Origin of the sequence: Catenulispora sp. MAP12-49 (genome assembly GCF_041262705.1) — a bacterium.
Classification (GTDB): Bacteria; Actinomycetota; Actinomycetes; order Streptomycetales; family Catenulisporaceae; genus Catenulispora.
In genome coordinates, this window is sequence record NZ_JBGCCP010000010.1 from 57,672 (window position 1) to 170,582 (window position 112,911).

At 71.3% G+C, this 112,911-nt stretch carries 105 protein-coding genes, 1 tRNA gene and 1 pseudogene (1 of these 107 cut by a window edge); 36 read left to right on the forward strand and 71 right to left on the reverse strand.

From position 1 onward, the window contains the following. The 5 genes from ABIA35_RS19875 to ABIA35_RS19895 all read right to left on the reverse strand — a co-directional run. Positions 1-582, reverse strand: the 5' portion of a protein-coding gene (locus tag ABIA35_RS19875; protein WP_370358851.1) for a phosphatase. Its footprint begins 216 nt before the window's first position; 582 of the gene's 798 nt are visible here — the first part of the coding sequence; the start codon lies at positions 580-582; the stop codon falls past the left edge of the window. Positions 583-648: 66 nt separating this feature from the next. Continuing rightward, positions 649-1,833 carry an ABC transporter permease gene (locus ABIA35_RS19880; RefSeq protein WP_370335747.1) on the reverse strand — a complete coding sequence of 395 codons (1,185 nt, stop codon included), beginning with the start codon at positions 1,831-1,833 and terminating at the stop codon, positions 649-651. After that, positions 1,830-2,606 carry an ABC transporter ATP-binding protein gene (locus tag ABIA35_RS19885; RefSeq protein WP_370358852.1) on the reverse strand — a complete coding sequence of 259 codons (777 nt, stop codon included), beginning with the start codon at positions 2,604-2,606 and terminating at the stop codon, positions 1,830-1,832. The genes ABIA35_RS19880 and ABIA35_RS19885 overlap by 4 nt, the downstream gene beginning before the upstream one ends. A gap of 3 nt (positions 2,607-2,609) precedes the next feature. Next, positions 2,610-3,890, reverse strand: a complete 1,281-nt coding sequence (locus ABIA35_RS19890) for an efflux RND transporter periplasmic adaptor subunit (RefSeq protein WP_370358853.1) — start codon at positions 3,888-3,890, stop codon at positions 2,610-2,612. A 104-nt stretch (positions 3,891-3,994) separates the two neighbouring features. Beyond that, positions 3,995-5,242 (reverse strand): MFS transporter, encoded by a 1,248-nt coding sequence (locus ABIA35_RS19895; RefSeq protein ID WP_370358854.1) that lies wholly within the window; start codon positions 5,240-5,242, stop codon positions 3,995-3,997. 71 nt (positions 5,243-5,313) lie between these two features. Between ABIA35_RS19895 and ABIA35_RS19900 the strand changes: the two genes are divergently transcribed. Together ABIA35_RS19900 and ABIA35_RS19905 are read left to right on the forward strand one after the other, a co-directional pair. After that, positions 5,314-5,565 (forward strand): hypothetical protein, encoded by a 252-nt coding sequence (locus tag ABIA35_RS19900; RefSeq protein ID WP_370335754.1) that lies wholly within the window; start codon positions 5,314-5,316, stop codon positions 5,563-5,565. A 37-nt stretch (positions 5,566-5,602) separates the two neighbouring features. After that, positions 5,603-6,754: an SPFH domain-containing protein gene (locus ABIA35_RS19905; RefSeq protein WP_370335756.1), complete on the forward strand. Its 1,152-nt coding sequence runs from the start codon at positions 5,603-5,605 to the stop codon at positions 6,752-6,754. Positions 6,755-6,864: 110 nt separating this feature from the next. Here the strand turns inward: ABIA35_RS19905 and ABIA35_RS19910 are convergent, their stop codons facing one another. From ABIA35_RS19910 to ABIA35_RS19960, 11 genes are all read right to left on the reverse strand, one after another. After that, on the reverse strand, positions 6,865-7,782 hold the full coding sequence (locus ABIA35_RS19910; RefSeq protein ID WP_370358855.1) for a S1C family serine protease: 918 nt from the start codon (positions 7,780-7,782) through the stop codon (positions 6,865-6,867). A 4-nt stretch (positions 7,783-7,786) separates the two neighbouring features. Continuing rightward, positions 7,787-8,245 (reverse strand): YbjN domain-containing protein, encoded by a 459-nt coding sequence (locus ABIA35_RS19915; RefSeq protein ID WP_370358856.1) that lies wholly within the window; start codon positions 8,243-8,245, stop codon positions 7,787-7,789. 54 nt (positions 8,246-8,299) lie between these two features. Further along, positions 8,300-9,931, reverse strand: coding sequence for a purple acid phosphatase family protein (locus ABIA35_RS19920; protein ID WP_370358857.1), 1,632 nt, complete (start codon positions 9,929-9,931; stop codon positions 8,300-8,302). 126 nt (positions 9,932-10,057) lie between these two features. Then, the gene (locus tag ABIA35_RS19925) at positions 10,058-11,515 is read right to left on the reverse strand and encodes a CoA transferase (RefSeq protein WP_370358858.1); all 1,458 of its coding nucleotides are present in this window, start codon (positions 11,513-11,515) and stop codon (positions 10,058-10,060) included. A 67-nt stretch (positions 11,516-11,582) separates the two neighbouring features. Next, positions 11,583-12,509 (reverse strand): hypothetical protein, encoded by a 927-nt coding sequence (locus ABIA35_RS19930; protein WP_370358859.1) that lies wholly within the window; start codon positions 12,507-12,509, stop codon positions 11,583-11,585. Beyond that, positions 12,509-13,030 (reverse strand): SigE family RNA polymerase sigma factor, encoded by a 522-nt coding sequence (locus tag ABIA35_RS19935; protein ID WP_370335767.1) that lies wholly within the window; start codon positions 13,028-13,030, stop codon positions 12,509-12,511. The genes ABIA35_RS19930 and ABIA35_RS19935 overlap by 1 nt, the downstream gene beginning before the upstream one ends. Positions 13,031-13,129: 99 nt before the next feature. Next, positions 13,130-13,936 (reverse strand): pyrroline-5-carboxylate reductase, encoded by an 807-nt coding sequence (proC, locus tag ABIA35_RS19940; protein ID WP_370335769.1) that lies wholly within the window; start codon positions 13,934-13,936, stop codon positions 13,130-13,132. 73 nt (positions 13,937-14,009) lie between these two features. After that, positions 14,010-14,939: a proline dehydrogenase family protein gene (locus ABIA35_RS19945; protein WP_370335771.1), complete on the reverse strand. Its 930-nt coding sequence runs from the start codon at positions 14,937-14,939 to the stop codon at positions 14,010-14,012. Between the two features lie 120 nt (positions 14,940-15,059). Then, a complete protein-coding gene (locus tag ABIA35_RS19950; RefSeq protein WP_370358860.1) occupies positions 15,060-15,824 on the reverse strand; it encodes a class I SAM-dependent methyltransferase in 765 nt (254 codons plus the stop codon). Positions 15,825-15,841: 17 nt separating this feature from the next. After that, positions 15,842-16,759: a sugar phosphate isomerase/epimerase family protein gene (locus ABIA35_RS19955; RefSeq protein ID WP_370335774.1), complete on the reverse strand. Its 918-nt coding sequence runs from the start codon at positions 16,757-16,759 to the stop codon at positions 15,842-15,844. A 5-nt stretch (positions 16,760-16,764) separates the two neighbouring features. Next, positions 16,765-17,694 carry a Ppx/GppA family phosphatase gene (locus tag ABIA35_RS19960; RefSeq protein WP_370335776.1) on the reverse strand — a complete coding sequence of 310 codons (930 nt, stop codon included), beginning with the start codon at positions 17,692-17,694 and terminating at the stop codon, positions 16,765-16,767. Between the two features lie 59 nt (positions 17,695-17,753). On the opposite strand from ABIA35_RS19960, the gene ABIA35_RS19965 reads away from it, so the two are divergent. Both ABIA35_RS19965 and ABIA35_RS19970 read left to right on the forward strand, forming a co-directional pair. After that, positions 17,754-18,497, forward strand: a complete 744-nt coding sequence (locus tag ABIA35_RS19965) for a hypothetical protein (RefSeq protein WP_370358861.1) — start codon at positions 17,754-17,756, stop codon at positions 18,495-18,497. A 109-nt stretch (positions 18,498-18,606) separates the two neighbouring features. Next, complete coding sequence (locus ABIA35_RS19970) at positions 18,607-20,127, forward strand: sialidase family protein (protein ID WP_370358862.1); 1,521 nt, start codon at positions 18,607-18,609, stop codon at positions 20,125-20,127. 196 nt (positions 20,128-20,323) lie between these two features. Here the strand turns inward: ABIA35_RS19970 and ABIA35_RS19975 are convergent, their stop codons facing one another. Further along, the gene (locus tag ABIA35_RS19975) at positions 20,324-23,515 is read right to left on the reverse strand and encodes a hypothetical protein (protein ID WP_370358863.1); all 3,192 of its coding nucleotides are present in this window, start codon (positions 23,513-23,515) and stop codon (positions 20,324-20,326) included. Between the two features lie 171 nt (positions 23,516-23,686). Further along, a complete protein-coding gene (locus ABIA35_RS19980) occupies positions 23,687-24,988 on the reverse strand; it encodes a sigma factor (protein ID WP_370358864.1) in 1,302 nt (433 codons plus the stop codon). 193 nt (positions 24,989-25,181) lie between these two features. Here ABIA35_RS19980 and radA point away from each other — a divergent pair, with 193 nt between their 5' ends. Then, entirely contained in the window at positions 25,182-26,588 is a 1,407-nt protein-coding gene (radA, locus tag ABIA35_RS19985; protein ID WP_370335785.1) for a DNA repair protein RadA, read from the forward strand. A 105-nt stretch (positions 26,589-26,693) separates the two neighbouring features. Further along, the gene (disA, locus tag ABIA35_RS19990) at positions 26,694-27,791 is read left to right on the forward strand and encodes a DNA integrity scanning diadenylate cyclase DisA (RefSeq protein ID WP_370336476.1); all 1,098 of its coding nucleotides are present in this window, start codon (positions 26,694-26,696) and stop codon (positions 27,789-27,791) included. A gap of 68 nt (positions 27,792-27,859) precedes the next feature. Here the strand turns inward: disA and ABIA35_RS19995 are convergent, their stop codons facing one another. Both ABIA35_RS19995 and ABIA35_RS20000 read right to left on the reverse strand, forming a co-directional pair. Then, the gene (locus ABIA35_RS19995) at positions 27,860-28,663 is read right to left on the reverse strand and encodes an alpha/beta fold hydrolase (protein WP_370358865.1); all 804 of its coding nucleotides are present in this window, start codon (positions 28,661-28,663) and stop codon (positions 27,860-27,862) included. Between the two features lie 120 nt (positions 28,664-28,783). Beyond that, complete coding sequence (locus tag ABIA35_RS20000) at positions 28,784-29,497, reverse strand: hypothetical protein (protein ID WP_370358866.1); 714 nt, start codon at positions 29,495-29,497, stop codon at positions 28,784-28,786. Positions 29,498-29,640: 143 nt separating this feature from the next. Here ABIA35_RS20000 and ABIA35_RS20005 point away from each other — a divergent pair, with 143 nt between their 5' ends. Both ABIA35_RS20005 and ABIA35_RS20010 read left to right on the forward strand, forming a co-directional pair. Then, positions 29,641-30,573: an A/G-specific adenine glycosylase gene (locus ABIA35_RS20005; RefSeq protein ID WP_370335792.1), complete on the forward strand. Its 933-nt coding sequence runs from the start codon at positions 29,641-29,643 to the stop codon at positions 30,571-30,573. Positions 30,574-30,677: 104 nt separating this feature from the next. Next, positions 30,678-31,250, forward strand: a complete 573-nt coding sequence (locus ABIA35_RS20010) for a DinB family protein (RefSeq protein WP_370358867.1) — start codon at positions 30,678-30,680, stop codon at positions 31,248-31,250. 24 nt (positions 31,251-31,274) lie between these two features. On the opposite strand, the gene ABIA35_RS20015 is transcribed toward ABIA35_RS20010, so the two are convergent. Next, positions 31,275-32,219, reverse strand: coding sequence for a helix-turn-helix transcriptional regulator (locus ABIA35_RS20015; RefSeq protein WP_370335797.1), 945 nt, complete (start codon positions 32,217-32,219; stop codon positions 31,275-31,277). Here ABIA35_RS20015 and ABIA35_RS20020 point away from each other — a divergent pair. Both ABIA35_RS20020 and ABIA35_RS20025 read left to right on the forward strand, forming a co-directional pair. Next, complete coding sequence (locus ABIA35_RS20020) at positions 32,218-32,817, forward strand: YbhB/YbcL family Raf kinase inhibitor-like protein (RefSeq protein WP_370335799.1); 600 nt, start codon at positions 32,218-32,220, stop codon at positions 32,815-32,817. The genes ABIA35_RS20015 and ABIA35_RS20020 overlap by 2 nt on opposite strands. 163 nt (positions 32,818-32,980) lie before the next feature. Beyond that, a complete protein-coding gene (locus ABIA35_RS20025) occupies positions 32,981-33,874 on the forward strand; it encodes a chaplin (RefSeq protein ID WP_370358868.1) in 894 nt (297 codons plus the stop codon). A 254-nt stretch (positions 33,875-34,128) separates the two neighbouring features. Here ABIA35_RS20025 and ABIA35_RS20030 read toward each other — a convergent pair whose 3' ends face one another. Beyond that, positions 34,129-36,684, reverse strand: a complete 2,556-nt coding sequence (locus ABIA35_RS20030; protein ID WP_370335803.1) for an ATP-dependent Clp protease ATP-binding subunit — start codon at positions 36,682-36,684, stop codon at positions 34,129-34,131. A 361-nt stretch (positions 36,685-37,045) separates the two neighbouring features. Here ABIA35_RS20030 and ABIA35_RS20035 point away from each other — a divergent pair, with 361 nt between their 5' ends. Then, entirely contained in the window at positions 37,046-37,627 is a 582-nt protein-coding gene (locus ABIA35_RS20035; RefSeq protein WP_370358869.1) for a hypothetical protein, read from the forward strand. 90 nt (positions 37,628-37,717) lie between these two features. On the opposite strand, the gene ABIA35_RS20040 is transcribed toward ABIA35_RS20035, so the two are convergent. The 11 genes from ABIA35_RS20040 to ABIA35_RS20090 form a co-directional block, all read right to left on the reverse strand. After that, on the reverse strand, positions 37,718-38,056 hold the full coding sequence (locus tag ABIA35_RS20040; protein WP_370335807.1) for an Lsr2 family protein: 339 nt from the start codon (positions 38,054-38,056) through the stop codon (positions 37,718-37,720). 99 nt (positions 38,057-38,155) lie between these two features. After that, on the reverse strand, positions 38,156-38,674 hold the full coding sequence (locus ABIA35_RS20045; RefSeq protein WP_370335809.1) for an amino-acid N-acetyltransferase: 519 nt from the start codon (positions 38,672-38,674) through the stop codon (positions 38,156-38,158). Further along, the gene (locus tag ABIA35_RS20050) at positions 38,671-40,023 is read right to left on the reverse strand and encodes a globin domain-containing protein (RefSeq protein WP_370335811.1); all 1,353 of its coding nucleotides are present in this window, start codon (positions 40,021-40,023) and stop codon (positions 38,671-38,673) included. The genes ABIA35_RS20045 and ABIA35_RS20050 overlap by 4 nt, the downstream gene beginning before the upstream one ends. Positions 40,024-40,349: 326 nt before the next feature. Continuing rightward, a complete protein-coding gene (lysX, locus tag ABIA35_RS20055) occupies positions 40,350-41,870 on the reverse strand; it encodes a bifunctional lysylphosphatidylglycerol synthetase/lysine--tRNA ligase LysX (RefSeq protein WP_370335813.1) in 1,521 nt (506 codons plus the stop codon). 92 nt (positions 41,871-41,962) lie between these two features. After that, a complete protein-coding gene (locus tag ABIA35_RS20060) occupies positions 41,963-43,003 on the reverse strand; it encodes a hypothetical protein (RefSeq protein WP_370358870.1) in 1,041 nt (346 codons plus the stop codon). A gap of 99 nt (positions 43,004-43,102) precedes the next feature. Continuing rightward, positions 43,103-43,891: a type III pantothenate kinase gene (locus tag ABIA35_RS20065; RefSeq protein WP_370335817.1), complete on the reverse strand. Its 789-nt coding sequence runs from the start codon at positions 43,889-43,891 to the stop codon at positions 43,103-43,105. A 4-nt stretch (positions 43,892-43,895) separates the two neighbouring features. Further along, a complete protein-coding gene (gene nadC / locus ABIA35_RS20070; RefSeq protein WP_370335819.1) occupies positions 43,896-44,804 on the reverse strand; it encodes a carboxylating nicotinate-nucleotide diphosphorylase in 909 nt (302 codons plus the stop codon). Further along, positions 44,804-46,477: an L-aspartate oxidase gene (locus ABIA35_RS20075; RefSeq protein ID WP_370335821.1), complete on the reverse strand. Its 1,674-nt coding sequence runs from the start codon at positions 46,475-46,477 to the stop codon at positions 44,804-44,806. The genes nadC and ABIA35_RS20075 overlap by 1 nt, the downstream gene beginning before the upstream one ends. A gap of 38 nt (positions 46,478-46,515) precedes the next feature. Further along, on the reverse strand, positions 46,516-46,935 hold the full coding sequence (gene panD / locus ABIA35_RS20080; RefSeq protein WP_015796930.1) for an aspartate 1-decarboxylase: 420 nt from the start codon (positions 46,933-46,935) through the stop codon (positions 46,516-46,518). Then, positions 46,935-47,801 (reverse strand): pantoate--beta-alanine ligase, encoded by an 867-nt coding sequence (gene panC, locus ABIA35_RS20085; protein WP_370358871.1) that lies wholly within the window; start codon positions 47,799-47,801, stop codon positions 46,935-46,937. The genes panD and panC overlap by 1 nt, the downstream gene beginning before the upstream one ends. Beyond that, on the reverse strand, positions 47,798-48,685 hold the full coding sequence (locus ABIA35_RS20090) for a Rossmann-like and DUF2520 domain-containing protein (protein WP_370335825.1): 888 nt from the start codon (positions 48,683-48,685) through the stop codon (positions 47,798-47,800). The genes panC and ABIA35_RS20090 overlap by 4 nt, the downstream gene beginning before the upstream one ends. A 164-nt stretch (positions 48,686-48,849) precedes the next feature. On the opposite strand from ABIA35_RS20090, the gene ABIA35_RS20095 reads away from it, so the two are divergent. Then, positions 48,850-50,097 (forward strand): aromatic acid exporter family protein, encoded by a 1,248-nt coding sequence (locus tag ABIA35_RS20095; protein WP_370335827.1) that lies wholly within the window; start codon positions 48,850-48,852, stop codon positions 50,095-50,097. Between the two features lie 67 nt (positions 50,098-50,164). After that, a complete protein-coding gene (locus ABIA35_RS20100) occupies positions 50,165-50,938 on the forward strand; it encodes a GNAT family N-acetyltransferase (RefSeq protein ID WP_370335829.1) in 774 nt (257 codons plus the stop codon). A gap of 95 nt (positions 50,939-51,033) precedes the next feature. On the opposite strand, the gene fbaA is transcribed toward ABIA35_RS20100, so the two are convergent. The 4 genes from fbaA to pyrE form a co-directional block, all read right to left on the reverse strand. After that, positions 51,034-52,059, reverse strand: coding sequence for a class II fructose-bisphosphate aldolase (gene fbaA, locus ABIA35_RS20105; protein WP_370335831.1), 1,026 nt, complete (start codon positions 52,057-52,059; stop codon positions 51,034-51,036). A 58-nt stretch (positions 52,060-52,117) separates the two neighbouring features. Continuing rightward, complete coding sequence (locus tag ABIA35_RS20110) at positions 52,118-52,882, reverse strand: DedA family protein (protein ID WP_370335832.1); 765 nt, start codon at positions 52,880-52,882, stop codon at positions 52,118-52,120. A gap of 193 nt (positions 52,883-53,075) precedes the next feature. Then, entirely contained in the window at positions 53,076-53,969 is an 894-nt protein-coding gene (locus ABIA35_RS20115; protein WP_370358872.1) for a hypothetical protein, read from the reverse strand. 146 nt (positions 53,970-54,115) lie between these two features. Next, entirely contained in the window at positions 54,116-54,685 is a 570-nt protein-coding gene (gene pyrE, locus ABIA35_RS20120; RefSeq protein ID WP_370335836.1) for an orotate phosphoribosyltransferase, read from the reverse strand. Between the two features lie 145 nt (positions 54,686-54,830). Here pyrE and ABIA35_RS20125 point away from each other — a divergent pair, with 145 nt between their 5' ends. Beyond that, on the forward strand, positions 54,831-55,703 hold the full coding sequence (locus ABIA35_RS20125; RefSeq protein ID WP_370336477.1) for a stage 0 sporulation family protein: 873 nt from the start codon (positions 54,831-54,833) through the stop codon (positions 55,701-55,703). Here ABIA35_RS20125 and ABIA35_RS20130 read toward each other — a convergent pair. Beyond that, complete coding sequence (locus tag ABIA35_RS20130) at positions 55,663-56,643, reverse strand: hypothetical protein (RefSeq protein ID WP_370358873.1); 981 nt, start codon at positions 56,641-56,643, stop codon at positions 55,663-55,665. The genes ABIA35_RS20125 and ABIA35_RS20130 overlap by 41 nt on opposite strands. A gap of 161 nt (positions 56,644-56,804) precedes the next feature. On the opposite strand from ABIA35_RS20130, the gene ABIA35_RS20135 reads away from it, so the two are divergent. The 4 genes from ABIA35_RS20135 to ABIA35_RS20150 all read left to right on the forward strand — a co-directional run bounded on the left by ABIA35_RS20135 (position 56,805) and on the right by ABIA35_RS20150 (position 60,122). Then, positions 56,805-58,427 carry an alpha/beta hydrolase gene (locus tag ABIA35_RS20135; RefSeq protein ID WP_370358874.1) on the forward strand — a complete coding sequence of 541 codons (1,623 nt, stop codon included), beginning with the start codon at positions 56,805-56,807 and terminating at the stop codon, positions 58,425-58,427. 48 nt (positions 58,428-58,475) lie between these two features. Next, a tRNA-Thr gene (locus tag ABIA35_RS20140) sits at positions 58,476-58,549 on the forward strand. Between the two features lie 105 nt (positions 58,550-58,654). Further along, positions 58,655-59,296, forward strand: a complete 642-nt coding sequence (locus tag ABIA35_RS20145) for a hypothetical protein (protein ID WP_370358875.1) — start codon at positions 58,655-58,657, stop codon at positions 59,294-59,296. Then, positions 59,271-60,122, forward strand: coding sequence for an alpha/beta fold hydrolase (locus ABIA35_RS20150; protein ID WP_370358876.1), 852 nt, complete (start codon positions 59,271-59,273; stop codon positions 60,120-60,122). The genes ABIA35_RS20145 and ABIA35_RS20150 overlap by 26 nt, the downstream gene beginning before the upstream one ends. Before the next feature lie 56 nt (positions 60,123-60,178). Here ABIA35_RS20150 and ABIA35_RS20155 read toward each other — a convergent pair whose 3' ends face one another. After that, complete coding sequence (locus ABIA35_RS20155) at positions 60,179-60,646, reverse strand: hypothetical protein (RefSeq protein ID WP_370335870.1); 468 nt, start codon at positions 60,644-60,646, stop codon at positions 60,179-60,181. Between the two features lie 53 nt (positions 60,647-60,699). Here ABIA35_RS20155 and ABIA35_RS20160 point away from each other — a divergent pair, with 53 nt between their 5' ends. Both ABIA35_RS20160 and ABIA35_RS20165 read left to right on the forward strand, forming a co-directional pair. Next, complete coding sequence (locus ABIA35_RS20160) at positions 60,700-61,062, forward strand: DUF488 domain-containing protein (RefSeq protein WP_370358877.1); 363 nt, start codon at positions 60,700-60,702, stop codon at positions 61,060-61,062. A 78-nt stretch (positions 61,063-61,140) separates the two neighbouring features. Then, positions 61,141-61,590 (forward strand): SRPBCC family protein, encoded by a 450-nt coding sequence (locus ABIA35_RS20165; RefSeq protein WP_370358878.1) that lies wholly within the window; start codon positions 61,141-61,143, stop codon positions 61,588-61,590. A 16-nt stretch (positions 61,591-61,606) separates the two neighbouring features. Here ABIA35_RS20165 and ABIA35_RS20170 read toward each other — a convergent pair whose 3' ends face one another. Continuing rightward, on the reverse strand, positions 61,607-62,224 hold the full coding sequence (locus ABIA35_RS20170; protein ID WP_370358964.1) for a hypothetical protein: 618 nt from the start codon (positions 62,222-62,224) through the stop codon (positions 61,607-61,609). 498 nt (positions 62,225-62,722) lie between these two features. Further along, positions 62,723-63,073 (reverse strand): annotated as a pseudogene (locus ABIA35_RS20175) (helix-turn-helix domain-containing protein); the annotation flags it as partial. On the opposite strand from ABIA35_RS20175, the gene ABIA35_RS20180 reads away from it, so the two are divergent. From ABIA35_RS20180 to ABIA35_RS20190, 3 genes are all read left to right on the forward strand, one after another. After that, on the forward strand, positions 63,060-63,845 hold the full coding sequence (locus ABIA35_RS20180) for a DUF4232 domain-containing protein (RefSeq protein ID WP_370358879.1): 786 nt from the start codon (positions 63,060-63,062) through the stop codon (positions 63,843-63,845). The pseudogene ABIA35_RS20175 and the gene ABIA35_RS20180 overlap by 14 nt on opposite strands. A gap of 135 nt (positions 63,846-63,980) precedes the next feature. After that, on the forward strand, positions 63,981-66,707 hold the full coding sequence (gene tmk, locus ABIA35_RS20185) for a dTMP kinase (RefSeq protein WP_370358880.1): 2,727 nt from the start codon (positions 63,981-63,983) through the stop codon (positions 66,705-66,707). Next, on the forward strand, positions 66,704-67,891 hold the full coding sequence (locus tag ABIA35_RS20190) for a DNA polymerase III subunit delta' (RefSeq protein WP_370335880.1): 1,188 nt from the start codon (positions 66,704-66,706) through the stop codon (positions 67,889-67,891). The genes tmk and ABIA35_RS20190 overlap by 4 nt, the downstream gene beginning before the upstream one ends. 45 nt (positions 67,892-67,936) lie before the next feature. On the opposite strand, the gene ABIA35_RS20195 is transcribed toward ABIA35_RS20190, so the two are convergent. Continuing rightward, positions 67,937-68,953: an AraC family transcriptional regulator gene (locus tag ABIA35_RS20195; protein WP_370358881.1), complete on the reverse strand. Its 1,017-nt coding sequence runs from the start codon at positions 68,951-68,953 to the stop codon at positions 67,937-67,939. Between the two features lie 81 nt (positions 68,954-69,034). Between ABIA35_RS20195 and ABIA35_RS20200 the strand changes: the two genes are divergently transcribed. Together ABIA35_RS20200 and ABIA35_RS20205 are read left to right on the forward strand one after the other, a co-directional pair. Then, positions 69,035-69,889: an SDR family oxidoreductase gene (locus tag ABIA35_RS20200; protein WP_370335884.1), complete on the forward strand. Its 855-nt coding sequence runs from the start codon at positions 69,035-69,037 to the stop codon at positions 69,887-69,889. Then, entirely contained in the window at positions 69,886-70,440 is a 555-nt protein-coding gene (locus ABIA35_RS20205) for a DUF1772 domain-containing protein (protein WP_370358882.1), read from the forward strand. Before ABIA35_RS20200 ends, ABIA35_RS20205 begins: the two co-directional genes overlap by 4 nt. Positions 70,441-70,518: 78 nt before the next feature. Here ABIA35_RS20205 and ABIA35_RS20210 read toward each other — a convergent pair whose 3' ends face one another. Both ABIA35_RS20210 and ABIA35_RS20215 read right to left on the reverse strand, forming a co-directional pair. Beyond that, a complete protein-coding gene (locus ABIA35_RS20210) occupies positions 70,519-71,079 on the reverse strand; it encodes a hypothetical protein (RefSeq protein WP_370335888.1) in 561 nt (186 codons plus the stop codon). A gap of 56 nt (positions 71,080-71,135) precedes the next feature. Next, positions 71,136-71,492, reverse strand: coding sequence for a VOC family protein (locus tag ABIA35_RS20215; protein WP_370358883.1), 357 nt, complete (start codon positions 71,490-71,492; stop codon positions 71,136-71,138). 89 nt (positions 71,493-71,581) lie between these two features. Between ABIA35_RS20215 and ABIA35_RS20220 the strand changes: the two genes are divergently transcribed. Further along, on the forward strand, positions 71,582-72,358 hold the full coding sequence (locus ABIA35_RS20220) for a helix-turn-helix domain-containing protein (RefSeq protein WP_370358961.1): 777 nt from the start codon (positions 71,582-71,584) through the stop codon (positions 72,356-72,358). Between the two features lie 173 nt (positions 72,359-72,531). Here ABIA35_RS20220 and ABIA35_RS20225 read toward each other — a convergent pair whose 3' ends face one another. The 5 genes from ABIA35_RS20225 to ABIA35_RS20245 form a co-directional block, all read right to left on the reverse strand. Further along, positions 72,532-73,377, reverse strand: coding sequence for a FadR/GntR family transcriptional regulator (locus tag ABIA35_RS20225; protein ID WP_370335892.1), 846 nt, complete (start codon positions 73,375-73,377; stop codon positions 72,532-72,534). A 137-nt stretch (positions 73,378-73,514) separates the two neighbouring features. After that, positions 73,515-74,420: a hypothetical protein gene (locus ABIA35_RS20230; protein ID WP_370358884.1), complete on the reverse strand. Its 906-nt coding sequence runs from the start codon at positions 74,418-74,420 to the stop codon at positions 73,515-73,517. A gap of 72 nt (positions 74,421-74,492) precedes the next feature. Continuing rightward, positions 74,493-75,257 (reverse strand): SDR family NAD(P)-dependent oxidoreductase, encoded by a 765-nt coding sequence (locus tag ABIA35_RS20235; RefSeq protein WP_370335895.1) that lies wholly within the window; start codon positions 75,255-75,257, stop codon positions 74,493-74,495. Further along, positions 75,254-75,838: a DUF2617 family protein gene (locus ABIA35_RS20240; protein WP_370335896.1), complete on the reverse strand. Its 585-nt coding sequence runs from the start codon at positions 75,836-75,838 to the stop codon at positions 75,254-75,256. Before ABIA35_RS20240 ends, ABIA35_RS20235 begins: the two co-directional genes overlap by 4 nt. Before the next feature lie 101 nt (positions 75,839-75,939). Next, a complete protein-coding gene (locus tag ABIA35_RS20245) occupies positions 75,940-76,452 on the reverse strand; it encodes a hypothetical protein (protein WP_370358885.1) in 513 nt (170 codons plus the stop codon). A gap of 65 nt (positions 76,453-76,517) precedes the next feature. On the opposite strand from ABIA35_RS20245, the gene ABIA35_RS20250 reads away from it, so the two are divergent. Next, entirely contained in the window at positions 76,518-77,948 is a 1,431-nt protein-coding gene (locus ABIA35_RS20250) for an NCS2 family permease (protein WP_370358886.1), read from the forward strand. A 35-nt stretch (positions 77,949-77,983) separates the two neighbouring features. Here the strand turns inward: ABIA35_RS20250 and ABIA35_RS20255 are convergent, their stop codons facing one another. Both ABIA35_RS20255 and ABIA35_RS20260 read right to left on the reverse strand, forming a co-directional pair. Next, positions 77,984-78,643 carry a response regulator gene (locus tag ABIA35_RS20255; protein ID WP_370336483.1) on the reverse strand — a complete coding sequence of 220 codons (660 nt, stop codon included), beginning with the start codon at positions 78,641-78,643 and terminating at the stop codon, positions 77,984-77,986. 77 nt (positions 78,644-78,720) lie between these two features. Further along, on the reverse strand, positions 78,721-80,028 hold the full coding sequence (locus ABIA35_RS20260) for a sensor histidine kinase (RefSeq protein ID WP_370335902.1): 1,308 nt from the start codon (positions 80,026-80,028) through the stop codon (positions 78,721-78,723). Between the two features lie 130 nt (positions 80,029-80,158). Here ABIA35_RS20260 and ABIA35_RS20265 point away from each other — a divergent pair, with 130 nt between their 5' ends. The 3 genes from ABIA35_RS20265 (at position 80,159) to ABIA35_RS20275 (ending at position 83,969) form a co-directional block, all read left to right on the forward strand. Further along, a complete protein-coding gene (locus tag ABIA35_RS20265) occupies positions 80,159-81,115 on the forward strand; it encodes an SAM-dependent methyltransferase (RefSeq protein WP_370358962.1) in 957 nt (318 codons plus the stop codon). Positions 81,116-81,151: 36 nt separating this feature from the next. After that, the gene (locus tag ABIA35_RS20270) at positions 81,152-83,089 is read left to right on the forward strand and encodes a serine/threonine-protein kinase (protein WP_370358887.1); all 1,938 of its coding nucleotides are present in this window, start codon (positions 81,152-81,154) and stop codon (positions 83,087-83,089) included. 157 nt (positions 83,090-83,246) lie between these two features. Beyond that, complete coding sequence (locus tag ABIA35_RS20275) at positions 83,247-83,969, forward strand: SWIM zinc finger domain-containing protein (protein WP_370358888.1); 723 nt, start codon at positions 83,247-83,249, stop codon at positions 83,967-83,969. Between the two features lie 174 nt (positions 83,970-84,143). Here the strand turns inward: ABIA35_RS20275 and ABIA35_RS20280 are convergent, their stop codons facing one another. Further along, entirely contained in the window at positions 84,144-85,553 is a 1,410-nt protein-coding gene (locus tag ABIA35_RS20280) for a hypothetical protein (protein WP_370358889.1), read from the reverse strand. A gap of 162 nt (positions 85,554-85,715) precedes the next feature. Between ABIA35_RS20280 and ABIA35_RS20285 the strand changes: the two genes are divergently transcribed. Beyond that, positions 85,716-86,888, forward strand: a complete 1,173-nt coding sequence (locus ABIA35_RS20285; RefSeq protein WP_370358890.1) for an NADH-quinone oxidoreductase subunit D — start codon at positions 85,716-85,718, stop codon at positions 86,886-86,888. A gap of 100 nt (positions 86,889-86,988) precedes the next feature. Here ABIA35_RS20285 and ABIA35_RS20290 read toward each other — a convergent pair whose 3' ends face one another. The 12 genes from ABIA35_RS20290 to ABIA35_RS20345 all read right to left on the reverse strand — a co-directional run bounded on the left by ABIA35_RS20290 (position 86,989) and on the right by ABIA35_RS20345 (position 100,000). Then, positions 86,989-88,137, reverse strand: coding sequence for a hypothetical protein (locus ABIA35_RS20290; protein ID WP_370358891.1), 1,149 nt, complete (start codon positions 88,135-88,137; stop codon positions 86,989-86,991). Between the two features lie 114 nt (positions 88,138-88,251). Then, entirely contained in the window at positions 88,252-88,875 is a 624-nt protein-coding gene (locus tag ABIA35_RS20295) for a DUF3180 domain-containing protein (RefSeq protein WP_370358892.1), read from the reverse strand. 296 nt (positions 88,876-89,171) lie between these two features. Next, complete coding sequence (folK, locus tag ABIA35_RS20300) at positions 89,172-89,726, reverse strand: 2-amino-4-hydroxy-6-hydroxymethyldihydropteridine diphosphokinase (protein WP_370358893.1); 555 nt, start codon at positions 89,724-89,726, stop codon at positions 89,172-89,174. Next, positions 89,723-90,154: a dihydroneopterin aldolase gene (folB, locus tag ABIA35_RS20305; RefSeq protein WP_370335918.1), complete on the reverse strand. Its 432-nt coding sequence runs from the start codon at positions 90,152-90,154 to the stop codon at positions 89,723-89,725. The genes folK and folB overlap by 4 nt, the downstream gene beginning before the upstream one ends. 109 nt (positions 90,155-90,263) lie before the next feature. Continuing rightward, on the reverse strand, positions 90,264-90,926 hold the full coding sequence (locus ABIA35_RS20310; RefSeq protein ID WP_370335920.1) for a nuclear transport factor 2 family protein: 663 nt from the start codon (positions 90,924-90,926) through the stop codon (positions 90,264-90,266). Continuing rightward, positions 90,923-91,804 (reverse strand): dihydropteroate synthase, encoded by an 882-nt coding sequence (folP, locus tag ABIA35_RS20315; RefSeq protein WP_370358894.1) that lies wholly within the window; start codon positions 91,802-91,804, stop codon positions 90,923-90,925. Before folP ends, ABIA35_RS20310 begins: the two co-directional genes overlap by 4 nt. 9 nt (positions 91,805-91,813) lie before the next feature. Then, positions 91,814-93,838, reverse strand: coding sequence for a phosphatidylglycerol lysyltransferase domain-containing protein (locus ABIA35_RS20320; RefSeq protein ID WP_370358895.1), 2,025 nt, complete (start codon positions 93,836-93,838; stop codon positions 91,814-91,816). 359 nt (positions 93,839-94,197) lie between these two features. Further along, positions 94,198-94,812 carry a GTP cyclohydrolase I FolE gene (gene folE, locus ABIA35_RS20325; protein ID WP_370336487.1) on the reverse strand — a complete coding sequence of 205 codons (615 nt, stop codon included), beginning with the start codon at positions 94,810-94,812 and terminating at the stop codon, positions 94,198-94,200. Positions 94,813-94,895: 83 nt separating this feature from the next. After that, on the reverse strand, positions 94,896-96,911 hold the full coding sequence (gene ftsH, locus ABIA35_RS20330) for an ATP-dependent zinc metalloprotease FtsH (RefSeq protein WP_370358896.1): 2,016 nt from the start codon (positions 96,909-96,911) through the stop codon (positions 94,896-94,898). Positions 96,912-97,059: 148 nt separating this feature from the next. Further along, a complete protein-coding gene (hpt, locus tag ABIA35_RS20335) occupies positions 97,060-97,614 on the reverse strand; it encodes a hypoxanthine phosphoribosyltransferase (RefSeq protein ID WP_317623736.1) in 555 nt (184 codons plus the stop codon). 22 nt (positions 97,615-97,636) lie between these two features. Beyond that, positions 97,637-98,713 (reverse strand): tRNA lysidine(34) synthetase TilS, encoded by a 1,077-nt coding sequence (tilS, locus tag ABIA35_RS20340; protein WP_370335928.1) that lies wholly within the window; start codon positions 98,711-98,713, stop codon positions 97,637-97,639. A 231-nt stretch (positions 98,714-98,944) separates the two neighbouring features. Then, positions 98,945-100,000, reverse strand: a complete 1,056-nt coding sequence (locus ABIA35_RS20345; protein WP_370335930.1) for a zinc-dependent metalloprotease — start codon at positions 99,998-100,000, stop codon at positions 98,945-98,947. A 340-nt stretch (positions 100,001-100,340) separates the two neighbouring features. Between ABIA35_RS20345 and ABIA35_RS20350 the strand changes: the two genes are divergently transcribed. Next, a complete protein-coding gene (locus ABIA35_RS20350; protein WP_370335932.1) occupies positions 100,341-100,751 on the forward strand; it encodes a MerR family transcriptional regulator in 411 nt (136 codons plus the stop codon). 20 nt (positions 100,752-100,771) lie between these two features. Here the strand turns inward: ABIA35_RS20350 and def are convergent, their stop codons facing one another. After that, positions 100,772-101,419 (reverse strand): peptide deformylase, encoded by a 648-nt coding sequence (gene def / locus ABIA35_RS20355; protein ID WP_370358897.1) that lies wholly within the window; start codon positions 101,417-101,419, stop codon positions 100,772-100,774. A 57-nt stretch (positions 101,420-101,476) separates the two neighbouring features. Here def and ABIA35_RS20360 point away from each other — a divergent pair, with 57 nt between their 5' ends. Then, positions 101,477-101,998 (forward strand): winged helix-turn-helix domain-containing protein, encoded by a 522-nt coding sequence (locus ABIA35_RS20360; RefSeq protein ID WP_370335936.1) that lies wholly within the window; start codon positions 101,477-101,479, stop codon positions 101,996-101,998. Positions 101,999-102,128: 130 nt separating this feature from the next. Here the strand turns inward: ABIA35_RS20360 and dacB are convergent, their stop codons facing one another. Continuing rightward, on the reverse strand, positions 102,129-103,523 hold the full coding sequence (dacB, locus tag ABIA35_RS20365) for a D-alanyl-D-alanine carboxypeptidase/D-alanyl-D-alanine-endopeptidase (protein WP_370358898.1): 1,395 nt from the start codon (positions 103,521-103,523) through the stop codon (positions 102,129-102,131). A 209-nt stretch (positions 103,524-103,732) separates the two neighbouring features. Here dacB and ABIA35_RS20370 point away from each other — a divergent pair, with 209 nt between their 5' ends. Both ABIA35_RS20370 and ABIA35_RS20375 read left to right on the forward strand, forming a co-directional pair. Further along, positions 103,733-104,242 (forward strand): inorganic diphosphatase, encoded by a 510-nt coding sequence (locus ABIA35_RS20370; protein WP_370335940.1) that lies wholly within the window; start codon positions 103,733-103,735, stop codon positions 104,240-104,242. Between the two features lie 865 nt (positions 104,243-105,107). Next, the gene (locus ABIA35_RS20375; RefSeq protein ID WP_370358899.1) at positions 105,108-105,881 is read left to right on the forward strand and encodes a hypothetical protein; all 774 of its coding nucleotides are present in this window, start codon (positions 105,108-105,110) and stop codon (positions 105,879-105,881) included. A gap of 60 nt (positions 105,882-105,941) precedes the next feature. Here the strand turns inward: ABIA35_RS20375 and ABIA35_RS20380 are convergent, their stop codons facing one another. Beyond that, entirely contained in the window at positions 105,942-106,415 is a 474-nt protein-coding gene (locus ABIA35_RS20380) for an NUDIX domain-containing protein (protein ID WP_370358900.1), read from the reverse strand. Between the two features lie 58 nt (positions 106,416-106,473). Here ABIA35_RS20380 and ABIA35_RS20385 point away from each other — a divergent pair, with 58 nt between their 5' ends. After that, positions 106,474-106,992, forward strand: a complete 519-nt coding sequence (locus tag ABIA35_RS20385) for a DUF2199 domain-containing protein (protein WP_370335946.1) — start codon at positions 106,474-106,476, stop codon at positions 106,990-106,992. Between the two features lie 7 nt (positions 106,993-106,999). Here the strand turns inward: ABIA35_RS20385 and ABIA35_RS20390 are convergent, their stop codons facing one another. From ABIA35_RS20390 to topA, 4 genes are all read right to left on the reverse strand, one after another. After that, positions 107,000-108,310, reverse strand: coding sequence for an NlpC/P60 family protein (locus ABIA35_RS20390; protein WP_370358901.1), 1,311 nt, complete (start codon positions 108,308-108,310; stop codon positions 107,000-107,002). A gap of 231 nt (positions 108,311-108,541) precedes the next feature. Next, positions 108,542-109,087, reverse strand: coding sequence for an N-acetyltransferase family protein (locus tag ABIA35_RS20395; RefSeq protein ID WP_370335950.1), 546 nt, complete (start codon positions 109,085-109,087; stop codon positions 108,542-108,544). Between the two features lie 60 nt (positions 109,088-109,147). After that, entirely contained in the window at positions 109,148-109,693 is a 546-nt protein-coding gene (locus ABIA35_RS20400; RefSeq protein WP_370358902.1) for a Uma2 family endonuclease, read from the reverse strand. 123 nt (positions 109,694-109,816) lie between these two features. Continuing rightward, complete coding sequence (topA, locus tag ABIA35_RS20405) at positions 109,817-112,642, reverse strand: type I DNA topoisomerase (RefSeq protein WP_370358903.1); 2,826 nt, start codon at positions 112,640-112,642, stop codon at positions 109,817-109,819. Positions 112,643-112,911 lie beyond the last annotated feature (269 nt).

Here is a 112,911-nt window from a genome sequence, read left to right on the forward strand (position 1 = left end):
CTCGCCGTCCCCGGCCAGCGAGGCCAGCGCGGCCCGGATGGGACGCGCGGAGTGCGTGTGCACCAGCGATCCGCCCTCGGCCGTCACCCCGACCCCGCCGAAGTAGGCGATCGACCGGCGCTTGCGCCCGACCTGCGCCGAGGCCTGATACGACCAGCCGGCGCCGGCCTCTATCACCTCGCACCCGGCCTCGCGCAGCCCGGCGGCGAAGGCCAGGTGCACGGCCAGCAGGGTGCTGGGATGCCCGGTGGCAAGCAGGACCCGCTGGCGCCGCCGGCCCGCCAGACCCAGCCGGTCGGCGAACCGGTCCAGGCCGTCCAGCGTGAGGTCGACGTCGATGTGGTCCTGGCCCGAGCGGTACTTCGGGTCCGCCGACACCCCGGCGCGGTCGGCCATCAGCTTGACGACGTCGCCCTGCGTCCACACCCGCTCCGGCTCCAGTCCGAACAGGTGATACGGGTCCCTCTCGGCGAACATCGCGTACTTACGGAGGTTGTCCTCCCGCGGAGTCGCCACAGCGCCGGCGATGCGGTGCGTCAGCAGGTGGTCCCGGAGTTCGTCGCGAGTGGGAGCGGCGGTCATAGGGAGAAAATAACCCGGGGACGCATACCGCCGCCGCTCGTTGTGCCTACATCACATGTACAGCGTCTACTCGGTCCGCAACGCCACAACCGGATCGAGCCTCCCGGCCCGCCGCGCGGGCATCACCCCGAAGAACACCCCCACCGCGGCGGACACCCCGAACGCCAGCACGATCGACCACCACGCCAGCACCGCGGGCAGCGGCGTGAAGGCGGACAATATGTAGGACGCGCCTATACCGAGCCCGATCCCGATGACGCCGCCGATGCTCGTCAGCATCACGGCCTCCAAGAGGAACTGCGAGAGGATGTCGCGCTGCCGCGCGCCGAGCGCCTTGCGCAGCCCGATCTCCTTGGTCCGCTCCCGGACCGAGACCAGCATGATGTTGGACACCCCGACCCCGCCGACCAGCAGCGAGATGCCGGCGATCGCGGCGAGCACCAGGGTGAGCAGCGACAGGATCTTGCCGATGGTGCCCAGGATCTCGGTCTGGGACACCGCGGTGAACTCGTCGCCCCGGTACTTCTGTTTCAGGGCGTCGACCATTTTGGCGCCGGTGGCGTCGACGTCGCCGGGGCTGTCGGCCTTGGTGGCGAAGCCGGAGATGGTCTGCATGCCGAACAGCCGCTGCGCGGCGGTGACCGGGATGTGCACCTCGCTGTCCGGGCTCAGGCCGAAGGCACCGCCCTTGGGCTGGAAGAGCCCGATCACCCGGAACTCGACGCCGCCCATGTCCACCTGGCGGCCGATGGGATCGGCGTTCGGGAACAGCGCCGCGGCGGCGTCGGGGCCCAGGACGATCACCCGGCGCGCTGTGGCGATGTCCGCCTTGGAGACGTACCGGCCCTCGGCGACCGGCCGGTCGAAGACATCGACGACGTTCGCCGTGGTCCCCTGCACCGTCGCGTAGAACGTGTTGGTCCCGGCACGCAGGTTCTCGGCCGAGGCCAGGGAGACGGCGACGGCGTCGGGCCGGCCGAGCACCCGGTCCAGGTAGTCGGCGTCGGAGAGCTGGAGCCGGGAGATGGCCGGGGAGGTGCCTAGCTGGAACTTGCCGGGCGCGACGAACACGATGTTCGAGCCCAGGCCCTCCACCTCGGAGGTGACCAGCTGCTTCGCGCCGCCGCCGATCGCGACCAGGACCACCACCGCGGCGACCCCGATCACCACGCCGAGCATGGTCAGCAGGGAGCGCAGGCGGTTGGCGCGCAGGGCGTCGAAGGCGACGCGGAAGGATTCTGTGACTCTCATGAGGACTCCGGTGCTTCCGCTGTGCCCTCTGTGCCCTCTGTGCCCGCTGTGCCCGCTGTGCCCTCTGTGCCCTCTGTGCCCGCTGTGCCCGCTGTGCCCGCTGTGCCTTCTATAAGGCCATCCCTCACTCGGACGATCCTCCGGGCGCGCGCCGCGATGTCAGCCTCGTGGGTCACCAGGACGACCGCGACTCCGCGTTCCTTGTTGAGCCGTTCCAGGATCCCCATCACCTCATCGCCGTTGACGGTGTCGAGGTTCCCTGTGGGTTCGTCCGCTAGAAGTAGTGCGGGTTCCCCTACTAGCGCTCGCGCTATAGCGACGCGCTGCTGTTCTCCGCCGGACATCTGCGTGGGCCGGTGCCCTGTGCGGTGCCCCAGGTTCACAGCCTCCAGTGCCTCGGCTGCGCGCCTTCTGCGCTCCGCCCTGCGTACTCCTCTATAGACGAGCGGTAGAGCGACGTTGTCCAGAGCGGTAGTGCGTGCCAGAAGCTGGAACGACTGGAAGACGAACCCGATCGTCTGGTTCCTGAGTTCGGCCAGTTCGCTGTCGTCCAGCGTGCCGACATCGCGCCCCCGGACCAGCAGCGTGCCGGAGGTCGGCCGGTCCAGGCAGCCGAGCAGGTGCATCAGCGTGGACTTCCCGGAGCCCGACGGTCCGATGATCGCTGCGTAGTCGCCCTCTTCGATGGTCAGGGAGACGCCGCGCAGAGCGTCCACGGAGACGCCGTCCATGTTGTACGACCGAGTGACGTCGACCGCCTCGATTTCGGCCATGCCCTAGAGCTTCTGCCCGTCGTGGACCTTGTCGGCCCCCGAAGTGACGATCACGTCCCCCGCGCTCAGCCCGGAGGAGACCTCCACCGTGGTGTCGCCCTGCGCGCCGAGCCGGACCACGTGCTTGTGCGCCTTGCCCGAGGTCACCAGCCACACGGTGTCCTGGTTGCCGTCGTGCACGATGGCCGCCGCCGGCACCGCGAGCACGTGTGGCTTGTTCGCGACCTGGAGGTCGGCCACGGCGCTCATCCCGGGGCGCGGGACCGGGGCCGCAGAGCCGTCGCCGAGCGTTCCAGCCCCCAGCGAGAGCCGCACCCGGTATGTCACGCCGCCCCGGCTGGAGGACTGGCCCTGGCTGTCGATGGAGATGACGGTCCCCGGGTAGTCGCCGTCGGGGACGGCGTCCAGCTGCACGTCGGCGGTGACGCCCGGGGTGACCTGGAGGATGGAGGTCTCGTCGACCTGCGCGGTCACGGTCAGGGTCGAGGAGTCGGTGATGACCAGCAGCGGGGCCCCGGAGTCCACGGGGGACCCCTGGGAGATCACGGTGTCGTCCCCCGGGTCGGAGCTCCCGCCGCCGGACGCGGCGGATCCGAGGGATCCCCCGGCGGCGCCGGCCAGCGAGCCGAGGTTCCCGCCGAGCTGGGACAGCAGGGAGGAGACGTCCACTCCGGAGGCACTGGCCCCGCCGACCCCGCTGCGCAGGGATATGTCCCCGGATATGGAGGCCTTGATAGTGAGGGAGTCCACTGTCTTCTGCGCTATAGCGACCGCGGCCTGTGTCTGAGTCCGTTGTGCATCGCTAAGGGAACCCACTACGTCGGACGCGGAGGCGATCCCGTTATTGAAGTTCGCGATAGTGGTCCGGACATCGGAGGACGCTGTGGCGTACTGATTCCGCGCGCTGGTGATCTGGCTCAGGATCGAGGCCTTGATCGCCGGATCCGCGATCTGGTTGGCGGTGGCCTGCGCGGCGTCGAAGGCCTTCTCGGCGTTCGCGTCGGCGTCCGCCTCCGACTGGGAGAAGTCCAGGACGCTGCCGCCGCCGGAGGACTTCTTGCCCTGCGCCGCGGCCTGGGCGTCCGCCGCCTTCGCCGCGTTCAGCTGGGCCTGCGCGTCCGGCGAGTCGATCTTCAGCAGGGTCTGGCCGGCGGTGACGTGCTGGCCGTCGGCGACCATCAGCTGCGCGATGGAGCCGCCGGCTGTCGCGTCCACCGTGATCTGCGCTTTCGGCGTGACGCTTGCGGGAGCCTCCACTACCTGGGTGACCGGACCGTACGCCACCGGCGCTTTGGTGATCCCGGAAGGAGCGCCGCTCCCGCAGGCGCTCAATCCGGCGACGAGTAAAGAACTGAGAACCGACCCCGCTATTGCCGTGCCACGTTTGGTCACGTCCCCAATGTAGGTACCGTTTCCACGCCGCCCACGGCCGGGGTCGGCTGCCCGCCGGCGGCGGCGGGGTGGACCGGCGCGCGCCGCGGATCGAAGGCGTAGGCCAGCAGGACGATCACAGCGATCATCACCATCGGGACGGCCATGCCCTCGCGGTGGCTGACGCCCGCGCCCCACAGGCCGGTCACCAGCGGGGCGCCGAGCAGGAAGCCCAGGTAGTTGAAGACGTTGATCCGCGCGACCGCCACCCCGGAGCCGGTCGGGTCGTTGGCGTAGGCCGCCGTGAAGGCCACCGGCACCAGCGGGGACAGGCCGAAGCCGGCGATCAGGAACCCGGCGAGCGCCATGTACGGGCCCGTCGCGCCGACCACGATCGCGAACCCGGCGACGCAGATGACGGCGCCGGCCCGCACCACCTTGACGCTGCCGCCCCGCTGCACCGCCAGGTCGCCGCGGAACCGGCCGAGCACCTGGCCCAGGGTGTAGGCGCCGACCACCAGGCCGCCGAAGGTGTCGGAGGACTTCAGGCCCTTGGTGAGGTAATCGCTGCCGGCTGCGGTGACACTGGACTCGCCGATGTAGGCCAGGGTCATGACGACGCAGAGCAGGAGCATCGGGCGCCAGGGGACGTGGGGCAGCCTGCCGTCGGCGTCCTTGACGATCGTCTCGTCGCGCAGGTTCTTCAGCAGCATCGGGCCGGCGTAGAGGGTCGCCGCGACGCCGACCACCGCGGCCACCAGGTAGGTCAGGCTCAGGTGCCAGCCGGCCGCCGAGCCCAGGGCGCCCCAGCCCGAGCCGACGATGGCGCCGGCCGCCCACAGCGCGAAGAAGGCCAGGATGATCGACCGGCCGTAGCGCCGCTCCAGCCCGCAGGCCTGCATGTTCATGGTGGCGTCGGCCGCGCCCACCGCCAGCCCGAAGATCATCAGGACCGGGATCGCCTGGTAGAGGTTCCTCGTATGCGGGACGACCACCAGGATGCCGACCACCGTCGGCTCGGCGATCCGCAGGACCGCGGCCGAGGTCGTCCAGCGCATGGCCAGGCCCGCCAGGACCGAGCCGACGCCGGCCAGGATCGGGACCAGCGCGAGCATGATGGACAGCGTGCCGTCGTCGACGTGCAGCTGTTTCTGGATGACCGACACCTTCGAGGTCAGCAGGGAGAAGGCGAAGCCCTGCACGCCGAAGAAGACGAAGGTGGCTATCCGGTTCCGGGTCAGCCCGCCCGGCTCTACCTGCGGCATGCCCGCAGCGTAGGCGACGTGATCTTCGATGGGAAGGGGTTGCGTGCCCTGGGCGCGGGCACGGGTGTAACGTGCGGAAAGTGCCAGACGAAGCGGTCATCGGATGCGTGGGGGTCCTGCACGTCGGTACACGCGGCCAAGGGGGGCCCGGCGAGGCGGTAGTGCGGGTTCGGGGCGGTACCGAGGCCTTTCTGGCCTGGTCGGAGCAGCCGCTGCCGAAGGGCACCCGGGTACTGGTCGTGGAATCCCGCGGAGAGCGTGCGGTCGACGTCATCGAGTTCCCCGAAGCCACCGACCCGTTGGACGAACTGGACAGGCTGTGAACATCCATCTCAGCTCACGGGAAGAAGGCTGACCACCATGTTCGGCTACAGAGTGCCCGCCCCTGACCAGGCGATGCTCATCTCCGGCGGCCGCCGGGGGCAGGGCGGGGCGCCGTTCCGAGTCGTCACCGGCCACGGCAAGTTCATCCTGCCGGTGTTCCGCAAGACCCGGTTCCTGACGCTGTCCATGCAGGAGGCCGAGGTCTCCGAGACCTGCGTGACCAAGCAGGGCATCGCCCTGACCGTGACAGCGGTCATCGCCTTCAAGGTCGGCAACGACAACGAGAGCATCGTCAACGCCGGCCAGCGGTTCCTGTCCGACCAGAACCAGATGTCGACACTGACCGCCCGCATCTTCGCCGGCCACCTGCGCTCGATCATCGGCTCGATGACGGTGGAGGAGATCGTCACCGAGCGCCAGAAGCTGGCCGAGGAGGTCCTGGACACCTCCAAGTCGGAGATGGGCAAGATCGGCCTGACCGTGGACTCGCTGCAGATCATGTCGATCGACGACATGAAGACCGGCTACATCGACGCCATGGCCGCTCCGCACAAGGCCGCCATCCAGCGCCAGGCCCAGATCGCCCAGGCCCAGGCCACCCAGGCCTCGGTCGAGGCGCAGCAGGAGGCCGAGCGCAACAAGGCCGAGTACGCCCGCCAGACCGCGATCGTGCAGGCCAAGTACAAGGCCGAAGTCGACCAGGCGCAGGCCATAGCGGCCCAGGCCGGCCCGCTGTCCGCGGCCAGGGCCCAGCAGGAGGTGCTGATGGCCCAGACCGAGCTGGCCCAGCGCAACGCCGAGCTCCGCCAGCAGCAGCTGGTCGCCGAAGTGGTCAAGCCCGCCGAGGCCGAGGCCGAGCGCGTCCGCATCACCGCCGCCGCCGACGCCGAGCGCATGCGCGTCCAGGCCGAGGCCGCCGCCAGCTACGACCGCGTGGCCCTGGACCGCATGATCATCGACCAGCTCCCGCTGATCGTCGAGAAGGCCGCCGCCGGCCTGAACGGCGCGAACATCAACGTCCTGAACGGCGCCGACGGCCTGTCCGAGATCGCCGCCGGCCTGGTCGGCCAGGGCCTGGCCATCCTGGACTCGGTGAAGAAGGGCATCGGCGACGAGGACGGCGCCATGAAGGACAGGGGTGCGAAGCCGCAGGTGGTCGAGCGGGTGCAGATCGAGAACGGGAAGTAACCGCCGGGAGCTCGCGCAAGCCCCCCGAGTCGACAGCCCGAGATGTTCGGGCCGACGGGTCAGGGGGCTTTGTCGCGCCGCCGGCTACGGCTGTGTGGCCCCGCGCTTGGCTACTTCCGCTCCTCCAACCGCCCCGGCACCACATCGAAAGCCACCCGCTTGCCGTCCCGCACCACCTCGACCGGCGTCTGCTTGCCGATCAGCGCGGCGTCGAGCAGGTCGAACAGCGCGGCGTGGCCGTCGATCCCCTGCCCGGCCAGGCTGATCACCACGTCGCCGGGTTGGAAGGGGCTGTCGGCGTCGCGCACCCGGGTCACGATCTCGCGCTTGGCGGTGCGGCCGTCCACCTCGGCGTCGCGGGTGTGCACCGCGATGCCGAGTGCGGAGCGGACGACGCGGCCCTCGGCGATCAGCTGCGGGACGACGCGGGCCACGGTCGCGGCCGGGACCGCGAAGGCCATGCCCTGGGCGTCGTCGCGGATCATGGTGTTGACGCCGACCACCGTGCCGTCCAGGTCGACCAGCGGGCCGCCGGAGTTGCCGGGGTTCACCGCGGCGTCGGTCTGGATCAGGCGTTGCAGCGGGCGTTCGTGCTGGGCCGCCTGGAGCTGGCGGGACAGGCCGCTGACGATGCCCACCGAGACCGACTCCGGGTAGTCGCCGAGCGGGTTGCCCAGCGCCAGGACGAACTCGCCGAGGCGGACCGGGCGGTCGCGCAGGACCAGCGCCGACTCGTGCGGCTCGGAGAGCTCGACCACGGCCAGATCGGTCAGCGGGTCGCGGCCCAGGATCCGGATCGGCTGGGTGGGATAGCCGTGGATGGCCGCGGTCCAGGTGAACCCGTCGGGCTGGTCCACGACGTGGTTGTTGGTGACGACGTGGCAGGCGTCGTCCAGGACGAATCCGGAGCCCGCGGTCCAGGAGTCCGCGCCCTGGTCGCCCCGGATCGCCACGGCGTTCGGCATCACCTGCTCGATCAGGTCCGCCAGCCCGCCGCTGAACGCGGCCATCGCCGAGATCGCGCTCACCGCCTCAGACCTCCACCGAGTCGTCGTCGCCGAGATCGTCCTCGAAGAAGGTGTGGCCGGCGCCGACCAGTTCCTTGAGCCGGCCGTCGTACTCGTCGGCGATGCGGCCGATCTGCGCGCAGGCCGAGGTCAGCAACTCGGGGGTGAGCATGTCGGCGGCCAGGTCGCGGGCCACGGCCAGCCGGCCCTGCTGCCAGTAGCAGCGGACCCACAGGTAGTCGTGGTTGATCTCGTTGACCGCCATCAGCAGTTTCTTGGACAGCGGCACGTCCTCCAGCACGATGCCGAAGACCTGCACCAGGCCGAAGCCGTCGTCGGCCTGGCCCGCGGACACCCAGTACAGGGCACTGCCGTGCCGGAGCTGGTAGTCGCCGTCCGAGTCGGGCTCGGCGCGGCCGTCGACCAGACCGCCGTCCTCCAGGACCCGCGCTATGAAAGCGCGGATCATCTCTACGTTCGCCATGCGCAGACTGTAGGGAAAACAGCGATCCGGCCCGGCCGCAGCCTCAACGAACGTTCAGCAGTCGCTCCGCTTGCGGCTCAGCGTGAACGTCTCCAGCGGCGCGATCTTCCCGTCCGGCTGCCCGACCGTGTAGTACGTGACGTGGATCCGCGTCAGCCCGCCCGCGTGCGTCCCCGGGTCCACGTCGAACGCGGCGAAGCCGTACGGGTGCTCCTCGTCCCGGACGCCGATCCAAGGGGCGTCCTCGAAGACGTACGTCGGCGTCTTCTTGCCGTTCGACCCGACCGCGCCGACCCCCATCAGGACCTTCGCCTTGCTGCCGGCGAAGAACTTCTGGTTGGTGGGGCTGGAGGTGCCGCCGCCGCCGAGCACCATGTGGACGGTGCCCTTCGAGGTGTCGATCTGGCTGGTGTCGGTGGCCACCGGGTTGGGGGTGAGGGTCTGGCTGCCGGAGACCACGCCGCGGATCGGGTGGGAGCGCTCGTAGTCGTGCTCGTGGCCGCAGACGACCAGGTCCACCTCGTACTTGTCGAACAGCGGGCCCCACTGCTCGCGGATGCCGATGTCGGCCCCGTTGGCGTCGGAGCTGGAGATCATCACCTGGTGCATGCAGACGACGATCCAGTCGATCCCCTTGTTGGCGCGCGCCGCCTTCAGGGTGCGCTCCAGCCAGGCACACTGGCGGCCGGCGCTGTAGCCGCTGACGTAGGTGTCGCCGCCGTCCTGCAGGGCCACGTCGTCGTTCTGCAGGACGACGAAGCGGACCGAGCCGACGGTGAAGGCGTACCAGAGGCCTGCGAACTCCGGGTCCTCGCCGTTGGACGGGAGGGCGAAGCGGGTCTGGAAGGAGGAGAAGCCCAGCGGGCCGTTGCCCTTCTCGTTCTCGTGGTTGCCGGCGGCCGGCATCCAGGGGCGGAAGCGGGCCGAGCGGGTGTTGTTCTGGAAGAACGAGTCCCAGGTGCGCAGGCGGTCCGGGTTGATGTTGGCGTAGCACAGGTCGCCGTTGAGCAGGTGGAACAGCGGCGCGACCTGCTCGATGCCGCCGACCACGTCGGCGGCCGCGGGGCTGGCGATGGTCGCCGCGACCGAGCTGAAGCCCCCGCCGGTGGCCGGCGACCACGTGGTGCCGGGGGTGGCCTGGTCGCCGAAGCTGGTGAAGGTGAACGGCCGGCGGCCCGACGGCGCGGTGCGGAACGCCGCCGAGTCCGGCAGGACGCCGTCGTGCAGGGCGCTGTAGATGTACGTCGAGTCCGGGCGCAGGTCGCCGATGTGCGCGTGGTGGACGTAGACCTCGCGGCCCGAGGCGCCGTCGGTGTACGTGCGGGTCTCGGCCTGGACGGTGTCGCCGTGGCCGCCCTCGACGGTGCCGAAGCGGACCCGCGGACGCTGCACCGGCGCCGTGGTGGTCCACGACGCGTACATCTCGCGCGACGGATCCGCGCCGAACGTCAGGTGCAGGCCGTCGACCGGCGGGGCGCCGAGCGCGCCGGGCGTGGTGAGCAGGAGCGGGGAGCCGGTGGCGGCGGGGGCCTGGGCGGCCGGAGCGGCGAGCGCCTGGCCCGCGGCGGCCGGGGCCTCGGCGGCGGCGGCCGGCGAGGCGAGCACCGGGGCGGCGACGACGGCGGCGCCGGCGGTCCCGGCGGCGATCAGGGCGGTACGACGGTCGACGGGCATCCGATCAGTCATGCCGGGGACGCTAGCCAGGAGGCTGACTCCGCCGGGTGAACGCGCGGTGAGCGCCGGACGAAGATTCGCCCGTCCGGCCCACGGTCAACGGTCAACGGTCAACGGCCCACGGTCAGCGGCCGGCGATCACCCGTGCGGAGGCGGCCCCGACCAGCCGAGTTCGGCCCCTGCCACACTCCCGGGAAAACGCACATGGGCCAGCGTTCCAGCACCGCTCTGGCTGCGCAGCAACAAGTCGTCGACATCTGACAGCGCCGGATCGGGCACCGCCAAGCCGACAGCCGGATCGAGACGGCCAAGAGCGTCCAGCGCGTGCCCGACCCCGGCCAGACTCACATCGACCGCCAGTCCCCCACCCCGCCGCAACGCCTCGACGGCCCCGGCCGCCGCGAGCCACCCGGCCCCGTGGTCCAACACCTGCGCGGGCAACGGCACCGGACGCTCGGCACCCCCGGCGCGCATCCCCTCCTCCGCGATCCCGACAGCCATCTGCACCAGCGAGTCGAAACCCCGGCGCCCACCCCACGGACCGCCGGAGCCGTAAGCGGAGATGGAGACATGGACGAGACCCGGATTGACCGCCGCCAACTCGGCGGGCCCCAGCCCGAGCCCGGCCAGCGCACCGGGCCGGTAGGACTGGAGCACGACATCGGCGCCCCGGACCAGGTCGAGGAAGGCAGAGCGGCCCGCGCCGGAACGCAGGTCGAGGAAACGCAGGGCCTTGCCGAAGTTCAGGTCCAGATCCAGACCGCGAATGGTCGGCAGCACCGGCGAGCGGACCATGGTGACGTCGGCGCCATAGCCGGCCAGCACACGGCCAGCGTTGGGACCGGCGATGATGCGGGTCAGGTCGAGCACGCGGATGCCGGACAGCGGGCGGGGACTGGCGGCGGCTGCGGGAGTTCCGGGCTCGGTGGCGAACACCCGGCCAGCAGCAGCACCAGCAGCGCCAGAGCCGTAGCCAGCACCACCAGCAGCACCAACTCCAGCGGCACCAACGCCATCAGCTACACCAGCGCCGGAGCGAGCGCCAGTAGCGTCGGCGCCAGAGCGAGCACCCACAATCCCGCACTCCGCCGCGAACACCCCGTCGCCGGCCAGCGGCGTCATCGCCACCACCGGCCGCGCCGCGACCGCCGCGCTGTGCGGATGCGCCAGCCACTCCTGCCGGGTCCGCATCGCCGCCGCGACGCCGCCGGCCTCGGCGATCGCGTCCTCCAGCTCGAACCGGCCGCGGCGGCGGACCGCGGCCTCGACCGCTGCCCGGTCCTGGGGCGCTCCGAGGACCCGGCACGCGATCTCCGCGTGGTGGTCGAAGTTGCAGTGCAGCCGCAGCCAGCCGTCGGCCGTCTCGTAGTCGCCGGACAGGGGGGCCCACTCGAACGCGGCCTCGCCGTCCATCCGCAGGTAGCGCTCGCTGCGGAAGGCGATCGCCGCTTCGCGCGTGCCGACCGTCACCCGCGGCATGGTCTGTAGGCCGTTGCGGGTCGCGAAGTACGCGGCCGCCTGCGTGTGCGCGGCGGTCACCGCCCACGCCGCGAACTCCCCCACCCGGAACACCGACGGCAGACCGAGATCATCCATGCTCTCCACCGTAAAGCGGCGGCCCGCGCGAAGGACACGCGAGCCGCCGCCGGAAAGGGCGAATGTGTCAGGGACCACACGAGGTGTGGGGCTGGAAGCCGTCCGCGAAGGGCAGCGGCAGTGACACGCCGCCCACGATCCCGCCCAGCTGCGCGGCGGTGAACGGGAACGGGTTCGTCGGCAGGGTCTTGTCGTCCGGAGTGGTAGAGCCGTCCAAGGCGAAGACGAGGATCTGCTGGCCGTTGCTCATGATCCGGACCGCCTGCACCCCGTGCCCTCCGGCCTTCGTACCGGTCTCGACCACGGAGCCGTCCGCCAGGGAGGTCCTCGTGAGCGGGCCCCAGCCTTCGGAGGCGCCGAACTGGTCCACGTTCTTCCCGGGGGCGAACACCTCGACCGTCACCTGCACGTACGGCGAGGTGGCGTCCGCGGGGCGGGGAAAGGGATTCTGGCCGGTGGCCGTCCAGTCCATGGTGAGGCCATAGGAAACCTGGAGCTTCGTCTTCGCAATGCACACCCCGGTGTTCGGCGCGAAGGCGCCCTCCTTGCCGACGCGCGCACCCATGGGTGTGAGGTGCTTCCCACCGGGATCGAGCTTGCCGGCCATCTCGGCGAAGACCGCGGCGGCCAGCTTCCGCTCAGCGAGCGTCCGCTCGTCGTCCGTCAGAGGCGGTTTGGCGGTGCTGGTCGTGGATGGCGCGGGCCGCGGACTCGACGTCACCATCGAAGCCGCCGGCACCACGGCCGCCGTCCCGGATCCCCCGCCCCCGGCGAACGCCGTCGCCGCGACCGCCACCACCACGACGGAGGCCGTGCTCCCCACGATCGCGGCCACCCTCCGGCGCCGCACCCGGCGCCGGCCGCCGGCCACCAGATCGTCGGCGGTGAACGCCAGCCCGGGGTGGGCTGGGACCACCGTGCGCGCGAACAGTTCGCGGGCCTGCGAGCCGTCCTCGTCGGCGCTGTGGTCGGCCTTGTCTTCGAACTCTGTCATCAGAACTCCTTCTCCACGCGGCCCAGGGCCGTCGCCTGCTGGTCGAGGAGGATCCCGCGCAGGGTGGCCAGCCCTCGCGCGGTCTGTGAACGGACGGTGCCGGGTGAGCAGCCGAGCAGATCCGCGGTCTGCTCGATGGAGAGGTCCTCCCAGAACCGGAGGACCAAAGTGGCCCGTTGGCGCGGCGCCAGATGGGCCAGGGCCTGGAGAACGGCGTCCCGCTCCCCGATGTCCGGGCCTTCCGGCGCCGACGATTCCGGCACCGACGCCACCGAGCGCTCGCGGCGCCAGCCGCGGCGCTTCTCGTCGATGACGCAGCGCACCAGGACGCGGCGCACGTACGCGTCGCGGTTCTCGGCACGCTCGACCCGGTGCCAGGCCACGTACAGCTTCAGCAAAGCCGTCTGCACCACGTCCTCGGCCTGATGCGCGTCGCCGCACAACAGGAACGCGGTGTGCCACAGCGCGTGAGAACGCGCTGTGACGTAGTTCTTGTACTCCGCCTCGGCAGAAGCTCGCATCGTCCGTCCTCCCCTTCTGGTGGTAGGACGGAGCGACTCACCCTCGACGCTGCATCGCCGGCGCGAAGCTTTCCGGCGCGAAGTTTTCCAGCGCGGGCCTCACGCCCCCGAAGCCAGCTCCCGCGACCGGTCCCGAGCGGCCTCCAGGGCCGCGATCATCGCCGCGCGCACCCCGTGGTCCTCCATGGTGCGGATGGCCGAGATGGTGGTGCCGGCCGGGGAGGTGACCGCCTCGCGCAGCTTCACCGGGTGCTCGCCGGAGTCGCGCAGCATCACCGCGGCGCCGATGGCGGCCTGCACGATCAGGTCGTGGGCGGCGGCGCGGGGCAGGCCGAGCAGGATGCCGGCGTCGGTCATGGCCTCGACGAGGTAGTAGAAGTACGCCGGTCCCGAGCCGGACAGGGCCGTCACGGCGTCCTGCTGGGCCTCCGGGACCCGGATGGTCTTGCCGACCGGGGCGAAGATCTGCTCCGTGCGGACCAGGTGCTCCTCGGTGGCGTGGGCGCCGGCCGAGATCGCCGACATGGCCTCGTCCACCAGGACCGGGGTGTTGGTCATGACCCGGACCACCGGGACGCCCTCGGCCAGGCGGGAGGCGATGAAGTGGGTGGTGATGCCCGCCGCGCCGGTGACGACCAGGCGGCCGACCGGGACGTGCGGGGCCAGTTCCTCCAGCAGCGCGGCCATGTCCTGCGGCTTGACCATGAGGATCAGGGTGTCGGCCTTGGCCGCCGCCTCGGCGTTGCTCACCGCGTCGACCCCGTAGGCCGCCCTCAGCGCCGCCGCGCGGTCCGGGCGGCGGGCCGTCACCAGCACCTCGGACGCCGGTTTCCCGGCCCGCAGCAGGCCCGAGACCAGGGCCTCGCCGATCTTTCCGGTGCCGAGGACGGCGACGCGCTGGCTCATGGGGTCCGGTCTCCTCACATCCGCCACGAAGGGCTCGGGCGGCTCGGTCTGGCTCAGGCTGGCTCAGGCTGGCTCAGTCTTTCGAGAGCAGCGACCGGGCGAAGAAGCCGAGGTTCGCCGGACGCTCCGCCAATCGTCGCATGAGGTAGCCGTACCACTCGCTCCCGTACGGCACGTACACCCGCATGCGTTCGCCGGCGGAGGCCAGGCGCTTCTGTTCGTGCGGCCGGACGCCGAAGAGCATCTGGAACTCGTAGCTGCCGATGCCCCGGCCGTTGCGCACGGCCAGCGCGCCGCCGATCTCGATCAGCCGCGGGTCGTGGGTGGCCAGCATCGGGTAGCCCTCGCCGGCCATCAGGGTGCGCATGCAGCGGACGAAGGACAGGTCCACCTCGTGCGTGTCCTGGTACGCCACCGACTCCGGCTCGCGATAGGCGCCCTTGACCAGCCGGACCCGCGACCCGGAGGCCGCGAAGTCCTTGCAGTCGGCCTCGGTGCGCCGCAGGTAGGCCTGCAGGCACAGGCCCGCCGTCGGATAGTCCCGCCGCAGCTCGGACACTATCTTCAGGGTCGAGTCGGTGGTGGTGTGGTCCTCCATGTCGAAGGTCACCGTGGTGCCGGCGCGCTGTGCGCCCTCGCAGATGGCGTGCGCGTGCTCGAGCGCTATCTTCTCGCCGTCGTTGCTCAGGGACTGGCCGACCGCCGAGAGCTTCACCGACACCTCGGCGTGCGGCGTCAGGCCCGCCGCCGCCAGCCGCTCCAGCAGGAGCAGGTAGGCCTCCTTGACCAGGATCGCCTGGTTGGAGTCGGTCGTGTCCTCGCCCAGATGGTCCAGGGTGGCCAGCAGGCCGTCCTCGATCAGGGCGTCGGCCACGGCGACGGCGTCGTCGGTGGCCGGACCGGCGACGTAGCGCTTCACCACCTGGCGCGACCCCGGGGAGCGCTCGACCAGGGTACGGGTGCGATCACTGCCCGCCGCCGCCAGCAACGTCCGACGCAACACCGCAGAGCCTCCTCGACAGGTTGGTACCCAGCAGGGCAAGCCTAGGACCAGATCGATGAGGCGGCTGAGTCGGTGAGCCGCGCGGGGTACCCCGTGGGCCGGACGGCTCAGAGGCGGCCGCTACGGCCGCCGCACCACTCCGAGCCACGTCGTGTACTCCTCGACCACCATCCCGTCCGGGAAGTGGCCCAGCAGGATCGCGCGCTCGGCGTCCAGGAACTCCGCCATCCGCTCCGGCTCGACCTCGCTCGCGTACGACCGCGACATGATGTTCGTGATCCGGTCCTCCAGCGGGACCGGGCGGGACCAGTGCGTCTGGAAGACCTCCACCGGCAGGTGCGACCACCGGCTCCCCAGCTCGATCCGCGGTTCCTGGTCCAGCGCGGTGCTGTCGTTGCCGTAGTCCGGCTCGCCGCCGATCAGCTCCCTGATCCGGTCGTTGTAGCCCAGGCGCCAGGACGCGTCGGCGGTCGGCATGTTCCAGAAACAGGCCAGCGCGCCCCCGGGCTTGAGGACTCTGATGACCTCCGGGACCGCGAGATCCGGGTCCACCCAGTGCCAGGCCTGCGCGAAGGTCACGAAGTCGACGGACTCCGCCCGCAGCGGCAGCGCGTTGGCGCTGCCCATGACCGCGCCGACTCCCGGCGACTGCGAGACCAGCTGCCGCAGCATCGGTTCGGACAGCTCGACCGCGGTCACCGCCGCGCCGCGCTCCTGGAGCTGGCGCGCGGCGATGCCGGTCCCGGCACCGACGTCGGCCACGCGGGCCCCGGACAGCGCGCGCCCGGAGAACTCCTGCAACGAGTCGAAGATCTCCGCGGGATACGTCGGTCGGGACTTGGCGTAGGCGGATACCAGGGTGTCGAACTTCGATGACTCGGCCAATGGAACTCCCCTAGGCGTTATTCGGACACCGGCAGAGCCCGCGGCTCCGCCTCCTCCCGCACGCTCGCCAGAGCGCGCCGGGCGAAGACCAGGGATTCGCGGAGGTCCTCCTCGCGCTGCAGATCGGTCTCCGCGCGCCGAGTACTCACCTCCAGCACGACGGCGCCGGCCAGCCCGCGGCGCGCGATGCGCTCCAGGACCTCCTGGCAGGGCTGCGAGCCGCGGCCGGGCACCAGGTGCTCGTCCTTGTTCTGCCCGGTGCCGTCGGCCAGGTGCAGGTGGACGAGCTTGTCGCCCATGCGCTCGTACATCGCCATCGCGTCGTTGCGGGCGGTCGCGGTGTGCGACAGGTCCAGGACGTAGTGCTCGAAGCCGGTCTCGGTGGGGTCCCAGCCGGGGAAGTAGGCCTCGCCCTCGCGCTCCATCCGCGGCATCTTGATCCGCGGGAGGCGGCCGAAGATGTCGGGGGTGGAGGCCCGCCACGGGTACATGTTCTCGACCGCGAACCGGACCTCCGACTCCTGATTCAGCCGCTTGATGCCCTCGGCGAACTCCTCGGCGTAGGGCTGCTGCCAGCGGAACGGCGGGTGCACCACGACGACCTTGGCGCCGACCCGCTCGGCGGCCTCGCGGGACTTCTTGAGCTTCTCCCACGGGTCCGAGCCCCAGACCCGCTTCAGGTTCAGCCAGAACAGCGTCGGGGCGTGGATCGACAGCACCGGCATCTGGTACTCGTCGACGTACTCCAGGATCTTGTCCGGGTGCTGGCTCGCCGGGTCGATGGAGACCATGACCTCGACGCCGTCGTAGCCGAGCCGGTTGGCCACGTCGAAGGCGTAGCGCGTGGACTCGGGGTAGACCGACGACGTCGACAGGCCCACCTTCGGTGTGGTGACCTGCTCCGTCGTCCCGGTGCTGTCGGTCCTGAAGGTCACGCCGCTCAGCTTACAAGGGTGTCCAGCCGCCGGAGGATGACGCCTTCGCGCAGCGCCCACGGGCACAGGTCGGCGACCTCCACGTTGAACAGGTCGAACGCGGCGTCGGCGACCACCGCGCCGGCCAGCAGCTGCCCGGCCCGGCCCGGGGACACCCCGGGGAGCCCGGCGCGCTGGGCCGCGGACATCTGCGACAGCCGCGGCACCCACTCGGTCAGGTCCCGGGCGCGCAGCGAGCGCGGCGCGTACAGGCCCTGCGCCGAGGGCGCGGCGCCGGCGATCCGGGCCAGCGTTCGGAAGGTCTTGGAGGTGATCACCACGCGGTCCGGGCGGCCGGCCCGGGCCACCCGGGAGACGCCCTTGGCGATCTCGTGGCGCACGTAGCGGCGCAGCTCCCGGATCTGGTCGGGGCCGGCCGGATCGCCCTTGAGGCGGTCGTGGGTCAGGCGCGAGGCGCCCAGCGGCAGGGACTCCATGACGTCCGGCAGCTCGTCCAGGCCCACCGCGATCTCCAGCGAGCCGCCGCCGATGTCCAGGACCAGCAGCCGGCCGGCGGACCAGCCGAACCAGCGGCGCACGGCCAGGAAGGTCAGCTTCGCCTCGTCCGGGCCCGGCAGCACCTCCAGCGCGACCCCGGTCTCCTCGCGCACCTTGGCCAGCACCTCGTCGCCGTTGGCGGCCTCGCGGACCGCGGAGGTGGCGAAGGCGAGCATCTCCTCGGCGCCCTTGTCCTCGGCCACCCGCAGGGCGTGCGCGACGACGTAGCACAGGCGCTCGATACCGCTGGGGACGATGGCCCCGCGGTCGTCGGTGAGCTGGGACAGGTGCAGCTCGACCTTGTGCGAGAAGGCCGGGATGGGATGGGCGCCGGCGTGCGCGTCCAGCAGCAGTAAGTGGACCGTGTTCGATCCGACGTCCAACACTCCGAGGCGCATATCGCGATAGGTTACCCGGCCTCCCACGGCCGAGCGCGCCGACCGCGTAGGCTTGTGCGGTGCCTGAAGTACCGCTCGACTTCCCCCGTGAATGGGTGGAGTTCACCGACCCCGACAACGCCGCCCAGCTCTACCGGGCCGATCTGACCTGGCTGTGCTCGCGCTGGACCTGTATCTGGGGTGCCGGCTGTGGGGGCATCCGGCCCGGCCGGGCCTCCGACGGCTGCTGCACCCTGGGTGCGCACTATTCGGACAAAGCCGACCGGAAGCGGGTCGAGAAGGCCGCCGAGCGGCTCACGGACGAGACCTGGCAGTTCCGGTCGGTCGGCCTGGAGCTCGGAATCACTCAGAAGGATGAGGACGGGGACAAGCAGACCCGCGTCGTCGAGGGCGCCTGCATCTTCCTGAACCGGCCCGGGTTCGCCGGCGGCGAGGGCTGCTCGCTGCACGCGCTGGCCCTGCGCGAGGACGTGCACCCGCTGACCACCAAGCCGGACGTGTGCTGGCAGCTGCCGGTCCGCCGCTCCTACGACCGCGTGGAGCGCCCGGACGGAACCGAGATCCTGGTGGTCTCGATCGGCGAGTACGACCGGCGCGGCTGGGGCGGCGGCGGACACGACCTGAACTGGTGGTGCACCGGGGCCACCGAGGCCCACGTCGGCCGCGAGCCGGTCTACGTGTCCTACGGCCCGGAGCTGACCGAGATGATGGGCGAGAAGGCCTACGAGGTGCTGGTCGGCCTGTGCGAGGCACGGGACGCCGCGCGGGTGCTGGTCGCGCCGCATCCGGCCGATCCAGCCTGATTCCGGCCTGATTCCGGCCTGATCCGGGGTTCTCTTCGCTGATTCTCCACGAATCAGACTATTGCCACACGCCATTGAGAACCCTAGTTTGCCCAGTATGCGTTCTGTCATGGTGCTTCTGACCGCCCTGGCCGCCTCCGCATCCTTTGCCAGTGCCAGTGCCAGTGCCGATGCCGGCGCCAGTGCCGGCGCCGGTCCGGTCCAACGGGTCTCCGCGACGAACCCGGTGGCGGGCTGCACGGCCGGCGCGGCCACCGGGACCGTGTATCCGAACACCACCACCGAGCCGTTCGTCGCGGTCGACCCGCGCCGGCCGCGCCGCGCGATCGTCACCTGGCAGCAGGACCGCTGGAGCGACGGCGGCGCCCACGCCGGGGACTACGCCTGGACCTCCGACGGCACCCACTACACGGTCGGCACGCTGCCGTTCGGCCAGTGCTCCGGCGCCAACGACTACCACCGGATCTCCGACCTGTGGGTGAGCTTCGGCCCGGACGGCGTCGCCTACAGCAGCGCGCTGCAGTTCGACGAGAACACGCCGCGCTCGGGAGTCGGCGGGGCGACGTCCTTCGACGGCGGGGCGACCTGGAAGTACGCGCAGCCGATCATCGCCGACGACGACCCGAATCTGGGCGACGACAAGAACTCCGTGACCGCGGACCAGTTGCATCCCGGCGTCGCCTATCAGGTGTGGGACCGGCTGGACACGTCCGACAACGGCTTCACCGGCCCCGCGCTGATCTCGGTGACCCGCGACCACGGCAAGACGTGGTCCAAGCCCGCGACACTGGTCGACACCGCGGCGGTCGCGCCGTTCACCCAGACCATCGGCAACATCGTGGCCGAGGCCCCGAACGGCACGCTCTACGACTTCTTCAACCTCATCGAGTACACCGACGCCAACGCCGACACCCCGATCAGCTCGACGTACTCGATGGTGACGTCCACCGACGAGGGCGCGACGTGGTCCGCCCCGACCCCGGTGACGCCGGACTCCTCGGTGGCCGAGGTCGACCCGAACGATCCGACCAAGGCGCTGCGCGCCGGCGGCGGCCTGGAGGCCGTCGCGGTGAACCCGGTGACCGGCCGGATCTGGCTGACGTACGAGGGCTCGGACTTCAGCGGCGGGAAGTACGACCAGGCCGAGCTGGTGTCGTCCGGGGACGGCGGCCGGACGTGGACGGCGCCGCAGCTGGTGAGCAAGCCGGGCGTGCCGGCGTTCACGCCGGTGGTCTCCGTGGACGCGCTGGGCACGGTGAGCGTGTCGTACTACGACCTGCGCTACCTGCCGGCCGGCGACACCACGACGCTGCCGACCGCGCGGTTCCTGAAGGTGCTGCCGTTCGGCGACCCGCGGCGCGCGACCGAACGGCAGCTGACGCCGGCGTTCGACTGGCTGCTGGCGCCGAACGCAGGCGGGTACATGCTCGGCGACTACGAGGGCATGACGCCGGCCGGGCCGCTCGGGGAGCAGAACGTGTTCGTGGCTTCGCTGAACGCGCCGCAGCACGCCACTGATGTGTACAGCGGGGTGTTCGTCGGGCCGTTCTCGGCGGTCGGCGGGAATGGCGGGACCCCGGCGGCGCACACCCCGTTGTCCTCGCACGCGGCGCGGGTGATGAACCGGTAGGCGCGAATTCGGTAAACAGGCAATCGGAAGCAGGCCATCCGTAAGCAGGCAAAGGGAAGGCGCCCGACGGGCTGGGACACGTCGAGCGCCTTCCGGGCTCCGGCGCGGCGGGGGCCGGAGCGTCTGTGGGCCGCTATGGGCCGCTATGGGCCGCTATGGGCCGCTGTGGGCCGCTGTGGGCCGCTGTGGGCCGCGATCAGTGGTGCGGCTTGCGATGCGAGGGCTGCGAAGACGGTCCGGAGCCGGTGCCCGTCGGCGACGACGGGCCGCTGGAGGAGCCCGAACCGCTCGAGGAACCCGGGCCGCTCGGCGAGCTCGGGCCGCGCGAGGGGGCGCTGCTGCTGCTCGACGAGGGCGGTCTGCCCGGACTGGTCGGGCCGCTCGGGCCGCTCGCGCTCTGGCTGGAGGGCGCCGAGCTGTGGGGCGTGCTCGGGCTGCTGACCGGGCTGGTCGGCGTGCCCGAGGGCGTGCTGCTCGAGGGCGTGGACGGCGTGCTGGAACCGCCCGACGGCGAGCTGCCGCTCGGGCTGGTCGGGCCGCCGGGGCTGGTCGGACCGGTCGGGCCGCCGCCGGAGCCGCCACCGCCGGAGATCGAGACCATCTGGCCGCTGGGGTCGAAGCTCACGTGGGCGGTCCACGGGCCGCGCGGCGCGTCCGAGGAGTCCACCAGGATGTGGATCGACGTCTGGGCGCCGCCGGCGAGCATGCCGGAGGTGGCACTCAGGGTGAGCCAGGGGGCGTCGGGGGACGCCGTCCAGCTGATCGGCGCGGTGCCGGAGTTCCAGAGGGTCACGTCCACGTCGCCGGGGTTGTTCGAGCGCTGCGACACGCTGATGTGCAGCTGCGTGTCCCCGCTCGGGTCCTGCGAGGGTCCGGAGGACTGCGACGGCAGCGGGTCCACCGGGCCGTTGAAGGGCAGGCTGCTGCCGACGCTGGGCGCCGAGGACGCGGGCGTCGTCGGCAGCACCGCCGCGACCACCTGCGCGGCCACGCTGTCCCCGCCGGGCAGCCCGCTGGAGCGCGCACTGCCGGCCACCGGCAGGGCGGGCCCGGCGTCCGGGCTGGAGCTGGGACGCGGGTAGTCCGGCGTCTGCGAGGTGTTGCCGCCGGGATCCGGGGGCGTGAACAGGGTCTTGTTGCCGGCCGGCGTGGACGGTACGAAGAACACGAAGGCCGTCACCCCGGCCGCCCCGACCCCGCTGAGCACGGCGGAACTGGCCAGCGCGGACTTGACGCCCGGCCGGTTGCGCCTGCGCGTGTCCGGCCCGCCGGCGACGGGCCGGGTGAAGACGCGGGTGGCGTCGTGCGCCGCCCGCCCGCCGGGCATCATGCCCAGCGGCATGACGGCGGTCGGCATGACCCCCACCGGCGCGATCGGCGGCACCTGCGCCCCGGCCGGATCGCCGGCCGCCACCGACGCCGCGACGCTCGCGGCGGCCTCGTACGCGTCGCCGACCGGGGCGGCACCGCGCCGCACGGCCTCGATCCCCCGCCGCCGGCCCTCGACAGCCGCCGCCACGGAGTTGCGCGGCACCGGGCCGCGCGACCTCGTGGGGACCGGGCGCACGGGCCGGACGTCGTCGAAGACGCCGGGCTCACGCTGGGTGCGGGCGGTGATCAGCGTGTCCTCGACGGAGGAGTCGCGGGCCGGGCCGAAGGACGCGACGAGGTCTTCGGCGCGCAGGGCGGCGAGGATCTCGGTCGAAGGACCGGCGTCGGGAGCGCGCTCGGGCTTGGGGAGCGCAGTGCCGGCCGGGCTTTCGCCGACCTCGCGGCCCGCGAACCTCTCGCTCGCGGACCGCCGCTGCGGCAGGCCCTCGGCGCCGAACTCATACTCACCGCCCGCAAATCGCTGCCCGGACACATCCCCGGCGCCGGCGCTGCTGTACATCTCCCCCAAGACCCAACCCTCGGCAGGCTCGCCCAACTCGGCCGGCCCGCCCTGCTCCGTCCCGAACCCCGCGCGCCCCGCCCCGAACCCCGCGGCCCGCTCGGCCCCGAACTCGGCACCCCGATCGTTCCCGGTCGCCGCACCACCCCGCTGCGGCGTCCCGGCAGCGGCGGCCAGTCCCCGGCGCGGCGCGATCGGGCCATCGTCCGGCTCCGCCGACGCCCGGCGGAGCCGGCGGCGCCGCTCGCTCCCGGCGTTCACAGCCGCAGCATCGAGACCACTTCCCTCGTCCATCCTGTTCGCCGGCGTCTTCGCGTCGGGGGACGCGTGCGCCGGGGTGCGTAATCGCTCTGGAGCCGTCGCCACGTCGCCGGCGACCGCCTCCGCGGCGGCCGAGGACACACGGCCGGCCAGCAGGGCTCCCAGGCGCCGCTGGCGGCGCTCGGCGGGCATCGGGGCGGCGGTGCGGGGCGGGTGCTGCGGACGCGCCGACGGCGGCCGCGGCGTCGCTATCGCCGGGAAGCCGAAGGCGTCGAAGCGTGCCAGCCGGGTGGCGATCGCGGCCTTGTGCGCCGCCTTCTCCGGAGTGCTGTCCAGCAGGTCGCCCAGGACCCGCTCGCGCAGCTCCTTCGGCGCCGGGACGTGCGGCAGGATCGACGGGGCCTGCGGTGCCCCGAGCACCTTGTGCAGGTGGTACTGGCAGCGGGAGCAGACGTCGACGTGCGCGACCAGCGGCTCGCGGCGCTGCGCGGTCAGCCGGCCCGACCAGCCCTGGGCCAGCGCGGCCAGGTCGGGACAGTGCGAGCGCGAGGTGCGCAGCAGTGCCAGGGCCGCCAGCGAGCGCTCCAGCTCGTGCCAGGCCTGCGACAGGACCTCGAACGACTCGGCCGCCGGCTTGCCCAGCATCATCCCGACCGCGCGGCTCTCCATCCCGTGGCGCACCGAGAGCTCCAGCACCTCGCGGTGCGACGCGCTCAGGCCGTCGGTGTCCGGCCAGTCCAGCGAGGCCAGCTCCGCCGACAGCAGGGTGCGCTCCAGCTCGGCCATCGCCGCGTCCTTGGGCGCCGGTGCCGACGCCAGGGCCCTGGCCGGTGCCGGGGCGGATCCCGAGCCCGCCGCCGCCGACGCAGATGCCGATGCCCATGTCGATGACGGTGCCGATAACGATGCCGCCGACGCCGATGACGCCGACCCCGTCAGGCGCAGCCGCGGCAGCTTCCCGGCCCGGCAGTAGTGCCGCGTGATCGCGTACAGCCACGGCCGCAGCATCTCGGCGTCCCCGAGGTGCGCCACGTGGTGGTCGGCGGCGACGAAGGCGCAGTACACCGCCGAGGCCGCGGCCTCGTGGTGGCGCAGGCCGCCGAGGGCGTAGGTGTGCAGACCGTCCGCGTAGGCGTCATAGGCCGCCGCACGCCCCCAGCTGTCGGAGACGCTGTCCCGGTTCACCGGGTCCGCGGGATCCAGGGGATCCGTGGCGTTCGAGTCGTGGTCTTTCACACCAGCCGACGTTAGACATGCGTCGGTGGGCTGATCGGGATAATCGGCGCAGGTTGCCCCCTTCGAGGGGTTCTGCGGCTCGGCCCGTGACCAAACACCGGCGTCACTCGACCGGGCGACACGCACTGGGCGCACGCCCGGCCGCGCGCGCCGTGGCGCGCGCGGGGCGGATCAGCTGGAGCTGGTGCTGCTCGTCGGCGGCTGCGAATCGCTCGTCGACGTGGTGTTGCTGGGTATTCCCACCGACGTGCTCGGCGGAGGCGGCGGGGTGGTCGTGCTCTCCGCCGTCGTCGGCTTCTTGCTCGGCGAGGACGTGGTGTGCGAGGTCGTCGCCGTCGTGCGCCGGGTGGTCGCCGTCGTGTGGTGCGTCGACCCGGTGTCCTGCCCGCCGCCGGTCGGCACCGCGCCGGTGTCCGTGGCCGAACCCGTCGCGGAGTCCGTGGACTGCGGCGGCGCGGGCGCCGTGGTCCCGTCCGTGGCCGTGGCGCTGTTGCTGTCCGTGCCGCCCGCCGAGGACGACACCGAGGTCGAGGCCCCGGTCCCGGCCGGCGCGCCCTTGCTGCCCCCGCCGCCGACCATCGCCACCGCGACACCGCCGACCGCCAGCACCACCAGGGCTATACCGGCTATCGGCAGCAGCTTGCGGGCGCCGCCCACGCCGGACTTGCCGCCGGCGGTGGGGAACCCGGACTCGTCGAAGGCGCCGGCCCGGGTGGCGATGCGCTGGCAGAAGGCCGCGCCGGCCGGGTCGCGCAGGGTGTCCAGCACCCGGGCGCGGACGCCCGGCGGCACGAACGCGTGCGGCAGTTCCTCGAACAGCCGCAGCGGACGCCGGTTCTCGATGTGGTCCGCGCAGGCCTGGTCGGCCTTCACGTGCCGGGAGACCGCCTCCAGCCAGGGCTCCACGCCCTTGCCGTCCAGCCGGTCGAAGCGCTTGCCGAGCTCGGCGATCTCCGCGCAGCGCGGGTCGCCGACCCGGTTGGCCAGCACCGCGGTCAGGCCGTTCTCCAGGTCCTCCTGGGCGTCCTGGACGACCTGCCCGATCTGCTCCTCGGACATGTCCATGACCAGTGCCAGGTCGCCGTCCACCATGCGGTGCCGGAAGGCCAGGTCGAGGATCTCCCGGCTCTCCGGCGGCAGCATCGCGTAGACGTCCAGCGCGGCCCGGGCGAACCGGTCGTTGCGGGTGCCCTGCGCGGCGTCGGCGGGGATGTCGTCGGAGACCCCCAGGCGCAGCGCCTCGTTGCGGCTCAGCGCGTAGAGCCAGGCGCCGAGCTCGTCGGGGTTGGCGAGTTCGCGGATCCGGTTGTTGGCGACGATGAACGCGTCGCGCAGCGCATCGGCGGCCAGCTCGTGATCGGCGAGCAGGTCGTAACAATATGCATACAAGCGCGCGCCGTAGGTGTCATAGATCTGCCCGATCGCGAGCTGATCCCCCGCGCGCAGCGCCGTCACCATTTCCCGGTCTGTCACGGCCCCAGACGTTAAGCCATTCGAGCGACAACTAGCCAGTGGATCAGGGCATTCGACCAGAGGTTGTCGTCGAAATCACCCTGTTTATACCGAAACGTTCTGCCCAATAGCGCCGCGCGTGTGCGCGAGACGCCGCCGCGGCCGGACCCGCGGCTGCGGAATCCGTGTCGGTGCCGACCGCTACGGTGGCCTCATGCCGACCGCCAACTCCCGCGCCCGGAAGGCCGACTCGGCGGCCTCGTACCAGTGCACCGAGTGCGGCACACAGTACGCGAAATGGGTCGGCCGCTGCGGCGAGTGCCAGACCTGGGGCAGCGTTGAGGAACGCGGCGCCGCCAAGTCCGCGCCCAAGACCGTGGCCACCATGCCGGCCCAGAAGGCCCGCCCGATCGGCGAGGTCGCGGTGGACGACGCCGCCGCGGTCCCGACCGGGGTCGGCGAGCTGGACCGGGTCCTGGGCGGCGGGATCGTGCCGGGCGCCGTGGTCCTGCTGGCCGGCGAGCCGGGCATCGGCAAGTCCACCCTGCTGCTGGAGGCCGCGGCCTCCTACGCCGGCTCGGGCGCCACCACCCTGGTGGTCACCGGCGAGGAGTCGGCGGCCCAGGTCCGGCTGCGCGCCGACCGGATCAAGGCCCTGCACCCCAACCTGTTCCTGGCCGCCGAGACCGACCTGGGCTCGGTGCTCGGCCAGATCGAGGCGGTGCGGCCGCGGCTGGTGATCGTGGACTCGGTGCAGACCATCGCCTCGGCGGCGGTGGACGGCACCCCCGGCGGCGTGACCCAGGTCCGCGAGGTGGCCGCCTCGCTGATCCGGGACGCCAAGGAGCGCAACATGGCGTGCGTGCTGGTCGGGCACGTCACCAAGGACGGCAGCATCGCCGGCCCGCGCATCCTGGAGCACCTGGTCGACGTGGTCCTGCAGTTCGAGGGCGACCGCGCCTCCTCGCTGCGCCTGATCCGCGCCGTGAAGAACCGCTATGGCGCCAGCGATGAGATCGGCTGCTTCGAGATGCACGACACCGGCATCCGCGGCCTGTCCGACCCCTCGGGCCTGTTCCTGTCCCGCCGGCCGGTCCCGGTCCCGGGCACCTGCGTCACCGTCACCCTGGAGGGCCGCCGGCCGCTGGTGGCCGAGGTGCAGGCGCTGGTCACCAAGTCCAGCGCGCCGACCCCGCGCCGGGCCTCCTCGGGCCTGGACACCAACCGGGTGGCGATGATCCTGGCGGTGCTCCAGCAGCGCGGCGGCATCGGCGGGCTGGCCACCTCGGAGATCTACAGCGCGACCGTGGGCGGCGTGCGGCTCACCGAGCCGGCCGCGGACCTGGCCACGCTGCTGGCACTGGCCTCGGCCACGGTGAACGAGCCGGTCGGCGAGGGCGTGGTGGCCATCGGCGAGGTCGGACTGGCCGGCGAGGTCCGGCCGGTGACCGGGGTGCGCCGCCGGCTCACCGAGGCAGCGCGGCTGGGCTTCAAGACCGCGCTGGTCCCGCCGGATCCGGACGGCAAGGAATACGGCGGGAACCTTGCGGGCTTGTCGATCGTCGAAGTGGGCGACGTCCGGGCAGCGCTTCACGCCGTGGCGACGGGCTCGCGCCGGTAAGGTTGAGTCACCACGGCCGTTTGCTTCCCGCGCTCGCGGAGATCCGGGGACGCGCGGCAGGCGGGGCCCGGGCACCCGGGGCGGCAACAACGAGAGCAGGATGGGATTCGCACAGTGACAGGTGAGGTCTCCGAACGCGCCGCCCTGTCGGCGATCCTGACCAACGTCGCGCCGGGCACCGTGCTGCGCGACGGCTTGGAGCGCATCCTGCGCGGCAACACCGGCGGCCTGGTGGTCTTCGGCTTCGACAAGCTCGTGGACGAGATGTCCACCGGCGGCTTCGTGCTCGACGTCGAGTTCTCCCCGCAGCGGCTGCGCGAGCTGTGCAAGATGGACGGCGCCGTGGTCGTCTCCAGCGACGGCAGCCGCATCGTGCGCGCCGGCGTGCAGCTGGTCCCGGACGCGGCGATCCCGACCGAGGAGACCGGCACCCGGCACCGCACCGCCGACCGCGTCGCCAAGCAGACCGGCTTCCCGGTGCTCTCGGTTTCCCAGTCGATGCGCATCATCGCCCTGTACCTGCGCGGCCAGCGCGTGGTGCTGGAGGACTCCGGCGCGATCCTTTCCAAGGCGAACCAGGCGCTGGCCACCCTGGAGCGCTACAAGCTGCGGCTGGACGAGGTCACCGGCACGCTGTCGGCGCTGGAGATCGAGGACCTGGTGACCGTCCGCGACGTGGCCGCGGTGGCGCAGCGCCTGGAGATGGTGACCCGCATCGCCGACGAGGTGGCCGGCTACGTGGTCCAGCTCGGCGTGGACGGCCGGCTGCTCTCGCTGCAGCTGGACGAGCTGATGGCCGGCGTGGACCCGGACCGCGACCTGATCGCCCGCGACTACCTGCCCGAGCGCACCGGCAAGAAGGCGCGCACCGTCGCCGACGTCTCCGACGACCTCGGCGGCCTGGACCGCACCCAGCTGCTGGATCTGCTGCAGGTGGCCAGGGCGATGGGCTTCGGCGGCGGCGTCGAGGTCCTGGAGTCGGCGGTCTCCCCGCGCGGCTACCGGCTGCTGGCCAAGGTGCCGCGGCTGCCCGGCGCGGTCATCGACCGGCTGGTGGAGCACTTCGGCGGCCTGCAGAAGCTGCTCGCGGCGTCCATCGACGACCTGCAGCGGGTCGAGGGCGTCGGGGAGACCCGGGCCCGGTCGGTGCGCGAGGGGCTCTCGCGGCTGGCGGAGTCCTCGATCCTCGAACGGTACGTCTGAGGTCTGCCGCCGCGCGGAAGGACTGGCGTCCCGCAGAAGGACTGCCGTCGCGCGGCAGGACCGGCGACTCAGCCGAAGAACTCGACCAGCGTCGGCGCCAGCGCCTCGGGGCGCTGCAGCACGCCGTGGTCCTCGCCGGGCAGCACCACCAGCCGCGCGCCGGGCACCGAGTCGGCGACCACCTTCGCGCCGGCCATCAGACCGGGGGCGGACTTGTCGCCGTGGACGGCCAGCACCGGCACCTCCAGCGCGGCCAGCCGGTCCCGGTCGACGAACTCCCACGGCCGGGACAGCGCCACGTCGTACGGCAGCGTCGGAGCCTTGTCGAGGAAGAAGGCCCAGGTCGGTCCGTGCTTCATGCCCGAGACGATCTCCGGCGGCAGGCCGATGGCCTCGGTGAGGAACAGGCTCGCCGCGCCGTCCCGGTCGCCCTCGTCGGCCATGGCGGTGAGCCGGTCCAGCAGGTCGGACGGCGGGTGCGGCAGCTCCGGGTCGGCGCGGTAGGGCGACTCGTAGATCGCGACGGAGTCCGCCGGCAGGCCGCGCATCGCGCCCTCCAGGACCATGATCGCGCCGGAGGAGTGGCCGAACAGGTGCGCGTGCCCGCCGACGTGCTCGATGACCGCCGCGAGATCGTCGATCTCGGCGCCGACGTCGAAGCCGCCGCCGGCCTCGCGCACCGCGTCGGTGCTCGCGCCCCGGCCGCGGCGGTCGTAGGTGACGGCGGTGAAGCGCGGAGCCAGTTCCATCGCGAGCCCGGCGACCGTGCTGCGGTCGTTGAAGGCGCCGCCGACGAGGACCACGACGGGCCCGCTGCCGAGCGAGTCGACCGCGAGGGTGCTGCCGTCCTTGGACGTGATGTGGTCGGTCATGGCGATCAGCCTTCCTGAGGTGGGCCCTGGGGTGCTTCCATCAGGTGGTCGGAGCCGGCTTCCCATTCTCGACACGGCTCGCCGGTCTCTGCTCGGCGAGCCGTCGGTTCAGCCGTCGGTTCAGCTGCCGGTCTTCAGCTGGAAGGTCTTCGGCTGGCTCTGCGCGGACGGCGCGTTCGGACCGCTGCCGGAGCCCAGGATCACCACGCCGTAGTAGGTGCCGAGCCCCGCGGCGCTGCTGCCCGGGGCGCAGCCCTGGGACGACCGGGTGCGGTTCCAGGTGTAGGTGACGGTCTGGACCGCGCCGGGGGCGATGCCCCGCAGGTCCTTGCCGCCGGTCGCGCAGTCCGCCGAGGACCAGACGTGGTCCAGGCCGGAGTAGACGTTCAGGACCAGCGACTTCGGGCTCACGTCGACATCGCAGTCGGAGGTGCCCTTGTTGACCACGGCGACCGTGAACTGCGGGTCGACCCCGTTGGCGTAGGCCGCCTCCTGGGAGGTCAGGCTCAGGCTGAGCTGGCAGCCCGGACCGCTGCCGGTGGTGCCGCCCGGGGCGGAGCCGGAGGGCCCGCCGGTCGTGCCGACCACGCCGCCGTTCACCCCGCCCGGCACCGAGGCCGAGCCGCTGGCGCCGCCGGTGGGCCCGCCCGCCCTCGACGACGGAGCGCCGCCGGACGCCCCGCCGGTGGCCGCCGACGACGAGGAACCGCCCCCGGCGGTCAGCGTCGAGGACGACGACGCGACCGGGCCGCTGCTCTTGCCGGAGCCGACGGGTTGGTTCTTCTTCGAGCCCGAACCCGAACACGCGTAGAGGACCAGCGCCAATGCCGCCACGCCGGCCAGCACAACCAAAACGCGCCGCCGCCAATAGACGGCGGGCGCGAGAGATCCGACGGGATTTCGAAGCGAACCCACGAGGGGTCACTCTACGGGGCCGGTGCCGCCGTCTGCCGCACGCCTCGCCGTACGATCGTCAGATGGCGCAAAGATCGACCGGGCCCGGCCCCGGTCCCACCGACCTCACAGGCTTCGAACACGGCGCCGAACTGGTCGAACGGGTCGTCGACTGGTTCCGGGCCGAGGCCCGCGATCTCCCCTGGCGCCGCCCGGACGCCTCGGCGTGGGCAGTGATGGTCAGCGAGTTCATGCTCCAGCAGACCCCGGTCTCCCGCGTGCTGCCGGTCTACGAGGCCTGGCTCGCCCGCTGGCCGACTCCGGCGGCGCTGGCCGCGGAGCCCGTGGGCGAGGCCGTGCGGGCCTGGGGGCGCCTGGGGTACCCCCGGCGCGCACAACGGCTCCACGCGGCCGCCACGGCCGTCGAAGAGGCCTTCGACGGCGTGGTGCCGGACACCTACGAGGACTTGTGGTCGCTGCCGGGCGTCGGCGAGTACACAGCGGGCGCCATCGCCTCGTTCGCGTATCAGAAGCGGCACATCGTGCTCGACACGAACGTGCGCCGCGTCCTGGCCCGCGTGGTGACCGGCACGGAGTTCCCGGCCGCGGCGACCACCCCGGCCGACCGCCGCGTCGCCACCGCCCTGCTGCCCGAGGCCGCGCCCGACGCCGCCGAGTGGGCCGCCGCGAGCATGGAGCTGGGGGCCGTGGTGTGCACGGCCCGCGCGCCCCGCTGCGGCGTCTGCCCGGTCGCCGAGCTCTGCCGGTGGGTCGCCGACGGCAAGCCCGCCTACGTGGGCCCTCCGCGCCGCGGCCAGACGTATGAGGGCACGGACCGCCAGGCCCGCGGCCGGCTGCTCGCGGTGCTGCGCGACACCCACGGCCCGGTGCCGCGCGAGGAGCTGGAGGCGGCCTGGACGCGGGACGTCGTGCAGCGGGAGCGGGCACTGGCCAGCCTGGTGAGCGACGGGCTGGTCGCGGAGATGGAGGGGGAGATGTTCGCGCTGGCGCATTGAGGCGGGCACTGGCGCGGGCATTGAGGGCGGGCATTGAGGGCGGGCATTGAGGAATGTGAATATGCGTTGAGCTCGCCGCGGCCCGGCTGTCAGGCTCGTGCTTCATGACCGCTGAAACCGCGAAGGATCTCGTCCACCGGCGTCTGAAGGGCGCCCGCGAGGCGCTGGTCTGGAAGCTCGACGGCCTGTCCGAGTACGACGTCCGCCGCCCGATGACCGCGACCGGCACCAACCTGCTGGGCCTGGTCAAGCACCTCGCGCTGTGGGAGTCCCGGTACTTCGGCGAGGTCTTCGGGCGGCCCTTCCCCGAGCCGCTGCCGCGATGGCAGGACTCCGACGGCAGCGAGATGTGGGCGGCCCGGGACGAGACCCGCGCGGAGATCGTCGGCCGCTACCGGCGGGTCTGCGCGCACGCGGACGCGACGATCAGCGAACTGCCGGCCGACGCCCCCGGACACGTGCCGTGGTGGACGCCGCCGGAGACCGAGCTGTTCGCCATCGTGGTCCACCTGCTCGACGACACCGCGCGGCACGCCGGGCACGCCGACATCATGCGCGAGCAGATCGACGGCCGCACCGGATACGCGGCCGCGTACGAGGAACCGGTCGACGTCGCGGCGCGGGAGGCGCTGCACGCGCGGATCGAGGCGGCCGCGAAGGCTGCTCCAGAGTTCTAGGCCGCCCCCTCACCCGGCGCCCCCTCACCCGGCCAAGACCGCGGCCTCCCCCATCCCCGCCGCCTCGCGAGCGACCCGCCGCGAGTGGGCGGTCACCAGAGCCCGCAGCCGCTGCTCGGTCTCGGCGTCGGCCGGCGTCACCACCACCAGCCGCTGCTCGGAGGCGTCGGGCGCGGTCAGCATGTCGTACCCCACCGCCAGCACCCCCGCGGTCGGGTGCGCCACGCGCTTGACCCCGCTGCTGCGCTCGCCGACGGTGTGGTCGTCCCACCAGCCGGCGAAGTCGCGGTGGCCGCCGCGCAGGCGGGCGATCACCGCGTGCAGGCGCGGGTCCTCGGGGTACTTCGCGGCGTTGGCCCGCAGCGCCCCGACCGTCTCGCGGGCGATCTGCGCCCAGGACAGCTGACTCTTGCGGGTGCCGGGTTCCAGGAACAGCATCAGCGCCGCGTTCGAGGCGGTGCCGTGGCCGAAGCCGTCGCCGAACATGGCGGTCGCCGCCGCGTTGTACGCCAGGATGTCGAAGCTGTGGTCGAGCACGTACGCCGGCAGCATCGGCATGCCGTCCAGGATCGCGCGCAGCGAGGCGGTCACGCCGGCGCGCCGGTCGGGCAGCGGCCGCGGGGGCGCCTCGCCCCGGGCCGTCAGGTGCAGGTACTCGCGCTCGACCGGGGACAGACGCAGCGCCTCGGCCAGGGCGTCCAGGACCGCCGAGCCCGGGGCGCCGACGCGCCCCTGCTCCAGCCTGATGTACCAGTCGATGCTGACCGCGGCCAGCTCGGCCACCTCCTGCCGGCGCAGGCCCGGCGTGCGGCGGCGGCCTACGCTGCGCAGGCCCACGTCCTCCGGAGCGAGGCGGCCGCGCATGGCGGTGAGGAACTCCCCGAGCGTGCTTTGCCGGGTGGTACGCGGAATACCAGGTTTCGAAGACTCTTCCTGTGATTCCCCGTGGACTCGAAACTCTTGACCCATGATGAAGAAGACGAAGATCGCCGTCGCCGGGGTTGCGTCCGCCGCCATGTTCGCCGCCGGAGCGGCCACCGCGTACGCCGCCGTCCACGACCGGTTCGGCTACAGCCCGGTCCGCAGCGGCATCCCGAAGGACGCCGCGCACTTCCATGTCAGCTCCCCCGACCTGGCCGACGGCGGCGTCTTCCCCGCCTCCGAGGTCTGCACCGGGTACACGACCGCGCCCCGGGTGCACTGGTCCGGCGCGCCGACCGGGACCAAGAGCTTCGCCGTGGAGATGTTCGACCCGCAGGCTCCGACCGGCAGCGGGTTCTCGCACTGGCGCGCCTGGGACATCCCGGCGACCGCGACGACGTTCGGGGGCCAGGCCGCGCCGCCGGCCGGGACCGTGGTCGGACAGAACGACTTCGGCGACGCGTTCTTCGACGGGCCCTGCCCGCCGGCCGGCGACGTCGTGCACCACTACGCGATCCGGGTGCTGGCCCTAGACACGGCGAGCATCGGACTGCCGAGCGCCGGGACGAGTACGGCCTATTCGGGATTCGTTCTGGGCCAGCACACGATCGGGGTCGCGCAGATGGTCGTGAACGCACAGCAGTAGCGGTAATAGCGGGATCGCGTAACAAAAATCAGCGGTATCTGCCGGATGGTGGACATTCGGCCGTCTATCGGCCGGATGTCCGTTACCGGAGTTCCGAAAGTGTCGTTGAGACCCGAGAGCCGACCTTCGGCTCCTCGAATTCGACGACATCTGAGGTACATCCATGCACGCCTTTGTAAGGAAGGGCCTGCTGCTGTCGGCCGCGACCGGCACGCTGGTCATGGGCTACGCCGGCACCGCGGCCGCGCAGGACTCGGCGACCACGCGCGGGGCCGCCGCGGACAGCCCCGGCGCGGTCTCCGGCAACGTGGCGCAGGTCCCCGCCGACGTCCCGATCCAGGTCTGCGGGGACGCCGCGGACGCCGCCGCCGGGATGGTGGGCAGCCGCGACAACGACTGTGTGACCGACGACGCCACGGCGAAGGCCGAGGGCGCGGCCGCCGACAGCCCCGGGGCGATCTCCGGCAACGTCGGCTCGGTCGCGGCCGATGTCCCGGTCCAGGCCTGCGGGCTGGCCGCCGGCGCGGCGGCCGCCGACGTCCAGGCCGACGACAACGACTGTGTGGACGAGGGCACGCACGCGCTGGCCAAGGGCGCGGCGGCCGACTCCCCCGGGCTGGTGTCCGGCAACGTGCTGCAGGTGGCCGCCGACGCGCCGGTGCAGGCCTGCGGCGACGCGGTCTCGGTGCTCGGCTTCGACACCGGGGCCAAGGACAACCACTGCGTGAACGGCGGCCCCGAGATGGCCCCGCCGGTGATGGCGCCCCCGCCGGTGACCGGCCCGCCGCAGGTGATGGGCCCGCCGCCGTCCGAGTGCCCGCCCGGCGCCCCGTGCCCGCAGCCCCCGCCGGTGACCACGTGCCCGCCGCCGGTGAACCCCTGCCCGCCGCCGCCCCCGGGGCAGTGCCCGCCCCCCGGCTCGGACAACACCTGGTCGCCGGCCGGCTCCGACACCGCCCCGCCCTCGAACGACGACAGCATGCCCCCGTCCGCGCAGATCCCCGCGCCCTCGATGGACACCCCCGCCCCGGCCATGTCGGCCCCTCCGGCGGCCTGAACCGCCCGACCTGACCCTTCGGCGGCCGTGAGCGTCGGCCGCCCGTTCCACCGCGTCCAGCAGCGCAACCACGGGGACGCCCCCAGCCGGAGCAGACGTCATTCCGGAACGGGCCCGTGGTCAGGACACTGGACATGACGACGGCCGCTCACCCGCGTACGGGGTGGGCGGCCGTTGTCTTCGCGCCGAAAAGCGGCCGCCCACCCCGTTCCCGGGATGGGCGGCCGCTCCGTCCTGCTACATCAGGCGCTCCATCAGGCGCTGACCGGCGGTGTGGCCTCCGGCGCCGCCGGCGGCAGCGTTCCGGACTCCAGCACCGAGGCGTCCTCCGGCACGTCCTCCTTCGGGCCCGCCTTGAAGGTGAACCGCTGGTCGGACTCGACCGCGCCGGTCTCGGTGTTCTCGTCCACCGTGATCAGCTGGCCGGGACGGATCTCGCCGAACAGGATCTTCTCCGACAGCGGGTCCTCGATGTGGCGCTGGATCGCGCGGCGCAGCGGCCGGGCGCCCAGAACCGGGTCGTAGCCGAGGGTGGCGATGAGCTCCTTGGCCTTGCGGGTCAGGACGATGCCCATGTCCTTGTCCTTCAGGCGGCCGTCGACCTTGCTCATCATCAGGTCGACGATCGCGACGATGTCGTCCTGGCTCAGCTGCGGGAAGACCACCGTGTCGTCGACGCGGTTCAGGAACTCCGGGCGGAAGTGCTGCTTCAGCTCGTCGTTGACCTTGGCCTTCATCCGCTCGTACGGGGCCTTGGTGTCCCCGGAGGCGGCGAAGCCCAGGCCGAAGCCCTTGCTGATGTCGCGGGTGCCCAGGTTGGTGGTCATGATGATCACCGTGTTCTTGAAGTCCACGACCCGGCCCTGGGAGTCGGTCAGGCGGCCGTCCTCCAGGATCTGCAGCAGCGAGTTGAAGATGTCCGGGTGCGCCTTCTCGACCTCGTCGAACAGGACCACCGAGAACGGCTTGCGGCGCACCTTCTCGGTGAGCTGGCCGCCCTCCTCGTAGCCGACGTATCCGGGCGGGGAGCCGAACAGCCGCGAGACGGTGTGCTTCTCGGAGAACTCGGACATGTCCAGCTGGATCAGCGCGTCCTCGTCGCCGAACAGGAACTCCGCCAGGGCCTTGGCCAGCTCGGTCTTACCGACGCCGGAGGGGCCGGCGAAGATGAACGAGCCGCCGGGGCGCTTGGGGTCCTTCAGACCGGCGCGGGTGCGCCGGATCGCCTGGGACAGGCCCTTGATCGCCTGGTTCTGGCCGATGACGCGCTTGTGCAGCTCGTCCTCCATGCGCAGCAGGCGGGAGGTCTCCTCCTCGGTGAGCTTGAAGACCGGGATGCCCGTGGCGGTCGCCAGGACCTCGGCGATCAGCTCCTCGTCGACCTCGGCCACGACGTCCAGGTCGCCCTGCTTCCACTCCTTCTCCCGGCGCGCCTTGGCACCCTGGAGCTGCTTCTCCTGGTCGCGCAGCGCGGCGGCCTTCTCGAAGTCCTGCGCGTCGATCGCGGACTCCTTCTCCTTGCGCACGTTCGCGATCTTGTCGTCGAACTCGCGCAGGTCCGGCGGCGCGGTCATGCGGCGGATGCGCATCCGGGAGCCGGCCTCGTCGATCAGGTCGATGGCCTTGTCCGGCAGGAAGCGGTCGGAGATGTAGCGCTCGGCCAGCGTGGCCGCGGCCACCAGCGCGCCGTCGGTGATGGACACCCGGTGGTGCGCCTCGTAGCGGTCGCGCAGGCCCTTGAGGATCTCGATGGTGTGCGCCACCGAGGGCTCGGCCACCTGGATCGGCTGGAAGCGGCGCTCCAGGGCGGCGTCCTTCTCGACGTACTTGCGGTACTCGTCCAGCGTGGTGGCGCCGATGGTCTGCAGCTCGCCCCGGGCCAGCATGGGCTTCAGGATCGAGGCCGCGTCGATGGCACCCTCCGCCGCGCCCGCGCCGACCAGGGTGTGCAGCTCGTCGATGAACAGGACGATGTCACCGCGGGTCCGGATCTCCTTGAGCACCTTCTTCAGGCGCTCCTCGAAGTCGCCGCGGTAGCGCGAGCCGGCCACCAGGGCGCCGAGGTCCAGGGTGTACAGGTGCTTGTCCTTGAGCGTCTCGGGCACCTCGCCCTTGACGATCGCCTGGGCCAGGCCCTCCACGACGGCGGTCTTGCCCACGCCCGGCTCGCCGATCAGGACCGGGTTGTTCTTGGTGCGGCGGGACAGCACCTGCATGACCCGCTCGATCTCCTTCTCGCGCCCGATGACCGGGTCGAGCTTGCCCTCGCGGGCCGCCTGGGTCAGGTTGCGGCCGAACTGGTCCAGCACCAGCGAGGTGGACGGCGTGCCCTCGGCAGGACCGCCGGCGGCCGCGGCCTCCTTGCCGCCGCCGGAGTAGCCGGACAGCAGCTGGATGACCTGCTGGCGCACCCGGTTCAGGTCCGCGCCCAGCTTGACCAGAACCTGCGCCGCGACACCCTCGCCCTCGCGGATCAGGCCGAGCAGGATGTGCTCGGTGCCGATGTAGTTGTGGCCCAGCTGCAGCGCCTCGCGCAGCGAGAGCTCCAGGACCTTCTTGGCCCGCGGGGTGAAGGGGATGTGCCCGGACGGGGCCTGCTGGCCCTGGCCGATGATCTCCTCCACCTGCTGGCGGACCGCTTCCAACGAGATGCCGAGGCTCTCCAGGGCCTTGGCCGCCACACCCTCACCCTCGTGGATGAGGCCGAGGAGGATGTGCTCGGTCCCGATGTAGTTGTGGTTGAGCATCCTGGCCTCTTCTTGGGCCAGGACGACGACGCGCCGTGCGCGGTCGGTGAACCGTTCGAACATTCCTCATCGCTCCCCGGAGCGTCGCGGGCCGACGTTTTGATCGAGATACCGCCTTCGAAGCCGATGCCGTAGCCGATGCCGTCTTCGAAACAAGTACAGATCGTGCGCTTGCCCTGGTGTGTTGCTAGTTCCGTGCGGTGCCAAACCAGTGTTCCCGCCTGTGGTGGCAGGCGGGCTCGCAACCGATGCTAGTCCCGCAGTCCCTGGCAGGTGGGGCGACTTCCCCGCTGTCTTCGGGGCGGTCACACCTCCCAGGGCCTTCCGTTGGTCCAACTCGCCGCCTCTGACGTGGTGTTCCCGGTACCGGGGCCCCAGACCCGAATAGGGTGTACGCCAAGAGCGAACGGGGAGGTCGATCCAGATGCCGGACGTGGTCTCCGTACCGGAAGCCGCGGGGCGCGAGGCGCTGGCCAGGCTGCTGGGATACGGCCAGCCGGCGGTCGCGCCGGGACCGGTCGCGCTGTCCGCCGCCGGCCGGGTGCTGTTCTACGTCGCCGACGGAGGCGCCGAGGACCTGCCGGAACTGCTGGAATGGCTGGACTGGGGCGGGGTCCGGCTGGACCTGACCGCGGTGGCCGGTGCCGACCTCGCCGATCCCCCGGTGCGCTGGCTGCACCCCGCCACCGTTCCGATGCAGCGCCCGGGCACGCCCGGCCCTCTGATCCCGGACAGCACGCACGCCCCGGACGGCACCGACAACCCGGACAGCACTGACGCCACCGACCAGGTCGGCGGCGTCAACAGCACCGGAAGCACCGGAAGCACCGGAAACAGCGCAAACACCGGCAGCACCGGAAACAGCGGCGGCGCGCCGGCGGTCGAGCACGTCCCGCGCCGCCCCTCCTACCCGACCCCGGGGTTGCCCGAGGCCCCGGAGCTGATCGCCCTGCTGGCCACCCTGGCCGCGGCCTGCCACCGGCTGGCGGTGGCCGCCGCGCGCTGAGCCCGACCCGGCTGCCCACCCGGGCCCGGCCTGCGGCGGGCACCTCCCGTGACGTCGCCGCGGATGCGGTGCGGCCACGTCGGGGAGTTATTAGTGGGCGGCGTTGTAGCGATTCATCAGGTCGGTCGGAATACGCCCGCGGTCGCTGATTTCCACGCCCTCGACGTTACGCAGCCATTCACGGATGTGCTTGGTGTCGCGGCGGACCGGGCCGGTGCCGTACTTCCGGCGGCCGGAGGCCGCGGCGGACTGCGCCGTCACCTGCGTCGCGGCGGCGACGTACTTCTCCAGCGCCTTGCGCAATTCCTTCTCATGCGCCTCGGACAGGTCGATCTCGTAGGACTTCCCGTCGAGGCCGAACTTCACAGTGCTCGCACCCTCGGAGCCGTCGAGGTCGTCGTGGAACACCTCAATGGTGCGCTTGGCCATCGGGCGGCCCGCCTTTCTCCAGTTCTGGGATATACCTCCAGTCAGCAAAGCGCATTCCGGTGGTGAAATCAAATCCCCGGCGGTTGCCGCGGTGAGGTCCTACAAGATCCGCAGCATGCGCGTATTGCCCAGAGTGTTGGGTTTGACCTGCTCCAAGTCCAGGAACTCCGCGACCCCGCCGTCCGGCGACTTCGACAGTTCGGCTTCGATCTGCGGCGGGACCGGGACCCCGCTGATCTCGGAGAATCCGTGGGCGGCGAAGAAGTCCACTTCGAACGTCAGGCAGAACAGCCGGCGAACACCGATCCGCGCGGCGGTACGGACGAGTTTGTCAAGGATTCGCGCGCCGACTCCCATACCCCGGCATTCCGGGTCCACGGCCAGCGTGCGCACTTCTGCGAGATCCAGCCAGATCACGTGCAGGGCGCCGCATCCGACCACCCGGCCGTCGCCGTCGTGTTCGGCCACCCAGAACTCCTGGATGTCCTCGAAAAGCGTGACGTCCGGCTTGTCCAACAGGATGCCTTTGTAACGCCCGAGCAGTTCACGGATCGCGCCGACATCGTCGGTACGGGCCCGGCGCACCGTGATATCGGCGGCGGACAGGGAGGTCGTCATCCGAACAGATCGCTTCTCACGTCGGCGGGGTCGGCCCCGGCGGCGGCCAGGACGCCGAGGCAGGCCTGGACCGTGCCGGTCGAGCCGACGGCCACGCCGCCCCACCCGGACAGTGTCCCGCCGTCCGCGAGCCGCTTGACGTACTCGTCCAGATGCTGGGGCAATTCCTCGGCGGCCCCGAGGTGCACCACGACCGCGTTGCCGTGCGCGGCGGCCAGCTCGACCAGGCGCGCGGCCAGGTAGGAGGCCTCGGCGGCGTCGCCGTCCGGGCCCTCGCCCCCGGCGGCCGCGGCGGCCTTCGCGGTCTTGGCGGCCTTCTGGGTCTTCTGGGTCTTCTGGGTCTGGGCAGCGGCCGAGTCCGCCTTCGCAGCGGTGCTCTTGGCGGCCTTCTTCGCGGCGGCCTTCTTGGCGGGCTTGGCGGCGTTGAGGGAGGCACCGACCACGATGTGCACCGGACGGTCGTCCCCGGCCGCGGCGGCGTCCTCCAGCAGCGCGGCGATGGGGGCCAGGCCGGTGCCGTGCCCGACCGCGATCAGCCGCGAGGCGCCGGCCGGGAAGGCCAGCTCGCCGGCCGGGGCCGCGATCCGGATGCGGTCGCCGACCTCCAGCTCGTCGTGCACGACGTTGCTCAGCCGGCCGTCGGCGGTGCGCTGGACGTGGAACTCCAGGACCGAGTGCTCCGGGTCGGCGGCATCGGTCTCGGGCGCCGCGGCGAAGGAGAAGTCCCGCCAGACCCAGGGCAGCCGGCCGAGCTCGATCGCGGTGTACTGGCCGGCGCGGTACGGGTACGGGAAAGCGGTGCGGACCCGCAGGCGGACCACGTCCTCGGCCATCCGGTCGATCTCGACGACCTCGGCCTCCCAGTACGCCGGCCCCTGCGCGTCGGCCTCGGCGGCGATCCCGAGCATCGCCGAGGCGACCATCGTCAGCTCGTCGACCCAGGCGACCGCGGCCTCATAAGTCCAGGCCTCGCCTATGGTGCGTTCCAAAGCCGTCATCACCGAGCCGGCGAAGGCCCGGTAATGCGGCTCACGGACGCCGTACTTGCGGTACTCCAGCGCGAGCCTGCGCAACAAAGGCAACAGCGCGCCGGGCCGGTCCAGGCCGGCGATGACCCGGCCGGCCGCCTCCAGAGTCCGCTCGTCGCGGCGCTTCTCGTCGCCGGCCGCGAAGTACTTGCGGTATCGAGGATTCGAGGTGAAGAAGTCCTCGTACAAAGAATTGGTAAAAACTTCCGGCCGGGCACTGACGGCGGCGAACCCTTGCCGCACCAACGCCAGTGCTTGCGCGCGACCGGCCAGCAGATCGTCGTTGAGGGATTCGCCGTCCACAGCCAGAGCTTCCGTCACGCGCACGACATTAACAGGACGCTAAGCGGCGCCCGACTCTGATCCCCCCAACCCGTCACCCACCACCGCCCGTTGAGGAGCCGCTTCGCGGCACTGACTTTATAGCCGGACCCGAACTGAAACGAGGGTCATTCCGCTCGGCTTCCAACTCACGCGCCCGCGCCGCGGCCCGCTTCTGAGGGTTCTGCGACACGACAATGAGCCTGATGACGTAGATGAACGCTACCGCCACTACGAAGGACGGTACATAAAGGCCCAGATTGCCCATCATCGTGTCGCTTCCCCCTCGAACTGAAACGAGGTGATAGTCGGTCCCGCCAGAGTACCTACGCGGGCTTAACGAACGGGAACAGGATGGTCTCCCGGATCAGCCGCCCGGTGAGCGCCATCAGAATCCGGTCGATGCCGGCCCCGATGCCGCCGGCCGGCGGCATCGCGTACTCCAGGGCCCGCAGGAAGTCCTCGTCCAGCTGCATCGCGTCCGGGTCGCCCCCGGCCGCCAGCAGCGACTGCTCGGTGAACCGCTCGCGCTGGTCCACCGGGTCGATCAGCTCGGAGTAGCCGGTGCCGATCTCCGCGCCCCAGCCGACCAGGTCCCAGCGCTCGGCCAGCCGCGAGTCGGCGCGGTGCGCCCGGGTCAGCGGCGAGACGTCCTTCGGGAAGTCCCGGTAGAACGTCGGCAGCACGGTCTTGTCCTCGACCAGGTGCTCGTACATCTCCAGCACCACCTGGCCGCGGGTCCAGCCCGGGGCGTAGGGGATCTGCGCGGCGTCGCACAGCTTCTTCAGGGCGCCGATCTCGGTGTCGGCCGAGATCTCCTCGCCGAGCGCCGCGGAGATCGCGTCATTGACGGTGACCGACTTCCAGTCGCCGCTGATGTCGAACTCCTCGACCTCGCCCTCGGCGTTGAGCCGCCGGGCCACCTGGGATCCGAAGATCGCCTCGGCGCCCTCCTGGATCACCTGCTGCGTCAGCTTCTGCATGACGTCGTAGTCGCCGTAGACCTCGTAGGCCTCCAGCATGGTGAACTCGGGGCTGTGCGTGGAGTCCGCGCCCTCGTTGCGGAAGTTGCGGTTGATCTCGAAGACCTTCTCGATGCCGCCGACCAGCAGCCGCTTGAGGTAGAGCTCCGGCGCGATGCGCATGTAGAGCTTCATGTCGTAGGCGTTGATGTGGGTCTCGAACGGCCGGGCGTTGGCGCCGCCGTGGATCGGCTGCAGCATCGGCGTCTCGACCTCGGTGTAGCCGCGCTGCGCGAGGCTGGAGCGCAGCGAGCGCACCAGGTCCGAGCGGGTGAAGAGCATCCGCCGCGCGTCGGGGTTCACGATCAGGTCGACGTAGCGCTGGCGCACGCGCGCCTCGGGGTCGGTCAGCCCCTTGTGCTTGTCCGGCAGCGGCCGCAGGCACTTGGAGGTGATGGCCCAGCTCTCCACCATGATGGACAGCTCGCCGCGCCGCGATGTGATGATCTCACCGGTGACGCCGACCAGGTCCCCGAGGTCGACGTCGCCCTTCCACTCGTCGAGCGACTCGGCCCCGAGCCGGTCCAGGGAGAACATCGCCTGGATCTCGAACTCGCCCTCGCGCAGCGTGGCGAAGCAGAGCTTGCCGCCGGTCCGGGAGAGCACGACGCGCCCCGCGATCCCGGCGCGCTGCCCGGTGGCGGTGTCCGGCTCCAGGTCGCTGTACTCCGCGCGCAGCTCCCCGATGGTCGCGGTCCGCGGGTACCCGACCGGGTACGGATCCACGCCGCGCTCGCGCAGTTTGTCCAGCTTCTCCCGGCGGATGCGGATCTGCTCGGGAAGGTCGGACTCGGGCTGCGCCGGAGGCGGGGTGGTTTCGGTCATGGGTCAAGGCTACTTGGCCGACTTCAAGGGGTCGCAACCGAATACCACGTGGCGGGCTGAATCGGGGCCGGCGCCGGGGGCGCGGGCCCGGCTCAGCCGCCGAACGCCGGATAGGCGGGCAGGTCCGCGGTGCTCCAGTGCGCGGTGTGGGCCAGCAGCGCCCGGAAGACGGCCGCCATCGCCGGCAGCTCCCCCGCACGCTCCAGGGCGGTGGCGGTGACCTCCCAGCGGTAGCGCAACACCTGCCGCGCACTGGCGATCGGATTGCGGCTCCGATTCATGGGCCGGTCTTCCTCCAGGGCACCGGGCATCAGCCACTGCGTCATTCCGACCACATAGGCGACCGACGCCAGCCGTACCCCGGGCCGCCAGATCCGATCATCGGCCAATTCCGGATACACCTTCACCACCTCGCCCCGATAAGCCCGCTCCGCTTCCATCGAGAAGCTCTTGGGCAACCGGAACACGCACCAACAGCTCCCGAACGGCATCCGGCTGTAGGACGCGTCCAGGAAGACGGAGTGGAACCCCGCGCTTTCGAAGTCGATGGGCCGCAGCCCTTCGGCGGTCAGCAGATTGTTGTCGGGACAGATGTCGCCCGGGGAGAAGACCCGGAACCGGTCGTGGTCCAGGGCCGACACCGCTTCGAGATCGACGTCCAGCCCCGGCGGTACCGCGATGTCCAGCGTGCCGAGAAGATCCGGCACCTTCGCCATGTCCTCGGTGACCCACAGGCCGGGCGCCTGCTCGAGCTCGCCCTCGCGGCCTACCGTCCGCACGGCGAGCCGCCCGTAGGTGACGGCCCACTCGATGAGCGCCTCGCGCGCCCGCTTCTCGTCGCCGCCGAGCAGCAGGTCGGCGAGGTTCGGGGCGTCCCCCAGATCCTCCATCGCGATCAGCCGGTGCTCCGGATCGGCCGCCAGCAGCCGCGGTCCCAGATCGGTGAGCCGGAGGCCATTGGACTCGGCCGCATAGCCGGCTTGCTCCTTGTGCGCTTTCAGGATCACCGTGCCGCCGCCGGCGATCCGGGCCCGCAGCACGGTGCTCCGGCCGCTCCCACCGAGATCGACGGGATCGGTCACCTCGGTGCCGAGCAGAGTCGAGGCCGTTTTGAGGATCTCCGCGTTCTCCATCGGGTCATGCAACCACGCACACAGAACAGCGGCCGAGCGATTTTCCGCTCGGCCGCCGTGGGCTGTTCCGCTATAGAGAGTGTGCTCCGCTATAGGGAATCAGCTCGCGCTGTTCCGTTCGTACACCAAGCGCAACCCGACCAGCGTCAGCCACGGCTCGTGCACGTCCACCACCTCGGACTCGTCCAGCACCAGCGCCGCGAGCCCGCCGGTCGCGACCACGGTCACGTCGTCCGGGTCCTCGGCCATCTCCTCGGCCATGCGGTGGACCACTCCGTCGACCTGCCCCGCGAACCCATAGAGGATTCCCGACTGCATGCACTCGACGGTGTTCTTCCCGATGATGCTCCGCGGCTTCGTCAGCTCGATCTTGCGCAGCTGCGCCCCGCGCATCCCGAGCGCCTCGACCGATATCTCGATCCCGGGGGCTATCGCGCCGCCGAGGAACTCGCCCTTGGCCGACACCGCGTCGAAGGATGTCGCCGTCCCGAAGTCGACCACGATCACCGGGCCGTCGTACAGGTAGTGCGCGGCGAGCGCGTTCATGATCCGGTCCGCGCCGACCTCCTTGGGGTTGTCGACCAGGATCGGCACCCCGGTCTTCACCCCCGGCTCCACCAGGACCGTCGGCACGTCTCCGTAGTGCCGCCGGCTCATGTCCCGCATCTCGTGCAGCACCGAGGGCACCGTGGAGCAGATCGACAGCCCCGACAGGCCGCCGGGCTTGCCGGCCGTCGAGTGCTGGTTCAGCAGGCCCTGCGTCATCACCGAGAGCTCGTCGGAGGTCCGGCGCGGGTCCGTGGCCACCCGCCAGTGGTCGACGATCTCCTCGCCCTCGAAGAGCCCGTAGACGGTCTGGGTGTTGCCGACGTCGATGGTCAGAAGCACAGGGCTACTCCCCTTCTTCGCGGAAGTCCGAGCCGATGTCCAGGACCGGCGCCGAGTGCGTCAGCGCGCCCACCGAGAGGTAGTCCACCCCGGTCTCGGCGACGGCGCGGGCCAGGTCCAGCGTCAGCCCGCCGGAAGCCTCCAGCCGGGTGCGTCCGTACAGTTCGTTGCGTCCGGTCACCTGCACCGCCGCGCGCATGCGCTCCGGCGTGAAGTTGTCCAGCAGGATCAGCTCGGCGCCGGCCGCGAGCACGCCGGGCAGCTGCTCCAGCGAGTCGATCTCGACCTCGATCGGCAGCCCGGGGTGGGCCTTGCGCACCGCCTCGAACGCCTCGACGACGCCGCCCGCGGCGACCACGTGGTTGTCCTTCACCAGACCGGCGTCGGACAGCGACATGCGGTGGTTCACGCCGCCGCCGCACCGCACCGCGTACTTCTCCAGCGAGCGCAGTCCGGGCGTGGTCTTGCGGGTGTCACGGATCTTCGCGCCGGTGCCCTCCACCGCGTCCACCCACAGGCGGGTCTGCGTAGCGATCCCCGACAGGTGGCACAGGAGGTTCAACGCTGTGCGTTCCCCGGTAAGGAGATCCCGCGTAGCGCCGGTGACGGTGAGCAGGACGGTGCCCGGCTCGACCCGCTCGCCGTCCTTCACCGCCTGCCGGATCTTCGCCGTGCCCTGCGATACCAGGTCGAAGACCGCGGCGGCGACCGGGACGCCGGCGGCGACGCCGTTCGCGCGCGCGGCGAAGTCCGCGGTGTCGGTGGCGTCCGCGGAGACCGTGGCCTCGGTGGTGACGTCCGGCCCGTCGGCCAGGTCCTCGTCCAGGGCCATCATGATCACCGACGTCACGTAATCCGGGTCCAGGCCGCCGTCGGTCAAAGCTTTGGCGATGTCCGGGGACAACGAGCTCATCAGGGCTTCACTCCATCCATCTCAGCGCTGCGCAGCGGCTGCTTCTCGGTGATCAGGTTCCCGGTCGCGGGGTCCAGGCGGGTCGCCAGGCGCACCAGCCAGCGGTCCGCGCTCTCCGGGTAGTCCTCACGCCAGTGGGATCCGCGGGTCTCGGTCCGCAGCGCCGCGCCCTTCACCAGCGCGCTGGCGAGCAGGTGCAGGTTGGTCGCCTCCCACGCCTCCAGGTGCGGGGCCTCGGCGCCGCGCTCGGCGAGCCGCTCCAGCTCGTCGGCGGTGCGGTCCAGCAACTCCGCGGTGCGCAGCACGCCCGCGCCGGCGGTCATGGTGTGCTGCACCTCGGCCATCACCGAGGGCTCCAACAGCACGTCCACCACGTCCTCCGGCGCCTCGACCGGGACCGGCGTCTCGGTCCACGGCAGCCGCTTGCCCAGGTCCGCCCCGATGCGCTCGGCGAAGACCAGGCCCTCCAGCAAGGAGTTGGACGCCAGGCGGTTCGCTCCGTGCACTCCGGTACAGGCGACCTCTCCGCACGCGTACAGGCGCGGAATGGAAGTACGTCCCCAGATGTCGGTGCGGACTCCGCCGGACGCGAAGTGTTCCGCCGGAGCGACCGGGATCAGGTCCTTGGCCGGGTCGATCCCGTGCTGGAGGCAGGATTCGCGGATGGTGGGGAACCGGGTCCGCCAGTACTCGTCGGAGAACTCGCCCACGCCGGTCCGCGCGTCGAGCCACACGTGCGGCTCCCCGGTCTCGGCCATACGCCGCATGATGCCCTTGGCGACCACGTCGCGCGGCGCCAGTTCAGCCAGCGGATGCTGTCCGACCATGAAGCGGACGCCGCTGCCGTCCACCAGGTACGCGCCCTCGCCGCGGACCGCCTCGGAGATCAGCGGCTGCTGGCCGCGCGCGGCGCCGCCGAGCCACATCACCGTCGGGTGGAACTGCACGAACTCCAGGTCCGCGACCGCCGCACCGGCTCGCAGCGCCAGGGCGACGCCGTCCCCGGTGGCGACGGAGGGGTTCGTGGTGGCGTCGAAGACCTGCCCCATGCCGCCGGTGGCCAGCACCACGGCCTTGGCGTGGACCGCGCCGACGCCGTCGCGCGCGCCCTCGCCCATGACGTGCAGCGTGACGCCGGCGGCGCCGCCGTGTTCGTCCTTGAGCAGGTCCAGGACCAGCGCGTGGTCGATGACCTCGATCTCGCCGATGGTGTGCTCCAGCGCCGCGATCAGCGCGCGCGAGACCTCCTTGCCGGTGGCGTCACCGCCGGCGTGCGCGATGCGTCGGGCCAGATGCCCGCCCTCGCGGCCCAGCGCTATGTCGCCGTCCGCGTTCTTGTCGAACTCCGCGCCCAGGGCGATCAGCCGGCGGACCGCCGCCGGGCCCTCGGTCACCAGGGCCCGCACCGCGTCCTCGTCGCAGACGCCCGCGCCGGCCACCAGCGTGTCCTGCAGGTGCGCCTCCGGAGTGTCCCCGACACCGAGCGCCGCGGCGATGCCGCCCTGCGCCCACCGCGTCGAGCCGTCCTGCAGGCGCGCCTTCGTCACCAGCAGCACGCTGCCGGCCTGCCGTGCGGCCAGCGCCGCCGTGATGCCGGCCACGCCGGATCCGACCACCACGGTGTCCGCGTATGCCCGCCACCCCGGATGGGGTGCCCTCAGCCGCTGGACCATGTCATCTGCCCCTCACGTACCGCCAGTTCCGGTACCCCTTAGTTCGCGGTGACGTCGCCCCGGCTCAGTACCTGTGAGCCCGGCACCGGCTCCGCCGGATCGGCCCCGAGGGCCACGATCCGGTTCTCGGTGTCGACGTGCACCACCTTCGGCTGAAGACTACGCGCCTCCACGTCGTCCACCTGCATGTAGGAGATCAGGATGACCAGGTCCCCGGGGTGCACCAGACGCGCGGCGGCACCGTTGATGCCGATCACGCCGGTGCCCCGCTGCCCGGGTATGACGTAGGTCTCAAGGCGGGCGCCGTTGTCGATGTCGACGATCGCGACCTGCTCGCCGGACAGCAGGTCGGCGGCGTCCATCAGGTCCTCGTCGATCGTCACGGAGCCCACGTAGTGCAGGTCGGCCTGGGTGACCGTGGCCCGATGGATCTTGGACTTGAGCATCGTGCGGTACATCAGCGGGCTCCGTGGGTGGTGAGGGTGAGGGGGAGGTTGTCGATGAGGCGGGTGGTGCCTACGTGCGCCGCCACCGCGAGCACGGCCTGTCCGGTGAACGCCGGCGGGGCCTCCGAGAAGTCCCGCGGGTCGACGAGTGCGAGGTAGTCCACAGCCAGGCCGCCGGCGGCGCCGAACTGCTCCAGGACCGCGTTGGCGGCGTCGCGGACTGCGTCGACGCCCTCTGCGGCCTTCTCCTGTCCGGCGAACAGTGCGCGCGACAGGGTGAGCGCAGTAGAGCGCTCCTCAGGGCTGAGGTAGCGGTTGCGGCTGGACTTGGCCAGGCCGTCCTCGTCCCGGACCGTGGGGACGCCGACGATCTCGACCGGCATGTTCAGGTCCAGCACCATGCGCCGCACAAGAGCGAGCTGCTGCGCGTCCTTCTGCCCGAAGAACGCCATGTCCGGACCGGTCAGGTTGAGCAGCTTGTTCACGACGGTCAGGACGCCGGTGAAGAAGCCGGGGCGGAACGCGCCCTCCAGGACCTCCCCCATCAGGCCCGGGGTGACCTTCACGATCGGCTGCCCGCCGGGGTAGACCTCCTCCACGGCCGGCGCGTAGACGACGTCCACTCCGGCTTCCGCGCAGAGCTTCAGGTCGTCGTCGATCGTCCGCGGGTAGCGGTCGAAGTCCTCGTTCGGGCCGAACTGCAGCGGGTTCACGAAGATGGTGGCCACGACCAGGTCGCAGTCGTGGCGGGCCTGCTTCAGCAGCGCCAGGTGCCCCTCGTGGAGCGCCCCCATGGTCATGACCACGCCGCGCTTGCCGTTGGCGAAGCCGTCCAGGAAGGGCTGCAGGTCGGCGCGGGTGTGGACGAGCGCTGTCATGCTTCAGGCTCCTTGTTCAGAACTCCGAGCAGGGGTTCGGCTTTCTCGGCGGAGAGCAGTCCGGAGGCCAGGGCGCGGTCCGCGGTGAGGCGGCCCAGGGCGCGGTAGCCGCGGGCGGCCTGCGGGTCGCGGTCGGCCAGCACCTCCAGGTGCGCGGCCACCGTCCCGGCGTCGCCGCGCGCCACGGGCCCGGTGAGCGCCAGGTCGCCGGAGCGCAGGGCGTTGTCCAGCGCGGCGCCCAGCAGCGGGCCGAGCATGCGGCCCGGTTCCCGGACGCCGGCCGCCGCGAGCAGGTCCTGGGCCTGCGCGACCAGGGTGACCAGGTAGTTCGAGCCGTACGCGAGGGCCGCGTGGTACAGCGGCCGCGCCGACTCCTCGATCCACTCCGGCTCTCCGCCCATCTCCACCACCAGGGCCTCGGCGATGGGGCGGAGCGGGTCCGGCGCGGTCACCCCGAAGGAGCACCCGGCCAGCCGCGCCACGTCCACCTCGGTGCCGGTGAAGGTCATGGCCGGATGCAGCGCCAGCGGCAGGGCCCCGGCGCGGGTGGCGGCGTCCAGGACGGTGTAGCCGAAGCGGCCCGAGGTGTGGGCCAGTATCGTGCCCGGCTTGATCGACCCGGTCGCCACCAGGCCCTCGACCAGGCCCGGCAGGGCGTCGTCGGGGACGGTGAGCAACGCCAGGTCGGCGACGGCCAGCACCTCCTGCGGGGGCAGGAGGGGGACGCCGGGAAGAAGTTTGTCGGCTCGGCGGACCGACTGCTCGGAGACGCCGGAGGCGGCGACCACGTGATGGCCGACGCGCTGCAACGCTGCGCCGAGGGCCGAGCCGACGCGGCCGGTGCCGACGACCCCGACCGCCAGGCGGGACTCTGCGGAATCCATGGGCTCCCGTTATCTTTCTACGATCCAGTCCTCTGCGGGTACCAGTCGTATCAAAATGATGGCGCGATCAGGGTATCCCGTCACCCGTGTCGCGGTCACCATGTGCGATCTCACATACGCGCCGCCTAGCGCTCCCACCAGTGCGGGTCTGCCATGATTCCCCCATGCCACGCTCCACGGACTCGGTCGCCGAGTTCACCCGGGAGATGCTCGACCGTGGCCACACCACCCTGCGCTCCGGGATCGAGCACTCGGTGCGCGTCCTTCAGCTGCACGGCGTACGCCACTGGTACCGCCGCGAACGTGAAGCGTTCATACAGACACTCAAGACCGCCCTGGCTTGTGCGGTCGCCTGGGAGATCGCCAAGCGGGTGATCTACCACGGCCACCCGCAGTTCCATGCCGTCCTGGCGCCGGTGGCCGTGTTGATCACCATGCAGGTCACCATCTACCAGACCTTCCGGCGCGGCCTGCAACAGGTCGCGGCGGTCCTTCTGGGGGTCATCGCCGCCCTGATCATCGGCCGGTTCGTGGAGCTGACCTGGTTCACGCTCTCGCTCCTGGTGATCGTCGCGCTGATGATCGGCCGGACCCTGCGGCTGGGGACCCAGGTCAACCAGGTCGCGACCACCTCGCTGCTGGTCTACAGCCTGGGCCGGGGCTACGGCATGGAGCGCATCTACGACACCCTCGTCGGCGCCGCGGTCGGCGTCGTCGCCAACGCGCTGATCGCCCCGCCGACCTACAGCGACACCGCCGCCAAGGACCTGGCGGACCTGGCCGACGACCTGGCGCAGCTGTGCCGGGACGTCTCGAAGGCGCTGAGCACCAAGTGGTCCGCGGCCGACGCCAAGAAGTGGCTCGAACGCTCCCGCGCGCTGAAGGGCGACAGCGCCGACGCCGAGGACATCGCGGACCAGGCCGAGGAGGCCGTCCGCTACCACCCCCGGCGCTCGTCCCTGGAGCAGGAGGTCAACCGCGTCGACCAGGCGGCGATCTGCCTGAGCCACGTCTCCTCGCAGCTGAACAGCATGCTCCGGGGCCTGTCCGACCTCGCCAACGGCGCCCGTGGCCTGCCGGCCACCACCGAGGTCCCCGGGGCCCTGGCGATACTGCTGCTGGACGTCGGCCGCGCCCTGAACCGGTTCGGCCGCCTGCAGATCCCGGACCGGGACAGCCGCCAGGTCCTGGAGGAGCTGAAGGTCATCATCACCGCCGCCGCGGACCATCAGCTCTCGGCGATAGAGGACATGCTCCCCATAGGGGCGTACGCGGTGGAGAAGTGGTCGGTGCACGGCTCGCTCCTGGACGAGGGGCGGCGGATGCTCTACGAACTCGACCCGGTGGAGGGCCCGCACGTCCTGGCCATCCCCGAGATCCTCCCCGCACCGGTGCCCAGCGCGTCTACCTGAGTAGCCGACTATAAGCGGGTTGTTTTCACCACGCACAGTCCCACGGAACTGAAGGATGATGCGCGGTATGACTTTCCTGGACCAGAGCGACCGGACCACACTGGCCGCCGCGCGCCTGTTCGCGGAGCGCGAGGACGGCGCCGTCGTCGGCGAGGACGCGGGGATGCTGATGGTGGCGTCGGCACGCCCCTTCCTCCGATCGCTGTTCTACAGCTCCGCGCGGCGGTTCGACCGCGGGGTCCCGGCGGAGAAGTCGGTCGAGGCGGTCCGGTCCTTCGGCGAGGAGCACGGTCAGCGGCTGAACCTCTGGGCCTCGGTCGACGGGGACGCGGATCTCATAGCCGCGGCCGAAGCGGCGGGGATGACCCGCGGCATTGAGCTGGAGGACATGGGGATCGCGTCGGCGCCGGCCGTCCCGACGCCGGGGTTCGACGTCGAACTCGCCGAGGTCCGCGACGCCGAGGAGGCCGACTCGTTCGCGGACGTGCACCGCGCTCTGCGGATCGAGGCGGAGCAGGACCCGGAGACGGTGTCGCACTTCGCCTCGCACGCGGTGCTGCTGGACCCGCGGGTCCACGCGTTCGTCGCCTATGCGGAGCGTAAGCCGGCTGCGGCCGCTTTGGCATTCCGGCACGAGGACTCCGCCGGGCTGTTCTGGGTCGCCACCAAGACCTCCGCGCGCAATCGCGGGCTCGGCGCGCTGGTGTCCGCCGCCGCCATCGACGGCGCGTTCCGGGCCGGGGCCAAGAGCGCGACGCTGACCGCTACAGCGCTGGGTGCGCCGGTGTACCGGCGGTTGGGGTTCGAGCGCTTCTCGGGGCGGGCGCGCTATACGTTCTGAGCGCTATACGTTCCGAGCGCTATACGTTCCGAGAACAGACAAGTGGGGCGCACTCCCTATACAAGGAGTGCGCCCCACTATGCGCTGTCAGCGGACTACTTCAGCTTCGTCCCCACCGAACGCAGGTCCGTGCACGCCTCGACGACGCGCGCGGCCATGCCGCCCTCGGCCGACTTGCCGTAGGTGCGCGGGTCGTAGGTCTTCTTGTTGCCGACCTCGCCGTCGACCTTCAGGACGCCGTCGTAGTTCTTGAACATGTGGTCGACGATCGGCCGGGTGAACGCGTACTGCGTGTCGGTGTCGATGTTCATCTTCACCACGCCGTAGTCCAGGGCCTCGCGGATCTCCTCCAGGGTGGAGCCGGAGCCGCCGTGGAAGACCAGGTCGAACGGCTTGTCGCCGTGGCCGGCGTGCTTGGCCGCGACGGCCTCCTGGATGTCGTGCAGGATGCTCGGGCGCAGCTTGACGTTGCCCGGCTTGTACACGCCGTGCACGTTGCCGAACGTGGCCGCCAGCAGGTAGCGGCCCTTCTCGCCCAGGCCGATCGCGTCGACGGTCTTCAGCACGTCCTCGGCGGTGGTGTAGAGCTTCTCGTTGATCTCGTTGGCGACACCGTCCTCCTCGCCGCCGACGACGCCGATCTCCAGCTCCATGATGATGTTCGCCGCGGCGCACTTGGCGAGCAGCTCCTGCGCGATCTGCAGGTTCTCGTCCAGCGGCACCGCCGAGCCGTCCCACATGTGGGACTGGAACAGCGGCTGCTGCCCGGCCTTGACCCGCTCGGCCGAGACCTCGATGAGCGGCCGCATGAAGCCGTCGAGCTTGTCCTTCGGGCAGTGGTCGGTGTGCAGGGCCACCGTGATGTCGTACTTGGCCGCGACCACGTGCGCGAACTCCGCCAGCGCCACCGAGCCGGTGACCATGTCCTTGACGGAGCCGGACAGGTACTCCGCACCACCGGTGGAGATCTGCAGGATGCCGTCGCTCTCGGCCTCGGCGAAGCCGCGCAGGGCGGCGTTCAGCGTCTGGGAGGAGGTCACGTTGATCGCGGGGTAGGCGAACCGGCCGGCCTTGGCCCGGTCCAGCATCTCGCGGTAGACCTCAGGGGTCGCGATAGCCATCGCTGTTGTCTCCTTGGGTGGGACGGTCGCACTCGGATTAGCGCTGCTGGGGCGCAGTTTACCGGCTGCGGTGCCGACCGCTCGAAGCGACCGAATCCTGGTCGCTCTGCGGATAAGCGGCAGGACCGGCGCCCCCGGCCTTCTGGGCCTTCTGGGCCTTCTTGGTCTTGCGCCACTCGAAGAAGATCGGCAGCAGCGACAGCGCCACGATGACCAGGGTGATCGGGATGATGTACTTGTCGACCTTGTCCGCGCTGATCGCGTTGGAGGCCAGGCGGCCCAGCAGCAGCACGCCGTCGGCCCAGATAACACCGCCGACCAGGTTCGCCATGAAGAACTTCTTGGCGGGCATCTCCAGCACACCGGCGACCGGGTTCATGAAGGTGCGCACGATCGGGATGAAGCGCGCCAGCACCACGGCCTTGGTCTCGCCGTAGTTGTTGAACACCTCCTCGGCCTTGTCCACGTGCTCGCGCTTGAACAGCCGGCTGTCCGGCTTGTCGAACAGCGGTCGGCCGAAGCGCGCGCCGAGGTAGTGCCCGAGCTGGGCGCCGGCCACGGCGCAGATCGGCACGGCCAGCAGCAGCAGCGGCAGCGACAGGTGGTGGGTGTTGGTCACGCCGGCCGAGGACTTGCCCGACAGCGTGAGCAGGCCGGCGATGAACAGCAGCGAGTCGCCGGGCAGGACGAACCCGATCATCAGACCGGTTTCGGCGAAGATGATCGCGCAGACGCCGAGCACGGCGAAGTTGCCGAGCGCGTTGATCCAGTCCGTCGCGGAGATCGGATTGAAGGCCAGGAAGTGGGCCATGGTGGAGGTCACAGGACTGAGGCTACCTTGTCGTTACTACAGCGTGTGGCAGTTGACGGCGTCCCGGACGGCTCCCGGCCTGGTCAGACCCGGGTCGGACCCTGTTCAGACCCTGGTCGGACCTGATCGGGCCGGGAGCACAGCGACGCTATGAGCTTGGACGACCGGTGCGCGGGGCAGCCTCTGGGCAGCCTCTCGGCGCCGGTCAGCTCGACTGGTGCAGCGAGCCCACCATACCGAGCAGCGCCGAGTCGTACTGCGGGTCCGAGGAGACCACCGCGGCCACGCCGGACGCGGCCGGTGCCGCGGCGCCGGGGGCGGCGTTGAGCTTCCACAGCATGGGCTGCACGCCGGGCCCGTTGTCGCAGGTCACCGCCCATTCATGATATTCGGCCGTGGCCTGCCCCGCGAGCGCGTACTTGGCCGAGGACCGCAGGACCATCGAGGCCTTCACCATGCCGGAACCGCCGGGCTTCACCGCCGGGCAGGTGATGGCGGAGGCGGAGGCCGCCTCGCCCGGCCACCAGCCGGTGTCCTTGGTCGCGGTGCTCAGCGGCCAGGAGGTCGCCGTGGCGTCCGACTTGAGGTAGAGACCGTCCACACCGCAGGGCAGCGTGTCCGTGCCGGCGGCCGCCGGGTTCGGAGCCGGGCTGGTCGCCGGCGTCACGCAGCCGGCGGTGCCGGAGATCTTGGTCAGCTGCCAGCCGTCGGCCAGGGTGAAGTCGAGCGTGCCCACGCTCGAGGCGGTACCCGACGCCGCGCTCAGGCCCGGCGTCGGGGCCGAGCCGGTCGGGGTGCCGGTAACGGCGCCCTGGACGCTGGACTCGCCGCCGGACGAACCCGCGCTGACCGTCCCCTTGCCGGAGCCCGACGGCAGCTGCGCACCCGCGAAAACGCCGCCGGCCAGCGCGGCGGCGACGGTGACGGGCACCCACATCCGGCGCCACGACCACCAGGCGTCCCGCTTGGCCCGCACCCCCGCCGTGTGCTCGTTCGGCGGGATACCGGGCCGGAGCGTGGAATGCGTGACGAGTTCACTGCGTGCCTGCAGCGCAGCACGTAGCCTCGTCTCGATCTCTAGCTCGTCCCGCTCTTCCACAGCCCGCACCCCAAAGTGTTGACACCTGATTAGGTTCTGGCAGGTAGACGCGCGAACCACCACGCTGGTTGCGTCTGATCCACGGCCATAATCGCGAACGCCTCACAGCGCGCGCGACCTCCTCTGTCTACACGACGCGATGTGTGTCAGACATTAAGATCCCCCAGCGTATAGACGGTGTAGTACGGCAGCCCCTCCGCCGCGATCGCCTCCGCGGCGCCCGTGGCCCGGTCCACGATGGTAGCCACTGCCACCACTTCGGCTCCGGCCTCCCTCAGCGCGCGCACCGCTTCCAGCGGAGAACCGCCGGTCGTGGAGGTGTCCTCGACCGCGAGCACGCGCCGCCCGGCGACCTCCGGCCCCTCGATGCGGCGCTGCATGCCGTGCGCCTTGGCCGCCTTGCGCACCACGAACGCGTCCAGCGTGGACCCGCCGGCGGCTGCGGCGTGCAGCATCGCGGTCGCGACCGGGTCCGCGCCCATCGTCAGCCCGCCGACCGCGTCGAAGTCCAGCTCCCGCGTCAGCTCCAGCATCGCGGTCCCGACCAGCGGCGCGGCCGTCCCGTCCAGCGTGATCCGCCGCAGGTCCAGGTACCAGTCGGCCTTGAGCCCGGAGGACAGCGTGACCTCCCCGCGCACCACCGCCTTGGCCTGGATCTCCTTCAGGAGGGCATCACGGGCGGGGCTGGGCTGGGCGACGATCGGCGCGTTGGACATGCCCCCAAGGGTAGCCAACCCGGCGCCGCCGCCGATCGCGTTCCTCAGCCTCTCGCCTCGGGCCGAGGACTGCGCTTAGGCTCAACAGGGTGAGCGTCGTGTCCGAGCCGTGTGCTGTCGCCAGTTTTGGGAGCCGTCTGTGGCGATGATCTGTGCCGTCAGCTTCACCCGCTACGGCCGTCTGTATTACTACGCCCCCGGGCCGATCAGCCCGAAGGTCGGCGACAAGGTGCTGGTGCCCACCTCCGCGGGCCCCGAGGTGGCGGAGTGCATCTGGGCACCGCAGTGGGTCGACACCCAGGACGACGCGGAGATCGGCGGCCTGGACGACCTCGTCGGCTTCCCCACCCCGGACGACCTGGCCCGCGACGAGCGCAGCCGGGAACGCCGGGCCCGCGCCCGGGTCGTCGCCAAGCGCCAGATCCGCGAGCAGGGACTGCCGATGAAGGTGGTCGGCGTCGACTTCGTGGAGTCGGAGAAGCAGATCACCGTCTACTTCTCCGCCCCGCAGTACGTGGACTTCCGCGAACTGGTCCGAACCCTCGCCCGCGAACTGGACGCCCGCATCGAGCTCCGCCAACTCGGCGCCCGCGACGAGGCACGGATCCAGGGCGGAATCGGCCCGTGCGGACGCGACACCTGCTGCTCGACGTTCCTTAAGGACTTCGAGCCTGTGTCGGTCCGCATGGCCAAGGACCAGGACCTGCCGGTGAACCCGCTGAAGATCTCCGGCGCCTGCGGGCGGCTTATGTGTTGTCTCAAGTATGAGCACCCGCTCTATGTCGAGACCAAGGCCAAGGCGCCCGCGCGCGGCGAGAAGGTGGTGACGCCGGAGGGTCCGGGGCGGGTCGTCGGGCTGAACGTGCCGTCGGAGACGGTGAAGGTGCGGCTGGACGAGACGGGGCGGACATGCTCGTGCTCGCTCGCTTCGGTCTGCGGTTCGCGTCAGGACTATGAGTCCTCACGTAAGGACGGTTCTATGCGGTGGGACGCGGAGGCGGACGAAGGCGGCCAGTAGGGCTCTTCAAGTCCTCGGCGAGCCGCAGGAGGGCGTCCGCGTGGACGTCCACGTGCACGATCTGTCGCGCGGTTCTCAGCCCTGCGTCCAGATCGGACACCGCCTGGGCCCGTGCCAGCTCAGCCGCCGCGACAGACCGCTGGTGGCTGTGCTCGACGTCCGCGAACGCCGTCTCCGCGGCGGTCAGGATCACCCGGGCGCGGACAGGGTCGGCCCGGTGAACGGACCGCGCCACCCGTGCGAGCGTCATAAGTCGGACCAGCTTGTTGTGTGAGAAGCCGGCGTCCGCCTCAGCGCATTCAGCGGCGAAGACTGCAAGCTCAGAATCCGTACCCGAGAAGACATCACACAAAGAGACCCACCCCTCGATCTGCTCGTGGAGATCGGGCACGTGTTCCATCAAGGCCACGGCACGCCGGGGATCAACGGCTGCCAGCCGGGGAATGGCACGAGCCAGGACGCGCCCTCTGAGCTGTGGGTCTGGTACCAGATCCGCTTTCGCCAGCGCATCCTCCGGGTTCTGCGAAGCAACCCGTTCGAGGACAGCGGCGAGCAGGCACCGCCGGCGGCAAGAGCACGCCGCGTCCGCAAGACTCTCGGCCTCGGCCAGGGCACGATCGGCACGCGTCCGGTCGACCGCACTGAGCGCACCACCCGCCTCAGCAAGCGCAATGGTCTTCGAGTGCATGTCCGGTATGGCCTTCGCCGCCCGCCAGGCAGCGCGCGCTGCCCGCAATGCGGCCGGCGCGTCAGCGACCGCGAGGCCTGCCGAGACCTTGGCGAGGGTGAAAGAGCGAACATAGAGATCATCGATGGCGGTCGCCACAGCGATCGCGTCGGCCGACTCGTCCGCGGCGACCTCGGGAGCAACACCTGTGCGCAGCGCCGAGAGCCGGGCCACCATCGGCGCCCGGAGATGCGGTTGCACGACCTTCGTCACGGCCAGTCCCGCTTCATCAAGCAGTCCTGGTTCTATTAGCCCCACAGCACGCATTGTGGCGGAGTGAACCTCCCCCTGCTGGCCGTGACGTGGTGTGGAATCGGACGTTTATGGATAGCTAGTCACAAACGACACCCCGCGCCGCAGGAGGAGAACTGCCCGTGAACCCCAGTCCGACAGCACGGCGGGCCGTAGCGGTGGCCGTCGCCGGCCTTCTCCTGACCACTGGGTGCAGCAGCAGCAGCTCGCATGCGTCGCAGAAGCCTCCGACCCCGGGGGGACGCGGCGCCTCGGGCAGCACCTCCGCCAACGCGCCCGCCCCCGCGGCCGCCACCACCGACGCCGTCCCGGCGGACCTGCAGCAGTTCTACGACCAGAAGCCGACGTGGGCGTCCTGCACCTCGGACAGCAGCGGCCCCGGCTGGACCTGCGCGAAGATCACGGTGCCGCTGGACTACTCGGACCCGTCCAAGGGCACGACGTACATCATGGCGACCCGCAAAGCCGCCACCGGCCCCGCGGACCAGCGCGTGGGCTCCCTGCTGCTGAACCCCGGCGGCCCCGGCGGCGCGGGCATCGCCTACGCGCAGGACCCGAGCGTCGTCACCAAGAACGTCGCGGCCCACTACGACCTCATCGGCTTCGACCCCCGCGGCGTCGGCCAGTCGGACCCGATCCGCTGCCTGTCGAACGACACCGCGGCCATGGACGAGTTCGTCTCGGCCGACCCGATGCCCCGCACCGACGCCCAGGTCGCGGAGGTCGTGAAGGAGTCCCAGGCCATCGGCAAGGCCTGCGAGCAGAAGTCGGCCCGCCTGCTGCCCTACGTCGGCACCCCCAACGCGGCCCGCGACATGGACGTCATCCGCGCCGTCGTCGGCGACACCAAGCTGCACTACCTCGGCAAGTCCTACGGCACCTACCTGGGCGCCGTCTACGCGGGCCTGTTCCCCCAGAACACCGGCCGCCTGGTCCTGGACGGCGCCATCGACCCGACCCTGACCGCCAAGCAGATGAACATCGCCCAGGCCCAGGGCTTCGAGAAACTGATCCGCGAATTCGCCGCCGACTGCGTCACCCACTCCGGCTGCCCCCTCGGCACCGACAGCGCCACAGCAGTCGACAAACTGATGACCTACCTCCAGTCCCTCCAGGACCACCCCGTCCCCACCCACGACGCCAACCGCACAGTGAACTACGGCCTGGCCCTCACAGCGGTCCTCCAGGTCATGTACGTCCCCCAGTACTGGGGAGACCTCCGCGACGCCCTCAGCGCCGCCATGAACGGCGACGGCACCCGCCTCCTCCAGTGGGCGGACCTCTACAACGACCGCACCGACGGCACATACGACAACCAGACAGACGCCAACATCGCCATCAACTGCCTCGACCGCCCCGACCCCGACGCCGAGAACGCCCAACAAATCGAGGCCAAAGAAGTCCCGGACTACAAGTCCCAAGCCCCCCTCCTCGGCGAAATGCTCGCCTGGGCCGACCTCTCCTGCGCCACCTGGCCCGTAAAACCCGAATCCAAGCCCGCCCCCATCACCGCCCCAGGCAGCGCCCCCATCCTCGTAGTGGGCACAAAAGACGACCCCGCCACCCCCTACCCCTGGGCCCAGGGCCTGGCCAAACAACTCCAGAACGGCCACCTCCTCACCTTCAACGGAAGCGGCCACACCGCCTACACCCGAGGCTCCCAGTGCATCGACAACGCAGTCGACGCCTACCTCCTCCAAGGCACAGTCCCCCCGCCAGGGATCACTTGTGACGTCAGCCCCTAGCGTCAGGTACACTCGTGCCCCGGCCCGCGGTGCATGCTGACGGGTCGGGCCTCCTTAGCTCAGTCGGCCAGAGCGACGCACTCGTAATGCGTAGGTCGTCGGTTCGATTCCGACAGGAGGCTCAGGCGAAGCCCAGGTCAGACGATGTCTGGCCTGGGCTTTTTCGTTGGCTGAGCGGGTAGCGAAAGCCTGTTGCCCGGCATGCGGCGCGCAACGACACTTCCGCCATGGACTGGAGCAGGCCGCACCCCTACGATCCCGCGCTCTCCGAGGCGATCGGCCTTGTTGCTTACGAGAGTGCTGTGCTTGATGACGTGCTGCGGCAAGCGATCGATGAGCTTTTCTACGACGACAGCTATACGTGGATTCTGTTGGAAGGTCAGTCGACAGAGTGGCTGATCGATACCACTAAGACGTTGCTCAAATACTCTGACCACGGGATGCAGAAGTTTGGCGCGGAGGGCCATGAAGCCCTTATGCGCCTGCTCGACGAAGCCCGGCCGCTTTCCGCCCTGCGTAACGCGGTGATCCACGGGGTGTGGTCGGAGACCAGCACGTTGGGGGAAGGCGCGAAGCCCAGGTATTGGGGCGGGCCCCTGGATGGGGCCTATTTCTGCCTTCGGAGTCGCGTGCGGCGTTACGACGACGAGCGGCCCTTCACCATCGGTGACATTGAGCGTATCGCGACGGAATACATGACCTTGTCCGTTCGAATAGTCGATCTGTGTCTCAGGCTGACGGAAGATCCTGAAACCGGTCCGCGCGCCTTCGGCAACTGGCGCGCCGCGCGGCAGTACCTGGCCGAGCAGCCGACGGGGCCGAATTCCCCCTACGTTGGTATCCATGACCGAGCAAATGGTGGGTGTTAACGGGGTCGAGCTCTGTGTCGAGACCTTCGGTGATCCGGCCGATTCCGCGCTGCTTCTCATACCGGGGGCTGGTGGGTCGATGGAGACGTGGGAGGCCGATTTCTGTTTGGCGTTGGCCGGGGTTGGGCGGTTCGTGATTCGGTACGACCTGCGTGACACTGGGCGGTCTGTTTCGTATCCGGTGGGGGCGCCGGGGTATGGGTTCCTCGACTTGGTGGGGGATGCGGTGGGGTTGGTCGAGGTGTTCGGTGGTGGGCGGGCGGGGGTCGCGGGGTTGTCGATGGGTGGGGCGATTGGGCAGTACATGGCGGTTGATCATGCGGAGAAGGTGGCTTCGCTCGCGTTGATCTCGACCAGTCCGGTGTTCCCTGCTGAGTTGCCGCCGCTGACGGCGCAGCTTCTTGAGGCCTATGGCGCTATGACTGATCCGGACTGGGGTGATCGGGAGGCGGTCGTTGAGCACCTTGTGCGGGGGGCTCGGATTCACTGGGGGCCGTTGGGGTTCGATGAGGGTGTTGTTCGCGAGGCGGCCGGGCGTATTTATGACCGGAGCCCTGACCTGCGGACCACCGGGAACCACAATGTGATGAAGCGGGCGGATGGGCCCGAGCGGGACATGCTGGCACTGCTTAGTGCGGTCAGTGTGCCGACGATTGTCATTCACGGGGCCGCGGACCCGATGTTCCCGTCGGAGCACGGGGCCGCGGTCGCCGAGGCGATTCCGGGGGCCGAGTTGCTGGTGCTGGACGGGGTGGGTCATCAGGCGCCGCCGCGGCCGACGTGGTCCGTGGTCGTGCCGGCCATCGCCTTCGCGACGACCGGGTAGCGGTCGGCGGTCAGCGGCCGGCGGCCGGCAGCCACAGCTAGCGACCGAGCTAGCGGCTACTCCACCTCGCCCTGGCCCGCGTCCTCGTCCTCCGCCACCCGCAGCACCAGCGGGTCCGTCTCCGCCTGCAGCATCGGGTCACCGAGGGGCTGCAGTTCGCCGGTGTCGCGGAGGTAGCGCTGGGCCAGGATGAGGGTGCGGGGGAGGTCGAGTTGGTGGGTCTCGACGAAGACGGCTTCGGTGCGTTCGCCCTCGTAGGTGGTGTAGCCGTCGTACGCAAGGGTGATCGCCGTGGTGCCCGGGTGCGCGGTCTCCAGGTGCGCGCGGGCCGCTTCCAGCGTCTCGGGGACGTCGGCGTCCGGCGGCACCGCGAAGCGGGTGAGGGTGGCGGTGCCGTCCTCGTGGTGTGCGAAGGAGAAGGGGGTGAAGGGCTGGTCGGAGAGTTGGGCGTTCTCCAGGGCGTAGTCCAGTGAGGTGAACATGAGCTCTTTGGTGCTGTCCGCGGTGTCGTCCCAGATGGTCACACGGTCAGCCTTGCAGACCGGTCGGGCGGGTGGGGGACTAATAGCCTGGCGGCATGAGTGGTGACTATCGGGTGAAGCGGGCTTATGAGGCGGCGGCCGAGGCTGACGGGAAGCGCGTTCTCGTCGACCGCTTATGGCCACGGGGAGTGAGTCGGGAGGAGGCCGCGCTCGATCTGTGGGCCAAGGACGCGACGCCCTCCAATGATCTGCGGAAGTGGCTGCACGCGCATCGCGATGAGTACGCCGAGTTCGAGGCGCGCTATAACGCCGAGTTGGACGGAGACACGGAGCAGGCCGCGCTCAAGGAGATCCGCGATCTGCACGCCGCGCACACCGTCACCCTCATCACCGCCGCCAAGGACGTCGACCACAGCCATGTGCCGGTCCTGCTCAAGCGTCTGCGGGAGGACTCTTAGCGTTAGGACGGATACCCCTCGGCAGGGGAGTAAAGGCTCTGCGGTACAAAGGGATGGGAGCGTAGGGAGGGAATCCTGATGAAGTTCCAGACCGCGATCGACATCGACGCCGCCCCGGCCACCGTGTGGCGCACCCTGACCGACGTGGAGTCCTGGCCGAAGTGGTCCGCCTCCATGACCACGGTCGAACGCCTCCAGCAGGGGGAACTGGACGTCGGCAGCAGTGCGCGGGTCACCCAGCCGAAGCTGAAAGCCGCCGTCTACACCGTCACCGAGTGCGAGCCCGGCAAGTCCTTCGTCTGGGAGATGAAGGCCACCGGGGTCAAGGTCCGCGCCGTCCACTTCGTGGAGGACCGGGGCGAGGGCGGGGCACGCATGACGCTCGGCGTGGAGCAGACCGGCGCGCTCAGCGGGCTCATCTCCCTGTTCTACGGCAAGCTCACCCGGCAGTACGTCGTCATGGAAGCCGAGGGCTTGAAGAAAGCCGCCGAGACGCTGGAAGCGGGCACCGGCCCCGGGTCCGAGTAACGCCCCTGCCAGTGCCTCACTGTATGACGGCCGTGGTGTCGATCAACCAGCTGTTCGAGTCCGTGTCGTAGTCGTAGATCGGACGCCCCTGTGCGCCGCTGGTCTGGAACGGCTTGCCGTGGTCGTCGATCCGGACGGTCCCGGACCGGGAACCGCTGCTCCAGTCCAGCTCCAGGTACCAGGCGACGTTCACGCTATGCGCGTGCGCATATATGGTCAGCACCTGCGGGTTGGACTCGGAGACCTTAAAGGGGAAGTCGACAGCGGGGGTCGTCGTGTCGCCTTGCTGGCCGGGCGTGGCGTGCGCGAGCGGACGGTCGGCGTCCAGGTTGATGTTGAACGCGGCCGGCACTATGCCGTCGCCGCATCCCTGCGCCATGGAGTACGCGGTCCACGGCAACGGAGCGGCCCTACTGACGGTCCGAATGTGCAGTCCCTGCAGCACCACCGTGTCCGAGGACGTCCCCTGGACCGACAGCTCGATCTTCATGGTCCCGGCCGGCACGGCGCCCAGTGCGCTGGCCCATCCGCGCGCGTCCTGCTCGGTCGGCGGCGGAGGAACCTCGCCGGGCTTCCTGTTGAGCAGGTACCACTGCAGGCACTTGTCCTCCCACTGGTAGGGACGGATGGTCACCGCAATGGGCGGAGCGGAAGAAGCGGAGGGAGCGGAGGAAGCAGAGGACGCGGATGAGGGCGGGGACGTAGGGGAAGTCGCGGAAGCGGGAGAAGTGGTGGTGCTGGTGGAGGCTGTTGTAGGGGAACCGCTAGTAGCGGGAAGGCTCGGCGAACTCTGTAGAGAACTCGGCACTGAACCCGCCTTAGGGCCCGCAGTCCCCTGAGGACTGGATCCCGACGACGCGAAAGCGACGCCCGCTACAGCAGCCCCGACCCCGAGGACCGCGAGCACAGCCACTGCGGGAAGAAGCCGCCGCCGACGCTGCGGAGAGAAGGAAGGGGAAGGCAGCAGAGAAGGAGACGGAGGTGGAGACGAAGGCTCAGACGCAGGCGGCTCTTCAGAGGCAGAGACCGCCGCCTCCGGAACCGGCTCCGAGACCGTCTCCGGAACCGCCTCAGCACTCGTTGAGGAACGCGCCTCAACCGCCGCCATCCACAACCGATACAGCGTCGCCATCTCCGTGGCGGAAGCTCCGGTCAACCGCGCGAACTTCTCTATGACGCCGTACTCCGGGGGCACCGTCTCCCCCTGCACATACCGATGCAGCGTCGAGGTCCCCACGTGCAACCGCTTCGCCAGAACCCCGTAGCTGAGCCCCGAACGCTCCTTCAGATCCCTCAGCAGAGCGGCGAAATCCTCAGACACCGACACCACGCGGCTCCCTCCCGTCCCGGATCGGCGTCCCGTCCCGGCCCCTAATCCGCAGCTCATGCTACGGGAAACCGTCCCGCGCACACTCCGGAAGCCTTCCACCCCCAACGGGCGCGGCCCCGGAACGGACAGGCTCCGAAGCATGACGAAGCGCATCACTCACATCGCCAAGCCGCTCCTGCCGGCCACCCTCACCCTCTCCGCTCTGATGAGCATGGCCGCCTGTGGCAGCACCGTTGCGAAGCCCTCCGCGGCGGCCGCGGGGACGAACACCACCGCCGTGAGCGCCCCGGGCACGAGCCAGCCGGGCGGCGCGCCGAGCATCTCCCAGCCGGCCGCACCCGCCGCGCCGACCGAGACCCAGACGCCGGCACAGCCTTCAAATCAGATACAGACCTCCACCCAGGCGCAGGCGCCCGCCGCGCCGAAGACGAGCGCCAACGCCGCCAAGCCCGCCTCGAAGCCCTCGACCACGAGCGACGACTCCGGCGCGGACCTTCCCGGCGACTGCGCCGTCGGGCACCTCAAGGGCACCGTGACCAGCCTCACCCGCCCCGTCAACCACGTCCTGCTCACCGTGACCAACACCGGCAGCACCACGTGCAACCTGTACTACTACCCCGGCCTGCGCCTGGACGCCGACCAGCAGTCCGTCACCCAGGCCGTGGAGGACAGCAAGCCGCAGGCCGTGGTCACCATCGCCCCCGGCGAGTCGGCGTACGCCGCGATCGGCACCTCCGCGGCCGACGGCTCCGGCGGCACCCCGGTGCTCGAGAAGCAGGTCGAGGTGTTCCTGGAGACGCGGGACCAGTCCGGCTCCCTGCCGGGTTCCATGACGCTGCCCCTGCCCGGCGGTACCTATGTCGACATGGACAAGGCGTTCGTCACCTACTGGCAGTCGGATCTTCAGAGCGCCATCGCCTGGTGACGTCCCGGCGGGCCGGTGACGGGCAGGGGAGGAAGGTCGGACATCCGTGGTCCGGCGGTACGGAGAATCACCCGCGCCGCCGAACCACGGTGCCTGTCCGCCCCGTTCGAAAACGCACAGCATTACCGTGGTTGCATGGAGTCAGCATCGGCCGGGATCCGCGAGGTCCTCGCCATCCCCGACTTCCGCCGGCTGTGGACGGCGCTGTCGCTGTCCAGCCTCGGCGACTGGCTCGGGTTGCTCGCGCAGTCCTCCCTGGCGGCGACCCTCGCCGGGGGCGGGTACGCCGGGCGCTCCTATGCGGTGGCCGGAGTCTTCGTGGTCCGGCTGATCCCGGCGGTGTTGTTCGGCCCGATCGCCGGGGTGGTCGCCGACCGGCTGGACCGGCGCTGGACGATGGTGGCCGGCGACAGCGCGCGCTGCCTGTTCTTTGTGTCGATCCCCGTGGTGGGAACGCTGTGGTGGCTGTTCGCGGCGACCTTCCTGATCGAGATCGCGGCGATGTTCTGGATCCCCGCCAAGGAGGCCACGGTCCCGAACCTGGTGCCGCCGCGGCTTCTGGAGCCGGCGAACCAGGTGTCGTTGCTGACCGCCTACGGGACCGCCCCTATCGCGGCGGGGGTGTTCACTGTCCTGTCGCTGATCACCAGAGCACTGGCGAATCAGTGGGCGTTCTTCACCGCGAAGCCGGTCAGTCTGGCTCTCTACTTCGACGCACTCACCTTCCTGTTCTCCGCCCTTACCATCGCGCGCCTTAAGAGCATCCCCGCGCGGTCCGCCACAGAGCGCGCAGCGGAGCGCCGGCACACCAGCGACACCCGTTCCCCGCTCCGGACCCTGATCGACGGCTGGCGCTATCTCGGGAACGACCGGAAGATCCGCGGTGTGATCATCGGCACAACCGGCGCCTTCGCTGCCGGCGGCGCCGTGGTCGGGCTGGCCCGGACCTACGTCGGCGACCTGCACGCCGGTCAGGCCGCCTACGGCGTCCTGTTCGGCACAGTCTTCCTCGGGCTGGCCGCCGGGATGTTCTCCGGATCGCGGGTGCTGGCCGTGGTGTCGCGGGAGCGGCTGTTCGGCTCGGTGATCTTCGCCGCCGGGATCGTGCTGTGCGTGTTCGCCCTGGTGCCGGTCCTGCTGCTCAGCGTGCTGTGCGCGCTGGTCATCGGCTTCCTCGGCGGGACCGCGTGGATCATCGGGCAGACGATGCTGGGCCGTGAGGTGGCCGACGAGCTGCGCGGCCGGACGTTCGCCTTCGTGCAGTCGCTGATCAGGGTGACGCTGGTGCTGATCCTGGCCGTGTCCCCGGCGGTGGCCGGGATATTCGGCGCGCACACGCTAAGCCTTCCCGGCCTGTCGGTCACCTATGGTGGCGCGGCCATCACCCTTTTCGGCGCGGGACTCCTGGCGGCGGGCGTCGGGTGGGTGGCGTACAGGATGATGGACACCGTGCCAGGGAAATCGTTGCGGAACGAACTGAAGGCGGCGCTTAAGCGCTCCGCCGCTCCGACGCGCGCCGGGGGCGTGGCGGAGTCGGGGATCACCTCCGGACCGGCGGCGACCGAAACCGGCGGGGAAGCGCTGCCCGACCGGGGTGGGATGGAAAGAACCGCACACACCTATACCGGCACCTTCCTGTCGTTCGAGGGCGGCGACGGCAGCGGCAAGTCCACGCAGCTGGACCTGCTGGCCGACTGGCTGCGCGCGCAGGGCCACGAGGTGGTGGTCACCCGCGAGCCCGGGGGCACCCCGCTGGGCACCAAGCTGCGGCACATCGTCCTGGACGCGCGGAACGCCGACGTCATCTCTCCGCGCGCCGAGGCCCTCATCTACGCCGCGGACCGCGCCGACCACGTCGAGCGGGTGATCCGGCCGGCGCTGGAGCGCGGCGCGGTGGTCATCACCGACCGCTACGTCGACTCCTCGCTGGCCTATCAGGGCGCCGGCCGTGCACTGTCGGCCCGGGAGGTCGAGCTGCTCTCGCAGTGGGCCACGCAGGGGCTGATGCCGGACGTCACGATCCTGATGGACCTGGACCCGATCGAGGCCGCGCGGCGCCGCAAGACTCCGGCGGACCGCCTGGAGCTGGAGTCGGTGGACTTCCACCGGCGGGTCCGCAACCGCTACCTGGAGCTGGCCACGGCCGAGCCGGAGCGGTTCGTCGTGATCAACGCCTTGGAGCCGATCGAGCAGATCTCCGGGCGCATCCGGGCCCGGCTGGAGGGCCGGATCCACCTGTCGCGCCAGCAGCGGACCGAGGAGGCGGAGCGGCGCGAGGCAGAGCGGCGCAAGGCGGCCGCGGATCGCGCCGTGCAGATGGCCGAGCTCTCCGACGCCGAGCGCCGGCGGGCCGAGGCCGAGGCCGAGCAGCGCGACCAGGCACAGCGGGAGCAGGAGGCGCGGGAGGCCGCGCGGCAGGAGCACCGGCGGCGGCTGGAGGAGGACGCCGCCAAGGCCGAGCGGGCGGCGCGGGACCGGGCACAGGGGGTGCAGGGGGCCGGGGATCTGTCCTCGCGGCTCGCACCGACCGCACCGGCAGCACCGGCAGCACCGACCGACCGGCCGACGCCGCGGCCGGGGCAGGCGTCCGATGCGGCCGCGCCGCCGCGCGCCGCCGGGCCGGGTGCCTCGGCTTCGCCTTCGAGTTCGGCTTCGGCTTCGGCGTCGCCTTCGTCCCCTGCCTCCTCTCCGTCTTCGCGGGCCGAGGACATCACAGCGCCTCCCGTCCGCGGCGAATGGGAAGTCCCGGACTACGTCGCGCAGCCGGAGTTCGACGAGGAACCGGAACAGGACGCGCTGTCGATGGCGGACGAACTGTTCGGGGCCCGGCACCAGTCGCGGCACAGCGGGGACGACGCATGAGCGGCGAGGGCGCGGGGTTCCAGCCGTACGGCGTCTGGACCGACCTGGTCGGCCAGGACCACGTCAGCGCCGAGCTGTCGCAGGCCGCACTCGGCAACGGCATGACGCACGCCTGGCTGCTGACCGGACCGCCCGGCTCGGGCCGCTCCACGGCGGCGCGCGCGTTCGCGGCGGCCCTGCAGTGCACGACGGAGAGCGAGCCCGGCTGCGGCCACTGTCTGGGCTGCCGGACCGTTCTGGAAGGCACTCACCCCGACGTGCTGCAGCTGGCCACCGACCAGCTCTCGATCGGCGTGGCCGACACCCGAGGCCTGGTGCGGCGCTCGTCGATGACCCCGGCCTCGGGCCGGTGGCAGGTGCTGTTGATCGAGGACGCCGACCGGCTCACCGAGGCGGCCGGCAACGTGCTGCTGAAGGCCGTCGAGGAACCCTCGCCCCGCACGGTGTGGATCCTGTGCGCCCCCGGGCGCGACGACATGCTGCCCACAATCCGCTCCCGCTGCCGCCACCTGCTGCTGCGCACGCCGCCGTCGGCGGCTGTCGCGGAGATCCTGGTGCGCCGCGACGGAGTGGACCCGATCCGCGCCCGCGAGGCGGCCCGCGCGGCGCAGGGTCACATCGGGCGCGCTAAGCGGTTGGCGACGGACGACGAGGCACGGTCCAAGCGCACCGAGGTGCTGGCTCTGACCTCGTCCCTGACCGACTTGGGTTCGGCCCTGGCAGCGGCGCAGAAGCTGGTCGACGCGACCGTCTCCGAGGCCAAGCGCGATGCCGAGGAGCGCAACGCTATAGAGACGGCGGAGATGCGACTCGCCCTGGGGTTCCAGGAAGGGTCGCGCAAAGCGGTACCGGGCGCGGCCGGCGCACTGAAGGATCTGGAGTCGCGGCAGAAGAAGCGCGCGACCCGGATGCAGCGCGACGCGCTCGACCTGGCGCTGGTGGACCTCGCGGCGTTCTATCGGGACGTGCTGGCCGTACAGCTCGGCGCGATCGGCGGGGCGGGCGGCGACGTCAGCGAGCCGATCCACGACGACCAGTACGCGGCCGTGCGCAAGATCGCCGCGTCGGGGACGCCTGAGGCGACGCTGCGACGGATCGAGGCGGTGCTGGCGTGCCGGAAGGCGGTGGAGCGGAACGTGGCTCCGCTCCTCGCGGTGGAGGCTATGGCTGTGAGTCTCCGGTAGAGACGCTTTCGCGAGGAACGACAGTGAGTCTCTAGTAGAGGTTCGCTATACGGCCACACGCCATGGCCGCACTGCCGCCACGGGAATCGCTTCGCGGGCGGCCCGTTCCCGGTGTTCCTTAGGACTGATGCCGCGCACTCTCTTGAAGGCGGCGCTCAGCGCGAACGCACTGCCGTACCCGACTTGTTCGGCCACTGATGCGATGGTCGCCGCGGGGTCACGCAGCAGGTCCGCGGACAGCGCGAGCCGCCAGTTCGCCAAGTACGCCATCGGCGGCTCCCCCACCTCCGCTGTGAAGCGCCTCGCGAGGGCGGCACGCGACACGTGCGCCGCATCCGCGAGGCCTGCGACGGTCCAGGGATGCGCGGGGTCGTCGTGGATCAGGTGCAGCGCAGTCCCGACCACCGGGTCGTCCTGCGCGCGGTACCAGGCGGGGGTCTCCACGTCGGGACGCGCGAGCCAGGTCCGCAGCGCGACCACCGTCAGCAGGTCGAGGAGCCGGTCCAGGACCGCGTCCTGGCCGGGGGTGTCGCGGGCCACCTCGTCGGCCAGCAGCGGGATCAGCGGCGTGTCGCACTCTCCGTCGCGCAGTACGGCCAGCGGCGGGAGCGCGGACAACAGCGGTGCGCAGATCTCGCTGAGGACCTGATACGTGCCGGTGACCAGGACGGTGGCGCCGTCGGGGGCGTTGCCCCAGCTGCGCGTGCCGAGAGCGCGGAGGTCGCCGAGGTCCTCGCCGTCCGGCGTGGTGCAGCGCTGGCCGGGGTGGATGACGGCCTGCGGCTCGGTCGCGGGGTCGTCGGCGAAGACGTACGGGTCCGGGCCGCGCAGGATCGCCAGGTCGCCCCGGCACAAGCGGGTCGGCGCGCCGGTGACGGTCACCGCACCGGCGGTGGAGGGAACGCGCTCCGGGACCACCCACGCAGTGCCCGAGACCACCGCGACCAGGGTCAGCGGCGCCTGGTCCTGCACCCGCAGCGACCACGGCGGGGTGAGCAGGGAACGCAGCAGGAAGGCACCGTCGGCACGCGGTCCGTTGAGCAACCCGGCTATGACGTCCATGCTTCGACTGTAGACGATCGCGTATGGATATGTGGAGTCTGGACCATTCTGGATCTCACCGGCGGCCGCTGTACTGGAGTCATGAACACGAACGAGAACACGGGAAACGAGAATCCGGCCACGGGTCGGGTCCTGGTCCTCGGCGCCTCCGGCAAGACCGGGCGCCGGGTGGCCGACCGGCTGGAGGCGGCCGGCGTGGCCGTGCGGCGCGGCTCCCGCTCGGCGAGCCCGGCCTTCGACTGGGAGGACACGGCGACGTGGCCCTCGGTGCTGGAGGGCGTCACGAGCGTCTACGTGTCCTTCTTCCCGGACCTGGCCGTGCCGGGGGCGCCCGAGGCGGTGGCGGCGTTCGGCACGGAGGCCCGGCGGGCCGGAGTGCGGCGCATGGTGCTGCTGTCGGGACGCGGCGAGAAGGAGGCGCAGCGGGCCGAGGAGGCCGTCGCGGAGTCGGGGTTGGAGTGGACGGTGGTGCGCTCCAGCTGGTTCGCGCAGAACTTCTCCGAGGGCTCCTTCCTGGAGTCGGTGCTGTCGGGCGAGGTGGTGCTGCCGGTCGGGGACGTCCGGGAGCCGTTCATCGACGTCGAGGACATCGCCGACGTCGCGGTCGCCGCACTCACCGGGGACGGGCACCACGGGCAGGTCTACGAGGTCACCGGGCCGCGTCTGCTGACCTTCGCGGAGGCGGTGAACGCTATAGCGGAGTCCTCAGGGCGCGATATCGCCTTCACGTCGGTTCCGCTTGAAGCGTTCACCGCGTACCTCGCGGAGGCAGGCGAGGACCCGGCGGCGATCGAGATCTTCACGTACCTCTTCACGGAGGTCCTGGACGGCCGCAACGCCTATGTGGCCGACGGAGTGAGTCGCGCTATAGGGAGACCGCCGCGGGACTTCACGGAGTACGCACGCGCCGCCGCCGAGAACGGAGTCTGGAAGTGAAGACACGCATGAACGGCAGCGGCGTCCTGGCAGCCGCGACGGTGGTGACCGGGCTCATCGCCGGGGTCTACTACGCCTTCGCCTGCTCGGTGATGCTGGGCTTGGGCGCCTCCGGGGACCGGACCTTCATCGAGGCGATGCAGAACATCAACAAGAAGATCGAGAACCCGGTGTTCTTCCTGACCTTCTTCGGCGCCCTGGTCCTCCCGGCCTGGGCCCTGCGCACCTTCCGCCGCGACCGCGAGCTGCGCCTGTGGATCGCCGCCGGACTCGCGCTCTACACGGTCGGCCTGCTGACCACGATGGCGGTCAACATCCCGCTGAACAACCAGCTGGCCGCCGCCGGCACCGCGGCGGCGATCAAGGACCCGGCCGCCGTCCGCGCCCACTTCGAGGACACGTGGAACATGTGGAACGTCGCAAGGGCGCTGCTCAGCACGGGCGCCGCGGCCTGCCTGGCGCGGGCGCTGCTGATGGCCGGCCGCCGCGGCCGGGACGCGGCGCAACCGGCCCAGGCCCCGGTCGTGCCGCAGACGTGGAGCGCTGTTTGACCGGCTGGAGGGGGTGGGACGCGAGAACGGCCCTGCGGGATTCGCTAAGGGAATCCCACAGGGCCGTTTCGCTGTGCGTCAGCCCGCAGCCGTGCCCAGGGCATCTGCCCATGTCGCCAAGGCTTCGAAGTCATCGGCCACCAGACCGATCGCCGGGTCGATGCGGCGCAGGAGGGCCGGACCTTCGTGGTGGGCGCGGACCCAGTCGAGGTCTGCGTCGGTGATGTCGTCGTCGATCCATGCGAACGGGCGACCGGCCGCCCAGGTGAGGATTTCAGGGGTCTTCCAGCAGAGACCGCCATCCGGCATGGTGCGCTCCTCGGGCCAGGTGATGACCGGCAGCTCGGGAAGGCCGAGGACCGGGCCTATGAATTCGTTCGCCTCGTGTTGCCAGGTGGTGGCCCAGATCAGGGTGAAGGGCAGAGCCGCCAGCGCCGGGCCGTGGTCCGGATTGAGCCAGACCCGCAGTGGCTTGACCTCTTTGTCGGGCATGCCCAGCAGGTCCAGCAGAGCCCTCCGCTCCTCGGCCCAGCTTGGGGGCAGTAGCCGGTGTGTCGTGTAGCCCTCCGGACGGCGGGTCCGTTTGGCCGCATACGGATTCAACGGTCCGTCCACGTCGATCAACAGCATTGGCCGCATGGATCCGAACGCTATAGGGCTCCCATTACTGACGTCGCCCGAAAATCACCCACCGATCACGCCGCCGCGACGCAGAAGGGATGCCCCTCGGGGTCCGTCAGCACCGTCCAGCTGTCGCCGCCGGGCTGGAAGTCGGGCTGCTTCGCGCCGGCGGCCAGCAGGTCCTGGACGGCCTGGGCCTTGTCGGCGGCCTTGAAGTCCAGGTGGGCGTGCTTGGCCGGGTCGGGCCAGGACGGCGGCCGGTAGTCGGGGACGTGCTGGAAGGCGAGGGTGACGGGGCCTTCGCCGACGTAGACGAAGGTGTCGTCGGTGTCGGTGATCGGCCACCCGGTGGCGGTGCTGTAGAAGGCGGCGAGGGCGGCCGGGTCGGCGCTGTCGAACATGATCGTGGTGAGGGTCAGCGGTGCGTTCATGGGGACGAGGATGCGCCGTGTCGGCGGGTGCCGTATTGAAGATTCTTGCGGGTGCGGGACTGTCGGTGCCGGCACGTAGCGTCGGCCTCGTGCAGACCGCCACGACGCTCGCAGCCCGGCCCGAGTTCTCGGTGCACACGGTTGACTGCCTGGGTGGGGGCGTCGGTTGGTCGGATGCCGAGGAACACAGAGCGCGGCGGCTGGTGCTGATCCGCCAAGGGCGCTTCCGGCGCTGGGCCAACGGAGTCGCGACCGATCTGGACCGTACTAGCGCCTACATGACGGCGCCGGGTGAAGAGGAACGCTTCGCGCATCCGGCAGGTGGGGATGTCTGCACATCCGTGGGATTCTCCGGAGATCTCTGGGGACGGCTTCCTATAGGAAGCCCCGTATATGTAGACGCGCGCATTGAGTTCGCACATAGGCGGCTACTGGCGGCGGCCGCTACAGGAGATGCGGACTACGCGACTGCCGAAGAACTCTTAAAGCTTGTCGCGCTTGCTGCCGGCTACACATCGAAATCCGTGATCGGGGATGGCGTATTGGCGGCAGCCGCCCGTGAGGCGATCCTGGCCGATGTCCCTCAAGCCGCGACACTCTGCGGGCTGGCGGGGCTGTTGGGGATCTCGCCGTTCAGGCTGAGCCGTGTCTTCTCTCGGGAGACCGGGGTTTCCTTGACCCGCTATCGCAACCGGGTCCGCGTCGGCCGCGCGATGGACCGTCTCACGGACGGTGAGACGGCGCTCGCCGACCTCGCGTGCGAGCTCGGATTCGCCGACCAGGCGCATCTGACCCGGACCGTGCGCGACCACGTCGGGCACACGCCGGGGGCCGTGCGGCGGCTGCTGGCGAGCTCGAGGAGCTGACCGGGCCGCGAGCCGACCAGACCGGCGAACTGACCAGGTCAGCGGGCTGACAGCACCGTCGCACCGGCGCCCCCTGGCCGGCCCACGCAAAGCCCCGCAGGATCAGTCAATCCGGCGGGGCCGTATGCGCGCTCTTCACTTCGATCCCCCGATCGGCAGGAGGGCCTGCCTGCCTACACCCGGGCCGACTGCATCGGCGCCCGGACGCCGTGCCGGTTCAGCGGGACCGTCGCGACCTGGCCCTGGCGCAGCGGCTGCGCGCCGGGGGCGGTGGCGGGGGCCGGGACCGGGGCGCCCGGGGCCGCCGGCGACGAGGACGCCCCCGACCCGGCCGGGGCCGGGACCGGCAGCGAGCCGGCCGGGGCGCCCGGGCCCGCGGCGACCGTGGCGTGCGCCGCCTCGGCCAGGAGCAGGCGGAGCTTCATCATCTCGGCGAGCTTGGCCGGGTTGTCCTCCTGGCCGCCGTAGGGGACGTCGATGGTCTCGATGACGCAGCGCGCCACCTCGTTGCCCGCCGCCTCGGCCAGGGTGCGGGTGAAGACCGACGCCGCGTCGTGGAACGGGCCCGGGTCCTCCACGGCCGCGCGCATACGCTCCAGGGACGCCGCCAGCTGTTCGCGCTGGGGCGGGTGGATGCGGCGGGCGGCCAGCTCGGCCATCAGCGTGAGCAGGGCCGTGCGGACCTCGCCGAGCTCGGCGACCAGCTCCGGGGAGGATTCGTACTCCAGCTGCACGCTCAGGACCAGCGGGTCGAGCAGGTTCCACTCGGCCTTGGGGCGGACGGTGGTGCCGCGGCCGTGGCGGATGCGCAGGACGCGCTTCTCCTCCAGGGCCTTGAGCGCCTCGCGCAGGATGGTGCGGCTGACCGCGAACTCGGCCGCGAGCGCCGCCTCCGGTGGCAGATCGGTGCCCGGCGGGAACTCGCCTTCCAGTATGCGCAGCAGCAGCCGCTCGACGACGGCGTTGGCGAGGCGGGCGGGCCGGATGACCCGGTGGACGTTCCATCCCTCGACATACATGCTGCTGGTGCTCCTCGATGTGCTGCTGCGTCACTGGCCGCCGCGCGGGTCTGCCCGGCGTCCAGGCATCCGGTGTGATGTACCGACTTGCGCGCCAACATACGAGCCGAGGTCCACTCAAGGCAGCTATCTGAGGGCTATTCCATCCTAAATGATGAATCCGCGCCCGGCTTCCCGGCGCGGTGGCGCCGCCTGCGCTTGATCAGCAGGAACAATGTCAGAGCCGCGATCGCCGGGAACCAGCGGTTCTTCTCATAGCGGCCGTTCCAGACGGCGGCCAACGGGTCCTCGGAAAGCGGATCGGCGATCTTCTCCGGCACGGATTCCGTGCTTTTATTCGCCGGCTCCGCCGCGGGTTCGGCCACTTCGGCCGCCTCGGCTGCTGCGACGACATCAAGGGCTTCAGCGATTGCGGGCGCCTCGGCGGTTTCAGCCGCTTCGGGCACCTCGACAGGCTGGACCGTCTCGCGCGCCTCGACCGCCTCGACGGTTTGAACCGTCTCCACCACCTGGACCGTCTCGACCGCAGAACCCTCATGCTCCGCGTCCCGATAGTCGGCGGCCAGCGCCTCGATCCAGGCCGTGCCCAGCGCCGCGACGGCGCCGTGCCAGTCATCCCGCGTGAACTCCAGGGCCCGCCCGGTCAGCTCCAGCTCCGGCACCACGGAGATCAGGGTCCGTTCACCGGCGTCCCCGGCCGGCGCCAGCGTGACCCGCAGGTACCCGGCCAGCGCGCCGCTGCCCCGCGCCTGCGCGGCGTCGATCGCGATGTCCAGCGTGCCCTTGTGCGCCTCGGCTCCCGCTATGCACGCGGTGCCCCGGTACGTGATGGCGGCCCCGGTCCCGGCCCCGCCGGCACCCACCCGCAGCTTCAGGCGGCCGGCGACGACGTCCCCGGCGACCCCCTCGGGCCCGTCGGCCGGCGGCACCGCGTGCACCGCGTCGACGACCAGCCCGGGCACGGCGCGCGCCATCTTCTCGGGATCGGTGAACGCCAGCCACATAGTCCGGTGCCGCACTGGCACCTCGACTTCGAACGCCATCGCGTACCCACCCCCTCGCCGGGAAGTCACCCGCGTGCCCGCCATCGTGCGGACCGCGTGCCTGGTGGCACGTTACCAGCGCTTGGACATCCCGCGGCTGACCTTGGTCACCAGATTCCGGGGGACGAGCTTGGCCACGGCGGTGATCGCCTTGTACTGCATGCTCGGCACGCTCACCGCCAGACCCCGCCGCAGGTCGTGCAGAGCGCCCTCGACGATCTCGTCGGCCTCCAGCCACATCCACCCGGGGACGTCGGCGGTGTCGATGTCCGCGCGCTCGTGGAACTCGGTGTGGGTGAAGCCCGGACAGACCGCCATCACCCGCACGCCGGTCCCGTACACCTCGGCGGCGACGGACTCGCTGAAGTTGGTGACCCAGGCCTTGGCCGAGCTGTAGGTGCCGCGCGGGACGAAGCCGGCGACCGAGGAGACGTTGATGACCGCGCCCTTGCCGCGCTCGATCATGCCCGGCAGCGCCGCGCGGGTCAGCCGCAGGACGGCGCGCACCATCACGTCGAGCATCTGCTCCTCGTCCTCGACCGGGTGCGACAGGAAGGCGCTGCCCTGGCCGAAGCCGGCGTTGTTGACCAGGACGTCGATGCCGCGCAGCGGGTCGGCGAGACGGTCCTCGACGACCGCCCGGCCCTGAACCGTGGCCAGGTCCGCGGAGACGACCTCGACCGTGCCGGCCCCCAGCAGAGTGAGCTCGGCGGCGGCGTCTTGCAGACGCTCGACGTTCCGGGCCACGAGCACCAGGTCATAGCGGGCCGCCGCGAAACGGCGGGCGAACGCGGCACCGATGCCGGCCGTCGCCCCGGTAATCAAGGCCGTCGTCATGGCCTCAAGCCTGGCATGCCCCCTCCGGCGCCACCAGAGGGGGGTGCCAGGTACAGGACGGTCCTGGTGGCGACCACGTCCCCGCCGCCGCCGGTGTGCGGGTAGGTGTGCCACGTGCGCCACAGCACCCCGCACAGCCGGGCCGGGAGCGGTTCGACGACCACCGCGGTGACGGCGTCGGGGTTCGCGGGGAACACCGCGACGGTGGCGTCGGGCAGGACGCCGGCGTAGTCGCGCAGGGCGCTGGCCCAGGCCGGGAAGTGGTCGGCGGCCACTTCGCGGACTTCGCAGCGCACTTCGTAGTGGTAGCCGTCGTCGAGCTCGCGCTCTATGGCTATCGGCAGCGGACCGGCGGCAGCCTCGCGGCAGGCGACGGTCTCGCGGCAGACCAGGCGGGCCGGCTCGGCGTCGGCGGCGCGGACCAGGATCTGGTGCGAGGCGCCGAGGATGCGGACCTCCACGTCGAGGCCGCCGACCGGATGCCGGCGGCTGTGCAGGGAGGGCTGGTCAGGGGCCTCCAGGGACCACGACAGCTCCGAGGCACGGACGTCCCTGTAGGGGACCGATAAGGGAGCGATCACGCATGGTGAACGAGCCGGCCGGTGCTGGAGTCACGAGGAAAGCGTATGGTCCGACGATTCGACGAGTGGATCCCGAGCGGGGGTCCGGCGGTGCGGCCGGATCAGCGGCGGCCTCGGCCCCGGCCCTTGTCCCGGCCGTCGTCGCGACCGGCATCACGACCGCCGTCCCGGCCGGCATCCCGGCCGGCATCGCGACCGCTGTCGCGACCAGCGTCGCGTTCCTGGTCCCGGCCCCCGTCGCGCGCCTTGCCCTTGCGCTCGCGACCGCCTTCTTCGTGTCCGGCCTGGCGGCCGTGCTCGGTCTCGCGGTGGATGACCGCCTTGCGGCGGCCGACCATCGGCAGGCCCAGCATGCCCAGGCCGGCCCCGGCCAGCGGGGTGTAGAGCCACCAGCCGTGCCCGTCGGCGATCAGGGTTTTACGAAAAGGCAACAAAATGAGGAAAGCAGCAGCCCACAGGCCGATGCCGATCCAGATAACCTTTGCCTCGTTGATCTGCATCGGCTCCAGTTTGGGCCGGCCGGCGCGGCCTTTCGGGGCGGTGCGCCCGGAAGTGTCACGCTCCGGCGTGCCCTCCGGTTCGTCCGCTCTGCGCCTGCGGCCCTGGGTTGTCATGTGGACAGGATATCGGCGGTCAGAGACTTTCCAGCTGCGGTACGGATCACCAGAGGAGTGGGAGCTTGTCAGTTGAGACCGGAGGCGCAGGCGGTCCCGGCGGGGTGGGCCTTCTGGAACGTGCCTTCAAGGTGCACGAACGGGGATCGTCCTACGTCCGCGAGGTCCGCGGCGGGCTGGCCACCTTCTTCACCATGGCCTACATCCTGGTCTTGAACCCGATCATCCTGGGCGGCGCCAAGGACAAGTACGGCCACGTCCTGAGCCACACCCAGCTGGTCACCTCCACCGCGGTGGTGGCCGGGGTGATGACCGTGATCATGGGCATCGGCGGGAACCTGCCGCTGGCCATCGCCGCGGGCCTGGGGCTGAACGGCGTCGTGGCCTTCACCCTGGCCCCGACCATGTCCTGGCCGGACGCGATGGGCCTGGTGATGCTGGAAGGGCTGGGCATCTGCCTGCTGGTGGTCACCGGGCTGCGGCAGAAGATCATGGACGCCATCCCGCTGGCCATGAAGAAGGCGATCGGCGTCGGCATCGGGCTGTTCATCGCCTTCATCGGCCTGGTCGACGCCGGCTTCGTCGGCAAGGGCTCGGGCACCCCGGTGACCCTGGGCGCCGGCGGCACGCTCAAGGGCTGGCCGATGTTCGTGTTCTGCTTCGGCGTGCTGCTGACCCTGTGCCTGCTGGTGCGGCGGGTCCCCGGCGGCCTGCTGATCTCGATCGTCAGCACCACGGTGCTGGCCATCGTGGTGAACGAGATCGCCACGGTCCCGGACGCGGCCTGGGGCACCATCGCCCCGAAGGTCCCGCACGGCGTGGTCGCGCACCCGGACTTCGGCCTGCTCGGCAAGTTCAGCCTGTTCGGCGGCTTCCACGACGCCGGCGTGATGACCGCGATCGTGTTCGTCTTCACGCTGATCCTGGCCGACTTCTTCGACGCGATGGGCACCATCATCGGCATCAGCGGCGAGGCCGGCCTGCTCGACGAGAACGGCCGGCTGCCCAGCATCGGCCGGGTGCTGTTCATCGACGGCCTGGCCGCCTCCGCCGGCGGCGCGGGCTCGGCCTCGTCCAACACCTGCTTCGTGGAGTCCGCGGCCGGCGTCGGCGAGGGCGCGCGTACCGGGCTGGCGAACATCGTCACCGGCGCGCTGCTGTTCCTGGCCGCGTTCCTGACCCCGGTGCTGACCATCGTACCGTCGCAGGCTGCGGCCCCGGCCCTGGTCGCGGTCGGATTCCTGATGATGACGCAGGCCAAGGACATCGACTGGGACGACTGGGAGATCGCGGTCCCGGCGTTCCTGACGATCGCGCTGATGCCGTTCACGTACTCGATCACGAACGGGATCGGGGCCGGGTTCATCATGTTCTGCGTGCTGAAGGTGGTGCTCGGCAAGGCCCGGGACGTCAACTGGCTGATGTGGATCGTGGCGGCGTTCTTCGTGGTGTACTTCGCGCTGGATCCGATCAAGCAGGCGCTGGGGATCGAGTAGCGGGTCGGCTGGGGCGGGGGCTCGGACCCCGCGCCCTACCGCCCCCGCGCCTTCACCAGCCCCGTCTCGTACGCCAGCACCACCGCCTGCACCCGGTCGCGCAGGCCGAGCTTCATCAGGATGCGGCCGACGTGGGTCTTGACCGTGGCCTCGGACAGGAACAGCTTCGAGGCGATCTCCGCGTTCGACATCCCCTGCGCGACCAGTAGGAGCACCTCGTGCTCGCGGTCGGTCAGGACGTCCAGTTCCGGGGGCGCCGGCTCGCTCTCGGATGGCAGCAGCGGGGCGAACTTGTCGAGCAGGCGGCGGGTGGTCGAGGGGGCGACCACGGCCTCGCCGCTGTGGACCGCGCGGATGGCGGCCAGCAGGTCCGGGGGCGGGACGTCCTTCAGCAGGAAGCCGCTGGCGCCGGCCTTGAGGGCGGTGAAGGCGTACTCGTCGAGGTCGAAGGTGGTGAGCATCAGGACCCGGGGGCGCTCGCCGCGGACCACGATCTCGCGGGTGGCGGCGACGCCGTCCAGGCGGGGCATGCGGACGTCCATCAGGACCACGTCGGCCGACAGGGTGGTCAGCAGGTCCAGGGCCGCCTGGCCGTCGCCGGCCTCGCCGACCACCGCCATGTCGGGCTGGCTGTTCAGGACCATGCGGAAGCCCGTGCGCAGCAGTTCCTGGTCGTCGACCAGGACGATGCGGATGGCGGCGGCCTCGGCGCGGCCGTCCGGTCCGGCCTGTCCGGCAGGTGCGGTCGGTTCCGGCGTGGTCTGGCTCAACGTCACGACTCCTGGGACTGGGGCTGCGGTTCGCTCGGGTCGGCGGGGTCCGGGCCGGCGAAGGGCAGGATCGCCTCCACAGCGTAGCCGCCGGAGACGTGCGGGCCGGTGACGAGCGTGCCGCCGAAGACCGTGACCCGCTCGCGCATGCCGACCAGGCCGTGGCCCATGCCGTCGCCGGGGGCCTGGGCGCCGCGGCCGTTGTCCACGATGCGCAGGACCAGGCAGTCGTCGGTGTACATCAGCGCCACCGAGGCCTTCACCTGCGCTCCGCCGTGCTTGCGGGTGTTGGTCAGCGACTCCTGCACGATCCGGTACACCGCCAGCGCCAGCCCGGTCGGCATCTCCCGCGGCACGCCCTCGACGGTCAGCGACACCGGCAGCCCGCTGGAGCGCACCTGCTCCAGCAGGTCGCCGAGCTGCTCGATGCCCGGCTGCGGGGCGTAGGTGCCGGCGTCGTCGGCCGAGCGCAGCACGCCGAGCATGCGGCGCATCTCGGTCAGGGCGGTGCGGCCGGTCTGGGCGATCGCCAGCAGCGCCTTGCGGGCCGCCTCGGGGTCCTGGTCCATGGCATAGGTGGCGCCGTCGGCCTGGACCACCATGACCGAGACGTTGTGCGCGACCACGTCGTGCAGTTCGCGCGCGATGCGGGCGCGCTCGGCGGCCGCGGCGATCTGGGCCTGCGCGTCGCGCTCGCGCTCCAGCCGCTGGGCGCGGTCCTCCAGGCGCACGTAGTACGCCCGGCGGTAGCGCATGGAGTCGCCGCCGACCCAGGCCAGCCCGACCAGTCCGGCGACGAAGACCGCCACGAACAGGAAGGTGACCCAGTTGAAGTGCCCGTTGGTGTTGAAGCCGGCCTGGTTCTGGTAGCACAGGCGCTGCTGTGCGGGCTGGGTGATCTGGTCGCACTGGGCCTGGTCGTCGTACATGTGCAGCAGCTGGAACTGGATCAGCGCGCCGACGTAGGTCAGCCCCATCGCCGGGATCGACCAGCGGCGCTGGCAGTAGGCGGCGATCGTGTAGAGGTAGATCAGGAACGCCATGTCGGCGGCGTTGAAGGCCGCCGCCCCGAGGAAGAAGCTCAGGAAGGCCGCGACGGCCGCCACCGTGAACGTGCCGCGCGGCCAGCGGCGCCGGAAGATCAGCGGAACCGTCGCCGCGATCACCAGCGGCACGACCAGCCAGCGCTTCGCCCCGCCGGGATGGCCCGAGGCGGCCAGCGATGCCAGGCCGATCGCCAGCAGGATGAAAGCCGGGATGCTGTCGATCAGCTTCGGATGGCGCTGGATCCAGGCGTAGACGCGAGACACGCTTTCAGCGTAGGTGGGCGTTCCGGATCCGGGCATGGCGCCGCGGGATGATCCGGCGGTCATCCTCAGGTCGCACGACCTGGGCGGTAGCGTGACGGCCGTGACGGAATGGACGACGTGGCGCACGGCGATGGAGCAGGCCCTGTACGGCCCCGACGGGTTCTACCGCAGGCCGGGCGCCGGACCCGCGGCGCACTTCCGGACCTCGGCGCACAATCCGGTGTTCGCCGAGGCCGTGGCCCGGCTGCTCCTGCGGGTGGACGAGCGGCTCGGCACGCCGGCGCGGCTGGACTTCGTGGACATGGCGGCCGGCCGCGGGGAGCTGGCGTCCGGGGTGGTCCGGTGGCTGGCGGCCGAGGCGCCGGAGGTCGCCGGCCGGCTGCGGACGGTGGCGGTGGACCTCGGGCCGCGGCCGGACGGGCTGCCGGAGGCGGTGGAGTGGGCGACGGCGGCGCCGAGCGGGGTGGTCGGGCTGCTGTTCGCGAACGAGTGGCTGGACAACGTGGTGTGCGACGTCGCGGAGGTCGGGGCGGACGGGACTGCGCGGATCGTGGAGGTAGAGACGGCCAGCGGGGAGGAACGGCTGGGCGCGGCGCCGGACGCCGGGCAGCGGGAGTGGCTGGCGCGGTGGTGGCCGCTGGAGCGGACCGCGGGCACCCGCGCCGAGATCGGCCTGGACCGCGACGCCGCCTGGCGCGCGGCGGTGGAGCTGCTCGACCGCGGCGTGGCGGTGGCCGTCGACTACTCGCACGGCGCCGCCGACCGGCCGCGCTTCGGCACCTTGACCGGCTACCGCGATGGACACCAGGTGCCCGCGGTGCCGGACGGTTCCTGTGACATCACGGCGCACGTCGCTCTGGACGCGTGTGCGGCGGCGCTGGGTTCGGGGGTGGAGACCGTGCTGACCACGCAGCGCGACTTCCTCCGGGACCTGGGTGTCTCCGGCGCGCGCCCCGATCTCGCGCTCGCCTCGTCCGATCCGCTCGGGTACGTGCGCGGGCTGAGCCGGGCCTCGGCCGCGGCTGAGCTGACCGAGCCGGGCGGGCTCGGGGCGTTCGGCTGGCTGGTGGCCTTCTCAAGCTGCTGAATCGCTCTTAGGCTGCGGCGGCGGGAGGTGACTCGCGTGGCGCAGGGTGAGCCGGCTGATGGCTGGGCTGAACCGGCTAGGGGCGGGGCTGAACCGGCCAAGGGCCGGGCTGAACCGGCTGACGGCTGGGCGTCCGACCCGCGGGCCGCGCTGGCCGCCGGGTTCCAGGACCCGCCCGAGCCCGAGCCGCTGCGGCCCCGCGATCCGGAGCGGGTCGGCGGGTACACGCTCGTCGGGCGGCTGGGGGTCGGCGGGATGGGTGTGGCCTACCTGGCGCGCGACGCGGGCGGCCGGGAGGTGGCGCTGAAGCTGGTGCACGCCGGCCTCGCCGACCACGAGGAGTTCCGCGCCCGCTTCATCCGCGAGGTGGCCGCGGCCCGCCGCGTGCCGGACCGGCACACCGCGCGCGTGGTCGACGCCGACGTTCTCGCCGATCCGCCGTGGCTGGCGACGGAGTACTTCCGCTGCTGGACGCTGGCGCAGCAGGTACCCCGCTTCGGGCCGCTCACCGCCGAGGACGCCGGCACCCTGGCCTGCCGGCTCGCCGAGGCCCTGGCCGCGATGCACGCCGCGGGCCTGGTCCACCGCGACCTGAAGCCCTCGAACATCCTGCTGGCCCCGGACGGCCCGCGCGTCATCGACTTCGGCATCGCCCGCGCCGCCGACCTGGCCTCCCTGACCACCACCGGCCGCCTGCCGGGCACCCCCGGCTACATGGCGCCGGAGCAGGTCGAGGGGCACCCGACCGGGCCGCCGGCGGACGTCTTCGCGCTCGGCGCGTGCCTGGTCTACGCGACGACGGGGACGAGCCCCTTCTGGGACGGGTCGCCCGCGACGCTCATGTACCGGACGGTGCACACCGAACCGGACCTCGGGACGATGCCCGAGGCCCTGCGGGCGGTGACGCTGCGGTGCTTGGCGAAGGATGCCGGGGAGCGGCTGACGGCGGCGGAGTTGGTGGCGGAGTTCGGGATGGAGAGTTTCGCCGAGGCCGCCGAGGACTCCAGCACCATCAGCCAGGCCGAGACCGAGCGCATCGTCGTCGTCGGCGCGACCGCGGTGCCCGCCGGCGATCCAGGCGCCAATCCAGGCGCCTATCCAGTCCACAATCCAGCCGCCGATCCAGCCGCCGATTCACGCCAGAACAGCGATTTCCCGCCACGCCGTCGGCGCCTTGTCATCGGCACGGCAGCCGGAGGCCTGATCGCGGCCGCGGCGGTGGCCCTGGCCCTGGCGACAAACGGCGGGTCGACCGCGTCTCCGCCGGCGCCCACCACCCGGTCGCAGCCTTCGGCCACGCAGCAAAACCAAAGCCCAGACCAGAACCAGAACCACAACCAGAACCAGCCCGCGTCCCGCTCCGCGTCCGCCATCCCCGACCAGCCCCCACCGCTCCCCCACGCGCTCGCCGGCTACTCCGGACGCCTCGTCGGGCAGAACCTCGCCTGGTTCCAGGGCCTGCGCATCCCCGCCTCGTCCGCGCCCTGGTCCGGCGGCGGGCTCTGGTCGGCTATCGCAGGGCCCGGATGTCCGAGCGGCGCCGGGCACGCGCTGTCCGCGTCCGCCGGCTGGTCCACCGATCCGGTGCACGGTGGCGCCACCTTCGGGTCCTGCGACGGAGCCGACCTCGTGGCCCCGACCGTGGCGCCCGGCGAGTCCTCGACCGCCCAGGTCGTCTGGAGCTTCACTCCGGGCCCGGCCGTCTCCGCCTGTGCTCTGTTCGCCTACAACGCGGCCAGTCCTGCCAACCTCGCGTTCGGCGACTACGCGCTCGCCGGTCGCGCCGGCCAGTTCCCGATGTCAGGGGCCTCGCACGCCGGCGAGTGGGTCGAGCTCGGGATCGCGGCGCCCGACGCCGACGGGACCGTCACCGTCGGCGTCGGCAACGACCAGCCCGGGGATGCGCAGCGTCCGCCGGGTGCGACCGTCACCGCTGCTCAGGTCGTCGCGGTCTGTGGCGCGCCGCCCGCGTGACGCCGTACGGCCCGCCACCGCGAGTGCGTGGCCGCCGTCGCAGGGTCCGCATAACGCCTCGGCAACGATCCATGCGCCCGGGTTTCGCCACCCGCGTTTGGGATAGAGCGTCCGATTGCGCCCCGACTTTGTCAGACCCGCTCGCTAGAATGTGTGTATGACAGCATTCTTCAGCAAGAAGGATCTGGAGCGGCTGGCCGGGCCGCGCGCCTATCAGCGGGGGGTCGCCTCCGTCCCGGCCGTCGACAGTCTCGGGACATCGGGGGCGGAGATCACCGCGACCGTCTACGGGTCGGAGCCGTGGCAGGTGCGGCTGGACCGGCGGCCGGCCGGGCTGGACTTCTCCTGCGACTGCCCGCGCGGGATGACGGGGGTCTTCTGCCGGCACTGTGTCGCGGTCGGGCTGGTGTACCTGGACGGGCCCGTCGCCAAGACCCGGAGCGCGGAGTTCGCCGCCGCGCAGCGGGAGATCGCCGGGCTCCGACGGCTGCTGGGGATCCTGGACCGCGAGGACCTGATCGCCCTGCTGCTGGACAGCGCGCACGACGACCACGACCTGCGGCGCCACCTCGCCGCCCGGGTCGACGAGCTGGTCGCCCCCGGGGCCGACGTCAACGACACCGAGCTGCGCCTGGCGGACGTGCGCGCGCTCACCGATCCGGCCAGCGCCATCCCCGTCTACAAGAAGCACATCGAGGCGCGGATAGCGGCCCGCAACCGCCGCGACTACGCCGAGGCCGCCCGCTACCTCCAGCACCTGAAGGCGGCGTACCAGCGGCTGCACCGCAAGTCCGAGGCCGTGGCCTACATCGAGGGCCTGCGCTCGGCCCACGCGCGCAAGCTCAACCTCATGGAGGAACTGGCCAAGCGGGGCTTGTAGCGGGGGCACAATCAGGCTCGACGACAGGCCCATAGCGGGCTCACAGGCGACCGGCGGCTGCCATGGGGCGGTGGCCGCCGGTCCGACGCGGCCGGGCTGGTCCTCCGGCCCGGCCGCGCCACTCACCAATCACCACTCACCACTCACCCTCGCGCAACCGCGCCCGGGCGCCGGCTACTGCTCGCTGTCGTGCGCCTGCCCGTCGCCGTGGTCGTGACCCTGCTCGTGCTCGTGGTCATGACCGTGGTCGTACTCGTGCCCGTCATGCGCGTGGCCGACGCCGGCCGCCATCCGCTCCCGCCGCTTCATCAGCACCCACCAGAGCACCAGCGCCAGGCACACCGCGAGCAGCCCGGCCGCGACCAGGATCGTCGGGTTGCTGCTCGACGACGCGGCGTCGGGCGTGCTCGCCGCCTCGGTCGTCGAGGCCGGGTCCGGGGTCGGCGAGGCGGCCGGCGTCGCCGTCGCGCCGTCGGTCGAGGTCTGCGTCGCCGTGGGCGCCGACGTGGCCGACGTCGCCGAACTGCTCGGCGTGCTCGACGGCGTCGAGGGCGCGGCGGGCGGCGGCTGCACCGTGAGCGTGCCGGACACGGTGGGCTGCGTGACGAACGTCAGCCCGACCGGGCTGAGCGCCACCGCCACCGACACCGGCTGCGCCGCGGCCGGGGAGGACTGGCCCGTCGGCTGGCCCGTGGGCTGCCCCGGCGCCGCGAAGGCGCCCGCCCCGACCGTCACCCGCACCAGGAACTGCGCCGAACCGCCGGCCGGCACCGTCAGCTGCGGCACCACCGTGGCGGACATCGGGCTGGTGGCCGTGGCGTCGGAGACCGACACGGTGTGCCAGGACCCGCCGCCGGTCTGCTCCTCCACCTTCACGTCCGAGGCGTGCGCGACGCAGCCCGCGGAGCCCGCCGAGCACAGCAGCAGCTTCACCGGGACGTCCTGCAGGCTCAGGTCCGTCGGGTTGTCCACCGTGCCGGTGATGACCATCGGCGACCCGGCGCGCCCCGAGCCCGTCAGCCCGGAGACCTGGAAGGTGGGCCCGGTCACCGGCACCGACGCGACCGCCGACGCGCCGTTGGCCGAGGCGCTCACCTTCACGTCGTCGACCACCGTCGTGCCCGGCGACACCCGCAGCTTGAGCACCTGCGTCCCGCTGGCCGGGACCGTCACGTCGTCGGTGACCGTGACCGACGCGCCGCCCGCCGAGACCGGCACCGTCTGCCAGGAGCCGCTCGCCTGGTCGTAGCGGTCCAGCCGCAGCGCGGTGGCCGAGACCCCGGAGCCCTCCGAGGCCAGCGTCATCGTCACGGTGCCCGTGTAGCCCTGCCCGCCGACGTCCTTCACCGTGACGTCGACCTCGCGCTCGGGCAGCTGCTGGCCCGGCAGGTCCAGCGGCAGCTGCGCCGGCGCCGTCATCGACAGCTGCACGCCGTTGGCCGCCACGCCCGCCACCGTCTGCGTCTTCGGCGAGTCCGGCGGCGTGGCCACCGGCCCCGCACCGTCCGCGGCCGCCGTCCCGGCCACCGCGCCCGCCCCGACCACCATCAGGCCCGCCACGACAGCGCGAAGCCTTCGTCTCATGTCCGACCCCTGACCGCCCCGCGGCCCGTCCGCAACGGGCCTCCCATCACATAGACGCAGTCCGACACGCCGCGTTGCCTGTCCTCCCCCGGTCGTCACCGAACCGTGATCGTCGCCCGCCGGCCGGTCGCCGCCCGGCCGCCGGCCAGGGCGCCTGGCACAATGACCGGCATGACCTCCCAGCAGCTGACCGAGCGCATCGCGGGCACCGGAACGGGCCTGGAGACCACCGACATGGTGCTCAACATCGGCCCGCAGCACCCGGCCACGCACGGCGTGCTGCGGCTGCGGCTGGTCCTGGACGGGGAGCGCATCGTCTCGGCCGATCCGATCATCGGCTACATGCACCGCGGCGCCGAGAAGCTCTTCGAGGTCCGCGACTACCGGCAGATCATCGTACTGGCCAACCGCCACGACTGGCTGTCGGCCTTCTCCAGCGAGCTCGGCGTGGTGCTGGCCGTGGAACGGATGCTCGGGATGGAGGTCCCCGAGCGCGCGACCTGGGCCCGGACCCTGCTGGCCGAGCTGAACCGGGTCCTGAACCACCTGATGTTCCTGGGCTCCTATCCGCTGGAGCTGGGCGCGATCACGCCGATCTTCTACGCGTTCCGGGAGCGCGAGGAGATCCAGGCGGTGATGGAGGAGATCTCCGGCGGCCGGATGCACTTCATGTTCAACCGGGTCGGCGGCCTGAAGGAGGAGCTGCCGCTGGGCTGGACCGACCGGGTCCGGGCCGCGATCGCCAAGGTGCGCTCCCGGATGTCCGACATCGACCGGCTGATCACCGGTAACGAGATCTTCCGGGCCCGCACCCGGGGCGTGGGCGTCCTGACCCCCGAGCAGATCGCCGCCTACGGCGTGTCCGGCCCGATCGCCCGCGCCTCCGGCGTCGACTTCGACCTGCGCCGCGACGACCCGTACCTGGCCTACGGCGAGCCGGAGGTGCGCGAGAAGCTGAAGGTCGTCACCGGCCGGGGCGGGGACTGCCTGGCCCGCTTCGAGGTGCTGCTGGAGCAGGCGTACAACGCCCTGGACATCGCGCAGGCCTGCGCCGACAAGCTGGACACCCTGGACACCGGGCCGATCAACCAGCGGCTGCCCAAGATCCTGAAGGTGCCGGAGGGGCACACCTACGCCTGGACCGAGAACCCGCTGGGCATCAACGGGTACTTCCTGGTCTCGCACGGCGACAAGACGCCGTGGCGGCTCAAGCTGCGCTCGGCGTCGTTCAACAACATCCAGGTGCTCTCCGAGGTCCTGCCCGGGTGTCTGGTGGCCGACATGGTCGCGATCCTGGGGTCGATGTTCTTCGTGGTCGGGGACATCGACAAGTGATCGGGTAGCGAGCCCGGACGTGCAGAAGGCCCCGCCGGTCCGACCAACTCATGGTCTCGGCGGGGCCTTCCTTGCGAAAGCTCAGCAGGATTGAGGAACCTCAGGCGGTCCCGGTCTCCCGGTGCTCGATCTTGGCCATCTGCTGCGTCTCGTCGTACATCGTCAGGTCCACCGGGGCCGCGTTCGAAGTCGTGCCCTGATCCGCTGCGAGGTAGGGCCGGTAGAGCCGCTCCGGGGCCACCGGGCGGGCCGGCGGCAGCGCCTGGGCGCGGCCGTCCTGGCGCTGGCGGGGCATGACCACGCCGGGCACCGTGTACGGGTCGTGGACCGGGCCGGAGACCTCGCCGGCGACGTCGAAGCCGACCTCGTCGCGGACCGCCAGGACCGCCGAGCGCAGCGGCCGCGGCTCGGCGGCGGGCAGCTCGGCCGGCAGGTGCGGCTGGGACTGGAGCTGGGGCTGCGGCTGCGGCTCGACGGCCCGGACCGGGACCGCGGCGGCCGGCCGCAGGTCGATCTCGGCGCCGGCTGCGGTCGTGCCGTGGTCGTACCCGGTGTACTCGGCGTATCCCGCGTACTGGTTGTACTGGCTGTTCGCGTAGGCCACGTATCCGGCGTGGTAGGCCGGGTCGTATTCGAGCTCGTAGGTGCCCGAGCGCGCCGCCTGGTAGCTGGCGAACGCGTGGTCGTGCACCGACACCGGCTCGAACTGGTGCGCCGGCTCGAAGGGCTGCACCTGTACGAAGGACTGCACCGCCGACCGGGTCAGCTCGGCCGCGGCCGTGGTCTGCTGCACCCACGCCGAGAGCACCGCCAGGTCGTGCTCGGCGCGCACCCGCGCGGCCTCGGAGGCGTCGGCGCGGAGCTGCTCCTCCTTGGCCCGCTCCTCGAACAGGACGACGGTCTCCTCGGCGGCCAGCGCGTCCGTCTTGAGGTCGGAGATCTGCTTGTCGCGGCGCGAGGTCTCGTACTTCAGCTCCGCGGCGTGGTCCTCGCGCATCGCGGCGACCAGCTCGCGGCGGGTCGACCGGTCGCGGCGCGCGGCGACCATGGCGACGGAGGAGAAGACCGCGCCGGCGGCGGCCATGCCGACGCCGAGCCGGAGATGGAACGGATCGCTCCAGGCGAGCGTGGTCGCGATGCCCGCGGCCGCGCCTGTGAGGGACGTGGTGGTGGCGACGATCGAGGGCCATGCCGGGCCGGCTATGTCGCCCCCGCGTCGCTGGGCCTGTAGCTGCCGAGCGTGACGCATGGCCGAACAGTACTGGCTGCGACCTCGCACGGACAAGCGAAACGTACGAGCGATACCGGGCACGCCGATATCAAGATCTTGCAAATGATCAGGCTTCGGACATAGGGGGGCGAATCAAGAACCTGAGCGGTTCGACGTACGGCGCACCGGGAAGGTCCCGTCGGGCCGGTTGCGCACCGGGCGCGCGGCCGTGGCGGACTTGCTCTTGCTGCCGTCCTTGGGCAGCCCGTCCTCCGGGCCGCTGGGCGGCACCCGCAGCACGTACTCCAGGAACAGCGCCGCCGCCACGAGGGCCAGGCCGCACAGGACCGTGATGCCGCAGACGATCGCGCGGGTCCGGTAAACGTCGATGCCGAGCTTGCCGAGCAGGAACACCCCGTAGCCGGCGTACACGCCCGAGACGATCGCCCCGACCATCGAGGAGGCCTTCGCGAACATCACCGCGCGCGCCGCCTGCAGCGGGTCGATCGGTTTGGCGGCACGCTGGCCGGGCAGCAGCGGCGGGGTCGGCTCGCCGTCGGCGATGCGCTGGACCGCCTCGCGCTGCGCCTTCAGCCGCGAGCGGAAGGCCAGGGCGGTGGCCAGGATGATGACCGCCAGGATCGCCGGGGTCAGCGGGGCGGAAGCCGGGACGCCGGGCGGGATGCCGTAGTGCGACCAGAGCTGGACGCCGCCATAGGACAAGGCGCCGACCACGAGGAACGCGGTCGCGAGTGCCAGGGGACGTGTGGGCTTCACAGGGTCCACGGTACGCGGATCGTGGCGGGGGAGGCGAGCCGCTGCGCCCGGGGCGGCCGGCGCCGCCGCCGCGAGCCCCCGCAGCCGCTGCACAGCGCCTCGGCCGACTCGCTGACCAGCGGCGGGAGCCGAACCCGCAGAGCGGCGCCGCGCCGGGGGCGGCGACTGGCGGAAAAGCGCGATTGAGGCGGGGACGGCCGACGGGCCGCGCGGCGGGAAGCGGCGGGCGTCAGCGGGAAGCGGCGCGCAGCGGCAAGCAGCTGCGCACAACGGCGAGAACCGGCGTGCAGCGGCCGTTACGGCAGCATCAACTCCAGATCGTCCCGCCGCACCGCCCCCTGCGCGGCGGCCCCGCCGAGCGCGGCCAGCAGCTCGGCGACCGGCCCCACGCCGGCCAGCACGTCCTCGGGCCGCGCGTCGTGCCACGGCGCCAGCACGAACGCGCGCTGCGCGGCCCGCGGGTGCGGCAGCGTCAGCTCGTCGTCGTCCGAGACCAGGTCGTCGACCTGGACGATGTCGATGTCGATGGTCCGCGCGCCCCAGCGCACCTCGCGGGTGCGGCCCAGGGCCTCCTCGATGGCCTGCGTCCGCATCAGGAGCACGTCCGGCGGCAGCGCCGAGGTCACCCCGAGCACCGCGTTCAGGTATTCGTCCTGCGGCTCGGCGCCCTCCTCCAGCAGCGGAGCGGTCTCGTAGACCGGGGACAGCCAGGTGACGGTCAGCGTCGGGGTGTCGGCCAGGGAGTCCACCGCGGACTGCAGGTTGGCCAGGCGGTCCCCGAGGTTGCCGCCGATCGCCAGGACCGCGGTGTGCATGCGGATGCCGCTGTCGGTGCTGACCGTCTGGCTCATATCGCCGACCCGCCGTTCTCCGACGGCCGCGCGGCGGCGGCTGCCAGGTCCTCCCGTGTCCGCACCACGGTCACGGTGACGTCCTCGAACGGCACCGTGATCGGCGCGTCCGGCTTGTGGAGCGTGACCTCGACCTCCTCCACGAGCGGGTACTCCAGGCACGCCGCCGCCATCCGGGCCGCCAGGGTCTCGATCAGGTTGACCGGCTCGCCCTCGATCAGCGCCACGATGCGCTCGGAGACCTCGCCGTAGTTGACGGTGTCCTCCAGGGCGTCGCTGGCGGCGGCACGGCTGGTGTCCAGACCCAGCGTGACGTCGACCATGAAGGTCTGGCCCTTCTCCCGCTCGCGCTCGAAGACCCCGTGGTGGCCGCGCCCGCGCAGCCCGTGGACGGTCACCCGGTCGAGCCGCTTGTTGTGAGTAGACATCATGACGAACATACCGGGGCCGGTTCCGGCATGCCGTTCCGGGATCGCCCGAATACCGGCACCGGGTCCGGCGGCCCACTCGGGGCCTACTCCGGGGCCCGCTCAGGGCCTACTCCTCGACGCTCTCCATGACCGCCGACGCGTGGTGCATCCACAGCTGCCAGCCGTCGTCGGTGCGGCGGAAGATGTTGATCGTCGTGGCCCGGCCGCCGGCGATGAAGCCCGGGTCCTCCTCCGAGGAGCCGGCCGACATGTCGGTGATGATGTTCTCGGTCAGGCTGACCACCGCGATCCGGTCCACCACGTCGATGCGCACGTCGGTGAGGAAGAACTGCAGGAACGGGGTGTTCGCGCACACCACCGCCCACGAGCGCAGCACGTCCTCGCGCCCGAACACCGGGGCCCAGCCGGGGTGCACGCACTGCACCGAGGCCTCGAACGGCCCGGACAGCCAGATCGCGCCCAGCCGGTCCAGGTCGCCGGCCTCGGCGGCGGCGTAGAACTCCTCGTTGGCCTCGGTGATCGCCTCGATGTCCGCGGCCACCTGCGGCGGCGGACCGTCGGGGCCGGCGGCGAAGGTGCCGAACTCCTCCTCGAACTCGCCGAAGTCCTCGAACCCGTCGCGGTCCCGGCCGGCGTCCGCCGGTTCGCCGGGCTCGCGGGGCCCATCGGGCCTATCGGGCTCGCCGGGCTTTCCAGGCTCCTCGCGCTTTCCGGGCTCCTCGGGCTCGCCGCCCACGTCGCCTACGCCGCCGGGCTCCCGGGCGCTCATCGCGCCGCCGCCAGCGCCGCGGCGACCCGGACCGCGTCCAGCGAGCCGAGCGCGTCGTGCGCCCGCACGCCCCAGGCCCCGGCCGAGGCGACCAGCGCGGACAGCGCGGCCGTGGCCGCGTCCCGGCCGTGCGGCGGGCGGATCCCGGCGCCCTGGTCGGCCAGCAGCCGGCCCAGGAAGTTCTTGCGGGAGGCGGCGATCAGCAGCGGCCGGCCGAGCGACTCCAGCTTCTCCAGATGGGCCAGCAGGGCCCAGTTGTGGTCGGCGTTCTTGGCGAAGCCCAGGCCGGGGTCCAGGATCACCTGGTCCTCGGCCAGGCCCGCGGACAGGGCGGCGTCGAAGCGCGCCTGCAGTTCCTCCACGACGTCCTTCACCACGTCGTCGTACACCGCGCGGGTCTGCATGTCAGTGCTGTGCCCGCGCCAGTGCATCAAGATGTACGGCACCCCGGCCTGGGCCACGAGCGGAAACATGTCCGGGTCGGCCAGGCCGCCGGAGACGTCGTTGACGATCACCGCGCCGGCGTCCAGCGCGGCCGCGGCGGTCGAGGCGCGCATGGTGTCCACCGACACCCGCACCCCGGCGGCGGCCAGCTGCTCGATCACCGGCAGGACCCGGTCCAGCTCCTGTTCGGCGGTGACCCGGGCGGCGCCGGGCCGGGTGGACTCCCCGCCGACGTCGACCACGTCCACACCGTGCCGGTGCAGCCGCAGGCCGTGCGCCACGGCCTTGGCGGTGTCGCCGTCGGCGTAGTACTCGCCGCCGTCGGAGAAGGAGTCGGGCGTCACGTTCACCACACCGAAAACGGCGCAGCGTCCGAAATCCGGCAGACCGCGCACGGTCTGGCTGCGGTTGAGGGGCCGGCCCTGCGCGTTCATGGTGAAAGCCTAGCCGTTCGCGGCCTTCTGGCCTCCCGGCCCGCGAAGTGCGGCCTGCGGCTCACCGGCGGTGCGCTCCTCGGCGCCCTCGGTGTGCCCGGCAGAGCCCCCGCCGGTGTTCCCGCCAGTGTTCTCGTCGGTGCTTTCGGCGGTGTTTTCGTCAGTGTTCCCGGCAGCGGTCCGGTCCTCGTCCTCGCCGGCCTTGGCACCGTGCTCGGGGCACTCGGCGTCGACGTCGGCGTCGTCCAGCTCGCGCTCGTCCCGGTCCTTCTTCGACCAGGGCAGGCCCGGCGGGACGATGAAGCCCTCGGCCTCGGCGTAGGCCAGGCCCACGCGCGGGATGTCCCGGGTGTTCTTGAAGGCCACGAACCGCGGCACCCACTCCGGCTGGAACTTCGAGTTGAACTTGTACAGCGACTCGATCTGGTACCAGCGCGAGAAGAACACCAGCGTGGAGCGCCACATCCGGGTGATCGGGCCGGCGCCGAGCTTCTCGCCGCGCTCCAGGGCGGAGCGGAAGACCGCGAAGTTCAGCGAGGCCCGCGTGATGTTCAGGCCCTTGGCCCCCTGCATGGCCTTGACGATCAGCAGCTCGTTCAGCCCGGGCTCGGCCTCGCGGTCGCGCACCATCAGGTCCAGGCTCATGCCGTCGGTGCCCCAGGGCACGAAGTTGATCAGCGCCCGGACCTCGCCGTCCTTGGTCGCGGTGGCCACCACGCACTCGCCGTCGGACGGGTCGCCGAAGCGGTCCGGGCCCAGCGCCATGGAGAAGCTGCCGCGCTCGCTGGACCCGCGCCAGGCCTCGATGCCGGTCTTGATGGTCTCGACCTCGGCGCGCGGGATGTCCTTGAGCCGGCGCACCTGGCACTCGTAGCCCTGGCGCTCGACCCGGTTCACCATCTGCCGCACGTTGCGCATCGCGCGGCCTTCCAGGCTGAACTTGTCGGTGTAGCAGATGGCCTCGTCGCCCAGTTCCAGCGCGTCCAGGTCGGCCTCGCGGCACCACACCTCGCCGCCGGTCTCCGAGCAGCCGACCACGGCCACCACCCAGGCGTGCCGGTCGGCCTCCTCGACGTACACCTTGATCGCGCCGGGCCAGGCCTCGGGATCGCCGATGGGGTCGCCGGAGGCCAGCATCACGCCGGAGACCACGCGGTAGGTGATCGCGGCCTTGCCCGAGGGCGACCAGATCACCGACTTGTCGCGGTGGGTGGCGAAGTAGGCCAGCGAGTCGCGGCGGCCCTGCTTGGCGATCAGCTCGCGCAGCCGCTCGTCGTCCTCGGCGGACTGCCGGGCGATCGGCTCGGCCGGACGGAGCACCAGGTAGGCCACGATCAGCGCGGTCATCAGACCCAGCCCGCCGAGCAGCAGGGCGACCAGGTCGTCGGTGGAGCCGCGCTTGAAGTGGACCGGCCCGTCGATGCCGATCAGGCCCAGCGCCACGTGCCGGAACCGGGTCCACAGCGTCGGGTCGCCCTGAATGTGCTTGCCCTGCCAGTACATCAGCGCCATGCCGGAGGCGAAGGAGAACGCCGCCAGCAGGACGAAGGCGCGCAGCGCGCGCCAGCGCGTGTACGGGTCGCCGAGGGCGTAGAACTCCTCGCGGTAGACCAGCAGCAGGACCAACACCACGATGGTCAGGACGATCTGGACGCCCAGGTAGTGCGACGCCGCGTCGCGGTCCCCGCCGCGGAACGAGCGCACGATGTGGAAGCACACCACCGTGACCAGCAGGACGACCGCGACCCACCAGGCCCGCTTCTTGCGGCGCTTGAGCGCGTGCGCGATCAGCACCAGCACGACGCCGGACATCAAGGTGGCCGCGGCGGCCAGGTTCTGCACCTCGGTGGGCACCTTGACGCTGATCGAGTGCACCCGGGAATGCCGGAAGCCGGGCGAGATGGCCGAGGCGATGTTGCCGAAGCCGGCCAGGTAGGTGATGAACGCGACGAGCCGCGGCACCCAGTTCCGGTGCTGCGGAGGCTGCGCCGTCGCCGCCGCGTCGGACGGGGGCGGCGCGGTCTTGGAGGTCATGGCTTTGGCCCGAGTCATGTTGGAGGGACGTTCGAGGGCACGGTGCAGGTTGTCACCGATGTCGTCAGCGTCACCGATGTATTCAGCGTCACCGGTGTTACCGGCGTCCGCCGGTGTGAGGGATCCGACCTGATTGTGCCGCGCTCCGGTGCGCGCCGGGGCATCCTTCGGCAAATCACCGGTGGCACCCGCATGTCCTGTGGCCTCACCCCCGCGCTTACCCGTCCCGGAGGACTTGACGCGCGGGCCGGGAACGCCACCGGCACCCCCTGTACCGCGCCCGCCACCGGTGGGGCCGGAGGCGGGTCCGGCAGTCGGGCCCGGGCGTTCCGAGGCGAGGGTCCGGGGCGAGCGCGCCCTCACCGGCCCAGGATCAGGCTCATCGCCTCGGCGCGGCTGGCCGGGGCGAGCAGTTGCCCCCGCACCGCCGACGTCACGGTCTTCGCGCCCGGCTTCCTGATCCCTCGCATCGACATGCACAGATGTTCGCACTCCACAACGACGATGACCCCGCGCGGCTCGAGGATGCGGACCAGCGCGTCGGCGATCTGGGTCGTCAGACGCTCCTGGACCTGGGGCCGCTTGGCGTAGACGTCGACGAGCCGGGCCAGCTTGGACAGGCCCGTGATCCGTCCGTCCACCGAGGGAATGTACCCCACGTGGGCCACTCCGTGGAACGGCACGAGGTGGTGCTCGCAGGTGCTGTACACCTCGATGTCGCGCACCAGCACCATCTCGTCGTGGCCCAGGTCGAAGGTCGTCGTGAGCACGTCCTCGGGGCCCTGGTGCAGCCCGGCGAACATCTCGCGATAGGCCCGCGCGACCCGCGCCGGGGTCTCCTTCAGGCCGTCGCGGTCGGGGTCCTCGCCGACCGCTATGAGCAGTTCGCGCACCGCGCGCTCGGCGCGCTCGGCGTCGTACTCGGCGACCGCGCGGCCCAGGTCCGGGGCGGCCAACTCGGGCTGCCCGGCCAGGCTGACGCGGGCGATGCCGCTCCCCTGGCCGCTGCCGGCCTGGGGAGCGGCACCGCCGCCGTGGTTCTGGGTGTTGCTCTCACTCACTGTTCGGGCACCGTGTCCGTCCGGCCGACGATGCTGTCGGTCACCGTCCCGTTGGCGGCCGAGCGGGCCGCCTCCAGCTCGCGCGGCGTCTGCACCGGCGGGCGGGTCTGCAGGGTGCGGCGCGAGGAGCCGATCCAGGCCGGGCGCTGCGGGCGCTTGGCCACCGGGGCGAAGATCGCCGCGATCTGCTCCTTGTTCAGCGTCTCCTTCTCCAGCAGCTCCAGGACCAGCTGGTCCAGGATGTCGCGGTACTCGACCAGGACCTCCCAGGCCTCGTCGTGCGCGCTCTCGATGAGCCGCTTGACCTCCTCGTCGACGATCGAGGCGATCTCCTCGGAGTAGTCGCGCTGGTGGCCCATGTCCCGGCCCAGGAAGACCTCGCCGGAGTCCTTGCCGAACTTGATCGGGCCCAGGCGCTCGGTCATGCCGTACTGGGTGACCATCGAGCGGGCGATGTTGGTGGCCTTCTCGATGTCGTTGGAGGCGCCGGTGGTCGGGTCGTGGAAGACCAGCTCCTCGGCGGTGCGCCCGCCCATCGCGTAGGCCAGGTTGTCCAGCATCTCGTTGCGCGTGGTGGAGTACTTGTCCTCCTCCGGCAGCACCATGGTGTAGCCCAGGGCGCGGCCGCGGGACAGGATCGTCACCTTGTGCACCGGGTCCAGGTTCGGCATCGCGTGCGCCACCAGGGCGTGGCCGCCCTCGTGGTAGGCGGTGACCTTCTTCTCCTTGTCGCTCATCAGGCGGGTGCGCTTCTGGGGGCCGGCGACCACGCGGTCCACGGCCTCGTCCAGCGACTCGTTGTCGATGAGCTTCTTGTCCCCGCGCGCGGTCAGCAGCGCGGCCTCGTTCAGCACGTTGGCCAGGTCCGCGCCGGTGAAGCCGGGGGTGCGCTTGGCCAGCGAGTCCAGGTCCACGCCCTGGGCCAACGGCTTGCCCTTGGAGTGCACCCGCAGGATCTGCTTGCGGCCCTCCAGGTCCGGGGCCTCGACCGCGATCTGCCGGTCGAAGCGGCCCGGGCGCAGCAGCGCCGGGTCCAGGATGTCCGGGCGGTTGGTCGCGGCGATCAGGATCACGCCGCCCTTGACGTCGAAGCCGTCCATCTCGACCAGCAGCTGGTTCAGCGTCTGCTCGCGCTCGTCATGGCCGCCGCCCAGGCCGGCGCCGCGGTGCCGGCCCACGGCGTCGATCTCGTCGACGAACACGATCGCCGGTGCGTTGGCCTTGGCCTGCTCGAACAGGTCGCGCACCCGGGAGGCGCCGACACCGACGAACATCTCGACGAAGTCCGAGCCGGAGATCGAGAAGAACGGCACGCCGGCCTCGCCGGCCACCGCGCGGGCCAGCAGGGTCTTGCCGGTTCCGGGCGGGCCGTAGAGCAGCACGCCCTTGGGGATCTTGGCACCGATGGCCTGGAACTTCGCCGGGGCCTCCAGGAACTCCTTGACCTCCTGGAGCTCCTCCACGGCCTCGTCGGCACCGGCCACGTCGGCGAAGGTGGTCTTCGGGGTGTCCTTGCTGACCAGCTTGGCCTTGGACTTCCCGAAGTTCATCACCCGGGAGCCGCCGCCCTGCATCTGGTTCATCAGGAACAGGAAGACCAGGGCGATCAGCACGAAGGGCAGCAGCGTGATCAGGATGCCGACGAAGGCGTTCTGCCTGGCCAGCGAGACGTTGTAGCCGTCCTTGAGGCCGCCGGCCGTCTGAGAGCTGTCCAGCGCCTGCGTGATGGCGGCGCCCTGCTGGTCGTTCAGGTAGGTGGCCTTCAGGTCGGAGGCGCCCTGCTGCTGGGCCACCGTGCTGTTCGGGTCGACCTTGATCTCGACCGAGGAGCCGGAGCCGCCGACGACCTTGGCCGAGACGGCCTGGTTCTTGTGGATGGCGTCCAGGATGACGGAGGTGTCCACGGACTTGGGGCCGCCGGCCGAGGAGACCAGCTGCATGACCGCGAGGACCGCCACGACGGCCAGGACGACCCAGATCACTGGGCCTCGGAAGTAACGCTTGACGTCCATCGATCCTCTACGACTCGTGCTAGCGGTTCACGGCGGGGGTGGGGTGGTTCATGATGCCTAACGACCGTACGCGGTCACTGCGTTCCCGCGCGAGGCTCCCGATGAACCACTACTGGTCCCAACGTGGCTTATCGGAGTGTCATTCCGCCTACGAACTGTATACGTGCGGCGCGAGTGTGCCGATGAAGGGCAGACCGCGGAAGCGCTGGGCGTAGTCCAGGCCGTAGCCGACGACGAACTCGTTGGGGATGTCGAAGCCGACGTACTTGACGTCGATGGCCACCTTGGCGGCATCGGGCTTGCGCAGCAGCGTCACCACCTCCAGCGAGGCCGGACGGCGCGAGCGCAGGTTGGACAGCAGCCAGGACAGGGTCAGCCCGGAGTCGATGATGTCCTCGACCACCAGCACGTGCCGGTCCTGGATGTCGGCGCCGAGGTCCTTCAGGATCCGCACCACCCCGGAGGACTTGGTGCCCGCCCCGTAGGAGGAGATCGCCATCCAGTCCATCTCGGAGTCGATGTGCAGCTCGCGGATCAGGTCGGCCATCACCACCAGCGCGCCGTTGAGCACCCCGACCAGCAGGACTTCCTTGCCCTGGTAGTCGGCCTCGATCGCGCGGGCGAGCCCGGCCACCTTGGCCTTGATCTCGTCGGCGGGGATGAGGACCTTCTCCAGATCCTGGCCCATGTCCTTGTCGTCCACGCTGGAAGCCCCTCGTGCGTCGCTAAGCCGGCATCAACAATCCGGCCGGGGCGGGGTCCTCCGCCGGCTGGCCGGGATCGTTCCGGTCCGCGCCTGCTCGGCGCAGCGCACCGGATCTCTCGAAGGCCAGCTTTCCATACCGCCGGGCCACCGCGACCGCGCTGGGCAGGTGCAACGGCCCCTGGCCCCGCCAGTCGGTCAGCAGCCGGTCCAGCTCCTCGATGTGGACCGCGGCCAGGTCAGAGCCGGGGCACCCGGCCCGCAGCGCGGCCAGGCGCAGCACCCGGCGGCGCACGGCGGTGGGCAGCCCGGACAGTTCGGACACGTCGAGGTAGTGGGACAGATCACAGTCGCCGAAGGGTTCCAGCAGCCGGTCGAACTCCCGGGCGGCCCACGCGTCGAGCGCCTCGGTGTCCTCACGCAGCATCTTCGCGGTCCGCGCCAGGGCTTCCGGTATCCCCGGCCCGAGGGCCTCGGACAGCGCCGGGATGGCCGCGTGCCGGACCCGCGAACGGGTGTAGGCCGGGTCGGTGTTGTGCGGATCGTCCCAGGGCTCGAAGCCCTCGGCCGCGGCGGCGGCCACGGTGGTGCTCCGCGGCAGGTCCAGGAAGGGGCGCGCGTAACGGCCGCTCACCGCGGGCATCCCGGCCAGGCTCCGGGCCCCCGAGCCCCGGGCCAGCCCGAGCAGCACGGTCTCGGCCTGGTCGTCGCGGGTGTGGCCGAGCAGGACGGTGGCCGCGCCGAGGCGCTCGGCGGCGGCGTCCAGCGCGCCGTAGCGCGCGACCCGGGCCGCGGCCTCGGGCCCGCCGCGCCCCTCGACCCGCACCGACAGGCTCTCGACCGGGTCGAAGCCCAGGCCGCCGAGGAAGCGCACGACGCGCTCGGCCTGCGCGGCCGAGCCCTCCTGCAGGTTGTGGTCGACGGTCAGGCCGCCGAAGCGCAGCGAGAGCCGGGGCGCGACGAACGCGGTCGCGCAGGCCAGCGCGATGGAGTCGGCGCCGCCGGAGCAGGCGACCAGGACCAGGGCGCCCGGGGGGAGGTCGGACAGGGCCTTGCGGACGGCCAGACGTATCGCGGCGACGGCGGGTGCTGGACCCATGGTGGTACTCCTTCGTACATGCGACGCCCAGGTCTTTCTCCTTGGGCATCTTTCCCGGAGCAACGACGCAGACCCTTCTCAGGTCGCGGCGACACTCCGCAGGACCACCCTTACGGCGTGGAGCGGTCCCGCGGTCGGCGACTTTCGCCCATCATGCGCTCACTTCCCCGGACTGCCCAAGGCCGCACTACGGCTGCACCAGGGCCGTACCAGGGCCGCACCCGGGCCGGACTAAGGCCGCACGCGGGCCAGCCAGGCGGCCGGGTCGTGGATCTCGGCCCTGGTGGGCAGCGTGTTCGGCGAGGTCCACACCCGGTTGAAGCCGGACATCCCGGCCTGCTCGACCACCGCGCCGACGAACTTCGCGCCGTCGCGGTACTGCCGGATCTTGGCGTCCATGCCGATCACCCGGCGCACGATGGCGTCGATCCGGCTGGCGCCCTTGGCCCGGCGCTGCCCGAACTTGGCGCGGATGTCGCCGACGCTCGGCACCACCTGGGGTCCGACGCCGTCCATCACGAAGTCCGCGTGCCCCTCCAGCAGCGACATCACCGCGACCATCCGGTCCAGCACCGCGACCTGCGCCGGGGTCTGCACCAGCTCGGTGATCGGGCGCCGCTCGCCGGTCTCGCGCCGCAGCGCGGCGGCCTCGCGGACCCGCTTGGCCAGCGCGCCGGGGTCGGTGTCCATGCCGGCGATGAAGGACTCGATCTCGCCGAGGATGTGCGCCCGCAGCCACGGCACCGCGGCGAACTGGGTGCGGTGCGTCTCCTCGTGCAGGCAGACCCACAGCCGGAAGTCGTCCGGCTTGACCTGCAGCTCGCGCTCCACGCTGACGATGTTCGGGGCGACCAGCAGCAGCCGGCCGGGCTCCTGGAAGATCTCGTACTGCCCCAGGATCCGGTGCGACAGGTAGGCCAGCAGGGTGCCCAGCTCCAGCGCGGTGGCCTTCGGGCCCAGGGCCGCCAGCCCGGAGGGCGGCACGCCCTCGCGCTTCTCGTTCAGCTTGCGGGCCAGCGGCTCGGTGACGATCCGGAAGCCCTCGGCGTTGGCCTTGATCCAGCCAGCCCGGTCCACCACCAGCACCTGCGGCTCGGTCAGGATGGTGCCCTGGTTGGCCAGGCCCGTGAAGGCGGCCACGTGCTCGCGGGACTCGGCGGCGTATCGGCGCAGGTCCGCAACCGTGGCGGCGGCCTCGGCCGCGGAGGTCGCCGGGCCCGGCCGCACCAGGCGCTGCGCCGTCGCCACCGCAAGTTGCCAGTCGACCAGCTGCGCTCTCGCCGTCATGGCTCTCAGGCTACGTGGCGGGGACGGCGAAACCTAGATCGGATCGCGGCGGATCGGCCGGGCGAGGGGGTCATCCGGTGGACGCCGTGGCCCCGGCCTGCCCGGTCACCGCCAGGTAGTGGTCGGCGATGGCGTCCGCGGTCGTGGTCCACACACCGGGGTGGTTCACCACGTAACCTACTGACAAACCGGCCGCCAGATGCCGACCCGCGGGCCGTAGTCATGCCAGCCGTAGTTAGAGTTCGATGTCCTGGCTCATGCGACCATGGTCGAACCTTCACATGGATGTGAAGGTCAAGCGGCGAGGCAAAGCCCTCGGACGACCTGCGAGGTGGGCCACATGCGCATCGGCGAACTGGCGGAGCTCACCGCCACCAGCCCCCGGCTGCTCCGCTACTACGAGGAGCAGGGCCTGATCCGCGTCGGCCGCTGCGCCAACGGCTACCGCGACTACGACGAGGCCCTGGTCGACCAGGTCGCGCACATCCGCGGCCTGCTGGACGCGGGGCTTTCCACGCGCATCATCAAGCAGATCCTGCCGTGCCTGAACGAGCCGAGCGAGATCCACTTCGCGGACGCGACACCGGAGATCATCGAGACGCTGGAGGGGCACCGCGACCGGCTCGCGGAGCGGATCGCCCTGCTGACGCGGAACCATGACGCGATCGCGGCTTATGTGGGGTCGTTGAAGCAGTGCGCACTGGGCGTCGAGCCGGACCTGGTCGAGACGGGTGCGGAGGCGGCGGCTTAGGAGCGGGGCCGGCTCAGGGCTCAGAGGCTCTGCTTCTGCTTCAGCTTCTCCAGCCTGGCCGCCATCGTGGCCCGCCGGGCGTACACCGCCTCGCGCCGTTCTTCCATCTGCTCCAGCGCGTCCTTGCGGTTCCGCTTCGAGAGCCGGTCGAGGTAGACGGTCCCGGACAGGTGGTCGGTCTCGTGCTGCAGGCACCGGGCGAAGTAGTCCCGCCCCTCGATGACCAGCGGCTCGCCGTCCTTGTCGAAGCCGCGCACGACGGCGCTCTCGGTCCGCGGGACGACCACCGTCGCGCCCGGCACGGACAGGCAGCCCTCCACGTCCTCTACGAGCCGCCGCCCCTCTCCTTCGGGCAACTCCAGGACCGGGTTGGCGATGTGGCCGACGTGCCGCCCGCCGCGTCCGTCGAGGCAGTCGAACACGAACAGCCGCAGATCCACGCCGACCTGGTTGGCGGCCAGCCCGGCGCCCTCGGCCACGTGCATCGCCAGGAACATGTCGTCGATCAGCGCGGACAGTTCCGCGCTCCCGAACTCGGTCACCTCCCGGCACGGCCGCCCCAGGACCTCCTCCCCCACCTCGGTGATGCGGCGCAGCGAACCGCACCCCGCTTCGGGCGCGACCGTCGGGTAGCTGCCGGCCGGCCGGCCCTGCACACGCACGTCCATCGCGGATGTCCTCTCGCTGACTTGCCCCGGGCTTTGCAAAGTACCAAACTTTGCAAAGTGAACGACGTCCTGCGCGACCACGAGATCCGATCAGCGCTGCTGGACCTGCTGGCCGAGGTCGGCACGGTCACGGCCACCGAAGCCGCGAACCGCCTCGGCCACAGCTCGGGACTGTGCTCGTTCCACCTGCGCCAACTCGAACGCCACGGCCTCATCGAGGAAGCCCCGCACACCGGAGGCCGTGCGCGCCCCTGGCGCCTGAAGCAGGAGGCGCCCGTCGGCGACGACCAGTTCGGCGACCTGGCCCGCGGCCTGGAGGACGAGAGCTGGCAGCGCTGGCTGACCCTGCGCGACCAGGCACCCGCCGCGTGGCCGCGCGACGAGGCCTTCAGCACGGTCGCCTACCTGACCGCCGAGGAGATGAAGCAGATCGCCGGCGCGATCCAGAAGATGCTCGCGCGCTACCAGGATCGCGAGCAGCGCCCGCTGGCCCGGCCGGAGGGGGCGCTGCCGGTCGCGCTCATCGCGCGCTTGTTCCCGCTGGTGCCGGAGGACTCCGACGAGACAGGCCGCGGCTGATCAGCAGCCACGGCCTGTCCGTTCAACGTTCTCTGCATCTCAACGTTCTTTGCATCTCAACGTGCTCTGCTCAACGTTCTTTGCACCCCCGCATCGGGCGCTCACCCCGCCGCCCGGCGGGCGTCCGCCGCTACCCTCCGCCGCACCCGCATCCCGCCAGCGTCGTGGCCAGCCGGTCCACCGCGGCCCGGGCCGCGGCCGCGTCCGGCGCCTCGTCCGCCATCAGCGAGAACACCAGCAGCTGCCCCGAGCTGTCGCGGACCAGGCCGGCCAGCGTCACCACGCCGGTCAGCGATCCGGTCTTGGCGCGCACCAGGCCGGCGCCGGCCAGGGACGGCGGGAGCGTGTAGCGGCCGTCCTCGGCCAGGGTGCCGGTGAAGCCGGCCACCGGCAGGCCGGTCAGCGCCGCGCGCAGCTCCGGGTGGGCGTCGGCGGCCGCCGCCGACAGGACCCTGACCTCGAAGGCCGGGGTGACGCTGTCCTTGCGGGACAGGCCGCTGCCGTCCAGGACGTTCAGGCCGGTCAGGTCCACGCCCAGCCTGCCGAGTTCGTCGCGGACCGCCGCCACGCCGCCGTCGAACGTCGCCGGCTTGCCGTCGGCGACGGCCACGTGGCGCAGCAGTGCTTCGGCGAGGTCGTTGTCGGAGACCGTGAGCATGTGCTCGACCAGGTCGGCCAGGCGCGGGGAGGTCACCGCCGCCACCTGGGTGCCGGAGCCCGCGGACGCCGCGGCGGGCTTGCCGGTCACCTGGATGCCGTGGGCCGCCAGGCGGCTCGCGAAGTCCGCCGCCGCGACCGCTGCCGGGTCGCTCACGCGCGGGCTCAGGTCGTCCGCGGCCTTGGCGCGGCCCTCGTCGACCATCAGGCCGGTGACCGGCGCCACGTTGCCGTCGGTGTACTCCGGGGACCACGTCGGGTTCAGGCCGGGACCGCTGAAAACCGAGGCGTCGTAGCCGAGTGTGACCGAATTCACGCCTTTGGCGTGCAGGGCTGTCGCGGTGCGCGCGGCGAGGTCGTCCAGGGAGGCCGGCTGGTAGCCCGGATCGGAGGAAGGGCCCTGCGTCGACAAGGTCGGGTCACCCCCTCCGACCAGCACGATCGATGCCGTGGCGCCGGAGTTCGGGCCCTGCACCACGCGAGTCGCGAACCGGTCGTCGGGCCCCAGCGCGGCCAGCGCCGCGACGGCGGTCACCACTTTGTTCGTGGACGCCGGGGCGAACCCGTCGGTGGCGTGATCGTCGAAGAGCAGCGTCGGCGAGGCCGGGTCGGCGACCGCGATCCCGACGTGCTTGCCGAGCCCGGCCGCGAGGGTCAGCGGGCCCAGCGCGCCGGCCAGCTGACCGGGCGTCAGCCCACCGCCGGGCTTTTCACCTGCGAGAACAGGCTGCAACGCGACACCGGCCGGGGCGTGCGCGGGCCCGGCGGACCGGCTCGTGGGCGCCGGCGGGGACGGCGGGACCGAGTGCCGCGACCCCGCGGCGACCGGGCCGACCCCGGCCCCCGAACCACTCCGGCGTTCGCTCACGCGTTGCCCGCCGGACCACGGACCGGCTGCCCACACGCAGCCCGCGGCCAGTACGATCCCGAGCGCGGCTGACACAATGGCGGTCGGCAGCGTTCCCGGCACCTGTCTTGCCACTCAGGTCACTCCTTGATCTCGCGAACTCTGTCGTCACCGCCTGTCTGGGCGACACTAGTAGCAGCACCTGAAAGCGCGGAAACGAGGAAAGACCAATGGAGTTCGACGTTCTCATCGAGATCCCCAAGGGCCAGCGCAACAAGTACGAGGTCGACCACAAGACCGGCCGCATACGGCTGGACCGCATGCTTTTCACCTCGATGGTCTACCCGACGGACTACGGCTTCATCGAGGACACGCTGTCCCTGGACGGCGACCCGCTGGACGCGATGGTCCTGCTCGACGAGCCGACCTTCCCGGGCTGCCTGATCCGCTGCCGCGCGATCGGCATGCTGAACATGGCCGACGAGGCCGGCGGCGACGACAAGATCCTGTGCGTGCCGGCCACCGACCCGCGCTTCGAGCACCTGCGCGACTACCACCACATCTCCGAGTTCGAGCGCCAGGAGATCCAGCACTTCTTCACCAGCTACAAGGACCTGGAGCCGGGCAAGGAGGTCCACCACGCCGAGTGGCAGAACCGGGCCCAGGCCGAGACCGAGATCCAGCGCTCCTACAAGCGGTTCGAGGAGCTGCCGGAGGAGGAGAAGGTCCACCACCTGTAGGCGTTCCGCGGCAGACGGTGCGTTGACACAGACCGTGCGTTGACACAGACGGTGGCGGTGACACCGGCCGGCCTCAGCCCGGACCGGCCCGGTGAACGGTGAGAACGCCGGAGCCCCCGGCGGGAGCGATCCCGCCGGGGGCTTCGCGTTGCGGGACGGCATCGCCGCTGCTGCGGCCCCCCTCGGACCGCGACGTCCCACACGCCTTCGGATGGCTCGGAACGAGCTCAGACGAGCCTCAGATGGCGCGACCTCCCAGACCCCCACGTCCGCGGATCGCGCTCATGGCCGAGCGCCTCATCGTGCTGCGTCGTCGTCTTCCCCTCTATGACCCCGGCGCGCGCCGGATTGTGACATCCCCGCCAAGTAATCTCCGAGAGGGCTGCGGGCGTACAGCACGCTGCGGCCGTGCCGGGCCCGCGACGTGAGCCCGGCGTGGTGCTGGCGCCGACCTGCTTCGCGCGCGGGGCGGTCAGCCAGATCGATCCGGCGTCGGACCCCTGGATCCTGTGCCCGGCCCGCGGTCTGGCGACGCTGGCCGAGCGCGTGGTCCCGCCGTCCCCGGGGCCGGCGCTGGAGCGCCTGCTCGGGGAGCCGCGGGCCCGGCTGCTGCTGATGCTCGCCGAGCCGGTGACGACCACCGAGCCGGCCCGGCAACTGGAGGTCACCCAGACCGCGATCCGGCACGGCCCGGCCGGCTGGGCGGTGCTGGCGGCCGTCTTCGCGGTGGCCGGACCGGCGATGGCGCCGGTGGGCGGTGGCCCGCCGGCACACGCCCGTCCGAACCCTGACAAGCCGGTTGGCAGGCGCCCGCCGCGGGCCGCTAGCATCGGCCCCTTCGCGACCGGCGAGAGGGGCCGCAGCCATGAGCAAGTACCGGGTCAACGTCTGCCTGCCGCCGGCGGCGCTGTCCGACGTCGAGGGCGCGCTGGCCGAGGCGATGGCGCCGTTCGACATGAACCGCGGCGACACGTTCGACCCCGAGGCCACCTGGGACTGGTACCGCGTCGACGCCGGCCGCCAGCGCTTCGCCGTGAAGCCCCGCCACGACGGCGACCCCCGCCTGATCCACGCCGACCCGGTGATCGTCGGCACCCCGCCCGAGCCCCTCCGCTGCGACGGCGGCCCCCGGGGCCTGCTGGACTTCGACGCCTGCCGCCGCGCCGCCCGCACCGAGGCCCGGGTCTACTGGCAGGCCCAGCACGACGACTTCCAACGCCTGGTCGCCGACCACCCGCCGGCCGAACCGCTGACGGCGTTCCTGGCCCGCCACGCCGCCGACCCCGAGGGCTACCCCCGCACCGAGGCCGTCGCCGACCACCACGCGCAGCCGCTCATCAAGGCCCTGAACCACCAGTCGGTGTTCGAGCGCTACCCGAGCCTGGGCGCCTGGGTCCTGGGCCCCGACACGGACCCGATCACCATCTACACCCGCGACCCCGAACCCGGCTTCGAACTGGCGGAGACCTGGGCCGTGGCCCGCGCCGCCCTTCTCACCCTGGACGGCGAGTGGACCGGCATCAAGCCCTACAGCCCGGCCCCGGACGAGGAGAGCGACACCTTCGCGCGGCGGTCCACCACGTATCTGGAGGAGTTGGACGAGGACTGCGTCGTCGTACGGCTGCTCTGCCATTGCTGAGGGGTGAGGAGCCAGGAGCCGAGGACACGCTTTCGGTGCCACCTCACGCGTGATCGTTGCTCACGCCTCGGCGAACCACGTCTTCTCTCCGCCGTCGAGGTACTGCTTCACATACTTCTGATGCCGCGGCGGCAACTCGGGCAGCTCCGCGATCGGGAACCAGCCGACGTCCACCGACTCGTCGTCGTTGACCCGCGCGGTCCCACCGGTCGGCGTGCAGACGAAGACCACGTCCAAGAACACCGTCTCGTCGTCGTTGGCGTGGGTGAGCCGGCCCGTCGTATCCACCGCCAGCACCCGCTCGGCCCGCGCCGTCACCCCGGTCTCCTCCAGGATCTCGCGCACGATCCCGACCGCCGGCTGCTCCCCCGGATCCAGGCACCCCGTGACCAGCGTCCACTGGAGGTTGTCGGCGCGCCGCACCAGCAGCACCCGCTGCTCGCCGTCGACGACGAGGCCGGTGCTCCCGGGCAGCCAGAGCAGGTCGTGGCCTATCTTCTTGCGGATGTCGACGATGAACTCGGGAATCGGCATGCTGTCACGCTAGCGGCTGCGGGTTACGGGGCATGCGCCGATGAGTAGGGTCATCGGCATGTCTGCTGATCTGGGATTCACATGCCGGTGCTGCGGGGAGCGGCATGAAGAGCTTCCGCGGTCGTTCCACGCCGAAGCGCCGGCCTACTGGTTCCCCGAGCTGGCCGAGGATGAGTCCAGCGAGCTGACGCCCGAACTGTGCATCATCAAGGGCGAGCACTTCTTCATCCGCGGCCTTGTCCAGCTCCCGATCCTCGACAGCGGCGACGTTTTCGACTGGGGCGTGTGGGTCTCCCTGAGCAGGGACAGCTTCCAGCGGGTGCTGGACCTGTGGGAGACCGAGGGCCGCGAGGCGGAGCCGCCGTATTTCGGCTGGTTCTCCACCGAGCTGAGCCGGTACTCCCCGTCGACCATGAACCTCAAGACCCACGTGCACACCCGGCCGGTCGGCAAACGCCCGCTGATCGAGCTGGAGGCCACCGACCATCCGCTGGCCGTGGAGCAGCGCACGGGCATCACCATGGACCGGGTCCGGCAGATCGCCGAGGAGATCCTGCATCCGGGCAGCCCGACATAGGGCGCCGCTACGGCCGCCCGTAGAAACTGGGCGTCCCGTTGATCCACAGCGACTGCTGCTCGACCACGCCGCCGGGGTGCGGTGCCTGGATGATGCGGTCGTTCCCGATGTACACCGCCTCGTGGTAGATGGTGTGCGGGTTGGCGGGGTCCTCGGCCCAGAAGACCAGATCGCCGGGGCGGAGCTGGGCGTAGGTGAGCGAGTGCATCGCCAGGTACTGCCATTGCGCCGGGTGCGGGAAGGACCAGCCGCCGGCTTCCAGGCCGCGCATCGCCAGGCCTGAGCAGTCGAAGACGTCCGGACCCGCGCCGCCCCAGACGTAGGGCTTGCCGAGCTGTGCGTAGATGTAGGTCAGCATCTGGCGGACGGCGCCTTCGGCCGGCGGCGCGGCGCTCGCGGGACTGGCCGGCGGCGTCCACGTCGTCGCGCCGCCGCTGCTCGACGCGGGCGGCTGCGCGTGCGTCGAGCCACCGGATGCCGACGCCGCGGCCGACTGCCGTGCCACCGCCTGCTGCGCCGCGAGCGCCTCCAGTCCGGCCTCCCGCTGCCGCTCCAGCCCGATCTCGATCCCCTGCGCCGCCGCCAGCTCGCTCAGCAGCGCGTCCTGTTGCACCTGGATGGCCGCCACCTGGACCTGCGCGTCGGAGGCCGCCGTGCGCGCCGCCTCCAGCGCGCTCTCCGCCTGGGCCTGGGCTCGGCGCTCGTCCGCGGCGGTCTGGTCGGCCTGTCGGCGGGCCGAGGTCGCGTCCTTCGTGGCCTGCCGGGTGCCGTTCACGGCCAGGGCCTCGGCGGCGTCGTGGTTCGCCAGTGCCTGGCGGCGGACGGCGAAGTCGTGCAGGGAGCCGGCGTGGAGCAGGGTCAGCGCCGCCGCCATGTCCGAGCCCTGCCGGTAGGTCTCGGCCGCGAAGGCGCCGAGGCGCTGCTCGGCCTGGTGCTGCGCGTCCAGGGCGACGATGGCTTGGGCCTGCGCGGCGTCGGCTGCCTGGGCCGCTGTCGCCGCCTGGGCCACGGCGGTGTCGTACGCCTCGGCGGCCAAGCCGGCGCGTGCCAGGAGGGTGTGCAGGCGGGTGCCGGCGGCGTCCAGGGCCTGCTGGATGCCGTCGGCGGCGGACTGGCGGTCGGCGACGTCGGCCTTGGCCTGGTCGACGGCGTCCTGGCCGGGGATCTGGACGGACCTCTGGCCGGGCGTCTGGCCGGGCGGCACCGGGGTGCCCGGGCCCGGACCCGGGTCGGCATGCGCCGCGGCGCCGAGCAGCGCCGCCGTCAGGACCGTGGCCGCGACGAGCGCCGCCCGCAGGCCGTGCCCGCGTCCTCGCATGCCGAACTCCTTCCGCGCCGCCCGCTGGGTGAATGAGTGCCCGAATGGCTGTGGGATGATCTACCCACAGCCACCGGCGACCTTTCATCACAAAATGAGCGGTTTGCGCGAAGCGTGGTCAGAAGGCCTGCGGTTTCCACCGAACGAGGGAATCCGCGAACGACCGGGCCCCGGAAACGATCACAGGGCGGTCGCAGGACCCTGTCCCGCGCCGCCCGCACACCGCCAAGATCACAAAGCCCTGCGGTACCGCGTCTCGTCCAGCACCTCGGCCCCGGCCTCGAACCCCGAGACCCCGCCGTCGTGCCGCCACCCGGTGTGCTCGTAGAACGCCCGCGACGCGGAGTTGATCGCCAGCACCCACAGCGTCGCCTCGCGGTAGCCGGCCTCCCGCAGCCGCCGCAGCGCGGCCTCCTGCAACCGGGACCCGATCCCCAGCCGCCAGATCGCGGGGTCGACGTATATGGCGTTGAGCTCCCCCACGCTGCCCTCGGCCTCGTCCTCATCACGGCTCGGCCCCACCGAGGCGAACCCCGAGACCACCCCGCCGACCTCGGCGACCAGCACCACCATCCGCCGCGCCGCCCGATCGGCCAGCATCCGCCGGGCACTGAGCACGAAACCGTCCACCGACAACCCGGCCAGGTAGTCCGCCGGCATCAGCCCCGAATAGGCGACCTGCCACGCCGCGTGCCGCACCCGCCCGATCTCCTCGGCATCCCCCTCCACCGCCTCACGGATGGCGACGCCACGGGCCGGACGCGTGCTCGAACTCATGCGCGCCATTATGACCGGTCAGGCCGGGACCGGGTCGGGCGAACGCGCCAAGGCGGGTGGTCAGCGATAGTCGCCGAGGGTGCCGAAATCGATGTCGATGTCGAAGGGCACCGAGACCTTCAGCCGCTCGCCGAAGGTGCCGGTCAAGCTGTAGTCGCCGGTGAGCGGGTCGAGAGTGTAGACATAAGCGATCATTCCCTCGCCATCTCGCTCGATGAGCCACAGGTTCTTGATCCCGGCCCGCGCGTACTCGGGCGGCTTGATCTCATGATCGCGCTCGACAGACTCCGGCGAGACGATCTCGATGGCGAGCGCGATGTCCTCGGGACGGTAGAAGGTCTCGCTCAGGTCCGGCCGTGACGCGGATTCCGCGACGACGAGGACGTCGGGCTCGGGCCGATTCCGGTCGTCCAGCCAGGCGGTCATCTCATGGGTGACGCGCCAGCCCTCCGGCGCGCTCGATCGCAACACGACGCGGAGGAAGAACGTGATGAGGCTGTGCCAGGCGTTTCGCGGGGATGTGAAGACCAGGCTCCCATCGAGCAGTTCCGTGTGGGGAGGGAGCCTTGGCAGCCGGTCCAAGTCGGCGGAAGTGAAACCGCTCATGCGCCGATCCTACGAACGGCACCCGCCTCGACACCCACAGTCGGCAAGATCAAGGCTTTTCTTCACTCTCACGAGCGAAGAAAAGCCGACCATATTCACTCCTCCGAGTGACAGCGCCCAGCCCTACTTCGTCCCCGAATTCGCCGTCTTCTTCGCAGCCGTCTTCTTCGCCGCCGTGGCCTTCGCCGTCTTCGTCCCCGAAGCCGCCGTCTTCTTCGCCGCGGTCTTCTTCGCCGGGGCCTTCTTGGCGGTCTTCTTCGCCGGTCCCTTGGCGCGCTTCTCGGCGAGCAGCTCGTAGGCCTTCGCCGGGGTGATGCCCTCGACCGTCTCGCTCTTGGGGATGGTCACGTTGGTCTCGCCGTCGGTCAGGTACTCGCCGTAGAAGCCCGACTTGATCACGATCGGCTTGCCGGACACCGGGTCCGGGCCCAGTTCGCGCAGCGGGGGCTTGGCCGCGCCGCGGCCGCGGGCCTTGGGCTGCTTGTAGATCTCCAGGGCCTCCTCGAGGGTGATCGTGAAGATCTGCTCCTCGGAGGTGATCGAGCGGGAGTCCGCGCCCTTCTTCAGGTAGGGGCCGTAGCGGCCGTTCTGGACCGTGATCTCCTCGTTGGACTCCGGGTCGGCGCCGACCACGCGGGGCAGCGACAGGAGCTGCAGCGCCTCCTCCAGGGTGACCGTGTCCAGGCCCATGTTCTTGAACAGGGAGCCGGTGCGGGCCTTCACCGCGTTCTTGCCGCGCGTCGGGGTGCCCTCGGGGAGGATCTCGGTGACGTACGGGCCGAAGCGGCCGGCCTTGGCCACGATCTCGAAGCCGGTCGAGGGGTCCCTGCCCAGTTCGCGGTCGCCGCTGGGCTGCAGGAAGAGCTCCTCGGCGAAGGCCGGGGTGAGCTCGTCCGGCGGGAGGTCGTCCGGGACGCTGGCGCGCTGCTGGGTGCCGTCCTCCAGGTTGCGCTCGATGTACGGGCCGAAGCGGCCCACGCGCAGGATGATGCCGTCCTCGCCGACCGGGAAGGAGTTCACCTCCCGGGCGTCGATGTTGCCCAGGTCGGTGACCAGGTCCTTCAGGCCGCCGAGGTGGTCGAACACCGCGCCGTCGCCACCGGTCTTGCCCGCCGGCGCGCCGGCCTGCTCGGTCTCGGCCGGGCCGAAGTAGAACCGGCGCAGCCACGGCACGCGCTGCGCCTCGCCGCGGGCGATGCGGTCCAGGTCGTCCTCCATGCGCGCGGTGAACTCGTAGTTCACCAGGTCGCCGAAGTGGTTCTCCAGCAGCCCGACCACCGCGAAGGCGATGTAGGACGGGACCAGCGCGGTGCCCTTCTTGAAGGCGTAGCCGCGGTCCAGGATCGTGCCCAGGATCGTGGAGTACGTCGAGGGCCGGCCGATCTCGCGCTCTTCCATCTCCTTGATCAGCGAGGCCTCGGTGAAGCGCGCGGGCGGCTTGGTCGAGTGCCCGTCCGCGGTGACCTTGGTGGTGGTCAGCGCGTCGCCCTCGGCCACGGCCGGCAGCCGCTGCTCGGAGTCGTCCAGCGCGGCGTCCGGGTCGTCGGTGCCCTCCACGTAGGCCTTCAGGAAGCCGTGGAAGGAGATGATGCGGCCGCTGGCGCTGAACTCCACGTCCCGGCCGTCGGAGGCGGCGCCGCCGACCTTCACCGTCACGGTGTGGCCGGTGGCGTCCTTCATCTGGGAGGCGACGGTGCGCATCCAGATCAGCTCGTACAGCCGGAACTCGTCGCCCGAAAGGCCGGTCTGCGCCGGGGTGCGGAAGGTGTCGCCGGAGGGCCGGATCGCCTCGTGCGCCTCCTGCGCGTTCTTCACCTTGGAGTCGTAGCGGCGCGGCACGTCCGGCAGGTAGTCGGCGCCGTACAGCTCGCGCACCTGGGTCCGGGCGGCGTTCAGCGCGGTGTCCGACAGCGTGATGCTGTCGGTACGCATATAGGTGATGTAGCCGTTCTCGTACAGGCTCTGCGCGACCCGCATGGTGCGCTTGGAGTCCATGCCGAGCTTGCGGCTGGCCTCCTGCTGCAGCGTGGTGGTCCGGAAGGGGGCGTACGGCGAGCGCCGGTACGGCTTGCGCTCCACGCCGCGGACGCTGAAGTCCGCCTCGCGCAGCGCCGCGGCCAGCGCCTTGGCGGTGACCTCGGTCAGGTGCGCGACGTTCTGGCTTCCGCTCTTGAGCTGCCCGTCCGGCCCGAAGTCGCGGCCGGCGGCCACGCGCTTGCCGTCGACGCTGGCCAGCCGGGCGGTCATGGCGCGCGGGTCGTCCGGCCCGGCGGCCTTCAGCGTCTCGAAGGTGCCGGTCAGGTCCCAGTACTCGGCGGCGCGGAACGCGATGCGCTCGCGCTCCCGGTCCACCACCATGCGGGTGGCCACCGACTGCACGCGGCCGGCCGACAGGCCGGTGCGGACCTTCTTCCACAGCACCGGGGAGACCTCGTAGCCGTAGAGCCGGTCCAGGATGCGGCGGGTCTCCTGGGCGTCGACCAGCTGGAGGTTGATCTCGCGGGTGTTGCGCACCGCCGCCTGGATCGCCTCGCGGGTGATCTCGTGGAACACCATGCGCTTGGCGGGGACCTTCGGCTTGAGCACCTCGTGCAGGTGCCACGCGATGGCCTCGCCCTCGCGGTCCTCGTCGGTGGCCAGCAGGAGTTCGTCGGCTTCCTTCAGGAGGTCCTTGAGCTTGGCGACCTGCTTGCGCTTGTCGGCGTTGACCAGGTACAGCGGCTCGAAGTCGCCGTCCACGTCCACGCCGAGCCGGCCCATCGAGGTGCCCTTGTACTTCTCCGGCACCTCGTCGGCGCCGGCGGGCAGGTCCCGGATGTGGCCGACGGAAGCCTCGACGGTGTAGCCCGCACCGAGGTAGCCCTTGATCGTCTTCGCCTTGGCCGGCGACTCGACGATGACCAGCCGGCGCGTCGAACCGCCCGAGTCCGCTGAACCCTTGCCTGCCACCGTTACCTCTGCTTCCCAACTGCTAGCCCCAAGGGATACGCGCTTGGGCGTACCCCGCACACCGCGGTACGACACGTGGTCGGGACACCGCGACACCAACGGAGAGTGACCGTACCTCAGCCGTACGTCTCCGCGCTGTCTACTGTGTCCTACTCGTTGTCTTGAATGGTCGGCGTACAACCGAACGTTAACCCGAACTGGCGTATAGGACGGAACCGGAAAACGCCAGAGGTGGGACGGATGTGACGCAGGACAACCGGTGTTGAGGC

Bases quoted from the DNA above. Each gene is read 5' to 3' on its own strand.
- ABIA35_RS19880 (WP_370335747.1), bottom strand. From the start codon at position 1,833: ATGAGAGTCACAGAATCCTTCCGCGTCGCCTTCGACGCCCTGCGCGCC.
- ABIA35_RS19885 (WP_370358852.1), bottom strand. From the start codon at position 2,606: ATGGCCGAAATCGAGGCGGTCGACGTCACTCGGTCGTACAACATGGAC.
- ABIA35_RS19895 (WP_370358854.1), bottom strand. From the start codon at position 5,242: ATGCCGCAGGTAGAGCCGGGCGGGCTGACCCGGAACCGGATAGCCACC.
- ABIA35_RS19905 (WP_370335756.1), top strand. From the start codon at position 5,603: ATGTTCGGCTACAGAGTGCCCGCCCCTGACCAGGCGATGCTCATCTCC.
- ABIA35_RS19915 (WP_370358856.1), bottom strand. From the start codon at position 8,245: ATGGCGAACGTAGAGATGATCCGCGCTTTCATAGCGCGGGTCCTGGAG.
- ABIA35_RS19920 (WP_370358857.1), bottom strand. From the start codon at position 9,931: ATGACTGATCGGATGCCCGTCGACCGTCGTACCGCCCTGATCGCCGCC.
- ABIA35_RS19925 (WP_370358858.1), bottom strand. From the start codon at position 11,515: ATGGATGATCTCGGTCTGCCGTCGGTGTTCCGGGTGGGGGAGTTCGCG.
- ABIA35_RS19930 (WP_370358859.1), bottom strand. From the start codon at position 12,509: ATGACAGAGTTCGAAGACAAGGCCGACCACAGCGCCGACGAGGACGGC.
- ABIA35_RS19935 (WP_370335767.1), bottom strand. From the start codon at position 13,030: ATGCGAGCTTCTGCCGAGGCGGAGTACAAGAACTACGTCACAGCGCGT.
- proC (WP_370335769.1), bottom strand. From the start codon at position 13,936: ATGAGCCAGCGCGTCGCCGTCCTCGGCACCGGAAAGATCGGCGAGGCC.
- ABIA35_RS19960 (WP_370335776.1), bottom strand. From the start codon at position 17,694: ATGCGCCTCGGAGTGTTGGACGTCGGATCGAACACGGTCCACTTACTG.
- ABIA35_RS19970 (WP_370358862.1), top strand. From the start codon at position 18,607: ATGGTGCTTCTGACCGCCCTGGCCGCCTCCGCATCCTTTGCCAGTGCC.
- radA (WP_370335785.1), top strand. From the start codon at position 25,182: ATGCCGACCGCCAACTCCCGCGCCCGGAAGGCCGACTCGGCGGCCTCG.
- ABIA35_RS19995 (WP_370358865.1), bottom strand. From the start codon at position 28,663: ATGACCGACCACATCACGTCCAAGGACGGCAGCACCCTCGCGGTCGAC.
- ABIA35_RS20005 (WP_370335792.1), top strand. From the start codon at position 29,641: ATGGCGCAAAGATCGACCGGGCCCGGCCCCGGTCCCACCGACCTCACA.
- ABIA35_RS20010 (WP_370358867.1), top strand. From the start codon at position 30,678: ATGACCGCTGAAACCGCGAAGGATCTCGTCCACCGGCGTCTGAAGGGC.
- ABIA35_RS20020 (WP_370335799.1), top strand. From the start codon at position 32,218: ATGATGAAGAAGACGAAGATCGCCGTCGCCGGGGTTGCGTCCGCCGCC.
- ABIA35_RS20015 (WP_370335797.1), bottom strand. From the start codon at position 32,219: ATGGGTCAAGAGTTTCGAGTCCACGGGGAATCACAGGAAGAGTCTTCG.
- ABIA35_RS20025 (WP_370358868.1), top strand. From the start codon at position 32,981: ATGCACGCCTTTGTAAGGAAGGGCCTGCTGCTGTCGGCCGCGACCGGC.
- ABIA35_RS20030 (WP_370335803.1), bottom strand. From the start codon at position 36,684: ATGTTCGAACGGTTCACCGACCGCGCACGGCGCGTCGTCGTCCTGGCC.
- ABIA35_RS20035 (WP_370358869.1), top strand. From the start codon at position 37,046: ATGCCGGACGTGGTCTCCGTACCGGAAGCCGCGGGGCGCGAGGCGCTG.
- ABIA35_RS20040 (WP_370335807.1), bottom strand. From the start codon at position 38,056: ATGGCCAAGCGCACCATTGAGGTGTTCCACGACGACCTCGACGGCTCC.
- ABIA35_RS20045 (WP_370335809.1), bottom strand. From the start codon at position 38,674: ATGACGACCTCCCTGTCCGCCGCCGATATCACGGTGCGCCGGGCCCGT.
- lysX (WP_370335813.1), bottom strand. From the start codon at position 41,870: ATGACCGAAACCACCCCGCCTCCGGCGCAGCCCGAGTCCGACCTTCCC.
- ABIA35_RS20060 (WP_370358870.1), bottom strand. From the start codon at position 43,003: ATGGAGAACGCGGAGATCCTCAAAACGGCCTCGACTCTGCTCGGCACC.
- nadC (WP_370335819.1), bottom strand. From the start codon at position 44,804: ATGAGCTCGTTGTCCCCGGACATCGCCAAAGCTTTGACCGACGGCGGC.
- ABIA35_RS20075 (WP_370335821.1), bottom strand. From the start codon at position 46,477: ATGGTCCAGCGGCTGAGGGCACCCCATCCGGGGTGGCGGGCATACGCG.
- panD (WP_015796930.1), bottom strand. From the start codon at position 46,935: ATGTACCGCACGATGCTCAAGTCCAAGATCCATCGGGCCACGGTCACC.
- panC (WP_370358871.1), bottom strand. From the start codon at position 47,801: ATGACAGCGCTCGTCCACACCCGCGCCGACCTGCAGCCCTTCCTGGAC.
- ABIA35_RS20090 (WP_370335825.1), bottom strand. From the start codon at position 48,685: ATGGATTCCGCAGAGTCCCGCCTGGCGGTCGGGGTCGTCGGCACCGGC.
- ABIA35_RS20095 (WP_370335827.1), top strand. From the start codon at position 48,850: ATGCCACGCTCCACGGACTCGGTCGCCGAGTTCACCCGGGAGATGCTC.
- ABIA35_RS20100 (WP_370335829.1), top strand. From the start codon at position 50,165: ATGACTTTCCTGGACCAGAGCGACCGGACCACACTGGCCGCCGCGCGC.
- fbaA (WP_370335831.1), bottom strand. From the start codon at position 52,059: ATGGCTATCGCGACCCCTGAGGTCTACCGCGAGATGCTGGACCGGGCC.
- pyrE (WP_370335836.1), bottom strand. From the start codon at position 54,685: ATGTCCAACGCGCCGATCGTCGCCCAGCCCAGCCCCGCCCGTGATGCC.
- ABIA35_RS20125 (WP_370336477.1), top strand. From the start codon at position 54,831: ATGATCTGTGCCGTCAGCTTCACCCGCTACGGCCGTCTGTATTACTAC.
- ABIA35_RS20145 (WP_370358875.1), top strand. From the start codon at position 58,655: ATGGACTGGAGCAGGCCGCACCCCTACGATCCCGCGCTCTCCGAGGCG.
- ABIA35_RS20150 (WP_370358876.1), top strand. From the start codon at position 59,271: ATGACCGAGCAAATGGTGGGTGTTAACGGGGTCGAGCTCTGTGTCGAG.
- ABIA35_RS20160 (WP_370358877.1), top strand. From the start codon at position 60,700: ATGAGTGGTGACTATCGGGTGAAGCGGGCTTATGAGGCGGCGGCCGAG.
- ABIA35_RS20165 (WP_370358878.1), top strand. From the start codon at position 61,141: ATGAAGTTCCAGACCGCGATCGACATCGACGCCGCCCCGGCCACCGTG.
- ABIA35_RS20180 (WP_370358879.1), top strand. From the start codon at position 63,060: ATGACGAAGCGCATCACTCACATCGCCAAGCCGCTCCTGCCGGCCACC.
- tmk (WP_370358880.1), top strand. From the start codon at position 63,981: ATGGAGTCAGCATCGGCCGGGATCCGCGAGGTCCTCGCCATCCCCGAC.
- ABIA35_RS20190 (WP_370335880.1), top strand. From the start codon at position 66,704: ATGAGCGGCGAGGGCGCGGGGTTCCAGCCGTACGGCGTCTGGACCGAC.
- ABIA35_RS20195 (WP_370358881.1), bottom strand. From the start codon at position 68,953: ATGGACGTCATAGCCGGGTTGCTCAACGGACCGCGTGCCGACGGTGCC.
- ABIA35_RS20200 (WP_370335884.1), top strand. From the start codon at position 69,035: ATGAACACGAACGAGAACACGGGAAACGAGAATCCGGCCACGGGTCGG.
- ABIA35_RS20210 (WP_370335888.1), bottom strand. From the start codon at position 71,079: ATGCGGCCAATGCTGTTGATCGACGTGGACGGACCGTTGAATCCGTAT.
- ABIA35_RS20215 (WP_370358883.1), bottom strand. From the start codon at position 71,492: ATGAACGCACCGCTGACCCTCACCACGATCATGTTCGACAGCGCCGAC.
- ABIA35_RS20225 (WP_370335892.1), bottom strand. From the start codon at position 73,377: ATGTATGTCGAGGGATGGAACGTCCACCGGGTCATCCGGCCCGCCCGC.
- ABIA35_RS20230 (WP_370358884.1), bottom strand. From the start codon at position 74,420: ATGGCGTTCGAAGTCGAGGTGCCAGTGCGGCACCGGACTATGTGGCTG.
- ABIA35_RS20235 (WP_370335895.1), bottom strand. From the start codon at position 75,257: ATGACGACGGCCTTGATTACCGGGGCGACGGCCGGCATCGGTGCCGCG.
- ABIA35_RS20245 (WP_370358885.1), bottom strand. From the start codon at position 76,452: ATGACAACCCAGGGCCGCAGGCGCAGAGCGGACGAACCGGAGGGCACG.
- ABIA35_RS20265 (WP_370358962.1), top strand. From the start codon at position 80,159: ATGGAGCAGGCCCTGTACGGCCCCGACGGGTTCTACCGCAGGCCGGGC.
- ABIA35_RS20275 (WP_370358888.1), top strand. From the start codon at position 83,247: ATGACAGCATTCTTCAGCAAGAAGGATCTGGAGCGGCTGGCCGGGCCG.
- ABIA35_RS20280 (WP_370358889.1), bottom strand. From the start codon at position 85,553: ATGAGACGAAGGCTTCGCGCTGTCGTGGCGGGCCTGATGGTGGTCGGG.
- ABIA35_RS20285 (WP_370358890.1), top strand. From the start codon at position 85,716: ATGACCGGCATGACCTCCCAGCAGCTGACCGAGCGCATCGCGGGCACC.
- ABIA35_RS20290 (WP_370358891.1), bottom strand. From the start codon at position 88,137: ATGCGTCACGCTCGGCAGCTACAGGCCCAGCGACGCGGGGGCGACATA.
- folK (WP_370358893.1), bottom strand. From the start codon at position 89,726: ATGAGCCAGACGGTCAGCACCGACAGCGGCATCCGCATGCACACCGCG.
- folB (WP_370335918.1), bottom strand. From the start codon at position 90,154: ATGTCTACTCACAACAAGCGGCTCGACCGGGTGACCGTCCACGGGCTG.
- ABIA35_RS20310 (WP_370335920.1), bottom strand. From the start codon at position 90,926: ATGAGCGCCCGGGAGCCCGGCGGCGTAGGCGACGTGGGCGGCGAGCCC.
- folP (WP_370358894.1), bottom strand. From the start codon at position 91,804: ATGAACGCGCAGGGCCGGCCCCTCAACCGCAGCCAGACCGTGCGCGGT.
- ABIA35_RS20320 (WP_370358895.1), bottom strand. From the start codon at position 93,838: ATGACCTCCAAGACCGCGCCGCCCCCGTCCGACGCGGCGGCGACGGCG.
- ftsH (WP_370358896.1), bottom strand. From the start codon at position 96,911: ATGGACGTCAAGCGTTACTTCCGAGGCCCAGTGATCTGGGTCGTCCTG.
- tilS (WP_370335928.1), bottom strand. From the start codon at position 98,713: ATGGGTCCAGCACCCGCCGTCGCCGCGATACGTCTGGCCGTCCGCAAG.
- ABIA35_RS20345 (WP_370335930.1), bottom strand. From the start codon at position 100,000: ATGACGGCGAGAGCGCAGCTGGTCGACTGGCAACTTGCGGTGGCGACG.
- ABIA35_RS20350 (WP_370335932.1), top strand. From the start codon at position 100,341: ATGCGCATCGGCGAACTGGCGGAGCTCACCGCCACCAGCCCCCGGCTG.
- def (WP_370358897.1), bottom strand. From the start codon at position 101,419: ATGGACGTGCGTGTGCAGGGCCGGCCGGCCGGCAGCTACCCGACGGTC.
- ABIA35_RS20370 (WP_370335940.1), top strand. From the start codon at position 103,733: ATGGAGTTCGACGTTCTCATCGAGATCCCCAAGGGCCAGCGCAACAAG.
- ABIA35_RS20375 (WP_370358899.1), top strand. From the start codon at position 105,108: ATGAGCAAGTACCGGGTCAACGTCTGCCTGCCGCCGGCGGCGCTGTCC.
- ABIA35_RS20380 (WP_370358900.1), bottom strand. From the start codon at position 106,415: ATGCCGATTCCCGAGTTCATCGTCGACATCCGCAAGAAGATAGGCCAC.
- ABIA35_RS20385 (WP_370335946.1), top strand. From the start codon at position 106,474: ATGTCTGCTGATCTGGGATTCACATGCCGGTGCTGCGGGGAGCGGCAT.
- ABIA35_RS20390 (WP_370358901.1), bottom strand. From the start codon at position 108,310: ATGCGAGGACGCGGGCACGGCCTGCGGGCGGCGCTCGTCGCGGCCACG.
- ABIA35_RS20395 (WP_370335950.1), bottom strand. From the start codon at position 109,087: ATGAGTTCGAGCACGCGTCCGGCCCGTGGCGTCGCCATCCGTGAGGCG.
- ABIA35_RS20400 (WP_370358902.1), bottom strand. From the start codon at position 109,693: ATGAGCGGTTTCACTTCCGCCGACTTGGACCGGCTGCCAAGGCTCCCT.